The sequence below is a fragment of the Winogradskyella vincentii genome (assembly GCF_020166345.1).
Taxonomy (GTDB): Bacteria; Bacteroidota; Bacteroidia; order Flavobacteriales; family Flavobacteriaceae; genus Winogradskyella; species Winogradskyella vincentii.
This window is the reverse complement of record NZ_JAIUJS010000004.1, coordinates 346030-438113: the sequence shown is the minus strand read 5'-3', so window position 1 is coordinate 438113 and position 92084 is coordinate 346030. Positions and strand designations below refer to the sequence as shown.

General features: G+C 33.5%; 82 protein-coding genes and 2 tRNA genes (1 of these 84 running past the window's edge). 39 read left to right on the top strand and 45 right to left on the bottom strand.

Annotation, left to right across the window (positions count from 1 at the left end):
- Positions 1 to 165: 165 nt before the first annotated feature.
- The gene (locus LBV24_RS10565; protein WP_224478612.1) at positions 166 to 1686 is read right to left on the bottom strand and encodes an OmpP1/FadL family transporter; all 1521 of its coding nucleotides are present in this window, start codon (positions 1684 to 1686) and stop codon (positions 166 to 168) included.
- Between the two features lie 38 nt (positions 1687 to 1724).
- Positions 1725 to 2831 (bottom strand): hypothetical protein, encoded by a 1107-nt coding sequence (locus tag LBV24_RS10560; RefSeq protein ID WP_224478611.1) that lies wholly within the window; start codon positions 2829 to 2831, stop codon positions 1725 to 1727.
- 100 nt (positions 2832 to 2931) lie between these two features.
- On the opposite strand from LBV24_RS10560, the gene proS reads away from it, so the two are divergent.
- The 3 genes from proS to rpsT all read left to right on the top strand — a co-directional run bounded on the left by proS (position 2932) and on the right by rpsT (position 4864).
- Positions 2932 to 4410 carry a proline--tRNA ligase gene (gene proS, locus LBV24_RS10555; protein WP_224478610.1) on the top strand — a complete coding sequence of 493 codons (1479 nt, stop codon included), beginning with the start codon at positions 2932 to 2934 and terminating at the stop codon, positions 4408 to 4410.
- Positions 4411 to 4517: 107 nt separating this feature from the next.
- Positions 4518 to 4589: transfer RNA gene (locus LBV24_RS10550), tRNA-Glu, on the top strand.
- Between the two features lie 23 nt (positions 4590 to 4612).
- A complete protein-coding gene (gene rpsT, locus LBV24_RS10545; protein WP_114299432.1) occupies positions 4613 to 4864 on the top strand; it encodes a 30S ribosomal protein S20 in 252 nt (83 codons plus the stop codon).
- A gap of 136 nt (positions 4865 to 5000) precedes the next feature.
- Here the strand turns inward: rpsT and rho are convergent, their stop codons facing one another.
- The gene (gene rho / locus LBV24_RS10540; protein ID WP_224478609.1) at positions 5001 to 6620 is read right to left on the bottom strand and encodes a transcription termination factor Rho; all 1620 of its coding nucleotides are present in this window, start codon (positions 6618 to 6620) and stop codon (positions 5001 to 5003) included.
- 219 nt (positions 6621 to 6839) lie between these two features.
- On the opposite strand from rho, the gene LBV24_RS10535 reads away from it, so the two are divergent.
- A complete protein-coding gene (locus LBV24_RS10535; protein ID WP_224478608.1) occupies positions 6840 to 7250 on the top strand; it encodes a DUF4293 domain-containing protein in 411 nt (136 codons plus the stop codon).
- A 64-nt stretch (positions 7251 to 7314) separates the two neighbouring features.
- On the opposite strand, the gene LBV24_RS10530 is transcribed toward LBV24_RS10535, so the two are convergent.
- On the bottom strand, positions 7315 to 7806 hold the full coding sequence (locus tag LBV24_RS10530) for a metallophosphoesterase family protein (RefSeq protein ID WP_224478607.1): 492 nt from the start codon (positions 7804 to 7806) through the stop codon (positions 7315 to 7317).
- A 73-nt stretch (positions 7807 to 7879) separates the two neighbouring features.
- Here LBV24_RS10530 and truA point away from each other — a divergent pair, with 73 nt between their 5' ends.
- Both truA and LBV24_RS10520 read left to right on the top strand, forming a co-directional pair.
- The gene (truA, locus tag LBV24_RS10525; RefSeq protein WP_224478624.1) at positions 7880 to 8647 is read left to right on the top strand and encodes a tRNA pseudouridine(38-40) synthase TruA; all 768 of its coding nucleotides are present in this window, start codon (positions 7880 to 7882) and stop codon (positions 8645 to 8647) included.
- A gap of 1 nt (position 8648) precedes the next feature.
- Complete coding sequence (locus LBV24_RS10520; protein WP_224478606.1) at positions 8649 to 10418, top strand: ABC transporter ATP-binding protein; 1770 nt, start codon at positions 8649 to 8651, stop codon at positions 10416 to 10418.
- Here the strand turns inward: LBV24_RS10520 and LBV24_RS10515 are convergent, their stop codons facing one another.
- From LBV24_RS10515 to folP, 5 genes are read right to left on the bottom strand one after another with little or no spacing between them, the layout of a single operon-like run.
- A complete protein-coding gene (locus tag LBV24_RS10515) occupies positions 10419 to 11201 on the bottom strand; it encodes a DUF3667 domain-containing protein (RefSeq protein WP_224478605.1) in 783 nt (260 codons plus the stop codon). It abuts the gene before it with no gap.
- 2 nt (positions 11202 to 11203) lie between these two features.
- Positions 11204 to 12010, bottom strand: a complete 807-nt coding sequence (locus LBV24_RS10510) for a DUF3667 domain-containing protein (RefSeq protein WP_224478604.1) — start codon at positions 12008 to 12010, stop codon at positions 11204 to 11206.
- Positions 12010 to 12792, bottom strand: a complete 783-nt coding sequence (gene cdaA, locus LBV24_RS10505; RefSeq protein WP_224478603.1) for a diadenylate cyclase CdaA — start codon at positions 12790 to 12792, stop codon at positions 12010 to 12012. The genes LBV24_RS10510 and cdaA overlap by 1 nt, the downstream gene beginning before the upstream one ends.
- Positions 12793 to 12825: 33 nt before the next feature.
- Entirely contained in the window at positions 12826 to 13443 is a 618-nt protein-coding gene (locus LBV24_RS10500) for a hypothetical protein (RefSeq protein WP_224478602.1), read from the bottom strand.
- A gap of 36 nt (positions 13444 to 13479) precedes the next feature.
- The gene (gene folP / locus LBV24_RS10495; RefSeq protein WP_224478601.1) at positions 13480 to 14307 is read right to left on the bottom strand and encodes a dihydropteroate synthase; all 828 of its coding nucleotides are present in this window, start codon (positions 14305 to 14307) and stop codon (positions 13480 to 13482) included.
- 94 nt (positions 14308 to 14401) lie between these two features.
- Between folP and LBV24_RS10490 the strand changes: the two genes are divergently transcribed.
- From LBV24_RS10490 to LBV24_RS10465, 6 genes are all read left to right on the top strand, one after another.
- On the top strand, positions 14402 to 14947 hold the full coding sequence (locus tag LBV24_RS10490; RefSeq protein WP_224478600.1) for a DUF1599 domain-containing protein: 546 nt from the start codon (positions 14402 to 14404) through the stop codon (positions 14945 to 14947).
- A 15-nt stretch (positions 14948 to 14962) separates the two neighbouring features.
- Complete coding sequence (locus LBV24_RS10485) at positions 14963 to 16057, top strand: BT_3928 family protein (protein ID WP_224478599.1); 1095 nt, start codon at positions 14963 to 14965, stop codon at positions 16055 to 16057.
- Positions 16058 to 16059: 2 nt separating this feature from the next.
- A complete protein-coding gene (locus LBV24_RS10480; RefSeq protein WP_224478598.1) occupies positions 16060 to 17136 on the top strand; it encodes an ABC transporter permease in 1077 nt (358 codons plus the stop codon).
- 89 nt (positions 17137 to 17225) lie between these two features.
- Complete coding sequence (gene tpiA / locus LBV24_RS10475; protein ID WP_224478597.1) at positions 17226 to 17975, top strand: triose-phosphate isomerase; 750 nt, start codon at positions 17226 to 17228, stop codon at positions 17973 to 17975.
- A gap of 2 nt (positions 17976 to 17977) precedes the next feature.
- On the top strand, positions 17978 to 18814 hold the full coding sequence (prmA, locus tag LBV24_RS10470) for a 50S ribosomal protein L11 methyltransferase (RefSeq protein WP_224478596.1): 837 nt from the start codon (positions 17978 to 17980) through the stop codon (positions 18812 to 18814).
- Between the two features lie 7 nt (positions 18815 to 18821).
- Positions 18822 to 19097, top strand: a complete 276-nt coding sequence (locus LBV24_RS10465; protein WP_224478595.1) for an ATP-dependent Clp protease adaptor ClpS — start codon at positions 18822 to 18824, stop codon at positions 19095 to 19097.
- Positions 19098 to 19119: 22 nt separating this feature from the next.
- Here LBV24_RS10465 and LBV24_RS10460 read toward each other — a convergent pair whose 3' ends face one another.
- The 7 genes from LBV24_RS10460 to LBV24_RS10430 form a co-directional block, all read right to left on the bottom strand.
- Positions 19120 to 19392, bottom strand: coding sequence for a heavy-metal-associated domain-containing protein (locus tag LBV24_RS10460; RefSeq protein ID WP_224478594.1), 273 nt, complete (start codon positions 19390 to 19392; stop codon positions 19120 to 19122).
- Between the two features lie 2 nt (positions 19393 to 19394).
- Positions 19395 to 19604 carry a YgaP family membrane protein gene (locus LBV24_RS10455; protein ID WP_224478593.1) on the bottom strand — a complete coding sequence of 70 codons (210 nt, stop codon included), beginning with the start codon at positions 19602 to 19604 and terminating at the stop codon, positions 19395 to 19397.
- Positions 19605 to 19615: 11 nt separating this feature from the next.
- Positions 19616 to 21022: an MBL fold metallo-hydrolase gene (locus LBV24_RS10450; protein ID WP_224478592.1), complete on the bottom strand. Its 1407-nt coding sequence runs from the start codon at positions 21020 to 21022 to the stop codon at positions 19616 to 19618.
- Positions 21023 to 21093: 71 nt separating this feature from the next.
- Positions 21094 to 21897, bottom strand: a complete 804-nt coding sequence (locus tag LBV24_RS10445) for a sulfite exporter TauE/SafE family protein (RefSeq protein ID WP_224478591.1) — start codon at positions 21895 to 21897, stop codon at positions 21094 to 21096.
- Positions 21898 to 22314, bottom strand: coding sequence for a DUF6691 family protein (locus tag LBV24_RS10440; protein ID WP_224478590.1), 417 nt, complete (start codon positions 22312 to 22314; stop codon positions 21898 to 21900). It abuts the gene before it with no gap.
- Position 22315: 1 nt separating this feature from the next.
- Positions 22316 to 22873 carry a YeeE/YedE family protein gene (locus LBV24_RS10435; RefSeq protein WP_224478589.1) on the bottom strand — a complete coding sequence of 186 codons (558 nt, stop codon included), beginning with the start codon at positions 22871 to 22873 and terminating at the stop codon, positions 22316 to 22318.
- A gap of 58 nt (positions 22874 to 22931) precedes the next feature.
- A complete protein-coding gene (locus LBV24_RS10430) occupies positions 22932 to 23567 on the bottom strand; it encodes a Crp/Fnr family transcriptional regulator (RefSeq protein WP_224478588.1) in 636 nt (211 codons plus the stop codon).
- Between the two features lie 86 nt (positions 23568 to 23653).
- Between LBV24_RS10430 and LBV24_RS10425 the strand changes: the two genes are divergently transcribed.
- The 3 genes from LBV24_RS10425 to LBV24_RS10415 all read left to right on the top strand — a co-directional run bounded on the left by LBV24_RS10425 (position 23654) and on the right by LBV24_RS10415 (position 28319).
- Positions 23654 to 23727: transfer RNA gene (locus LBV24_RS10425), tRNA-Arg, on the top strand.
- Between the two features lie 400 nt (positions 23728 to 24127).
- Complete coding sequence (locus LBV24_RS10420; protein WP_224478587.1) at positions 24128 to 26281, top strand: alkaline phosphatase family protein; 2154 nt, start codon at positions 24128 to 24130, stop codon at positions 26279 to 26281.
- 538 nt (positions 26282 to 26819) lie between these two features.
- Positions 26820 to 28319 (top strand): pyridoxal phosphate-dependent decarboxylase family protein, encoded by a 1500-nt coding sequence (locus tag LBV24_RS10415; protein WP_224478586.1) that lies wholly within the window; start codon positions 26820 to 26822, stop codon positions 28317 to 28319.
- Positions 28320 to 28407: 88 nt separating this feature from the next.
- Here the strand turns inward: LBV24_RS10415 and LBV24_RS10410 are convergent, their stop codons facing one another.
- From LBV24_RS10410 to LBV24_RS10370, 9 genes are all read right to left on the bottom strand, one after another.
- Positions 28408 to 30957 carry an alkaline phosphatase family protein gene (locus tag LBV24_RS10410; RefSeq protein WP_224478585.1) on the bottom strand — a complete coding sequence of 850 codons (2550 nt, stop codon included), beginning with the start codon at positions 30955 to 30957 and terminating at the stop codon, positions 28408 to 28410.
- Positions 30958 to 31001: 44 nt separating this feature from the next.
- On the bottom strand, positions 31002 to 32318 hold the full coding sequence (locus tag LBV24_RS10405) for a hypothetical protein (protein ID WP_224478584.1): 1317 nt from the start codon (positions 32316 to 32318) through the stop codon (positions 31002 to 31004).
- 158 nt (positions 32319 to 32476) lie between these two features.
- Complete coding sequence (locus tag LBV24_RS10400) at positions 32477 to 33799, bottom strand: glutamate-cysteine ligase family protein (protein ID WP_224478583.1); 1323 nt, start codon at positions 33797 to 33799, stop codon at positions 32477 to 32479.
- A complete protein-coding gene (gshB, locus tag LBV24_RS10395) occupies positions 33786 to 34781 on the bottom strand; it encodes a glutathione synthase (RefSeq protein WP_224478582.1) in 996 nt (331 codons plus the stop codon). Before gshB ends, LBV24_RS10400 begins: the two co-directional genes overlap by 14 nt.
- Positions 34782 to 34874: 93 nt before the next feature.
- Complete coding sequence (locus LBV24_RS10390; RefSeq protein WP_224478581.1) at positions 34875 to 40262, bottom strand: AAA family ATPase; 5388 nt, start codon at positions 40260 to 40262, stop codon at positions 34875 to 34877.
- Entirely contained in the window at positions 40262 to 40978 is a 717-nt protein-coding gene (locus tag LBV24_RS10385) for a hypothetical protein (RefSeq protein WP_224478580.1), read from the bottom strand. The genes LBV24_RS10390 and LBV24_RS10385 overlap by 1 nt, the downstream gene beginning before the upstream one ends.
- Before the next feature lie 18 nt (positions 40979 to 40996).
- Entirely contained in the window at positions 40997 to 41791 is a 795-nt protein-coding gene (locus LBV24_RS10380) for a gamma-glutamylcyclotransferase family protein (RefSeq protein WP_224478579.1), read from the bottom strand.
- Positions 41792 to 41817: 26 nt separating this feature from the next.
- On the bottom strand, positions 41818 to 43584 hold the full coding sequence (locus tag LBV24_RS10375) for a hypothetical protein (protein WP_224478578.1): 1767 nt from the start codon (positions 43582 to 43584) through the stop codon (positions 41818 to 41820).
- A gap of 227 nt (positions 43585 to 43811) precedes the next feature.
- Positions 43812 to 44264 (bottom strand): pyridoxamine 5'-phosphate oxidase family protein, encoded by a 453-nt coding sequence (locus LBV24_RS10370; RefSeq protein WP_224478577.1) that lies wholly within the window; start codon positions 44262 to 44264, stop codon positions 43812 to 43814.
- Positions 44265 to 44458: 194 nt separating this feature from the next.
- Between LBV24_RS10370 and LBV24_RS10365 the strand changes: the two genes are divergently transcribed.
- Together LBV24_RS10365 and LBV24_RS10360 are read left to right on the top strand one after the other, a co-directional pair.
- Positions 44459 to 45298: a universal stress protein gene (locus LBV24_RS10365; protein WP_224478576.1), complete on the top strand. Its 840-nt coding sequence runs from the start codon at positions 44459 to 44461 to the stop codon at positions 45296 to 45298.
- A gap of 89 nt (positions 45299 to 45387) precedes the next feature.
- Positions 45388 to 46257 (top strand): anti-sigma factor, encoded by an 870-nt coding sequence (locus LBV24_RS10360; protein ID WP_224478575.1) that lies wholly within the window; start codon positions 45388 to 45390, stop codon positions 46255 to 46257.
- 81 nt (positions 46258 to 46338) lie between these two features.
- Here the strand turns inward: LBV24_RS10360 and LBV24_RS10355 are convergent, their stop codons facing one another.
- Positions 46339 to 46488 (bottom strand): SsrA-binding protein, encoded by a 150-nt coding sequence (locus tag LBV24_RS10355; protein WP_224478574.1) that lies wholly within the window; start codon positions 46486 to 46488, stop codon positions 46339 to 46341.
- 594 nt (positions 46489 to 47082) lie between these two features.
- On the opposite strand from LBV24_RS10355, the gene LBV24_RS10350 reads away from it, so the two are divergent.
- Positions 47083 to 49044 carry an endonuclease gene (locus tag LBV24_RS10350; RefSeq protein WP_224478573.1) on the top strand — a complete coding sequence of 654 codons (1962 nt, stop codon included), beginning with the start codon at positions 47083 to 47085 and terminating at the stop codon, positions 49042 to 49044.
- 64 nt (positions 49045 to 49108) lie between these two features.
- Here LBV24_RS10350 and LBV24_RS10345 read toward each other — a convergent pair whose 3' ends face one another.
- Complete coding sequence (locus LBV24_RS10345) at positions 49109 to 51295, bottom strand: M56 family metallopeptidase (RefSeq protein WP_224478572.1); 2187 nt, start codon at positions 51293 to 51295, stop codon at positions 49109 to 49111.
- Between the two features lie 2 nt (positions 51296 to 51297).
- The gene (locus tag LBV24_RS10340) at positions 51298 to 51657 is read right to left on the bottom strand and encodes a BlaI/MecI/CopY family transcriptional regulator (protein ID WP_224478571.1); all 360 of its coding nucleotides are present in this window, start codon (positions 51655 to 51657) and stop codon (positions 51298 to 51300) included.
- 163 nt (positions 51658 to 51820) lie between these two features.
- Between LBV24_RS10340 and LBV24_RS10335 the strand changes: the two genes are divergently transcribed.
- Positions 51821 to 52771 carry a calcium/sodium antiporter gene (locus tag LBV24_RS10335; RefSeq protein ID WP_224478570.1) on the top strand — a complete coding sequence of 317 codons (951 nt, stop codon included), beginning with the start codon at positions 51821 to 51823 and terminating at the stop codon, positions 52769 to 52771.
- A gap of 49 nt (positions 52772 to 52820) precedes the next feature.
- Here LBV24_RS10335 and LBV24_RS10330 read toward each other — a convergent pair whose 3' ends face one another.
- A complete protein-coding gene (locus LBV24_RS10330; RefSeq protein WP_224478569.1) occupies positions 52821 to 53837 on the bottom strand; it encodes a glutamine synthetase beta-grasp domain-containing protein in 1017 nt (338 codons plus the stop codon).
- 174 nt (positions 53838 to 54011) lie between these two features.
- On the opposite strand from LBV24_RS10330, the gene LBV24_RS10325 reads away from it, so the two are divergent.
- The 5 genes from LBV24_RS10325 (at position 54012) to LBV24_RS10305 (ending at position 59656) form a co-directional block, all read left to right on the top strand.
- On the top strand, positions 54012 to 56198 hold the full coding sequence (locus LBV24_RS10325; protein WP_224478568.1) for a glutamine synthetase III family protein: 2187 nt from the start codon (positions 54012 to 54014) through the stop codon (positions 56196 to 56198).
- A 227-nt stretch (positions 56199 to 56425) separates the two neighbouring features.
- Positions 56426 to 56563: a hypothetical protein gene (locus tag LBV24_RS10320; protein WP_224478567.1), complete on the top strand. Its 138-nt coding sequence runs from the start codon at positions 56426 to 56428 to the stop codon at positions 56561 to 56563.
- Between the two features lie 186 nt (positions 56564 to 56749).
- Positions 56750 to 57427, top strand: a complete 678-nt coding sequence (locus tag LBV24_RS10315; RefSeq protein WP_224478566.1) for a porin family protein — start codon at positions 56750 to 56752, stop codon at positions 57425 to 57427.
- A gap of 44 nt (positions 57428 to 57471) precedes the next feature.
- The gene (locus tag LBV24_RS10310; protein ID WP_224478565.1) at positions 57472 to 58650 is read left to right on the top strand and encodes an AIR synthase related protein; all 1179 of its coding nucleotides are present in this window, start codon (positions 57472 to 57474) and stop codon (positions 58648 to 58650) included.
- A gap of 4 nt (positions 58651 to 58654) precedes the next feature.
- Positions 58655 to 59656, top strand: a complete 1002-nt coding sequence (locus LBV24_RS10305) for a DUF3078 domain-containing protein (protein ID WP_224478564.1) — start codon at positions 58655 to 58657, stop codon at positions 59654 to 59656.
- Here LBV24_RS10305 and LBV24_RS10300 read toward each other — a convergent pair.
- Both LBV24_RS10300 and LBV24_RS10295 read right to left on the bottom strand, forming a co-directional pair.
- The gene (locus LBV24_RS10300; protein WP_224478563.1) at positions 59649 to 60311 is read right to left on the bottom strand and encodes an ATP-binding cassette domain-containing protein; all 663 of its coding nucleotides are present in this window, start codon (positions 60309 to 60311) and stop codon (positions 59649 to 59651) included. The two genes, LBV24_RS10305 and LBV24_RS10300, sit on opposite strands and share 8 nt — an antisense overlap.
- 6 nt (positions 60312 to 60317) lie before the next feature.
- Entirely contained in the window at positions 60318 to 60605 is a 288-nt protein-coding gene (locus LBV24_RS10295) for a hypothetical protein (protein ID WP_224478562.1), read from the bottom strand.
- A 117-nt stretch (positions 60606 to 60722) separates the two neighbouring features.
- Here LBV24_RS10295 and prfA point away from each other — a divergent pair, with 117 nt between their 5' ends.
- From prfA to LBV24_RS10280, 3 genes are all read left to right on the top strand, one after another.
- Positions 60723 to 61799 (top strand): peptide chain release factor 1, encoded by a 1077-nt coding sequence (prfA, locus tag LBV24_RS10290; protein ID WP_224478561.1) that lies wholly within the window; start codon positions 60723 to 60725, stop codon positions 61797 to 61799.
- Positions 61800 to 61831: 32 nt separating this feature from the next.
- Complete coding sequence (gene pyrF / locus LBV24_RS10285; RefSeq protein WP_224478560.1) at positions 61832 to 62647, top strand: orotidine-5'-phosphate decarboxylase; 816 nt, start codon at positions 61832 to 61834, stop codon at positions 62645 to 62647.
- A gap of 201 nt (positions 62648 to 62848) precedes the next feature.
- Positions 62849 to 63355, top strand: a complete 507-nt coding sequence (locus tag LBV24_RS10280) for a hypothetical protein (RefSeq protein ID WP_224478559.1) — start codon at positions 62849 to 62851, stop codon at positions 63353 to 63355.
- 1 nt (position 63356) lies between these two features.
- On the opposite strand, the gene LBV24_RS10275 is transcribed toward LBV24_RS10280, so the two are convergent.
- A complete protein-coding gene (locus tag LBV24_RS10275) occupies positions 63357 to 63545 on the bottom strand; it encodes a Lacal_2735 family protein (RefSeq protein ID WP_224478558.1) in 189 nt (62 codons plus the stop codon).
- 90 nt (positions 63546 to 63635) lie between these two features.
- Complete coding sequence (locus LBV24_RS10270; RefSeq protein WP_224478557.1) at positions 63636 to 64343, bottom strand: DUF4197 domain-containing protein; 708 nt, start codon at positions 64341 to 64343, stop codon at positions 63636 to 63638.
- Between the two features lie 43 nt (positions 64344 to 64386).
- On the opposite strand from LBV24_RS10270, the gene LBV24_RS10265 reads away from it, so the two are divergent.
- Together LBV24_RS10265 and LBV24_RS10260 are read left to right on the top strand one after the other, a co-directional pair.
- A complete protein-coding gene (locus tag LBV24_RS10265; protein WP_224478556.1) occupies positions 64387 to 65343 on the top strand; it encodes an MBL fold metallo-hydrolase in 957 nt (318 codons plus the stop codon).
- A gap of 81 nt (positions 65344 to 65424) precedes the next feature.
- On the top strand, positions 65425 to 66555 hold the full coding sequence (locus LBV24_RS10260) for a TlpA family protein disulfide reductase (protein ID WP_224478555.1): 1131 nt from the start codon (positions 65425 to 65427) through the stop codon (positions 66553 to 66555).
- Between the two features lie 43 nt (positions 66556 to 66598).
- On the opposite strand, the gene LBV24_RS10255 is transcribed toward LBV24_RS10260, so the two are convergent.
- Positions 66599 to 67699 (bottom strand): OmpA family protein, encoded by a 1101-nt coding sequence (locus LBV24_RS10255; protein ID WP_224478554.1) that lies wholly within the window; start codon positions 67697 to 67699, stop codon positions 66599 to 66601.
- 173 nt (positions 67700 to 67872) lie between these two features.
- Positions 67873 to 68727 (bottom strand): formyltetrahydrofolate deformylase, encoded by an 855-nt coding sequence (gene purU, locus LBV24_RS10250; RefSeq protein WP_224478553.1) that lies wholly within the window; start codon positions 68725 to 68727, stop codon positions 67873 to 67875.
- A 144-nt stretch (positions 68728 to 68871) separates the two neighbouring features.
- Between purU and LBV24_RS10245 the strand changes: the two genes are divergently transcribed.
- Entirely contained in the window at positions 68872 to 72279 is a 3408-nt protein-coding gene (locus LBV24_RS10245; RefSeq protein WP_224478552.1) for a methylmalonyl-CoA mutase family protein, read from the top strand.
- Positions 72280 to 72291: 12 nt separating this feature from the next.
- Here LBV24_RS10245 and LBV24_RS10240 read toward each other — a convergent pair whose 3' ends face one another.
- The gene (locus LBV24_RS10240) at positions 72292 to 72687 is read right to left on the bottom strand and encodes a hypothetical protein (protein ID WP_224478551.1); all 396 of its coding nucleotides are present in this window, start codon (positions 72685 to 72687) and stop codon (positions 72292 to 72294) included.
- A 119-nt stretch (positions 72688 to 72806) separates the two neighbouring features.
- On the opposite strand from LBV24_RS10240, the gene LBV24_RS10235 reads away from it, so the two are divergent.
- Both LBV24_RS10235 and LBV24_RS10230 read left to right on the top strand, forming a co-directional pair.
- Positions 72807 to 73241, top strand: coding sequence for an Lrp/AsnC family transcriptional regulator (locus tag LBV24_RS10235; RefSeq protein WP_262902019.1), 435 nt, complete (start codon positions 72807 to 72809; stop codon positions 73239 to 73241).
- 70 nt (positions 73242 to 73311) lie between these two features.
- The gene (locus LBV24_RS10230) at positions 73312 to 73875 is read left to right on the top strand and encodes a hypothetical protein (RefSeq protein ID WP_224478550.1); all 564 of its coding nucleotides are present in this window, start codon (positions 73312 to 73314) and stop codon (positions 73873 to 73875) included.
- Here LBV24_RS10230 and LBV24_RS10225 read toward each other — a convergent pair whose 3' ends face one another.
- The 3 genes from LBV24_RS10225 to LBV24_RS10215 are packed head-to-tail and all read right to left on the bottom strand — an operon-like array spanning position 73876 to position 77471.
- Entirely contained in the window at positions 73876 to 75462 is a 1587-nt protein-coding gene (locus LBV24_RS10225) for an amidohydrolase family protein (protein ID WP_224478549.1), read from the bottom strand.
- Between the two features lie 48 nt (positions 75463 to 75510).
- Positions 75511 to 76224 (bottom strand): DJ-1/PfpI family protein, encoded by a 714-nt coding sequence (locus tag LBV24_RS10220; RefSeq protein ID WP_394371125.1) that lies wholly within the window; start codon positions 76222 to 76224, stop codon positions 75511 to 75513.
- Between the two features lie 35 nt (positions 76225 to 76259).
- A complete protein-coding gene (locus LBV24_RS10215) occupies positions 76260 to 77471 on the bottom strand; it encodes an MFS transporter (RefSeq protein ID WP_394371124.1) in 1212 nt (403 codons plus the stop codon).
- A 235-nt stretch (positions 77472 to 77706) separates the two neighbouring features.
- Here LBV24_RS10215 and LBV24_RS10210 point away from each other — a divergent pair, with 235 nt between their 5' ends.
- A complete protein-coding gene (locus tag LBV24_RS10210) occupies positions 77707 to 78303 on the top strand; it encodes a DUF1684 domain-containing protein (RefSeq protein ID WP_224478548.1) in 597 nt (198 codons plus the stop codon).
- A gap of 7 nt (positions 78304 to 78310) precedes the next feature.
- On the opposite strand, the gene crcB is transcribed toward LBV24_RS10210, so the two are convergent.
- Together crcB and LBV24_RS10200 are read right to left on the bottom strand one after the other, a co-directional pair.
- Entirely contained in the window at positions 78311 to 78676 is a 366-nt protein-coding gene (gene crcB / locus LBV24_RS10205) for a fluoride efflux transporter CrcB (protein ID WP_224478547.1), read from the bottom strand.
- The gene (locus LBV24_RS10200; protein WP_224478546.1) at positions 78677 to 79696 is read right to left on the bottom strand and encodes an SRPBCC family protein; all 1020 of its coding nucleotides are present in this window, start codon (positions 79694 to 79696) and stop codon (positions 78677 to 78679) included.
- Positions 79697 to 79790: 94 nt separating this feature from the next.
- On the opposite strand from LBV24_RS10200, the gene LBV24_RS10195 reads away from it, so the two are divergent.
- Entirely contained in the window at positions 79791 to 81818 is a 2028-nt protein-coding gene (locus LBV24_RS10195; protein WP_224478545.1) for a dipeptidyl peptidase 3, read from the top strand.
- A 66-nt stretch (positions 81819 to 81884) separates the two neighbouring features.
- On the opposite strand, the gene LBV24_RS10190 is transcribed toward LBV24_RS10195, so the two are convergent.
- Together LBV24_RS10190 and LBV24_RS10185 are read right to left on the bottom strand one after the other, a co-directional pair.
- Complete coding sequence (locus LBV24_RS10190) at positions 81885 to 85589, bottom strand: T9SS type A sorting domain-containing protein (RefSeq protein WP_224478544.1); 3705 nt, start codon at positions 85587 to 85589, stop codon at positions 81885 to 81887.
- A 1-nt stretch (position 85590) separates the two neighbouring features.
- The gene (locus tag LBV24_RS10185; RefSeq protein WP_224478543.1) at positions 85591 to 86697 is read right to left on the bottom strand and encodes a right-handed parallel beta-helix repeat-containing protein; all 1107 of its coding nucleotides are present in this window, start codon (positions 86695 to 86697) and stop codon (positions 85591 to 85593) included.
- Between the two features lie 586 nt (positions 86698 to 87283).
- On the opposite strand from LBV24_RS10185, the gene LBV24_RS10175 reads away from it, so the two are divergent.
- Positions 87284 to 87670 carry a pyrophosphohydrolase domain-containing protein gene (locus LBV24_RS10175; RefSeq protein ID WP_114299536.1) on the top strand — a complete coding sequence of 129 codons (387 nt, stop codon included), beginning with the start codon at positions 87284 to 87286 and terminating at the stop codon, positions 87668 to 87670.
- Between the two features lie 8 nt (positions 87671 to 87678).
- Here the strand turns inward: LBV24_RS10175 and LBV24_RS10170 are convergent, their stop codons facing one another.
- A complete protein-coding gene (locus tag LBV24_RS10170; protein WP_224478541.1) occupies positions 87679 to 88749 on the bottom strand; it encodes a branched-chain amino acid aminotransferase in 1071 nt (356 codons plus the stop codon).
- Between the two features lie 117 nt (positions 88750 to 88866).
- Here LBV24_RS10170 and LBV24_RS10165 point away from each other — a divergent pair, with 117 nt between their 5' ends.
- The 4 genes from LBV24_RS10165 to LBV24_RS10150 are packed head-to-tail and all read left to right on the top strand — an operon-like array spanning position 88867 to position 91449.
- Positions 88867 to 89370 (top strand): DUF4920 domain-containing protein, encoded by a 504-nt coding sequence (locus LBV24_RS10165; RefSeq protein ID WP_224478540.1) that lies wholly within the window; start codon positions 88867 to 88869, stop codon positions 89368 to 89370.
- Positions 89348 to 89806 carry a hypothetical protein gene (locus LBV24_RS10160; RefSeq protein WP_224478539.1) on the top strand — a complete coding sequence of 153 codons (459 nt, stop codon included), beginning with the start codon at positions 89348 to 89350 and terminating at the stop codon, positions 89804 to 89806. The genes LBV24_RS10165 and LBV24_RS10160 overlap by 23 nt, the downstream gene beginning before the upstream one ends.
- A 2-nt stretch (positions 89807 to 89808) precedes the next feature.
- Positions 89809 to 90483, top strand: a complete 675-nt coding sequence (gene mnmD, locus LBV24_RS10155; RefSeq protein ID WP_224478538.1) for a tRNA (5-methylaminomethyl-2-thiouridine)(34)-methyltransferase MnmD — start codon at positions 89809 to 89811, stop codon at positions 90481 to 90483.
- 60 nt (positions 90484 to 90543) lie between these two features.
- Positions 90544 to 91449: a TIGR01777 family oxidoreductase gene (locus LBV24_RS10150; RefSeq protein ID WP_224478537.1), complete on the top strand. Its 906-nt coding sequence runs from the start codon at positions 90544 to 90546 to the stop codon at positions 91447 to 91449.
- On the opposite strand, the gene LBV24_RS10145 is transcribed toward LBV24_RS10150, so the two are convergent.
- On the bottom strand, positions 91446 to 92084 hold the 3' portion of the coding sequence (locus LBV24_RS10145) for a LytR/AlgR family response regulator transcription factor (RefSeq protein ID WP_224478536.1). It continues 99 nt past the right edge of the window; only the last 639 of its 738 coding nucleotides appear in the window; the start codon falls outside the window, past its right edge; its stop codon occupies positions 91446 to 91448. The two genes, LBV24_RS10150 and LBV24_RS10145, sit on opposite strands and share 4 nt — an antisense overlap.

Below are 92084 nucleotides of genomic sequence, written 5' to 3'. Positions count from 1 at the left end.
TGCCGAGCAGCGATTACTGGTTCACCGTGGAGTACGACGAGCCGATAACCAACCAGAGAAAGGAACTGAAGGCCCATTTTACCTTGAAACGTTAAGGTAAGGTTTAGTACAAATAAAAAAGCCTGAACATATGTCCAGGCTTTTATTTTTTAAAATATTATTCGACTAAATGTTGAATGCAAATGTAAGAACCACATCAGTAAAACGTGACTGAATAAGTGCAGAATCTGTTAACCCTACATTATACAATTGGTAATTTATATCTCTTTCTGATTGACTAAATGCTATATCGGCACTTAAGTTGCCAAAACTATATCCTAGACCTAAGGAATACCCAGTTAAATCTCCAAAGAAAGTATCATCTCGATATGGACTTTCTTCGAATCTATACCCTCCTCTAAAACTAAATTGTTTGTGACGATATTCACCGCCAATTCTATATGAAGTTGCTGTATCTAATGCATCACTTATGTCATTGTTTAATCCAGAGAAGAAAACATCAGATGTTGGCTTAAATTCTGCATTTGCATAATCTTTAATTGAATAGTCAAAGCTCAATAATCCTTGTTTACCAAAAACATATGCCAAACTACCTGTTATTTTTGAAGGGGTTTGTAATTTATATTCTGGAAATATATTAATAACATTAGGATTAATTACTTGGTTAATATCAGAACCGTTTTCAGATCTTGTTGAAGCTAAATATTGAGATGTTTCTTCATTGATTCTATACCAAGTAGGAGAATTATATGATAGACCAACTCTAAATTCTTCTGTTAGTTTTGCTATACCACCTAATTGAAATGAGAATCCACTACCTGTAGTTAATAGATTGTTTTCAAAATCCACTTGACTCACATTAGAGGAGGCGTTAGAATTTGATTCTCGAAGAAATGTACTTCTTTCGTAGTCAATGAAATGTGCATTGAGATTTAATCCAAAAAACAGTTTGTCTTCATAACTTGAAGCTAAATTAAAAGCTAATTTGCCGTTATAACCTCTACTTGCAAAAGAGTATTGTTGATTAAAGTTAATTCCATTTATATTTCTGATATATTGCGTATTATCATCAGTGTCTTGAACCGGATCAATTATATAACCTTCAAATCCTAAGAAAGCTTGTTGATGACCAAATCCGTAAATGGAACCTATATCGTTATAAGCTTCGGAAATTGTTTCACCTGGAAATGCTGATATTTCATCTAATCTTAATCCATCTGCATAGTTGTAGAAATATTCGCCAATGCTGGTGTTTGGATTTGTTCCAATAGCTAACCAGTCTCTATCATAATCTGCCGATCTATCATAGGCCATACTCATTGTGAATTTCCCCCAAGGAGAATTAGGATTCATATTTCTAAAAACAAATGCTGCCCCAAGTTGATTTAAATCAAAGTTTGAATTAGACGCATTTCTTGTTGAATTGAAATAAGTTACATCACTATTTTCATCAAAGTATCCTAAAGTAAGCGATGCATGGCTATTATTAAATATTGCAGAACCTGCAGGATTTATATTGACGCTAGACATATCTCCACCAAGGGCTCCAAAAGCGCCACTCATTGCTCTAAACCTAGCAGTACCTTGTATTTCATCCATTGAATATCTTACAGCATCAGTAATATCTTGTGCTAAGATTAAAGACGTGCTTATTAAGCCTATGCTAAGCATAAGTAATTTTTTCATAAGTTCTTAATTATTAAATTCGGAATTAACTATAAATTTTATCCTCTACCACCTCTTCTTGATCCACCAGAAGATCTAGATGACGATCCACCAGAAGATCTCATGCTTCCAGAAGATCTCGATGAAGAACCACTGGATGATCTAACACTACCAGATGAACGCGAACTTCCTGAAGATCTTACAGTTCCTGATGGCCTTGAACTTCTTGAAGATCTGTTTGATCTTGTGCGAGTTGAATTAGAATTTCTCATCGTTCTGCTTGGTCTAGTTACCCTAGTACCATTATTAGATCGTACACCATTACTAGATCTTACGCCATTACTAGTTCTAACTCCATTATTAGATCGGCTTATTGAATTATTAGAAGTTCGTACTCTTCTAGTATTTGTAACAGCATTGGATAACCTGCTTGTAGAATAATTTCTACGTGAGACAGCTGCATTACTTCTACCTAAGCCATTTAAGTTTCTATTATATAAAGATGAGCCTCGTCTCCCAGAATTAAAGGCATATCTGTTAGAGTTGCCATAGTATCCATTATAATAGCCCCAGTTATTCCATCCTGAACCCCAGCCCCAGCCGTAACCAGCCCAGCCCCAACCAAAGCGTGCATTCCAGCCCCAAGGATTGTTCCAACCAAAGCCTGCATTCCATCCCCAGCGATTCCATCCCCAGCGATTCCAGCCCCAAGGTCCACCCCAAGCCCAGTTATTCCAGCCCCATCCAGGACCCCATAACCAAGGGTCATTCCAGCCCCAAAAGCCATTATCAATAACATTTATAGTAACTGTACTATTATCTTGTCCCCAGCCACCATAAGGTTGTCTTTGTTCTAAAGTATCTTGAGCTCTTTCAACATAGTCACTTGAGTATGAGTCTACATCGGTAAATATTTCATCCTCTGACTGATATGCGTCAAGTTGTGCTTTGTTTTCAGCAAAATAATTTTTGTAGTAATTTGAATCGTCAGTTGATGTCGTTGCAACTGGTTGTTCAACAACACTTTCATTGGTTTCATTGGCAGAATAAATACCATCGTTGTCATATCCTGCATATTGGTATGAACCACATGAAGTTAGCACGGTCATTAAACCGAGAGCAACAAAAAATGGCAATTTTTGGCTTGTAATGGTTTTAAATTGCATATCTCTTTTATTTTATTGTTGAACATAGCAAAAATAGTTAGTTTTGCTGAACTATTTTTTTATTTAACATAAGCACAATATCTGTGCCAAAACACTGAAAATGAGTAAAAATCTTACGAGTAGAGCTGAGGATTATTCAAAATGGTATAATGAATTAGTTGTAAAAGCTGATTTGGCTGAGAATTCTGCAGTCAGAGGGTGTATGGTTATAAAACCATATGGTTATGCTATTTGGGAAAAAATGCAAGCGGAATTAGATAGAATGTTCAAAGATACAGGACATGTCAATGCCTATTTTCCACTTTTTGTACCTAAGAGTTTATTTGAAGCAGAAGAGAAGAATGCGGAGGGATTTGCCAAGGAATGTGCTGTTGTTACTCATTATAGATTACAGAATGATCCAGATAATGAAGGGAAATTAAGAGTTGATCCTGAAGCGCGATTAGAAGAGGAGTTGGTTGTACGCCCAACAAGTGAGGCAATTATTTGGAATACTTATAAGGGATGGATACAGTCTTATCGTGATTTGCCAATACTTGTAAATCAGTGGGCCAATGTTGTACGATGGGAAATGCGTACAAGATTGTTTTTAAGAACTGCAGAATTTTTATGGCAAGAGGGCCACACAGCACATGCAACTAAAGAAGAGGCTTGGGAAGAGACTAAACTAATTAATAATGTTTATGCAACATTTGCAGAAAATTTCATGGCAATTCCTGTAATACAAGGTTTAAAAACGGAAAGTGAAAGATTTGCTGGTGCTGAAGAGACCATGTGCATTGAAGCACTGATGCAAGATGGTAAGGCGCTTCAAGCAGGTACTTCGCATTTCTTAGGTCAGAACTTTGCAAAAGCATTTGATGTTAAATTCACTAATAAAGAGGGTAAGCAAGATTTCGTCTGGGCAACATCTTGGGGAGTTTCAACACGCTTAATGGGTGCGTTAATTATGACTCATAGTGATGATAAGGGACTGGTGTTACCACCAAATCTGGCACCATATCAAGTAGTAATTGTACCTATATATAGAAATGAAGAGCAATTTGAGAAGATAGCTGAACTATCTAATGAGATTATTGACAATTTAAAGGAACGTGGAATTTCTGTAAAATTTGACAAAAGAGATACGTTGAGACCAGGAGCAAAGTTTGCGCAACACGAATTACAAGGCGTGCCATTGCGTATAGCTATAGGCCCTAAGGATTTGGAAGATGAGACTGTAGAACTAGCAAGACGTGACAATTTATCGAAACAAACGGTAATTCTAGATAGGTTATCCGTTGTGGTTGAAGATTTATTAGAGGAGATCCAAGAAAACTTGTTTAATAAAGCTTTGGAATTTAGGAATTCTCATATTACGGAGGTTGATGATTTTGAAAGTTTCAAAAAAGTTTTAGAAAATAAAACAGGTTTTATTTCTGCCCATTGGGATGGTTCTGCAGAAACTGAGCAGAAGATTAAAGATCTTACCAAAGCAACAATTAGGTGTATACCAATTGACAGTGCAGAGGAGGAAGGCTCTTGTGTTTACAGTGGTAAACCATCTAATAAGCGTGTTCTTTTTGCAAAGGCTTACTAAAAAAAATCAAAAAATTTTTATTAGTAGTTGCAACATTTAAAAATAGTTGTATTTTTGCATCCGCAATGGAAACATTGTAAGTTCATTTAATGGTGAAATAACTAAATGGCCCGTTCGTCTATCGGCTAGGACGCCAGGTTTTCATCCTGGTAAGAGGGGTTCGATTCCCCTACGGGCTACAACTTTTAATAAGAAAAATAAAATGGCAAATCATAAGTCAGCTTTAAAAAGAATAAGAAGTAACGAAAAAAGAAGAGTGCTTAATAGATATCAGCACAAGACTACACGTAATGCAATTAAGAAATTACGTGAAATAACTGATGCTAAAGAAGCTCAAAAAATGTTACCTTCCGTTATTAGTATGATTGATAAATTGGCGAAGAAAAACGTAATCCACTCTAACAAGGCAGGAAACTTAAAAGCTAATTTAACAAAGCACGTAGCAGCGTTATAATCAGACTTAAATAAAAAATTCAAAGCCTTTCAGATAATGAAAGGCTTTTTTTTGTTGCTATATATAAATCTTTACATAAATAAAAAACCTCAAGAATTTCTTGAGGTTTTGCTTTTTTATAATAGAATTGAATTACCTAACCATTCATTGAAATTAGGAATTCTTCATTATTTCTAGTTTGTTTGAATCGATCATTAATAAACTCCATTGCTTCAACAGGATTCATATCTGCAAGATATTTTCTCATTACCCACATTCTTTGAATCGTATTATCATCTAATAATAAATCATCACGTCTTGTGCTTGAACTAGTTAAGTCGATTGCAGGGAAAATACGTCTATTAGATATCTTTCTATCTAATTGTAACTCCATGTTACCCGTACCTTTAAATTCTTCAAAAATAACTTCGTCCATTTTAGATCCAGTTTCCGTTAGTGCCGTAGCAATAATAGTTAATGATCCTCCATTTTCAATATTTCTTGCAGCACCGAAAAAACGTTTTGGTTTATGAAGTGCATTAGCATCTACACCACCTGATAATATTTTACCAGATGCAGGTTGTACGGTATTGTAAGCACGTGCCAATCTTGTAATTGAATCTAGTAAAATAACAACATCATGTCCGCATTCTACTAAACGCTTAGCTTTCTCTAAAACAATGTTTGCAATTTTGACATGTTCATGTGCTTCCTTGTCAAACGTTGATGCAATTACTTCCCCACGAACGTTTCTCTGCATATCTGTTACCTCTTCAGGTCGCTCATCAATAAGTAATATCATTTGATATACTTCTGGGTGATTGGCTGCAATTGCATTTGCAACATCCTTAAGTAACATTGTTTTACCAGTTTTTGGTTGAGAAACAATCATACCACGTTGACCCTTACCTATAGGAGAGAACAAATCCATAATTCTTGTAGAAATTGTAGATTGACGCTCCGCTATATTAAATTTTTCTTGAGGAAACAATGGTGTTAAATGTTCAAACGCCACACGGTCTCTTACAACTTGTGGATTTTGACCATTAATTTTACTTACTTTAATTAATGGGAAATATTTCTCGCCTTCTTTTGGTGGTCTTACATGTCCAAGTACAGTATCACCTGTTTTTAATCCAAATAATCTTATTTGAGATTGTGAAACATAAATATCATCTGGTGAAGTAAGGTAGTTATAGTCTGATGATCTTAAAAACCCATAACCATCCTGCATAATGTCTAAGACTCCTTCACTTTCAATAATTGCATCAAACTCAAAATCTGGCTCTCGATAACGGTTTCTGTTATCCTTATTGCCGTTGTTTTTATTATTGTTGTTTCGGTTTTGATCTTTAGAGCGATGCTGCTGTCTATTATCGTTATTAGATCTTTTTTTGTCATCATTACGAACTTTAGACTTATCCTCATTTCTTTCCTTGCCCTTGTGATCTTGTTGTTTGTTCTGTTTGTTGTCTGAGGTCTTTTTTTCCTCCTGTTGTTTTGGATTGTTGCCAGACTGTTGTTGCTGCCCTTTGTTATCCTGAGGCTGACGCTGAACTCTACCACGCTTTTGTCTCTGATTGTTTTGTTTAGAATCAGATTGTGGTTTTACCTCAACTTTTTCTTTTACTGCGGCAGGATTTGCTGCTTGGTAATCTAGGATTTGATAAACCAAGTCTAATTTTTTTAAACTTCTAAATTTAGGTACTTTTAGTTGCTTGGCTATATCCTGCAATTCAGGTAGCTTCTTAGCTTTTAACTGTGAAATTTCAAACATTCGTATATGTAATATAATGTATTATAGTTTCGATATTATTAACTCAAAATTTTCTAAATGAAATAAAAAGAAAAAAAGTGAAATTAATTCGGAAGATTGGAAAGCGACATACGTTCTTGTCTTTACTTTCTGTTGCAATAATACAATTTTATTTTAAATTAAATTCTATCTTTTTAAAAAATAAACTACTAATTTTGCAAAGCTTTTTTAATAAAAGATATGATACAGAGAATACAGACACTATATTTATTTCTGGCAGCCGTAATATCTGCTGGTCTTATTTTTGTATTTCGTTTATGGACAAATAGCGAGGGCGCAGAAGTATTTGCCCTAGATAATTATTTGTATTTAGGCCTATTTATTGGCTCTGCTTTGTTATCTTTAATTTCAATTTTTAGTTTTAAGAAAAGGAAGACTCAGTTTGTTTTGGGTCGACTTAATATAATATTAAACTTTATTTTACTAGGAATCTTTGTAACTCAATCTCTAAATTTATCTGGAGAAACTAACGTTTCTGAGAAAGGTATTGGGATTCTTCTTCCTGTTTTTTCTATTGTGTGTTTAGCCTTGGCTAACAAGGCTATTAAAAAGGACGAAGATCTTGTAAAATCTGTAGATAGATTACGATAGAACCTAAAATCTTAGTAGTATTAGTGCGAAAAACCCAGACGCTGTCGTCTGGGTTTTTCATTTTCTATCTTTTGTACTCTATAATTTCCAAGTTGTTTATGTTACTTCCATTGATTGTAAATCTTAACATTGTTCGGGCCTTATGAAAACCATGTTTACCAATCGCTCCAGGATTCATATGTAATAAGTTCAATTTTTTGTCGGGCATTACTTTTAAAATATGAGAATGGCCGCAAATAAAAATATCTGGAGGATTGTTCCTTAATTCCTCACGTATTCTATTATTATATTTAGGTGGGTATCCACCTATATGTGTTATCCAAATGTCTAATTCTTCGCACTTAAACCTGTTGTGCAATGGAAATTCTGCTCTTGCTTTTGAATCGTCTATATTACCATATACAGCTCTAAGAGGTTTAAGGTTTTTTATTGTGTCAGTTACATGCAAATCACCAATATCACCGGCATGCCATACCTCATCAGCTTGCTTAACATGTTTAATAATATTATCGTCTATATAACTATGAGTATCTGAGAGAAGGAGGATTTTTTGCATTAAGATAATATTGTGATTATAACTCTTAAATCTGTTTATCTTTGTGAATTATATAGCAAAAATAGGTAATCTTTTGAGATATTTTCTAGAACTATCGTACAATGGCAAGGCCTATCATGGCTGGCAAAATCAACCTAATGCAATTACGGTGCAGGAGGTGATAGAGAAAGCATTATCTACTTTGTTAAATGATAAAATTTCAATTGTTGGTGCGGGTAGAACTGATACTGGTGTGCATGCCTCAAAAATGTTTGCTCATTTTGACTATGAAGGTAAATTAGATTCACTTGACTTAGTTTATAAATTAAACTCTTTCTTGCCAAGAGATATAGCTATATCTAAAATAAGGAAGGTAAAAACAGATGCGCATGCTCGTTTTGATGCAATGAGTAGGACTTATCATTACAGAATCTCAACACATAAAAATGTATTTAATTTTGATTTTTCTTATCAATTGCAAAAACAACTGGATGTTAGCAAAATGAATGATGCTTGCAAAATCTTATTTGAGTATAAGGATTTTCAATGCTTTTCTAAGTCAAATACAGATGTAAAAACGTATAATTGTGATATTAAGGAAGCTCATTGGCAAGAAAAGAACAACGAACTTCTATTTGTGATTTCTGCAGATCGATTTTTGCGAAATATGGTAAGAGCAATAGTAGGTACTATGGTGAATATTGGTCTAGGAAAAATGACGCCTAATGAATTGCATAAGATTATTGCTTCTCAGGATAGAAGTGAGGCAGGATATTCAGTACCGGCACAAGGGTTAAGTTTAGTGGATATTAAATATCCTGAAGACATTTATAAAACAGATTCCGATATAGTTTCGGCATAATATGGCAGAAGAAGGAAAGAAAATATTTGATGTTTCGTTGTTTAAGCGATTGTTACAGTACATAAGACCTTATCGTACAGTATTTATTATTTCCCTTATTTGTGTTATTGGATTGGCCGTTTTTGGAGCGTTTAGACCTTATGTGTTAAAAGAAGCCATTGATGTAAAAATAGCAAATAAGGAATACGATGGATTTGTTTTTTACATGTTAATAATGCTGGTATTGTTAATATTTGAGGTTGTCTCTCAATTGCTATTTATATACTATGCAAGTTGGCTAGGTCAGTCTGTTGTTAGGGATATAAGGGTAAAACTTTTTAAGCACATGCTTAAGTTTAAAATGACCTATTTTGATAAGTCGTCAGTAGGAGTTTTAATTACACGTGCTGTAACTGATATGGAGCGTATTGCCGATATTTTTGGGCAAGGATTGTTCATGATATTTAGTGATATCTTAAAGATGGCTGTAGTTGCAGGTTTTATGGCCTTCATTAATCTAAAATTGAGTCTTATTGTATTTGTGGCAATGCCAATTATAGTTTTTGCTACAAAGATCTTTCAAAAATATATGAAGCGTGCGTTTGAAGATGTACGTACTGAGGTTTCAAATTTAAATTCCTTCGTACAAGAACGTGTAACAGGAATGAAAATAGTCCAACTATTCACTCGTGAAACAATAGAATACAGAAAATTTAAAGCCATAAACGAACGCCATAAAAAAGGATGGTTAAAAACCGTTTGGTACAACTCTATATTTTTCCCGGTTGCAGAATTTGTATCGTCAGTAACTATGGCATTGGTTATTTTAATTGGAGGTTATGGAGTTGTTGCTACATTGCCAGGTACCACACTTGGTGATTTAATAGCATTCACCATGTTTATACCAATGCTATTTAGACCATTGTATCAAATAGCTAATAAATTTAATACGTTGCAAATGGGTATGGTAGCAGCAGATCGTGTATTTAAAGTATTGGATACAGATTCTAATATTGACGATAAAGGAACCCAAATTGCTAACCACTTCAAAGGCGATTTAGAATTTGAAAATGTACGATTCTCTTATATTAAAGATGAAGAAGTTTTAAAAGGTATTTCGTTTAATGTCGAAGCTGGAGAGACGGTTGCCATAGTGGGAGCCACTGGTGCAGGAAAGTCAACTATAATAAATCTGCTTAACCGATTTTATGAGATTGATGCTGGAGCAATTAAAATTGACGGTACTGACATTAAGGAGATGACATTGAATTCACTAAGAAATCAGATAGCTGTTGTATTGCAAGATGTCTTTTTGTTTGCAGATACCATTTTAAATAATATTACACTAAACAACGAATACATCACTGAAGAAGATGTTGTAACTGCGGCTAAAGCTATTGGTATACATGAGTTTATTTCTAGTTTACCTGGTGGTTATCACTATAACGTTAAGGAACGTGGTGTAATGCTCTCTTCTGGTCAGCGCCAGTTAATATCATTTCTTAGGGCTTATGTTACAAATCCAAGTATCTTAATTTTAGATGAGGCAACATCTTCAGTTGATTCTTATTCTGAACAATTGATACAGGATGCAACCGATAAAATTACCTCTGGTAGAACGTCCATAATTATTGCGCATAGACTGGCTACAATTCAGCAAGCTGATAAAATTATTGTGATGGATGCTGGTCAAATCGTAGAAATGGGCACTCATAAATCTTTACTCAAAAAGGAAAATGGCTACTACAAGAATCTTTATGAAGTTCAGTTTTTAAAGGAAGAACCAGTCTAGTTATTTGGGTTTTAACGACTCTAGATCAATAGTGCCTGTTGCAAGCATTATTAAAAATGCTAAAATGGATAATCCCATATAAAGCACAAAAAACAACGCAAAGAAAATAAAGGACTTTAATATTAACGATCCAATAGATAGTTTGAATATTCTTTTGAGAATATAGGCATGGTATATAAACATTAATGGCCAAGTTAATATACTATATAATAGGAATTGGTCTGGTACTAGTAGAAGTACAGTTTGGGACAATAAGACCGAAAATATACTCATCAAGGACATAGAGTACAAGTAAATTATTACGTGTTCGGTGAAATTAAATTTCTTGTCCAAAAATACTACCCATGAAATTATTGCAAAAAATGGTACTATAAAAGAATAGATTAAGGAGTTGTATTCTAAAGCATTGCTCGATGTTGCATCAAAGATTTGTTGAGAAGCTTCAACACCTTCAAACAGCTGTGAATAATCTAAATATTGCAGATAGAACTTCTTTAATATAAAAACGGATAATCCTGATAGAGTTATTGCAAGGCCAAAAAAGCTGATAGGATTTACATATTTTTTTCTTACACCATTAATATAACCAACGATAACATCTTCTGGCTTGCGCAATAAGTTTGTTATAGTTCTTAATAGTTTATTGTCATAATTAAAGAATGTTTCACTAAGATGTTCAAATAGATTTTTAAGAGTTAACCTATTTCTTATAACTCGTCCTCCACATGATCTGCAGTAGTCGTCTTGCTTTTGTAGTTCTATGTTACAATTTTTACAATTCATGATTATTTTTTAATAGCATCAAAGAATCCAGAAAAGAATGCAATTAATAGAAGTATTATTGCAATCACAAATCCAATTAAACCAAATACCACCATAACTAATAAATAGAACGCAATACCATTCCAAAAATCTAGTTTGAATACCTTTTTTAAGGTGTAAAAATGATAAATGAAATTGAGTAATGATACGACACCCGATATTACCAAATAGTCTAAACCAAAACACAGGAAAATAATACTCAATAAGGCCGTAATAATGATTACCTGAGCATAGTAGTAGATGTTTAAAACCAAATGTTCTGTGAAATTATAAAAGAAATTTGGTCTAATGATAAAATTAACCAACCAACTTGCTAAGGCATAAACAGGAATTGTTAGCACGTAAAGTACACTTTGATATCTGTTAATATCATCAAAACTTTCAAGATTTATATTAAAGGGATTGTTTTTAGAATTACTATTTGATTCCAATGATTTTAAAGTTTCAAATGAAGAATTTAATTCTTCAGTAAAAAACGAATCCATCAAAAAAACTTGTATCCCAACAAGAGTTAGTGCAATTGCAAAATACTGTAATACATCAATATATTTTTTTCTAGTACCATTAATGTAACCATTTATAACCTCTTCGGGTTTTTTAAAAAGATCAATAAATGTCTTTAGGAATTTATTGTCAATGGATAAAAACTGTTCATTAATTTGTCTAATTAAGACTTTTGGTCTTAAGCGGTTTCGTATATTTTTTGCACCACACTCAAAACAAAAATTTTGATTATCTTCAATTGTAGTATGACAATTTTTACATTGCACTAGGCTAGGTCTTTCTTGATTTTTTCTGTTAAATCGTGTGTGTCCTTGTACATCACAAATTCGCCATTTTTTATATAAGAGATCTGTCCAGTTTCTTCGCTCACAGCAATAGCAATGGCATCTGTTTTTTCTGTTATACCTATTGCAGCCCTGTGCCTTAATCCAAATCGAGCTGGAATATTCTTTTCATTATTAACAGGCAGTATAACACGTGTTGCTTTAACTACATTTTTGTCTACGATTATTGCTCCATCATGAAGCGGACTATTTTTAAAGAAAATACTTTCTATTATTGGCTGTGATACTAATATGTTCATTTCATCACCTGTAGTAGTTAAAAAATCTAAATTGTTGTTTCGCTCAATTACAATCAACGCACCAGTGTTTGAAGCTCCCATTTTACTGCAGGCATTGATAATTGCATCAACATCTGTCGTGGTTTGATCTTCGTTTTTTAGAAACTTAAAATTTTTGAAAATACTTTTTTTACCACCAATATTTGTTGAACCCACTAGTAATAGAAATTTTCTAATCTCTGGTTGAAATACCACAATTAGTGCAATAATCCCAACCTTCATGAATCCATCAAAAATACTGTAGAGCATATGCATTTGAAGGTAGTCCGTAAGACGCCATGCGAGGTATATAACCAGTATGCCAATAAATATATTTACAGCAACTGTGCCTTTTACTAGTTTATAAATATAGTAGAGAAGTATAGCTACGAGGAAGACATCTACAAAATCAATAAATCTAAAATCCCAAAGTTGTAAATCGTCCAAGGTTTGTGCTTTTTGCTAATTTAAGAATTTATGTTAATAAATGAATTCGTTATTTGAGATTCTATTTTCTAAAGGTCTTAATACGTTTTTTAAGGTAATGTAATTTTGAAAACTCAAGTTAGGGTTTATAACAAGAAAAAGTTTTTCGTCCTTACCAAATTCTCTTTTTATAGTTTCTAATGATTGTTCTATATTATCTAAGGATAATGTTGTGTTTGGATCTAAAGAAGTAGAAAATGAAATATCGTTTAGACTTTCAATTGTCATAAAGCACGAATCTTCAATGGTTTTAGACGCGCGATCATAATTCATATAGTGAGTGTCTGTAAACTCCATAAATCCTAAATTCCCAAGGCTTGTGTCGTTGCATGTAAAATAATTCTTTGCATTTTCATTTTTATGCATCTGAGCATTTCTTTTTTTGTCTTGGAGAAATTTGATATGAGGTATTGCCTGTCTTAAGGAAAGCCGTTTGTCTACATTTATTAGCCAGTTTGTTGTGCTAATTAGATTTTTTCTGTTTAACAATGTAGAATCAGGTTGACTTTCATCATAAAATATATAAGCAGGTGATACATCAAGAACCTCTGATATTTTAGCATTTTCAATTTCTGGAAGCTGTAATACACGTTCATTATTACAACTAAGCATAGATAATAATATTAAAAAATAGAAATGCCTTTTCATTTAGTTAGTGTGTAATTTATTAAACAATGTAACACATTCCATAGCTTCTTTAACATCATGTACGCGTAGAATTTTAGCTCCTTTTTGAAGTGTCAACATATTAAGTGCGGTTGTGCCATTTAATGCTTTTTCGCTTGACGTATTTAAGGTTTTGTATATCATAGATTTGCGAGACACACCAGCTAAAATAGGTTTGCCAACAAATTGAAGTAATTCCAATTTGTTTAAAAGTTCAAAGTTTTGTTCTAATGTTTTTGCAAAACCAAATCCTGGATCTATTATAATATCAATAATCTTGTGTTTATGTGCTTTGAAAATTCGTTCAGCAAAATAAGAGTTAATTTCCTTAACTAAATCTTCATATTGTGTTTGATTTTGCATTGTTTTGGGATTACCACGCATATGCATCATAATATAAGGGACTCCCAATTTTCCAACAGTTGATAACATATCGTTATCAAGATGGCCTGCTGATATATCGTTTATAATTGAAGCACCTGCTACAATACTTTTTTGTGCAACTTCACTTCTAAAGGTATCAATAGAGATTAGAGTTTCAGGAAATTTATTTAATATCAATTCAACCACAGGTACAACCCTGCCAATTTCCTCATTAAGGCTAATCTCTTTAGCGCCTGGTCTAGAACTGTAGCCACCTATATCTATAAATGTCGCGCCATCATTTAACATGGTCTCTACCTGATTCAAAATTTCAAGTTCATTTTTATATTTGCCACCATCGTAGAATGAATCTGGTGTAACATTGAGTATTCCCATTACTTTTGGTGAGCTTAAATCAAGCAACCTGCCTTTACAATTTATGGTCATATTAAATTTTAAAACTTAGCTAAAAACTTTAAAGGTCAAACTTTGAACTTCTAATTTATTTATGCGAAATTTACGGAAATTATTATTGAATTAAATGCAAGATACTTCCAAACAATACGACGCCGTAATTGAACAATGTAGAACCCTTTTTAAGAATAAGATGAGTGATTATGGTAGTGCTTGGCGTATTTTGAGATTGCCTTCGTTAACTGATCAAATTTTTATAAAAGCACAACGCATAAGAAGTCTTCAGCAAAATGCAGTTAGAAAGGTAGATGAGGGAGAGGCGAGTGAGTTTATCGGTATAATTAATTATTGCATAATGGCACTAATACAACTAGATAAAGGAGTTGTGGAGCAACCTGACATGGAGACGTCTAAAGCTGTAGATTTATATGATGAAAAAATAGGAATAACCAAGCAACTAATGTTAGATAAAAATCATGATTATGGAGAAGCTTGGAGAGATATGAGAGTGAGTTCCTTAACAGATTTAATATTGCAAAAATTATTACGCGTTAAACAGATTGAGGATAATGCAGGTAAAACTATAGTTAGTGAAGGTATTGATGCAAATTATCAAGACATGATTAACTATGCTGTGTTTGCAATGATTCATCTAGGAGAATCTAAGTCTTAACTTTAAAAAGTATTTATGAAATATCTAGTACATATTAGTAGAATATTTGTCGGCATTTTATTTATTATCTCTGGTTTTATAAAACTTAATGATCCATTAGGTTTCTCTTATAAGCTTCAAGAATATTTTGGAGCAGATGTTTTAAACTTGGAGTTTTTAATTCCATATGCCTTGATATTTTCAGTTTTTGTTGTTGTGTTTGAGGTAGTACTCGGTGTTTTTCTTCTTATTGGATATAAACCAAAATTCACTGTTTATAGTTTATTGGCTATGATAGTGTTTTTTACATTCCTAACCTTTTACTCGGCCTATTTTGATAAGGTTAAAGATTGCGGTTGTTTTGGAGATGCGTTAAAGCTAACACCATGGGAGAGTTTCACCAAAGATGTTATACTGCTAGTGTTTATTTTGATTTTAGTATATGGTATAAAACATATAAAACCATTATTTAAATCATTGCCAAATACTGTTCTCGCATTATTAAGTTTTATTGTTTCACTTTGGTTTGGATATCATGTGTTAATGCATCTGCCATCAATTGACTTTAGGGCATACGCCATAGGGAAAAATATCCAAGAACAGATGATTATACCTGAAGATGCACCAAAACCAGTTTTAGAATACACATGGACATTTAATGTTAATGGGGAAGAACAGGAGTTTGTGACTAATGGTAGTTATCCAACAGTTGATGGAGAATACGTAGGTGTTGAAACTGAAACTATAGATGAAGGATACATACCGCCAATTCAAGATTTTTCAATAGAATCAGATGATGAAGACTTAACCTCATATTACTTAGATAAAGAAAAATTGGTGATTGTTGCCACGTATAATATTTGTTCATCAGAAGAAGATGGGTTAATAAAACTAAAAAGCTTTACCGATAGAGCAATAAATGCTGGTTTTACTGTAATAGGTTTAACATCGTCTGGAGAAGCTGAAAAACAAAAGGTGAAATCAGATTACAATCTTAATTTTAATTTTTACCTCTGTGATGAAAAGGTAATTAAGACAATTGTTCGTGCGAATCCGGGAGTGGTAATTTTAAACAAAGGGACGGTTGTCAATAAGGCACATTGGAATGATATTGAAGATATACAACTTTAAGTTTGATAAAATATCTCTTAAATAAATTACTGTATGCATTTATCACCTTAGTAGGTGTCATTACAGTAATTTTCTTTTTGTTTACCATTTTACCTGGTGATCCTGCAAAAATGATGTTAGGACAAAACCAAACAGCCGATCAAGTTGAAGCTGTTAAAAAAAAGTATGGTTTTGATAAACCTTTGGCTAAGCAATATTTATACTATCTCAACGATTTATCTCCAATATCTTTTCATTCTAATAATCCTGAGGATTACACATTCTTAGGTCCAAACAAATATACCGCCACTGATTTATGGACTATAGGTAAAACAACGACTGTTTTAAAGTTTCCTTATTTGAGGGAATCATTCACAAAACAAGGAAAAAAGGTAACTCAGGTAATTGGTGAGACTATTCCTAATACATTCGTTTTAGCTATTTCTGCCATAGTAATTGCAATATTGTTAGGGATTGCCCTTGGTATTGTTTCTGCTTTGTTTAAGGATAAATGGATAGATAAATTAATTCAGGTATTAAGTACTCTAGGTATGAGTGTGCCTTCATTTTTTAGCGCAATATTATTTGCATGGCTATTTGGTTTTGTGCTTCATGAATACACAAATTTAGAGATGACTGGTAGCCTATATGAGTTGGATGACTTTGGCGAAAAAATGACCATTCAATGGAAAAATTTAATTCTACCAGCAATCGTTTTAGGAATTCGGCCATTGGCAGTGGTCATTCAATTAATGAGAAATTCATTACTAGATGTGTTAGGTCAGGACTTTATTAGAACTGCAAGAGCAAAAGGACTAAGTGAATTCCAAGTTATTAAAAATCATGCAGTAAAAAACGCTTTAAATCCTGTTGTGACAGCTATTTCTGGTTGGTTTGCATCTATGTTGGCCGGAGCGGTATTTGTAGAATACATATTTGGTTGGAATGGTCTGGGTAAAGAAATAGTAAATGCATTAAACACACTAGATTTACCAGTGATTATGGGTGCAGTACTTGTTATAGCTATTGTGTTTATTACCATAAATATTCTAGTAGATGTCATATATGCTTGGTTAGATCCAAGGGTGAAGTTATATTAGGCAATTACATGACACATATCAAGGGTGTTTCTTCATTAATACCTTATTTTTGTAATCTAAAATCAAAATAAAATTCAATTCATAATATCATGAGAAGACAAATAGTTGCAGGTAATTGGAAAATGAACAATGGCCTTATACAAACAGAATCGTTAATTGTAGAATTAAAAAAACAATCTAAAACTTCTAATGCTGAGGTTATGATTGCACCAACCTTTACGAATTTGTGGCATGCATTTGAAGCTACGAGACAACATGATATTGAAGTTATAGCACAGAACATGCATTTTGCTGAGAATGGTGCATATACTGGTGAAATCAGTGCAGGGATGCTTAAAAGTATAGGTATACAAACAGTGATACTTGGGCATAGTGAAAGACGCGCTTATTACAATGAAACGGATGAGGCGTTAGCTAAAAAAATTGATGCAGGATTATCTGATGAAATGAATATGATTTTTTGTTTTGGTGAAGAGCTTGCTGATCGTAAAGCAGGAAATGAGGAAGCGGTTGTAGAAAGTCAAATAAAGAATGCATTATTTCATTTAGATGCGAGTGCATTTAAAAGTATCATTTTGGCATACGAACCGGTTTGGGCTATTGGTACAGGAGAAACTGCTACACCAGAACAAGCTCAAGATATGCATGCATTTATTCGTAAAACTTTAGCAGGTAAATACGGGCAAGAGGTTGCCGATTCGGTTTCTATTTTATATGGAGGTAGCGTAAAACCAAATAATGCTAAAGAAATTTTTTCTAAGCCAGATGTTGATGGTGGATTAATTGGAGGAGCATCTTTAAAAGCAGAAGACTTTTTTGCAATTGTCAATGCTATATAGCAATGGCGGTTCCCATTTACATAGGGTATGAATTTAAGGTGAATCCTTTACAGCCAGCAACAGAGATTTTAATTGCAGAATTAGGATATGCAGGTTTTGAAAGTTTTGTCGAAAATAATGAAGGTCTAACCGCTTATATTCAAAAAGAGGATTGGAATGCATTTATTCTAGATGGTATAAACATCTTGAAATCTTCTGAATTTGCGATTACCTACAGCTTTAATGAAATTGAACAAACCAATTGGAATGCTGAGTGGGAAAACAATTTTAAACCTATTGTAGTAGATGATTTAGTAACTGTTAGGGCGCCATTTCATGACAAGCCAGATACTAAATATGACTTGATTATAGAACCAAAAATGAGTTTTGGAACCGGCCATCATGAAACTACGCACATGATGATTCAACATATTCTAAAAAACGACTTTAAGGGTAAATCTGTCTTGGATATGGGCTGTGGTACAGGAGTTCTGGCTATTCTTGCAGAAAAAGTAGGGGCAAACTCTCTAGATGCTATCGATATTGACAATTGGTGCTATATAAATAGTTTAGAAAATGTAGAGAGAAATAAATGCAAATATATTTCTGTTTATGAAGGAGATGTGTCTCTTCTAAAGGATCAAAAGTACGATGTTACTATAGCTAATATTAATAGAAATATTCTACTCAATGATATTCCAACTTATGCTAAGCATCTTACTAAAAACGGATTACTTTTTTTAAGTGGTTTTTATGAAAAAGACATTCCTCTTATAGAGGCGAAGTGCGAGATGAATATGTTAAAATTGGTCGAAAAAATTAAAAGAGGTGATTGGGTATCGCTAAAATTTATAAATTAGTATTGTTATGAGTCCTAAAGAAAAACAATCAGAAGAATTACTCCTTAAGGAAGAGGTTGTAAAGCAGAACGAAATCATATTATTTAATGACGATGTTAATACTTTCGACCATGTAATAGATACCTTAATTTATGCTTGTGATCATACACCAGAGCAAGCTGAACAATGTTCTATAATTGTTCATTACAAAGGTAAATGCACTGTTAAAACAGGTCCTTATGAAGAATTAGAACCTAGGTGTTCAAAGCTCTTAGAGGCAGGCTTAAGTGCAGAAATAGTATAAAAAAACCGCTTTTATGCGGTTTTTATTTTTTCACTCTTCCTACAGCACAGCTGACAAAAGATTTCGCCTTAGTGGGTAATGAATTAGCTTCACCCTCAATTGGATAACCCAAATCTGCAAGCTTTTTGGTTGCATTTAATATGTCTTTGTCAGAATTATGACTAAAACTTACCTCATCTGTATCATTGTTTACAGCAACCTCACTTATACCATCTAATTTAGACAGTTGTGTTACGATTGTATTGGCACAACCATGACACTTTAAATTTTGAATTTTTATTGTTGTCGCTTCCATATCTATTCGTTTTTTATTTTGCAAGTGCTAATGCCAAATACTCTATAAAGTGGACAGAAGTTGACAAGACTTGTAATTAAGAAAACAATTGCAACTGCCATTAAAATGTAGGCTAAAGTCCCTTCAATAATATCCATATAATACAATACTGCAATAACTACAGCAATTAAAGTACGTACGCCCTTATCAGCGTTGCTCATGTTTTTTTTCATAATTTATTGTTTTACAGTGTAGTTGGACAAACAAAATCTGTTGTGGGTAAATCTGTTTTCTTAATTGCTCCGAAACCTCCAGCTACATCAATGAGATTGTTAAATCCTCTAGCTTTTAAAATTGAGGCTGCGATTACAGATCTGTATCCACCAGCACAATGTATATAATATGTTTTGTTTTTATCAACTTCATTCATTTGTTCATTAATAAAATCTAAAGCAAAATGCTGCGCATTTTCTAGGTGCATAGATTGGTATTCGCCTGGCTTTCTAACATCTAAAATGTTTATTTCAGAAGCCTTTGCCTTATCTGCAAATTCTATTGCTGAAATTGATTCTAAAGTTTCAACATCTTTGCCAGCATATTTCCAAGCCTCAATGCCACCTTCTAGATAACCTAATGTATTGTCGTAACCTACTCTTGACAATCTTGTTACAGCTTCAGCAGATTTACCTTCAGGAACAACTAGTAAGATAGGTTGTTTTATATCAGTAATTAGCGCTCCTACCCATGGTGCAAACTGTCCATGCAATCCAATAAAAATGGAATTTGGAATATGGCCTTTAATGTATTCTGATTCGCGTCTAACATCCAAAATTAATGCAGATTCATGGTTCGCCAATGCTTCAAAATCTTCAGGAGATAATGGTGTATCACCAGTTTGTAATATGGTGTCAAAAGCATCATATCCCATTTTGTTCATCATAGCATTTTTAGCAAAATACTGAGGAGGAGGAGCAATGCCATCTAAAACCTCCTTAACAAATTCTGCTTTTGTCATATCTGCGCGTAAGGCATAATTTGTTTTCTTTTGTTCACCTAATACGCCTACAGTTTCTTTACTAAGATTTTTTCCACATGCAGAACCTGCTCCATGCGCAGGGTAAACAATAACATCATCTGCTAAGGTCATTATTTTGTTTCGCAATGAATCAAACAGCATTGCGGCTAAATCTTCCTTTGTTAAATCTGATTTTATAGCTAAATCTGGTCTACCAACATCACCTAAAAATAAGGTGTCTCCCGAAAAAATTGCATGATCTTTTCCGTTTTCGTCTATGAGTAAATACGTGACCGATTCTAATGTATGACCTGGAGTATGTAATACCCTAATAGTTAGGTTACCTAATTTTAATTCTTCTTCATCTGATGCAACATGAATATCATAATCTGTTTGCGCTCCTGGACCAAAAACAATGGTGGCATTGGTTTTATTTGCCAAATCTACATGGCCAGAGACAAAATCCGCATGAAAATGCGTTTCTAGAATATATTTTATTTTGGCGTTGTTTTTTTTCGCTTTTTCAACATATTGTTGCGTTTCTCGTAATGGATCAATTATAGCAACCTCACCAGCCGACTCAATATAGTAAGCACCTTGTGCTAAACATCCTGTATATAATTGTTCAATTTTCATAATTAGTTTTTTTCAAGTGATACAAAGTTACGAAACTTCGTTTTTTGTAAAGTGATTTTTATCACATTGGTTTAAAATAACTCTTTGTAGATAATATAGATGGCCATAAAGAGAGTAAAATAGCCAAATCCTTTTTTTAGTTTTTTACCACTAATAAATTTTGACAACCACACTCCAATAATTATTCCTATTATTGAAAGAAAGGTAAAAATTAATAGAAAATTCCAATCTATTTCTAAGTTGGCAATATCGCCAAGAAATCCAATCAAGGATTTTATCGCAATAATTAAAAGTGAGGTGCCAACGGCAGTTTTCATAGGTAGTTTTGCTAAAATTACAAGAGCGGGAATAATTAAAAACCCTCCACCTGCACCCACGATTCCCGTAAGTATACCAACTCCGATGCCCTCTAAAGCAATAAGAGGATAATTAAATTGGATATTTTGATGACTTGATTCTTCAACTTTATCTTTTCTATTTCTAATCATGGAAATACTAGCCATTAACATAATAATGGCAAAAAATACCATAATGAAGATATTATTAGTTACAGTGAACTCACCAACTGAAAATACCTCAGTTGGTATCATTGGAACTAAAAAGCGTCTCGTTAGAAAAACGGCTATAAAAGCTGGGATTGAGAATATAATTGCTGTTTTAAAATCTACTCTGCCTTTTTTGAAATTTTGAAAGGCACCAATGCTAGATGTTACCCCTACAACAAACAAAGAGTAGGCAGTTGCAACGATTGGATTTAAACCAATTAAATAAACCAGAATCGGTACCGTTAAAATTGAACCTCCTCCACCAATTAGACCAAGTACTAATCCAACTATAACAGCACCAAAATAACCTAGTATTTCTGTTACATCCATTTAGTGAGGTAGTTTGTCTTTAAACACGCCATATGCGTATGTGCCTAATAGTGCGGCTGCAATAACAATGAGCATTGAGAATACTCCTGTACCAACTAAGATATACATTGGCCCTGGGCAAGCACCACAAAGTGCCCAGCCTAGCCCAAAAATACTGCCGCCAATTATGTATCTCTTATATCCTTTATCTTTTTGCGGAACTCTCAGATAGGTGCCTTCAGTTGTTTTTAGTTGGCTTTTTTTAGAAATTAATAATATAATTACACCGCTTACTACGGCAGTGCCAATGATACCATACATGTGAAAAGACTGAAACTTAAACATCTCAAAAATGCGATACCATGAGACTGCTTCAGATTTAACAAGAACAATCCCGAAGAATATACCAACCAAAAAGAATTTTAAATACTTGCCCATATTAAAATAGTATTGGGTATATAAAATGAATCATAATTAAACCACCGATAAAAAACCCTACAACTGCTACAAGAGATGGTAATTGTAGACTGCTTAAGCCTGTAATTGCATGACCTGATGTGCATCCACCAGCATACCGAGTGCCAAAACCCACAAGAAAACCGCCAACAATTAAAATAGCCATACCCTTAAGGGTAAAAACAGAATCCCAACTAAAGAATTCTGGAGGTAATAAACTTTGACCTGGATTATTAAATCCTAATGCATTTAGGTCATTGACTGTGTTCTCACTTAAGTTAATATTGATAGGGTTTGAAAGAAGATGATGTGCAATCATACCACCAACTATTGCCCCTAACACCACAGTTAGATTCCATTTTTGGCCCTTCCAATCCATATCAAAAAACTTTACTCTTTTTCCGGCACCACCAATTGCGCAAAGGGTTCTCAGATTGGATGACATACCAAAGGTGCGGCCAAAATAAAGTAGTAAAAACATGACGAGTGCAATACATGGTCCCGATACATACCAAGGCCAAGGATCTAAAATATAATTCATAAATTAATTATTTAGCTAAAATAGAATTCTATTGTTTTGTTGATTGTTATAAATGTTACTAAAAGTCTACAACTATAATTTTATTTCTTCCCAATTCAATTTTGTTTTCTTTTTCAAGTTGTTTTAATAGGCGTGAAACAACTACTCTAGATGTATGAAGATCTTCAGCGATTTCCTGGTGTGTGATTTCGAGATTTGTATCTGCGGTTAGCTTAACCTGATCTGTTAGGTACTTAAAAAGCCTCTCATCCATTTTCATGAATGCTAAAGTATCAATGGTTTCTAACATTTCATCGAATCTTATTTGATAACTCTGCAATATAAAATCTCTCCAGCTTTCGTTGTTGTTGAACCACTCTCTCATATTGGCTAATGGAATCATTATCACCTTAACGTTTTCATCTGCAACAGCTCTGATTTTACTAATCGACTTTGCCATACAACACGTCAATGACATGGCACAAGTATCTCCAGATTCAAGCACATACAAAAGGAGTTCATCGCCATTATCATCTTCTCGCATTACTTTGATGTTACCCTCTATAAGTAAAGGAATGAATTCTAAGTTTTGACCAATGTCAATAATGATTTCTCCCTTATTGAATGTTTTGAGCAAAGCACAATTAGAGATGTTGTTTATTGTTTCAGAATCGAATAAATAATGAAAGGGTTGTAATAGTTCTTTATCTATCATAATTCAAAAATAATCATTTAGATTTTTGAAATAAATAGTTTGGTGGTTTTTTAAGAATTGTGTTATATTTGCATCCACTTAAAAAAGGCCTCGTGGCGCAACTGAATAGCGCATCTGATTACGGCTCAGAAGGTTACAGGTTTGAATCCTGTCGAGGTCACAAAAAATATAATTAGAAAAAACGTTCAAGTTTACTTGAGCGTTTTTTGTTGGTATTATTTTTAAAGGAGTACTTTTTGTGAAATATAATTATGTGGAAATTAAGAATGAGGTAAATTCAACTCATTAACTCTTCATTTCAATAGCTGTTGGTTTTTCCATTAGCTCATTTTCGTTCAAAATTCGACTATTTTAAATTTTTTTCACTTGTTTTCAGCGAAATAATATAACTTAATTAGTAAAATTACAGTATACGGTTTCTTTTAAATTTCTTCATCACTCACTTTTTCTCTTTCATTACTCGATAAATTATGCTTTGGTAGAATGTCTTTCCAAACATAAGTTTAAATTAAAATGATTAATTTAAAGCGTTATTAATCCAATAATACCTATTGAAAACTATGAAAACTTTTTTACTCAATCGCTCTGAAACTGGTAATAGCTTTGGACTTTGGCAATTTACACCGTCTGGAAATGAATTATTTACTAAAGTTTCCATAGATCTTGGTTCAGGTTTAGATTCAACATATCAGATGATATCTATTGGTAACTACATTCTTATCTGGGGACGAATGTATACTTCAAATGGTTTAGATCAATATCCATATGTGCTTAGGGAGTTTGATTCTAACCAATCAAATCCATTGGAAGGTAAGGTAATTCAGAGTGGTAATTGGCCTGTAACAAAGTTTTATCAATATTGGACAACATATTCTGGTAAAGACGCTGATCATGATCAGCTGACCCTTATACCCATGGGAACATTCGTTCTCTTTTTTGTTGGTGCAGAAGGAAGGGGAACCTATAGTCTATTTAATTTTGACCCTAATTTTTTAAATCCAAATACTACTGACCCTTTGATCGAATCGGAGGTTCAGGTCGGATCGGTAGCTTTTCAGTCCATTCAAGCAGGCCATGAATTAATACCACTAAATAATTATGTGCTTGATCGAATGCCAGATAAAACCAGCTATAGGATTTGGAGTTTTGATCCACAAGACAAATGTCCACTTTCTGTTCCTGCAGTAGTTGAAAGCTCCTTTCAAAATATACCTGCAGAAAATCAATTAATCACGATGGGAGAGTATTTATTGAGTTGGTCACCAACCGATTTGAGCTTTACCATATTTAGCCTAGATCCAAATGCTGTTGATCCATTTGGTGAAATCCTTCATCAAGGATACCTTCCCAATGAGATGCAAGGTTCTTCTTCATTGTTGACGATACAGGCAAGAGATAACAATTTATTGTCTACCAATCCTCGACCTGGCACTATCGAATATATGAGGTCCAAGATTAAGCATGTGGTATATTACATGCTAGAAAGCAGATCTTTTGATAATGTATGTGGATGGCTTTATGAGAATGACCAATCTTCGATTAATTTTATAGGCTCTGATGAGCCATACAATGGTGCAAGTACCTCCAATTACAATTGGTTTAAGGGGAAACAGATTTTTACTTCCAAATTCAAGGGCGGTATACCAAGTAAGAATTATGAACTTAATGATCAGTCAGCAGATCCATTTCATAGTGTAGCGGATAAGTTTATGCAAATGTTTAAAGATGGATTCTCAGGTTACATAAATGGATTGTCTCCGGATATGAGCGGTTTTGTATTGAACAATGCCAATCCAGATGTAATGCGTACTTTGAGTCCTGAGCAGTTACCTGTGTTAAATGGATTAGCATCAAATTATGCTATAAGCGATAGTTGGTTTAGTTCAGTTTGCGGTGGTACAACAATGAATAGAGCGTTCTCCATGACTGGCTCCGCCATGAATAAGTTGTATTCCTGGGAAGGTGGAAATGTTTATACTGAATGGTCAAAGTTTAGACATCGACAATCTATATGGAAAGTGCTTTACAGTAATGGTATTAAGGATTTTAAGATATACAATGCCATGATCTGGGAGAATTTTGCTTACACTTATAATCTGTTTCTCCAAGGACAAGTACCTAGTATTGATAATAACGCATGTCGATTTAAAGGAATGTTGTCTGAGTTTAAAGAAGATGCCAAGAATGGTAATCTTCCTGCTTTCAGCTTTTTGGAGCCATTTTGGATCGCCAAATCCGGTACTACATCTTATCATCCCAAGGCGAATCTCGTGCCTGGTGAAGTAGCCCTAAACGAGATTTATGAAACATTAAAGAATAGTCCAAAATGGAACGACACCTTATTTGTTATTACCTTTTCTAAAGGAGGTGGTATATATGACCATGTTGGGCCACCTAAAGGGGTAAAAGCTTGGCCTAATGATTCTGTAAACGGATTTGATTTTGATCAGCTTGGAGAGCGAGTTCCAGCTATTTTTGTCTCTCCTTGGATTAAGCAAAATACCGTGATTAGATCTGGTACGGATATTCCATTTGATGGTACTTCATTTGCGGCCACATTGTTGAAGTGGTTTGGTATTCCTAAAGGAAAATGGGCTTTAGGAGATCGTATGGATACTGCACCTACCATTGAAGCATTGTTTCAAGAAACTGAGGCAAGGAAAGATGCACCTATATTAAGTAATCCTTATGACAAATCACATCCACCTGGTTAAATCGCTAGGGTAGACTAAGGAATTCTATGGCTATCATAATTAGAGGTAATGCAATAAGTGAGATTAATTGGTTTAGCATACCTTGTGAAACAAAATCCTTATACCTATAAAAGGGATAGACAATGTTTTGACATCCTGAAGATGACATAATGGTTACTGATGGATAATGAGCAGAACGGCTCTAAATATAGGAGGCGTTCTAATCTTTTTGTTTTTTAGTATCTATGGAATTAAATAGCTTTTAGAATCTTTTTTGTAAAAGCCCAGTCAGATATAGTTAACCTCCTTAGTATTTAGATTTCTATGACTTGTTTCGATAATATATGTGCTACATTTATTTTTTGGGCATAACTAAAAGTTGAATTAGGCATCCTGTTTTTTTTATGGTATTCTGATTTTTACTACCTTCGATACATTAATTGTAACATAATTAACCTTACAATTTTTTTGCATCATCCAATTATTCTCCTTAAATACTTATTGATGTAACTTTTATTTATAGATAATTAATTAAGCATTTGTTAGAATAATTAGATATATGTTCTTTCCTAAAAAGTCATCACTAGATTTAAGTGAAAAAGAGTTTAAAGAAATTGGATATCAATTAGTAGATTCTGTCGCTCATTTAGTTAATAATATGTCAGAAATGGCATTAACTACTAATATTTCAACTGAAGAATTAAGAGATAAATTAGTTGATTACACGTTGTTAGATGAAGGTGTTTCAGCAAAAGATCTATTTGACAAAACAACCCAACTATTAATAAATTACTCATTGTTTAATGGGCACCCCAAATTTATGGGGTTTATAACGTCTGCTCCTTCACCAATAGGTATTTTAGCTGATTTCCTTGGTTCTGCTATAAACCCTAATGTTAGTGCTCAAATATTGAGTCCGATAGCTACGGAAATCGAAAAACAGACAATAGAGTGGATAAGCAGTTTCATTGGACTTAATATTAATTATGGTGGACTTTTAGTAAGCGGTGGAAACATGGCAAATTTTACCGGTTTTTTGGCAGCAAGAACAGCCAAAATTCCAAAAGATTTTAAAGAAAAAGGATTTTCTGGTTTAAAATCTAAATTGATAGTATACTGTTCTAAAGCAACGCATACTTGGATTGAAAAAGCTGTTGTGTTATTTGGTCATGGATTAAATTCTGTGAGATGGATACCTACCAATACTGATAATAGAATAGATGAAGAAAGATTGGAGAATGCAATAAAGCAGGATTTAAAAGATAACAATTCCCCATTTATGGTGGTAGGAACCGCAGGCGATGTAAGTACTGGAGCAGTTGATAATCTTGATGCTCTTGCGGAGTTATGTAAAAAATATAATTTATGGTTTCATATTGATGGTGCTTATGGAGCACCTGCCGCAGCATTACCAGAATTAAATGAAACTTTTGCAGGTATTACTCAAGCAGACTCCATAGCTTTAGATCCTCATAAGTGGCTTTATGCGCCTTTAGAAGCAGGCTGTATTTTAGTTAAAAACCCTGAGCATCTTACAAATACCTTTAGTTCTAGACCAGAGTATTATAAATTTGACGGATTTAGCCCAGAATTAGCTCATAATTTTTATGAATACGGAATGCAAAATTCTAGAGGCTTTAGAGCGCTCAAGGTATGGTTAATGCTTCAGCATTCTGGAAAAAATGGAATATTAAAAGCCATTAGAAAGGATATACAATTATCAAAATTATTTTTTGATCTCGCAATCGAGCATCCAAATCTAGAAGCCTTGACACAAAACCTAAGTATTACGACATTGCGTTACGTTCCTACCCATGATAACAATAAAAATAAATGGTCAAATCTTAATTATTTAAATAGCCTTAATGAGCAACTACTTGGAAGACTTCAGAAAAGTGGAGAGTTATTTTTGTCTAATGCCATAGTGAAAAAGAAGTTTTGTCTTAGAGCTTGCATCGTTAACTTTAAAACCTCTAAAAAAGACATAGAAGAATGTATTGATATCATAGTTAAAACTGGTGAACAGATACACTTTGAAATGTCTTCAGAGTATATATGATCTTTCATAAAGATTACTTCTCTTTTTTAATATAACATATTAACAAAAAAAACCATCTACTTACATTGAAGTAGATGGTATTTCTTAATTATACTGTCTCTACATGTGCAGTATTATGGGTCTTATTGACTTCGTCTAATCTTTTATGAAGTTCTTGGAGATTAACCGAAGTACTCATAATATCATGAGTCAATTTCTCACGTTCTTCTTGGCTCAAATTAGGTGTCATGTCTGTTATCATTCTAGGAACTGCTAATTCGTGAAGCCCATGTATAGGCAAATCTACTAAATTAGGATGCCCTTGTACATTTTTGATTTTGGCTTTATCGTTAGATTCAGGTTTTGGGAACATAGAATCATACGGTTCATCTAATGTTACTTTTTCCTTTCTTGGTTGTGATTCTGTTAATACTCCCTCAAATGTTGGTGCTTCGCTGGTTCGTTCGCCAAGACACCATCTAGATTTTGGTATACCAGACCATTCTAGTAACGTAGCTAGTATAGATGTAGAATCGTAAGATGTACCTGTGTCAGATCTAAATACCGTGTTTTTAGCAATCCAAGGAGAAACTAGTATTGTAGGTATACGAACACCCATAATATCAAAATTAAAACCATCAATGGAGTCATTAGCATATGGATTTACAGCATAAGGTGGTTTTACATGGTCTGCTATGCCACCATGCTCATCAAAAGTTATTACAAATAACGTTTTTTCCCAAAGAGGACTATTTTGTATTGCATTAAAAATATCATTCATTGTGCGCTCACCTGGAATTAAGTCGTTACCTGGGTGGTAAGATGTAGAACCATTACTTGCGACCCATTTAGGTTCAATGAATGAAAACTTTGGTAATGTGCCATACTTTAAATCATCATAAAATTGATTTAATTGAGGTGCATAATTACCTATAACAAAAGGATTGTCAATGGAGGGTATCTGGCCCTTTAAAAATAAATTATAAGTAAACTGACAACCAATCCATTCAACGGCGTTGTAAATTTTAAAATCTTTAATTCCGTTACTCCATAATACTTTCCAGATTGAAGGTCTGTGTGGATACTCTGACCATTCTGTGTATTCTACTCCATTTTGAAAGTTATCCAAATGACCTAGTGAAGACCCTGTTAAAGCAAAGGCTCTATTTACATCCGTTCCGCCCGGCATAGAGCAAAACCAATCATCTGAAATTGCAAAGTTTTCAGCCAAGCCATTAAGAACAGGTAATTGCTCTGGTGTATAACTTAGCATTACTTCTTCGGTACCATTATTTATAGCAAAACCTCCCATATCTGGTTCTGGTTTCTCGCCATCGAGATATTTTTGCAAAGTTTTTTTATCATTAAACATCTGACGAAGTACATCCGAATTATTGTGATAAGGGTCATTCTCATCTAAATCTAAAACAAAACAACCATCCTTGTCACCTGGTTTGTCGTTGCCTGTAACAGGATAACATTTTTTACCATCCTTAGTTGTTAAAGTGCTTGGGTCTGGTAATTTACCATCGTTATATTTTGTTATTGCATATTCTTTATTGTCATAATTATTGGTAAATGACTTATCTACTCCATCAAAAGGACCTTCTCTACCGATAACCTTGTAGTTAGCATTATTCTCATAAAGCCAGCCACAAACATGGTCAAAAGATCTATTTTCTATCATGTAGTAAACAACATGTTCAATTTTATCGCGCATAAAATCTAAAGAGCCAGGTGTGTTTGCATCTTGTTCGCCTTTTGGAATCAGTGTTTCTACAGCATTTAAAATTGAATCTTTGTTTATATCTGAAGGTAACGTTCCACTCTTGCCAGTTGATGTTAAAACATTAGGGCTTGTGGCATTAAAATCCCAAAGGCTATATTCATTGGTTTTAGCATTCCAGCTAATGACCTGAGTGCCCATAACAATGAGCTCATGGTCTGGAGTAATACCTAACGAGTTCCAATTTCCCCTATTTATTGCTGGATAACTTAATGGGTTTTCACTTTGGGCATCAAATTGCCAAATGTCATAGTCACCTGTTTCCTTAACATAATCTAACACATAACCACCTACGTGCATCAGTTCATGTCCTAATTCTACAGTAAGCCATGCGCCTTGAGGTGTTACTGGTGCTGGTAGTGGATCGAAAATATTTAAATCTGGATCTTTAGCATAGGCATGATCAAAATTGAATAGTTGATATGTCCCTCTACCTTGAGTAGGTATCCAATTAAGGACAAAATTATGCATAGAGACTAATTTTAAATTATCTCCACGTTCATAACCTTTTGTTGCGCCTTTTGGATTAGAAAAGTCAGATCTAGAACCAAAAAACTTCTTTTTAGCCCATTTCCCTGAATGCAGTGGGCTATTTGTCCATTTATTATTTTGATCATAACTGCCTAATGGTGTGCTTTCTTCTGGTTTACATTCATAGAGTTTCCATGCATATTCTTTGTTTTTATCCATCTCACTCCATTGTAATAAGAAATTTCCAACTTGAATGATTTGATCTCCCTCATTAATATTTAATGGTGTATTATAAGTTATTTCTTTAAGTAAGGAAGGGTCATTTGGATCAAAACTCCAAATTTGATAGTTGTTGGTTTTTTTGTTTTGACTCAATACGTATTGATAATTTTGATCAGACATTTTATCTATTTTTTAGTTGACTTAGTATTAGTTTGTTTATTGTTTTAACCCTTGGATCCTGGTGGTTTAATTTTTCCGGCACAAGGATTATCTTGCTTTTCTGCATCTGCACATCTTTTCCATGCCTCTTCAAAAGTGTATTTTGGGTGAGGTTTAGGTAACGGTTCAAAGAATAAATCCATTTGTGATAAAGCACAAATAGTACGTTTGTCTATGGCATCTTTAGGCTCAGGCGCACCGATACCATAAGGATTTCCATACCAGCGTTCACATGCTTGACGTTTAGCTTCTTCAGGCTCAATATCTGGATTGTCATGATAAAGTTTTAAAAATGTTGCAGCTACAAGATCTTGCGCTTGGTATTGTCTAATATCCGGAATTTTGTCTGGGTGCTTAGTGCATTTACCGGTTACGCCAGCCGCAATCATATGATTTCCTATAAAATATGGCGTTTCTCTTTTAGAATCTGGTCTTACTCTAAACGTTCCAACTTGCATTACATTTACCTGTGGGATTTTGTTTTCATCTTGCGGTAATATGTCAGTATACGCTGCTCTAAACCATCCAGGTGCTTGAGGGTCGTATAATGGTGAACCACAAATTAAAAGAGGGAGTGTATATTTTCTGTCCTCATCCCAATCTGGAGGTGTAAGATAAAGTTCTAACATTGATTTGATATAATCCCTATCCTTAGGTCCATCAAAAAAGGCAGATGCCATCATAATAGGAAAATAATCGTTTGGATATTCGCTTTCACCAGAACCAGGAGCCGCTATAGGATTAACATCTATAAACGTTTTATAGTAATCTACATCTGTTGGCAGTATTCCGGCTGAGGTCAAAATCCTTTCCCAACGATTCATGGTCATGGCATTATTAAAAGTGGCTAATTGAGGTACAGCCCATGGTGGATAATGCATTAATGTTAGTCCCTTTTGACCCATAATATTGAGGCCTAAAGGTGGAAATAGACACCATTTGGAAGTTCCATCTGATGGGCTATCATTAACATGATAATTCTCCATAGGATTCCAGACCCCAAATTCTTGTAATAACTCCTTTCCTCTTATGGCTTTTTGAGCATTATCTTTGTTAAAGATTTCTACATGTCGTTTGCCAAATGCCACCAATTTAACTTTTGGATCCGTACTTTTTAGTGTTATCTCGTAATTGCTCTTGCTTAGATTAACACTGACATTAATTAAATCGCTGAAACCATCAGCTAGTAATGAACTGCGTGTGTAATGTCTAATAACATCACTGTAATTTTGAAAATTAAGGCTCTTGTCGGCAATTTCAGGATTAGGATATAACTCTTCAATTGGCTCTTTAGCACCCAAAGTATAACTATGCGTAATCATAAATACGATTTTAAGTTAGATTGTAAGCTAATTAATGATTTGGGTATTACAAAAGGACAAAATCTCACCTGGGAATATTTATATGAGATTTTTAGCTATTAAGGATTAGAAAGATAATGATTTTATTTTATTCTCATATTAACAAATGATAATTGCTATTAAGTATTATAGTCAAAAAAGGTTTTTCCTTTTGATACAAATTGGTCATTAAAGCTTTGCAATTTTTTTATAGGATTACCATTTTTTAGGCTTAGTGGTAAACGTGAATAGCCTTCTATTGAAAGTTTCATCAGTTCTTGAGAAATTTCTCGGATTTCCTTAAACTCCATTCCATAGCAAGATTGCTCATATATGCTGTTATAGTTTGGATATTTTGATTTAAGAAGTTGAATAGTATTATCTAAGCTTAACGAGTCATAAATTAGTCCGGCATAAAAACAGATAGGAACCATTTGCCATTCTAGAGGTGGAGAATCTATAGATCTCAATTCTATATAACCTTTTAATCTTACCTCAGGGAAAAGTAGTGAAACATGATTTTTAAGGTGAGTTATATTTGGCCATATACCATTAATTTTATTGTCCATCCAATATTTTAAAGTCATTGTTTTACTCAATACTTTTGGGCCCAAATCAACATTGTAAATTAATGGTGCATTAATAATTAATTTGTAATATGCCTCAACAAGATCTTTTATAGACAGAGATTGAAGTGCCTTTGATAGAGGTAGAATACCCGTTCTGGTTTCATCTAGATGTTGCCATATTTTACTACGGTATGATTTTATAGTAGTATTGTTTTTATTTACATAAGAATTTGCAAAAATTGCTGTTGCGAATGGTACAAGTAAATTAGCACCAACTATGCGTTTAAATTTTGTGTCTTCATCTATTCCAGAATCCATGTTAATATGCATTGAGCATGTTTTTAACATCATTTCCCTACCATAGGGACTTATCTTGTTAAGATACAGTTCCAATGAAGTATACCTTTGTTTTTTAAGTTGATTTGTCAGCTTATCTATTCTTATTGGATTAATACCATTCTGGCCAAAGCAAATTCCTGAAAGAGTACTAACTTCTTTTAAAATATTTTGATGAAATTTAAGTTGGTTTTCGAGGTCATATATATTTACACAAGGTATCGTACTTATTTCTATTTGACTGCCTGGTTCAAATAACAAGCTACTCTTATCAGGAAACACAATTTTATCCACAATTGATTTTGTTTCATCAGAATTAAACATAGCAATACCTCCATATTTTTCGGATATTTTTATCAAAGGATGAATAAGAGGGTTGTCACCATCATACAGTTGAACAGGTGAAATGTCACTTTTAGAATTTTTTTTAAAGGGAAATATTTCTAATTCGACACCTATTCTGTAGTCAATCTTATTATCGATTTTATTATTAAGGCCAAATAACTCCGACTCAATATAATTTAAGATGATATCACGTGTAAGCTTATTTATCTTCATTTAGATTTGAAGCTCTTGTTGTTAAGTGAACGTTATATAGTTTCTGTAAAGCATCTATTGTCAACCTAGCTACATTTTCTCCACAACTTTGGCTAATTTCATTTACTCCTGTAGGACTTGTTACATTTATTTCTGTCATGTAATCACCAATAACATCGAGACCAACAAAGAATAAACCTTGTGATATTAACTCATCTTTAATTTGAGAACAAATCCATAAGTCTCTTTCTGTTAATTTAAAACCTTTTACTTTTCCTCCAACAGCCATATTCCCTCTGTGGTCATGCCCTTGTGGAAATCTTGATATTCCAAATTTTATAGGTTCTCCATTAATTAATAATATACGTTTGTCACCAGAAGATTCAATTTCTGATATATAAACTTGTGCGACTACAAATTCAGTTTCATTTTTAGTAATTTCTTCTATGATAACAAAAGTATTTGGGTCATTCTGATTAACTACAAATACAGATTTACCACCCATTTTATCTACAGGTTTAAGAATAATCTTACCATGTTTTTTTAAGAAAGTTAGTATTGATGCCTTAGAACGTGTTATAATTGTAGGTGGTGAACATTCCGTAAAATTTGATGCATAAATCTTTTCATTTGCATTTCGCAACGCAGACGGTTTGTTCAATACAAGAACACCTTCCTTTTCTGCTTTTTCAAGAATATATGTAGAAATAATATATTCAGTATTAAATGGAGGGTCTTTTCGCATTAAAATAATATCTAAATTATGTAAGGCATCATAATGTTCTTGCTTCACATTATACCAATCTGTAGAATCAGTATTTACTTCAATAGATTTGAACAGACCATATGCAGAATCGTTTTTTATTTCTATAGTATTTAAAGTAAAATAAAATAGTTTCCAACCACGAGACTGAGCCTCTAACATAAGAGCAAGAGTAGTATCCTTTTCAGGGTTAATAGTCTCTAATGGGTCCATTACAAACCCAATTTTTAGTGGTTGCATAGTTCTTCTTTAGAATAGTTGTCTTTCAAGGTAATAAAAAACAAAAGATTTAATTTTCATGACATGAATATAGCTTGTCTTAAATCAATCATTTTATTTGTGTTCAAGATTTTCATAACCTTCCCACGTATGATCAGGTGGATTTTTAATATACGTTTCAATACGTTCTAAAAAAAGATTAATCACTTTGTCTTCTTGATCAATTTTATAAGCAGACTGAAATAGCTTTTGAGCTGCCTTAAATTCTCTAGAAAAATAGAGTTCCATACCCTCATTTACAAATTTTAAAGTTTGTTCCTTTATATCTCGTCGTGCTTTATTTTCTGCATCAATTACTTCATAAAGTTTTACTGCCGTTCCCTTGCCTTTTACAGCAACAAAATCCACCATTCTTAATGAGAAATAATCCTTGTTTTCTATCGTCGCATAAGTTTGTTCTCCAATAAGTAATTTTGCACCATACATTCTTGTTAAGCTCTCAATTCTAGAGGCCAGATTAACGGTATCACCTAATACAGAGCATTGCATACGATTAAGAGCACCCATTGTCCCTAAAACTAGTGGCCCTGTATTTATGCCAATTCCAATACTTATTGGTGGTAAATTTTCACTTTCTGAGGATGAGTTAAAATTTTCTAATGCTCTTGTCATTTCTACCGCAGCTTTAACAGCCTTAAAACTTGAAGTTGGGAATAATGCCATAATTTGGTCACCTTGATAGGAGTCAATAAATCCTCCCATATCTTTAATTACAATTCCCATTTCATTGAAAAGTCTGTTTAAAAATTTAATAACAGCTTCAGGTGAGAGTTTTTCTACTAATGGAGTGAAATTTAAAATATCAGTGAAAAGAACATTCATATCCATTAATACAGATTCGCCAAGTTGTACATTGGTAATGCTATCATGGCCTAAATGTTTAAGAAACTGGCTCGGTACAAAACGCTGTTGCGCTTTTAAAAGGTTTTCTTGTTGCTCGTAAATTCGTGCATTTTCCATCGAAATGGAGGCTTGACTTGCCAATAAGTTAATAACCTTAATCCTTTCTTCTGTAAAAGCACCATATGTTATATTATTTTCTAAATAAATAGCTATTGGCCATTTGCCATGTTGTGGTAATGGAATACACGAAATGGACATCGGTTTATTCTTTTTTAAATATGGGTCTGAGGAAAAGGCGTGTATATCACTAGCATTATCAATTACTATTGGTTCTTGCGTTCTTATTGCTGTGTTAATTAAAGTAAGTGGTAAAACAGGAATGTCATCTTTGTCTTTTAAATTCTTCGTTATTTTTAACTCAGTTTTTTTACTATCTCTGTATTTAATTAGGCGAATTTTATTTTCCTTTTGAATGACAATAAACCCTCTTTGTGCACCAGCATTTTCCATTAAAATATTTAATGTTGATTTTAATAGTTTGTCTAAAACTAATTCTCCAGAAATTGTCTGTGAGGCCTTTAAAATAGAATTGAAATCTAGGAATGTGCTTTGACCAGAATTTGACTTATAATTAGTTTGATGAGATGCATTAGTTGCGTTGTTCATTTTGGTTGAAATGCCATACGACCTTACCATTTCATTTACCTTTCTGTGAGCTCCCCATCTATAATATAAATATTGAGATTCTTTAAGGTAACCTTCAGCAGCTTTATTTAAATTGTGCTTTAAAAAGAATTTTCCGGCAAACTCATTTGCCATAGCTTCATCTTTTCTGTAAGAATTAATTTTAGCAAGTTCTATGGCTTTTTCATACAATGGTAAAGCCTTATCCATTTCACCATTAATATTTGCCAATTCAGCTTCCATTAAATAATATAGGTGGTTGAAATTTTCTGGGCATTGTTTTACCCAAGCACCAACAATATCCTTGTTTTGTATCATTTTAGATAAGTAGTCATTCTTATCTAATGCACTATTCCTATGAACCAGCATTGCTCGTACTAAAAATGCAACAATATGAAATCTAGTCTCTTGGGGAAGCGCCATAAATGAGGATACTTTCTCTTCTAGTTTAATAATGTGTGGTAATGCGCCTTCTGGGTCATTATATAATAGATGAATTTCTGCCTTATATAAATGGTGATTACAAATACCTGTCATAAAGTGACGTTCGTGCATGCCTGACAAACACGCTTCCTCGTCAAAATTTTCATCAGTTAGTGAGAATTCATCCTCAGTTAACCCCATAAAATTAAGTTGCATTTGTAAAAACAGAGTGCCGGAATCTAATGAATCTTTGTACTCGCACTCTTTTACTATTTCGAGCAATTTAGTATGCTCATTAGATGAGACTTCTAGGTCTAAAGATGGGTCCCAAATGATGCAATCTTGTGCACTGTAGGCCAAGTATAATAGATCACCGGATTGATAACCTGCCTCAATGCCTTTTCTAAACCAAGGAGTCATTGTAGACCAATGATTACTCCAATGATGTACAAACATTGCATAAACATAAATAATACGGGCTTTAAGTGTTAAATTTTCTAATTTTTCGCTCAGTTTTACACCTAATTTCCCATATTCATAACCTTTGGTAGTATCGTTAAAATGACCACATAATAACATGCCATACGCGGCATAAGAAAATGCAGTTTCTGGGCTATTCCCATAATGAAGTCCAATATTCACTGATTTTAATACCAAATACGGAAACATTTCACCACTACCAGATAAAAATGCTGCTGGAAATATTTCCATTATTAGTTGACTTGCAATTCGTGCCTTTTGGTCCTGTATTTCAGGTAAATCAATTAATTCCGCAATTTCTCGGTTGTTTAGGTTCTTTTTTATCAACTTAACCTCATTGTCTACATCTTTGGCAGTTGGTTTATCATTAAAATTAAAGCCCAAGATAGAAAGCCCTTCAAAAGCCGCATTTATAGACTCTTTCATTCTTTGAGTCGTAGAATACTGTCTAGTTCTAGAGGATAATACTAAACCTTTCTCAATAGGTGTTTTTGATTCTCTTAAAAGCGTGTCCGTTAGTATATCGGCATTCTCCCAATCTCCTGTTAAGTAGTAACTATATTGTAATTCGTGGTGAAGATCCCAAGTTAGCTGATAGTTTTTTTTCCAAGACTGTTGTCCAAGCATTTCACACCCTATTTTTAAATAGTCTAATGCTGATGTGTAAGCTGATGATTCTTTAGCTTTAATACCAGCCTCTAAATTGAGTTCGGCAAGTTGAGTTCTTTGGTCTTGTTCGGTAATTAAACGCCTTCCTATGTTTAAATGATTAATAGTATCTAGAAATTGCTCTTCTCTATTTAATTGTGTTGATTTATTGAGAAGCAATCTACCAATGGAAAGGTGAATGGTTTCTTTTTTATTTTCTGGAATTTGCGAATAAGCAGCTTGCTGTACTCTGTCGTGCTGAAATTTGTATAAAGGATTAATTGTTTTAGCCGACTTTAAACTACCGTGATTTGTGCCTTTAATATCCTCAAAAAATTTATAATTATCATCAAGGGGAACTATCATATGTTGCACAAGGGCCTCATGTAAAAAAGCACCAGTTTTGGCTAATTTACTTTCTTGAATAATTGATAATGTTTTTAGGTCAAATGTTGCACCAATACAAGCCGCAAGTTGTAATGATTTTTGAGTATTTTCTGGAAGTTCTAATTGCCTACTTACTATAATATCTATTACATTTTCTGAATAATTCTCTTCGTCTAGAGCTGTTATATTGCAATTCCAAAATCCTTTATCATTATCAAAATAAATAACATCTTTATCTTTTAGATTTTTTAGAAGTTCAATAGAAAAAAATGGATTTCCATTTGTTTTTTCGTAAACTTTTTGTGTCAGCTCAATCGCTAAATTATCATCACAAAGTAAGGTGTCTTTTATTAATGTTTTTGTTGCTTTATTATTGAGAGGACCTAGTTTTAAATTATCAACAAATTTTTTCTTTTCAATTTCTCTCAGTGTTAAGTTTAGAGGATGGGTGGTGTCTATTTCGTTATCACGATAAGCACCTATTAAAAACACATAGTTTAACTCTTCAGTTAATACCATTTGTTTAATAAGGTTTAATGTTGGAATATCACTCCATTGTAAATCATCGAGGAAAATAACTAATGGATAATTTTCACTTCCGAAAACGTTAATAAAATTTATGAAATGCGTAAGAAATCGGTGATGACTTTCTTCTACCGGTAGCTCTAAAATAGGGTCTTGTGGACCAATAATTAATTCTAATTCTGGTATATAGTCAATGATTAATTGGCCATTCTTGTCTAGGGCTTTAATTATCTGATCTTTCCAATAATTCAAACGATTTTCGGGTTCACCAAGTAGAAGTTTTATTAAATTACTAAAAGCGCTAACTATAGTTGTATAAGGTGCATTTTGTTTAAATTGATCAAATTTTCCTTGTATTAAATATCCATTTTTGCTTGCAATACTTCTACCTAATTCCTTTACGATAGCAGTTTTTCCAACACCAGAATAACCAGAAACAAGACAAAACTCTACACTCCCAAGACTTGCATTTTGGAAATAGGATTCTAATTTCTGGATTTCATTTTCTCTACCATAGAGCTTTTGAGGAACTTTAAATTTTTGGGATATATCAGATTGTGCAATATCAAAATGAAAATCATTACCATGAACTTTTATTTGTTCTGCACATTTTTTTAGGTCAATTAACAGTCCATGATTACTTTGATATCTGTTTTCTGCATTTTTTGAAACAAGTTTTAAGATTATTTGAGATAATACTTCTGGCACATTCTTATTAATAAGATTAGGTGCTACAGGCTCTTTACTTATGATACAGTACACCCATTCTAAATCGTCGTTAGCTTCAAAAAGATGCTTCCCTGTAAGTAACTCATAAAATACAGCACCTAATGCATAAAAGTCTGATCTGTAATCTACACCTCGATTAATTCTTCCTGTTTGTTCTGGAGATAAATAAGGTAAAGATTTGTCACTCCAATTGGCTAATGAGGTAGATTCTAAATACTCCTGTGATAGCACAGAAGACATATCGAAATCTATTAATTTAATTTGTTTTGTTTGAGGGTTTATCAGAAAATTTGAAGTTTCAATATTGTTATGGACTATACCTACTTTATGAACCGTTTTAAGTGCATTGACAAGATTGACAGCAATTGACAAAAAATCATTTACTGAAAATATTTTTTGAGGTAGTTGAGATTGAAATTTATTTAGAGTAATGCCAAAAGATTCTATAGCTATAGCAACATTACCAATTCCGTATTCAATAAAATCAAAACCAGAAATGATAGTATCATCATTGAATTGGTTTAAAATTTCAAATTCTCTTTTAATCTTTAATACATCTTCATTTTTAAGAAGCTCTGAGTTAAAGGTTTTAATTACAACTTCTAAATTATCTGATTTTCGCTTGGCTTTATATATTATATGGTTTTGAGATTGATGAATCTCTTCTAAGATGTCATACCCAGGTATAACGTCTAAATTTTCTTTTTTTAATTGAACAGACATTAAATATTGAAAGCTTCTTTGAATCTATCATGAAATGCTTCTTGCGCTTTATGCAGAAGTGGTGTTCCATGACCACAAAGCGCATGTTTGAAATTCACTTCTTTTAGTCTTATAAAATCGTCAGCTTGTGGTTGACTGGTGTGCATCCACGCAGGCCCTAGGTTTGCTGGTTGGAAAAAGTTCATTTGTGTCATGGTTTCTACTGTAGAATCATCAAAAAATTCGTCTGGTCCTACCCAATTTTGAAGTGAATCACAAGCGATCATTATACCGCCTTCTTTGTTTAATTTAATAATACACTCTGGTCGTTGAACTGTAGTAAAAACGAATAAAGATGAATCTTTCACAGGTAAATCACCACCTACAACTAGTGGTTTGTCAATTTTTAAAGAACTTTCTATAGTCATATCTGGTAAGGCCCAAAATTTTGCATTGTATCGATTTATATAAAATGAATCATCTATACCATGCATATCTCCGAGTCTTACAACATTTGTTACTTTTCCTAATTGGTCTAGAGCTTTTAAACCTTCTTCATCTAGTTTTACAGAATTAAAAATTGTGAGGTTGCCATCTTCTCTAACAATTGTCATATTCCTACTGAATTGCCACATCGATCCAAAGAATTCATTTTTCATTGTTCCGGTTACAAAAAAGACATCGTTAAAGATTTCCTTTATTTCTCCATGATTTACTATTTCATTTTGATTGCACATGATTATTTATTTAGTTAGTTATAATTGGTTGTATACAAATTTACCTATACAGTTAAATTCCTTTGCGTATTCATGCAAGTATATATTAATATAATTAATTCCTTCTTTACCTATGTTACCATTTATTACATCATTAATAGTCTCATTTCCGGTACTACTATCTAATCGTTTTAAATGAAAAAGCGTCATATCTTTTCCTCCAAAAATATCAAAAAGGCAATCTAGTTCTGGTCTTGAGTTACGCATGTCAAAAACATATCCATTTAAGGCTGTTAAGTGGGTTTTGTTAGATAGTTCTTCTTCGTTATAGACAACATTATCTTTTAAAGTGACTTTAAATTTTGGATACTCAGGCATTCGGTGTATCGGATGACTTTTTATGTTGTCAATGTAGCTTTGTGTGAGACCTGCATGTTCTGCACCTGAGATAATAATATTTTTATAGCGTTCTGTTGGTAGACAATTATTGTCTATAAATGCAGGTAAACCTACATATGTAAGCGCTTTAATAATACCATTGCTTGTTTCAATAGCTACTTCAATTCTATCATAACCTATTCCGTAAGCTTCTAATTTGTCTAAAGGTATTAACGATTCATCATTACACTTATGAACAACACCTTCTACATTATCATTTTCATTATTAGTTTGCTCAATATTACCCATACCGCCTTCATGCTTAAACCAATGTTGTACATTGAATCGTAAACGCCAGCCTATAAGCCTGCCTTTTTGAGATGAAAGAGGGTCCACACCTTTTGCTCTTAGAGCTTTTAAGTTGATATTAGAACCATAGCCAAAATAATGAAACATTTTTTAGTTGTGTTTTTAAATCAAATCTAATTTTTGTCAGAATAGCTTACAAATAAAATATTGTTTGATACTGAAAACTTAGGTTTATGACCGTTTATTTCATTTCCTCTAAAATCCTGAATTTGGGAGTCAGATAAGTTATTTGCCGATAGGATAGCATATGCTGTATCATATTTAAATCCATTTTCTTTATCTAAGTAAAATGAGAATTCAGCTACTGGAGTATTTAAATTAAAATCCTTGGCAATATTTAAAGTTGTTGGATTATCTCCAATTCTAATTTTTATTAAACCTCCTTTTAATATTAAATTTTTAATTGTTAGAGGGCCTTTGTGATAACTTAAATCTAGCTCACCATTACCAATGAGCTCAACACTAGAATTGTCTCCTGTGCTGTTGTCATTAAAAAGTATTTGCCCACCATTTCCACCATTTATACCACCGTGTGCAATTAATGTGGCTTCTGCAGCTGTAGTTTCGTTAGAGAAGGAGGTATATCCGCCATTAGCGCCATTGACAGTAGCGCCTAAATTTATAAATGTTGCTTTTTCCGCAGTTGGAGGTTCTATGTAATCACCTTCATTGTACATACTAAATTCAGTAAATCCACCAACGCCATTTTTAATTGGACTTGGGTAATTCCAAAATGTGCCATTTCCTGCAGAAGGATAGTTTTTGGTTGGTTTACTTATTGAAAATATAGTGTGTCCTGCCGATGAACGAACATTAGTGATACTTCCATAATTATGGAAATTTCCATTGCCAGCAGTACAAGTTGCATATTTTGCAGTGAATTCAGTATGTCCTCCACCACCTAGATTATTTCCTGACGCACCATAGTTATGAAATGTAGCCACACCAGCCGTTGCACCTTTTTCTGTTTTTATTATAGGGTTATTGCTAAATATATTAGGATTGTTGTTAAAACTAGTAACACCTCCATAGGCACCATCAACTTTGGCAGCTCTATTATAAAACAAGGCATTTCCGGCTGATGCAATACCATCAAAAGCAACATCGCCACCATTTGCTTTTTTTACATTGCCACCATAGTTATCGTAGGTGCCAAAAGCTGCGGTTGTCTCATCGTAAAATTGTGTATTTCCACCATCACCGCCGCTAACTGTACCTCCAATATTGGTAAATACTGCTTGCTCAGCCGATGCTTTATCATGGAACACCGCATTTCCAAAAGTATCACCATCTGAGCCAAGAGTTCCAAAAACTGTAAAACGAGCCTTACCAGCATTAGATGAGTCGCAAAAAGTTACTTCAGCTCCAACCGTACTGTTTTCTTTAGGTGGTGCTTGTTTACCTGTACGTATGGTGAAAAATGCTGATCCAGCAGTTGATTTATCAAAAAAAGCAATAACGCCGCCACCATAACTTTTATTTAGTGATTTTGGCCCTGCATAATATAGCATATTAAAGTTGCCTGCAGATGCACTATTGGTAAATTTTAGTTGAGGTGTTTTACGACCTACCCCTTTTGATGTTACACTGAAACACTGTTGTCTTTTAGAATTATTTATTACTCCTTTTCCGTCAATTGTTAAGGCTGGTCGTTTTTTATAAACTTTAATATTGAAGTTGAAACTAGGCGCTTTTTTTGTAAATTTTATTTGATTAATTGTTGCGTTACTGTTTTTTTTAAAACCAACTAAAGTTTTACATGATTTTGAAAATATAGCAGTTTTATTAGGAATTTTATCAGATTTCCAATTAGCCTTAGAATTCCATAAATTATCATCTGGTTTGGATTTCCACTCAGAAGAATCGATCGTATTTGACATATTTCTAGCTTTTTAATTCAATTTGTATTCATTTGAGATTTGATAGGCAATCTTTTATGACGACTATTGATCAAAGCAGTCGAAATTCAATTTATAGGACAGTATAAGTCATATACTGATTTTCAAGGTAAGAAATTTATTATTAATTTTATAATCAATATTTACAGATAACAAAAAAGCAAGCTTAAAACGAGCTTGCTTTTTGTATTTATATCGGATTTTCTGTTTTACGACCTCATTTTGCCAGTCATCTCATCAATCCTTATTAAGAATACTATTGGTATGTCTTGATTGTAGATTTTGCTTGAAAATTCACTTATATAATCCATATCCTTATGTTCCTTTCGTAAAATTATACTTTTGATACCTAATGAAAATTCATGCAGGTAAAGTTTGGCTGTGCCTCCACTAATTTCATCATATTTGCCATGAACTAAAACGGATTGCCATTTTTTAGCAGCAAAAATATCTGCTACTGCTAATGAGATGGAAATATTTTTACGCATAGAGTTAATCTTATGTCCTAAACCAGAATAGCAGATGATATAATTCTCCTTTTCATTAAAGTAATAAGTAATTGGTATTGTATAAGGAGAATTATTGCTTACATATGAAAGATATCCTAGATAATTGTTCTTTAAAATATCTGTACATTGATCTCTATCTATACTTTTAATCATGACGTAAAAAATTATTTGTCTTAAGATACTCACTCTAGACTATATTTTTACTGACATAAATCAGTTTTAAATTTTTATAGACACAAATTAGTGTTTTGGTATCAATGATTTTAAAATGTAAAACAAGTTTTGAATGATAATTATCATTAAAGTATTGAAACAATTTTTATAAATTAATAGAAAATGAAACTAGGATGAAAAAAATACTTTTACTAACAGATTTCTCAGAGAATTCTATAAACGCAATCGAGTATGCATTAAAATTGTTTAACACGGAAGTATGTGATTTTTATGTATTAAACGTACAGGATTCACTGAGTTACACGTCTGATGATTTGATTTTGAGTAAATCAAATGAAAGTATTTATGAATCTTTAATTTCTGATAATAAGATGAGGTTAAAGGGATTAGTAAATGATTTAAAACATATGGCTAATGAGCGTTTGCATAGTTTTGAGGCCATTGTTGATTATGATGTATTTATAGATTCTATAAGACAGCTAATTAAAAAGTATCATATTGATATCGTTGTGATGGGTACAAATGGTGCTTCAAATTTAAAAGAGTCGTTGTTTGGCAGTAATGCATTAAAAGTTTTGAGATACATAGATTGTAATACTCTAGTCATCCCAGATGGTTTCACCTTTAAAATGCCTAAAAAATTGTTATTGGTATTAGATACAGATGACTATGTTGATCATCTAACTGTCAGGGAAATAATTGAATTAATGGAGAAATTAAATGCTAATATTGAAATTAAGCGATTTGTTGGATCAGAAGACAATATCAAGGCTAAAATAAATACGGATAAAGAATTGTTATTAGAGATGCTTAATGAAAATAGATTTACTTATGATGTTGTTTCAGGCTCTAATTTGTCCAGTGTTTTAATAAATTCAACAAAATCTAAAGATACGGATATCATTACTTTGGTTGGGCAATTTAAAGGATTTTTTGAACGTCTATTCGGTAATGCAGATAAAACAAAAATCAGTAAAAATTTAGATTGTCCATTAATGATTTTTCATAATTAATTTCAATTTTATTTCCATTTGTTAGATAGCTAACATTTTAATCTAGATTTCGGTTATAAGTTTGTCTAGAACAAATTAAATAACGAGCAATGATTAAAAAAACAATTTTAGGAATACTTGTATTAGGGTTTATTGCGGTTTCCTGTAGTAGTGATGACGACAACAATAGTGGGCCAACAACGGCAGATTTAACTCTTAATCTACAAGGTTTAGAAGCTCTTGGCAGTGATTATGTATATGAAGGTTGGATAATTGTAGATGGACAACCTGTGAGCACAGGTACGTTTACTAGCGTAACATTTCCACAAAATTTTCCTGTTAATGCAACCCAATTAAATAGTGCAACTCGTTTTGTTCTATCAATTGAACCTGCAATAGATACAGATCCAGCTCCTGCTGATACAAAAATTTTGGTAGGTGACTTTAACGGAACAACAGCGTCTGTCAATACTGATATTGTTGGGGATTTTTCAAATGCGGCAGGTGATTTCTTTTTAAGAACTCCTACGGATGAATCTGGCATGAACAATGGAAATGATGAAAATGGAATTTGGTTTGGTACACCTGGTATGCCGCCAACTCCAAATTTTGTATTACCGTCATTGCCTGCAGGGTGGGCATATGAAGGTTGGGTAGTAGGTGATTCAGGACCATTGAGTACAGGAACGTTTACAACATTTAATACTGTAGATGGAGCTGCGCCATTTAGCGGACCATCTGCTGGGCCACCAGTACCTGGTGAAGACTTTTTTGAAAATGAACCAGCCGGTGAATCGTTTCCTTTGGATGTAAGAGGTCGAACAGTAGTAATTTCAGTTGAGCCAGTTCCTGACGATTCTGTTGCACCTTTTGTAATGAAGCTACTAGTTGGGACAGCTGGAAATGATACAGCACCGGCAACACATGCATTTGGACAAAACCTTGGTTCTTTGCCTATGGGTTCTGTTACAAGAAATTAAAAATGAATGAAGAAAATTAACGCTATTGCGATAGATTAAATTGAGTTTTTGAAAAAGACTACCTTCTGGTAGTCTTTTTTGTTATAAAGCATTCTTTGTAACATAGGCACGCCAACCTATGATTGCTAATTGAAATTTAGATGCCTTGCTTAGGTCTAGTTGTTTTTTGCTGAATGAAGGCAGAATAGATTTATTTAGTTTGGCTAAGGCCTTGAAGAATGTTTTTTTCATGAATTTTAAAGCGAAGTTTTAATATTACGATACGCTTTAAAACAAAAATAGTAAAACTTATTCTAGAACTAAGTTTTACTTTTTTTTGATTGGTTGATTGGCCGGTTTTTAAATTAGATCATTGAAAAAACAATATCTATGATCAGTTTGGCTAATGTCATCATAATTACTTTGGTTTAGAGGTTAATATTATACGTTTTTGTTTGATTGAGTTCTCAATATATACCCTCGATAAATAATCCTCCAAACAAATTGTTATAAATCCACGAAATTGAATTTACTTTTGTAAGTATAAAAATTAAAATAGTTATAAATATATGTGACTAGTCTATATAAAAGTTATTATATGTAACATAAAAATTAATATTAAGTTTAAAAATGAAATAATTGTAGAGGGTTTTCCGATCTATTTTAAAAATCGTAGAGGCAATTGGTTTAAAAAAAACGCAATAAATGTACATTTCGTCATTCGTCATAAAAGTTGAACTGATAACTATCATTAAATAATTGACTTAACTTTTCTATTACACCATCAATTTTGAAATTTAACATTAGGTCAATTTTATAAGATTATCTTTATAAAAAAATTAAAGAATGAAATTATTATTTGGCCCATTGTTATTTTTTGTTTTTAGCACACTGAGCGCTCAAGTATTAGTAATAAATGAACTAGATTCTGATAATCCAAGTACGGATACTGCAGAATTTGTGGAAATTAAATCTCAGACACAAAATTTTTCTACAGATGGTTATATTCTAGTTTTTTTTAATGGATCTACTAGTGGTAATGATTCTAGTTATTTAGTTATTGATCTTAGTGGTTATACAACCGACAACAATGGTTTATTAGTCATCGGTAGTGCTGGTGTAGGGCCATTCCCTCAGCTGTTAATATCAGAGAATATAATTCAAAATGGTGCAGATGCCGTGGCTATTTACCAGGATTCACCAACCGCCTTTCCGGAAGGTACTATGGCCAATATTACAAACTTGATTGATGTTTTAATTTATGATACTAGTGATCCAGATGATCTTGGTTTGATTGATATTTTCAATGATGACCCAAATTTTGCTTCTATTACTCAAATAAATGAAGGATCAAGCGGAAGTGTTAATTCTATTCAGAGAAATAATGATGGGTCTTATTTTACTGCAACTCCTACACCAAGGAGATTAAATGATGGTTCAGGTACACCCATTAATCCTATAACTGTTTCTGTGAGCGATACTCAAATTGATGAAGGTGCTTCCTTGGAGATAACCTTCACAAGTGAAGTTAATGTTACCTCAGACCTAAACTTTGACATAGCATTAAATAATTTTGGATTTAATACTTCAGATTATACAGGAAGCACTAGTTTGACTATTGCCAACGGACAGAATTCAACAAGTACTACAATTTCATTAGTTGATGATACAGATGATGAAGGTGATGAGGTATTAGAAATCAGTTTTATTAATTTAATTGAACCAATTGTTCCATTTAATAATAAGGTAGAGGTTAGGGTAGTGGATAATGATTTTACCACAGCGCCTTGGGGAACACCTGTAAACCCTACTTTCGGGCAAGTAACAAGCACTCAACCAACAGGATATTATGACTCCTTAGATGGTTTGTCTGATGTGGCTTTACGTCAAGCACTTCAAGATATAATTGCAGATCCTAGTACAGTGAGAGCACAAACATATGCAGATGTTATTGATATTTTAAAAGAGGCAGATCAAAACCCAGAAAATAGTAATGAGGTTTGGTTGGTTTATTCCGAAGAGGGAAGGGCAAAATTAGATTTGCAAACGACAAGTTCTAATACAGGCAAATGGAATAGGGAACATACTTTTCCGAGATCTCTAGGTGGTTTTAATGATATTGAAGATGATGAAATTGCCGATGGTATAAATGTTTTCTGGGAGACTAAAGCGGATTCTTTGCGCCATGCAAATTCTGATGCGCATGCGTTAAGAGCAGCCGATGCTGCTGAAAATAGCTCTAGAGGAAATCAGCATTATGGAGAATATATTGGTCCTTCAGGGACGCTAGGTAGTTTCCGTGGTGATGTGGCAAGGGGTGTACTTTATTTAGAGATACGATATAATGGTTTAGAAGTAGTAAATGGTTTTCCAAGCACAGTTGGTCAGCTAGGTGATTTAGCCACCTTATTAGATTGGCATAGAAATGACCCACCAGACGATTATGAAATGAATAGAAATAATTTAGTGTATATCTGGCAATTAAACAGAAATCCTTTTATAGATCAACCAGATTTGGTTGAGTATATTTGGGGTAATAATGTTGGAGAAAATTGGGATCAAACTTTGTCTTTTGAAGAGGTGATTTCAGACCATTTAAAAATCTTCCCAAATCCATCAAATGGATACTTTCAAATCAAAGGATTAAATAAAGAGACACAAATAGATCTTTATACAATTGATGGCAAGTTGCTCAATGACTATTATTACACAGGTAATTATATCGAATTAAAAGTTTCGTCAGGTGTTTATATTATTAAGTTAAAGCAGGGTAATCGGATATTTACCAAAAAACTAATAATTAACTAGAAGAATTAAAAAACCAAACTCAATAAATTAAGTTTGGCTTTTCTTTTTTTGATTGGCGGTTCTTCTAATTCCTTGACCTTACAATTAGTTTGTCTCCAATAACTCCATATTCTATATCCGAAATTCCGTCATTGTCTTTATAACTTGCGCTACTTTGGTTGCCCTTGTCATTTTTTAAGGTAATTTTAATTCCGGTAATTTCACCCACTTTGTTTCTTTTTAGTTTAGAGTATTTAACCGTAACTCCCAGATCTTCTAGTTTAGATTTATTGGCATCAAGAATACTTTTTGGAGTATTCTTGGAAATAATACCTAATGTCGCATTTTTTGAAATGTCATCATCACTTATAAATGTATAACCAGAAACACCTGTCGTAACTTTCCATGGTCCATTTTGATCGTTTTTGGACTTTTCTATCCAAATGGTGTCATCATCTTTATATTCAATCTTATGGGCTTTAATTTTCTTTGTTTCCCACTTATTCTTTTTTGTTAAGTATTTAAAATTGTTGTCTTTTAATCTAACTACTACAACTCCATTTTTACCCTTATCTCCATAAATTTCAGTCGCAGAATCACCTTTTAAAACATTAACATTTGCAATGTTATCCGGATCAATTGATCCTAATTCGATATCAGAAACAATTTCATCTCCAATAATTATTAATGGTTTAGAGTTGCTTCCTGAAGAAAATACTGAAACTCGATTTTTTGCACCATCACCTGGTGTGAAGAAATTCACCTTATCACCTCTTTTAATTTTTATCTTTTTATCGCCTTCAAAGTAGTTGTCGGTCTTGATGATAAATTCTTTTTTGATGTTCGAAGTGTCAATAATGTATTCTTTGATAACATGTACATCAGTATCTACATCATGATCTTTGTGATAGCCTTTGCCATTGTGTTTTTCATCAAAATGAAGCTCATTGCCTGCTTTAACTCTAATTTTATAAACTTTACCACTGTCTTCTTCTATTTCAATGATTTCGTCTTTGTCACCTTCCTTAAAGAAGAATACATTTGTATCATCTTGATCTCCATATTTTACGTGTACATCCTCAAAAACTATAACCTCCTCGTTGTTTATTGTGCCAACACCAAAGCTACCATCGTGCTTCATGCTAAACTTAAATGGATTTATGCCTTCATCACCACTGATATTGTAATTAGCCGAACCGTTTTCAGTTTTAAAATCAACATTAATAGATGTGATTTCACCATCGTTATTACGTTTAATACTTTTAATGGTCATGGTAATGCCATTGGTTTCTAGTTCTTTTTTTATTTCTTCTAATTGTTCAGATGAAGTGTCTTTGTTAAATACAATTTCAATATGCTTACCATCTGTAATATCTGTGGTAAGAGGCTGAAGTGACGAATAATCTTCTGACTCAACATAGACTGTTTCTGTGTTCATACTCATTAGTAAACCTGCTAGTATGGGTAGCATCAATAAGTATCTCCATTGTTTTTTTCTGTTTGATCTTGATTTTTGTAACATAATTATTCGCTCTTTTATTAATGAATTATAAAAATTATTTGATAATGAAATTTGACGAGAATCAATACTTGTTTTTAACAACAAATGCTGATACTCCTTAGTGTTGTTAGATTTTAACTGAGTTTTAAAATCGGCAATATATTCTAGGTTTTGTCTTATGTCTTTTCTGTAAAGCCACGCTAATGGATTAAACCAAAAAAAAGAACATGCTAATTGTGCCAAAATAATATCAATAGAATGTAACTGATTGGCATGAACCTTTTCATGTGTAAGCATCAAGTTTAATTCACTTTCACTAAAGGATTTTGGGTTGTAAACAATCCATTTAAAAAAAGAAAATGGTGAAATTTTACTGCTTACAATGACATAGGTGTAAATTCCATCTTTATTCTTTGGGTTTGTAATCAGTAACCAGATTAACGAACCAAATTGTAATATGAATTGAGTGAAAAATAATACTGCACCAATTAAATAAATACCAAATAGAATACTAGTCAAAGGTATAGAATTCGTTGGTTCTACATTTAAAGATGTTGTGTTTTCAGAAAAAGTATAAAACTGTTGAGAAACTGTTTGTGGTTCTATAGTTACTTGAATGGGTATAATGATCAATGGCAACAACAATGCAACTATGAGTCCACACAATAAATACCATCGATTATGATTGAAAAATGTTTCTTTCCTCAAAAAGAAATAATAACATGCGTAGAAAACCGTCAAAACTATAGTTGCTTTTAATAGATATTCCATAATTATTTTTTGTTTTCAATTAAGGCTATGATCTCCTTTAGCTCCTTTACACTAATTTTTTCCTCCTTTGCAAAAAAGGAGACTACGTTTTTGTAAGAGCTATTAAAATAATTTTCAATGGCTGTTGTCATAAAACGCTTTTTATAATCCTCTTTTGAAATAATTGGGTAGTACTGATGTGTCTTGCCAAATGCATTATAGTCAACGTACCCCTTTTCTTCCAAGTTTCTAATAATAGTTGAGAGTGTGTTGTAATGGGGTTTGTCGTTGTCTATTTCTGCTAGTACATCTTTTACAAAAGCTTTTTCAAGCTTCCAAAGAATATGCATTATCTGTTCTTCCTTATTGGTAAGTTTCTGCATAATTATTCAATTAAATTTCAATATTCGAACATATAACTATTTTTATAGTTATAAAACTAAATTAATAGTTATTTAACGAAATTTTTAGTTTTACGATGGAATGAATTACAAATGTTATCTTCGCAAATCTATAGAATAGAGGGTTTAATAATTAATGAATTAAATGAGTATTTTCCTTGTAATTGCAGGACTTGCATTGTTGGTTGTAGGTGGAGATTTTTTAGTTAGAGCATCCGTTGGGCTTTCATTTAAACTTAGAATATCGAAACTTGTTATCGGAATGACGGTTGTTTCGTTTGCGACCTCAGCTCCTGAACTCTTAGTAAGTTTACAGGCTGCGTTTGATGGAATTTCAGATATTTCACTTGGTAATGTGATTGGTTCTAACATTGCTAATATTGGTCTTGTTTTAGGTATTACCGCGATAATTTCGCCATTGTCAGTTGATAGAGATTTCTATAGGTATAATTGGCCAATGATGATGGTTGTATCCTTTGCACTCTATTTCTTTTTAAAAAATGATAATGTACTAACTACATTAGAAGGATTATTGTTATTTGTAGCCTTAATTGTATTCTTGTTTATCCTGATAAGGAGTTCTAGAAAGTCAACAAATGTTAACTTAGAAGAGGTAGATGATGCATTGGCGGAAGTTTCTAATTTTAAAATTATTATTTGGTTGCTTATTGGATCTGCAGGATTATTTTATGGTTCTGAGTGGTTGGTTAAAGGTGCAATACAGTTGGCAGAAGCTGTTGGTATTAGTGATTATGCTATATCGGTTACTGTAATAGCTATTGGTACAAGTGTACCAGAATTGGCAGCTTCTGTTATAGCAGCGCTTAAAAGTGAAAAGGCCATATCATTAGGTAATTTAATTGGCTCAAATATTTTCAATATAGCATCTGTTTTAGGGCTAACAGCAATTATTAAACCTATAACTGTAAATCCAGAAACACCAGAAATACTCTCAACTAATATTTTTTGGATGATTGGATTCGCATTTATTTTGGTTCCTCTCATATTAGTTCCTGAGCGTTTTCAAATAGGAAGGATTAAAGGAGTTATTCTCTTTGGTGCGTACCTGCTATTTATTTTCTTAGCATTAAAATAAAAAAGTCCGCAATTGCGGACTTTTAATTGTTTGTTAATAGTGTAGATATTTATATATCGGCACTTTTTACAGTTTTGATAATTCTACCTGCTACTTTGTATGGGTCAGCATTAGAAGCTGGTCTTCTGTCTTCTAACCATCCTTTCCAGCCTTTTTCAACAGTAATGATAGGGATACGGATTGAAGCACCTCTGTCAGAAACACCAAAACTAAATTCGTCTATAGCTTGAGTTTCGTGCTCACCTGTTAAACGTTGGTCGTTGTCTTCACCATAAACAGCAATATGTTCTTCAACCACTGGTCTAAATGCTTCACATATTTTCTCATAAGTTTCTTTACTACCACAAGTTCTTAAAACAGAATTTGAGAAGTTAGCGTGCATACCAGAACCATTCCAATCCATCTCTTTACCTAATGGTTTTGGATGATATTCAATGTACCAACCAAATTCTTCAGTTAAACGATCTAACAGATAGCGGGCAACCCAAATTTCGTCACCAGCTTTTTTTGCTCCTTTAGCAAATAATTGGAATTCCCATTGTCCTAAAGCAACTTCTTGATTTATGCCTTCAAAATTCAATCCTGCTTCGATACAATAATCAGCATGACGTTCAACTAATTCTCTACCATGAGTATTTCTTCCGCCTACAGAACAATAGTACATTCCTTGAGGTGCTGGATAGCCACCTACAGGGAAACCAATTGGTAACTGTGTTCTACGGTCCATAATAAAGTACTCTTGCTCAAAACCAAACCAGAAATCGTTATCATCATCATCAATCGTTGCTCTACCATTTGATTCATGTGGTGTTCCATCTGCATTTAAAACTTCAGTCATTACTAAATAACCATCTTTTCTCTGTGGATCAGGATAAATAGCAACCGGTTTTAATAAACAATCAGAAGATCCACCTTCCGCTTGTCTTGTTGAAGAACCATCAAATGACCATAAAGGACAATCTTCTAATTTTCCACTAAAATTTTCTTCAACTTTAGTTTTACTTCTCATGTTTTGAGTTGGACTATAACCATCTAGCCATATGTACTCCAATTTAGATTTACTCATCATTAAATTATTTATAATTTGACGATGCAAATATTATTATTTTTTTGATTTAGTCAAAAAAATTAGGGTGTTTTAGATGAAATGTTATTAATAATTGTTGATAACCCTATTTTTTTGAGGGTTAGTATGGTGAAAATTATATTATTCTTATTTTTGGCCTAAAATATTATCAAAATGTCAACATTAAGATTTTACGCTTTAAAGGAATCTTTAAAAAGAAAGCCATTAACCATTAATGAAGATCACAGAAGATCTGAAATTTTTGGTTCAAATGTGTTTAATGAAACAGCAATGCGTCAATATTTAAGTAAGCATGCATTGAACGGAATATTACAAGCAGTTGAAAAAGGCACAAAAATAGACCGAGTTACTGCAGAGCATATTTCTACAGGTATGAAAGAGTGGGCCATTGCAAAAGGAGCAACACATTACACGCACTGGTTTCAACCATTGACGGGTGCGACTGCTGAAAAGCATGATGCCTTTTTTGAAACAATTGAAGGCGGATTAGCCATTGAGCGATTTGATGGTAGTCAACTAGTGCAGCAAGAACCAGATGCATCCAGTTTCCCTCATGGTGGTATAAGAAATACTTTTGAAGCAAGGGGTTACACTGCATGGGACCCAACATCGCCAGCTTTTATTTATGGTACAACTTTATGTATTCCTACAGTGTTTGTTGCATATACAGGTGAAGCGTTAGACTATAAAACACCATTGCTAAGGGCGCTACAATCTGTTGATAGTGCAGCAACTGCAGTATGTAAGTATTTTGATAAGAATGTAAGAAAGGTTAGTGCTTCATTAGGTTGGGAGCAAGAATATTTTTTAATTGATAATGCATTGGCAGCATCACGTCCAGATATTGTATTAACCGGTAGAACATTACTTGGGCATTCACCAGCCAAAGGCCAACAGTTAGATGACCATTATTTTGGTACCATACCAGCGCGAGCAATGGCTTTTATGAGAGATTTAGAGCACGAGTGCATGCTATTAGGGATACCTGCAAAAACAAGACATAATGAAGTAGCTCCAAATCAATTTGAGTTGGCTCCAATTTACGAGGAAGCAAATTTAGCTGTAGACCACAATTCTTTATTAATGGATATAATGCAGAAAGTAGCTAAGCGCCATAATTTTCTAGTCTTAATGCACGAAAAACCTTTTGCAGGAGTAAATGGGTCAGGTAAACATAATAATTGGAGTTTAAGCACTGACACAGGCGTTAACCTTTTATCTCCAGGAAAAACACCAATGAGTAATCTTCAGTTTTTAACCTTTTTTATTAACACCATAAAGGCAGTGTTGACATATGAGGAATTGCTTAGAGCGGCTATCGCATCTGCCAGTAACGATCATAGATTAGGGGCGAATGAGGCACCACCAGCAATAATATCTGTTTTTATTGGTGAACAATTAACAAATGTATTGCAAGAACTTGAGTCAGTGACCAAGGGAAAATTATCTCCAAAAGAAAAGACGGATTTAAAACTGAATGTTGTCGGTAAAATACCTGAAATATTACTGGATAATACTGACAGAAATAGAACATCACCCTTTGCGTTTACTGGAAATAAATTTGAATTTAGGGCTGTAGGCTCTTCCGCAAATTGTGCTAACCCTATGATAGTTCTAAACTCTATAGTGGCCAAGCAACTTATTGATTTTAAGATCGAGGTAGATGATTTGATAGACAAAAAGTCCATGAAAAAGGATGATGCAATATTCAATGTGTTACGTGAATATATTAAGGATTCTAAGACCATTTTGTTTGAAGGAAACGGATATAGTGATGCGTGGGAAAAAGAAGCCAAAAAAAGAGGTTTGAGTAATAATAAAACAACTCCTGAAGCCTTAAAGATTAAGATTGCAAAATCAGCAATAGATCTTTTTGAAAATATTGGTGTTATGAATAAAATAGAATCGGAAGCTCGTTATGAAATAGAAATAGAAGAATACATTTTGAGAATTCAGATTGAGAGCAGAGTTCTTGGCGATATTGCTAGGAATCATGTTGTGCCTACTGCTGTGCGTTACCAAAATATTTTAATTGAAAATGTTACCGGACTAAAAAACATTTATGGTGATAAATTTAAAAGTCTTGCACAAGAACAATTGACATTAATTGAGGAAATCTCTGGTCATATTGAAGCCATAAATTCATTGGTGACTGACATGATTGAAGCTCGTAAATTATATAATAAACAGACTGATGTCAACAAAAAAGCCAAAGGGTATTGTGAGAAGGTGAAACCATTCTTTGAAAAGATACGTTACCATAGTGATAAATTAGAGTTAATGATTGACGATGAGCTATGGCCATTAACTAAGTATAGAGAGCTTTTGTTTACAAATTAATTATTTGTATTGAACAGAAATTGTCCTTTTTGATTGAGTTTTCACTCTATTTAGTAGGTAACTCTACGTATATTTTTATACAAGTTTTATCATTTTTATGTCGTTTATCGATTTCAAAGGCAAATTATCGAAAAGGCAGTCATTTATTCATAAAAAACTGACCCCTATCAGTTTTGATGACATAATATTTATTAAGTTTGTAATGCTATTAATCAATACTTATAAATATGAAGAAGTTACTCTTAAGCGTAGCTATTCTAGTGGGTGCAACCTTAATTCTTTCTCAAGATAACTCTGAAGATTTGAATAACATCACAAATGATGAAGTTGTAAATATACAGTCTAAGCTACAGGCTGAATCTTAAAAATTTAAAAAAGACAATAGAGTTTAATTAGTCTTATTTAGATAGAAAAAGATAAAATCAATGGTTTGGTTTTATCTTTTTTTATGCCCTGAGATTAAGAATGTTATGTTAATTTGAAGATTATTTTTCTATATTGCATCAGTCCTAAGTCTCTTTTTAACCAACAGTATAATTAACCAATAAACTATGAATACCAAATCTAGACTGCTTTTTTTAAGTATTTTATTTTCTGTATTAAGTATCAATTCAATTATAGGGCAAGATGACGAAGAGCAATCGTCTGACGACCAAAAAGAATTCCAAAAATTAGATTTTTACAATTTCAGAGGGACTAATGCCATTGATGTAGGTATCGGTGGTTCAACGCTTTTTGGTGATTACGAAGATGCTTCTATTGGGTTCTATTATAGAGCTGGTTATAAACGCGCACTATCACCCTCAATATTTGCCGGATTAACTGCCAATGGATTTAATTTTTCTTATAACGATATAGATCAGAGTTTACTTTCTGTAGATTTTAACTTAGAGTATTTATTTATACCAACTGAAAGATTTACTCCTTTAATTTATGGTGGCCTCGGTATGAGTATGGATTCCGAAACTGATGTGAGTGCAATGAAGGCTCAGGTTGGGTTTGGTTTTGAAGCACTATTTGTTGAAAAATTAGGTTTCAAACTTTTCTATGAATATAATTACGGTTTTGATGACGATATAGAGGTGTTGGTGTTTGATGGTAACAATGATAAATTTATGCGTTTTGGTATTGGAGTCAATTATTATTTTGGTGGTGCCAATCAAAAAGAGAAGATTCAAAAAGGGATGAAAACAATAAAGAATTCAAACCCAATTATACCAGATAATTAATATCTATTATTACTTTTGCATAACCTTAAACTTTCTATTTCTTCATGAGTAATTCGGTTAGCAAAAGATATGCACAAAGAGGTGTTTCAGCTTCAAAGGAAGACGTACATAATGCCATAAAAAATATTGATAAGGGTTTATTTCCAAAGGCTTTTTGTAAGATTGTGCCAGATTACTTAACCAATGACGATGATTATTGTTTAATAATGCACGCAGATGGTGCAGGAACAAAATCTTCATTGGCATATATGTATTGGAAAGAAACTGGAGATATATCAGTATGGAAGGGCATTGCACAGGATGCCCTAATTATGAATATTGACGACTTATTGTGTGTTGGTGCTACTGATAACATTATGCTCTCTTCAACAATAGGTAGGAATAAAAATCTTATACCTGGAGAGGTTATTTCGGCAATTATAAATGGTACAGAAGAATTAATTGAAGATTTAAAGTCTTTTGGCGTGACTATCCATTCAACAGGAGGTGAAACAGCTGATGTAGGTGATTTGGTTAGAACCATTATTGTAGATTCTACTGTAACAGCTCGTATGAAAAGAGCAGACGTTATCGATAATGCAAATATTTCAGAAGGTGATGTTATTGTTGGATTAGAATCTTTTGGGCAAGCCACTTATGAAACAGAATACAATGGCGGAATGGGAAGCAACGGATTAACCTCTGCAAGACATGATGTGTTCTCAAAATATTTGGCAGAGAAATATCCTGAAAGTTTTGATAGTGCAGTTCCTGAAGAATTAGTTTATTCTGGCAACACAAAACTTACTGATAACATTGATAATTCACCAATTGATGCAGGAAAATTAGTTTTATCACCAACTAGGACCTATGCGCCAATTGTTAAAAGCATATTAAACAAATATAGTAGTGAAACTTTACACGGTATGGTTCATTGCAGTGGCGGTGCACAGACCAAAATCTTACATTTTATAGATAATCTCCATGTTATAAAAGATAATTTATTTAAAGTGCCGCCTTTGTTTAAATTGATACAAGAACAATCCAAAACAGATTGGAAAGAAATGTATCAGGTTTTCAATTGTGGACACAGACTTGAGCTTTATGTCGACCCTTCAATTGCAGAGGACATTATTACAATTTCCAAATCTTTTAACGTTGATGCTAAAATTATAGGAAGAGTTGAGGCGGCAGATAAGAAACAACTTACCATACATAGCGAGTACGGAACCTTTGAGTATTAAACAAATGAAGGACTGCAGATATTTAATTTTATTATTTATCCTTAGTATCTCTACCAACTTAATAAATTCTCAACCTGACTCATTATTTTTAAATCCGGTTGAAAAAGAAGACCTAGGCTGGACTTTAAATGAGGAAATAGGTTTATATGTTAATCAAGTATCTTTTACTAATTGGAATGCAGGTGGTGCAAATTCAATCTCTGCAATTTTCAACGGTAAAGCTGAGGCTAATTTTAAAAATGACAAGCTTTTCTGGAATTCATCTTTGTTGTTGAGATATGGTATCAATAAACAAGAAGATGAAGCCTTTAGAAAAACGGATGATGCTATTTCAATAATTTCAAATGTTGGATTTCAATCAAGACCTGATAGCAATTGGTTTTATTCTATAAGATTTAGTTTTAATACACAGTTTGCAAATGGATTTAATGATCCAGATGAAGATCCTATTTCACGTTTTATGGCACCTGGTTATTTGTTTTTGGGAGCTGGATTTGAATATGGTAAAGCAATAGAGAAATTATCTCTTTATGTATCTCCATTTACAATGAAAAACACCTTTGTCTTAGATGAAGATTTAGCCAATTCGGGTGCTTTTGGAGTTAATCCGGCAATTTATGATATGGAGGGTAATCTATTAAATAAAGGTGATAGAGTAAGGACTGAGTTAGGTATATTAATAACTAATCAGTATCAAGAGGAGATTATGGAGAATGTTAATGTTAATAGTTTACTGCGTCTTTATACTGATTACCTTAATAGTTTTGGGAATATTGATTTAGAATGGGAAGTTAACTTTGATTTTAAGGTAAACAAATATATAAGTGCAATGTTTGGGTCTCATCTGAGATATGACGATGATATTAAAACAGAAATTGTTCGTAATGAGATTACAAATGAAGATATTGTTGTTGAAGGTCCTAAATTACAATGGAAGCAATTACTTGGTATTGGTGTAGTTATTGATTTAGATGAGTTTGTAAGTAAAAATAAAAGTACTAACTGATACTACCTTCATTTAAGTATTTGTAGTCTTCTAAATCAGTTAATTTCTTAATCTGCATTGTTGCACCATTTTTAAGCAGATAGATTGAATCAGAAACATCAATGATGTGCTTGTACATATGATCAGTTAGAATGACTATTTTATCTTTTTTCTCCTCATTGATTAACTTTTTTATACGCTCAACTTGCAAAGGTGACATGTGCGAAAAAGGTTCATCCAATAACACGATTTTACTTTTAGATTTTAAGATGATATAAGTTTCGATAATTCGTCTTTGACCACCGGATAGATTATTGATTTTTGAATTTTTTAGAATTTCAAATTCGTCAAAGTTCTTTATGAACTTTTCCCAACTAAGATCATAAGCTTTTAGGACAAAACTAAGTTTCATTCCATTCGGAATAAAATTGTATTGCGGTAAAAATTTTGCATATCCAGTTTTGTAAAGTGGTTTCAGTAAAGGCTTACCATTAATCCTTATAAGTTTATACTTTGGTTTTAAATCACCAAATGCTATACGCAATAAACTACTCTTACCACAGCCGTTAGCTCCCAGAATGGAGGTGACCAAACCACTTTCTGCTTTGAGATAAATACCACTTAAAATTCGTTTCTTTTTAAAGTAAAGTTCTACATTGTCTAATTCAAATTTCATTTTTAATTAAGTAAACTCCCTAAAAACGGTAAGGAAGATGATGGTTAAGATGCAGTCTACAATAAAAACTATAGAAAATAATCGGAATGGTGATATTCCTAAATTTCTATAAAATGTTAGTTTTCTTTTGTTAGGAGTTTCACTTACATAGTACCATGCAAAAACCGTTAAAAATAATTTAGTGACAATTGCAGGAACCAAATGCGGATTTAAAAATCCGATTAAGGCATTAACTACAAAAGACCAAACTACAAACGGTTTATAAAATGCAAGTATAGCTAGGAAACGATACATATAATGATTTAAACGTAAGATTATAGTGTTTTATTTTTTACTGTTAATATGTCCTTTAATTACAGGGCGAAAAATTCATAAATTATCGTATTTTTGAAATTCAATTTTACTAGATAGATGTTAGAGAAAATCCAAATTGTAAAGCAGCGATTTGATGAGGTAAATGACCTTATAATCCAGCCAGATATTATCGCAGATCAGAAGCGGTATGTCAAGCTTAATAAGGAATACAAAGACTTAAAAAAAATTGTAGATAAGGGTGTTATTTATAAAGAATTATTGGACAATATCTCAGAAGCTGAGGAGATTATTGCTGATGGTTCTGATGAGGAAATGGTAGAAATGGCTAAAATGCAATTAGAAGAAGCCAAAGAAGCATTACCAGAGATTGAAGAGGATATAAGATTTTTGCTGATACCAAAAGATCCTGACGATGCTAAAAATGTAGTTGTTGAGGTAAGGGCCGGTACTGGTGGTGATGAGGCAAGTATTTTTGCAGGAGATTTATTCAGGATGTACTCTAAATACTGTAGTGATAAAGGTTGGAAAGTTGATGTGGTGAGTCAAAGCGACGGTACATCGGGTGGATTTAAAGAAATTATCTTTGAAGTTTCTGGTGAGGATGTTTATGGCACCTTAAAATTTGAAGCTGGAGTGCATCGTGTGCAGAGGGTTCCTCAAACTGAAACACAAGGACGAGTTCATACAAGTGCGGCGACGGTTATGGTATTACCTGAAGCTGAGGATATAGATTTTGAATTGGATATGACTGAGGTTAGAATTGAACGTACAACTTCTACTGGACCTGGAGGTCAATCTGTTAATACAACATATTCTGCCATAAAGCTTCATCATGAACCTACAGGTATGATTGTAAGTTGTCAAGATCAAAAATCATCACATAAAAATCTTGAAAAAGCATTGAAAGTTCTTAGGACTAGACTTTATGACTTAGAATTAGAGAAGCAAAGGCAAGCTGATTCAGAAAAGCGTAAAAGTATGGTGAGTTCTGGTGATAGGAGTGCTAAAATTAGAACTTATAATTATCCGCAAGGACGTGTTACTGACCATAGAATTGGGTTAACCTTATATGATCTTTCGAATATTATTAATGGAGATATTCAAAAAATTATAGATGAATTAATGCTAGCTGAAAATACTGAGCTATTAAAAGCTAGTGGCGATGTAATTTAATTTTAAGCCTCCATGAGAGGCTTTTTTAATATATGACAACTACTCAATTAATTGAACAAATCCACAAAAAAAGATCTTTCCTATGTATAGGGTTAGACGTGGATTTGAATAAAATTCCAAAACATTTATTGGAGGAAGATGATCCAATATTTGCATTTAATAAAGCTATTATTGATGCGACACATCAGTTGTGTGTGGCTTACAAGCCTAATACGGCATTTTATGAGGCGTATGGTTTAAAAGGTTGGGAAGCTTTAGAAAAGACGATCAATTATTTAAATACTAACTATCCAGAAATATACACCATTGCTGATGCTAAACGTGGAGATATTGGTAATACGAGTACAATGTATGCCAAAGCCTTTTTTGAGGATTTAGGATTTGATAGTGTTACCGTTGCACCTTATATGGGCAAGGACTCAGTAGAGCCATTTTTAGCATTTAAAGAGAAACATACGATTCTTCTTGCACTTACTTCTAATCAAGGTGCATTTGATTTTCAAACTGAAATTGTGGAAGGAAAAGAGTTGTACAAACAAGTTTTGGAAACTTCAAAAACTTGGACTAATTCTCAAAACTTAATGTATGTAGTCGGAGCAACAAAAGCGGAATATTTAGGTGATATACGCAAAATTATTCCAGATAGTTTTTTACTGGTTCCTGGAGTTGGCGCTCAAGGAGGTAATTTACAAGATGTTTGTAAGTACGGCATGAATGATCAAGTAGGATTGCTAATTAATTCTTCACGAGGTATTATTTATGCGTCCCAGAATGGAGACTTTGCACAAGCATCAGCAGAAAAAGCAAGTGAATTACAAAGGCAGATGGAAGCAATATTATTGCAATAAATACTGAGTTGTTTTTAAGAGAAAATAAAAAGTCGATACAAACCGTATCGACTTTTTAGCTAACTATACTAATCTTTCTAAAAGACGTATCTAACTCATCTTTACTATACAAAGATCTAAGAATTGACTCGTATCAATGTTATGTTAATATTAGCAAATAATTAAATGTAGTTTAATAACTTAGGAAAAACTATATCAATCATGAAGAACGTATTTGTATTATTTCTGGCATTTTTTATTTCAGTGACTGCTTATAGTCAAAATCCATCATGTGCTTGTTGTACCGAAAATCATTCTGAATTTGATTTTTGGATAGGAACATGGGAAGTAACAGGCCCCAACGGTAAAAAAGTTGGTGACAATATTCTTACCAAAGTAGAGGGTAAATGTGTATTAAGGGAGAATTGGACTAGTGCAACACCCGGATACACAGGTACTAGTAATAGTTTTTATAATTTAAAGACTAAGCAATGGGAGCAAATCTGGATAGACAATCAAGGTGCAAGTTTACATTTAAAGGGTAATAAAGTTGGTAACCAAATGGTTCTAAAAACAGAGAAGGAAGTAAATAATGATGGAAAGTCTTTTTTTCATCAAGTCACTTGGACTGATAATAAAGATGGCACTGTTAGGCAACTTTGGGAAACCTTTACTGAAGGAAAGGACGTAACAATTGCCTTTGATGGTTTATACAAACGTAAAGAGTGAATTATACAAACTGCTCTTCACTAGAAAACTCTAATTGATTCAGTCTTTCTAAGATTTTAGTAGCCTCAAAAGAAACAATATCGCTTTGAGCTTGATCTGTTTCGCTTAAGTTATACGCTTCTTCAATTAAATAAATGTATTGAAAGTATAATTCCTCACTAGTTTTGCTAATAATTTCTGTATTGTCCACGGTTGAAAGTGTTAATTAATAGTAAAACTAATAAAATAACACTGTAAAAACTATTTTTTGTTTAAAAAAATTATTAAAAGATTAAACAAATTAATCTTGTAGGGCAAAAACACGTTTTAAGAGGTCTGTTGTCCTAGAAGAAATTTTGGTTCTGATTTCCTTTTCTTCCAATGCAATCATTGTATAGACGCCTTCTAGTGCTTCTGTTGTCACGTAATCCGTTAAATCTGGATTAACGTCATTCGTTAAAGGTAAATTGTTATACCTGGTTATGAGATTATTCCATATGTCATCTGCACCAACTTTACTAAAGGAACTATTTATAACAGGCTTAAATTTGTTATACAATTCAGTTTGCGTTTTTGTAGTTAAGTATTGTGTTGCTGCATTATCTTCTCCAAGTAAAATATTTTTGGCGTCATTAAAAGTTATGTCTTTTACAGCATTAACAAATATTGGTGTCGCTTCTTTTACAGCATCTTCAGCAGCTCTATTTATAGCTTTCAAACCTTCGTCAGCAAGATTACCCAAGCCAATTGTTCTCAAAGCATTGTCTACTTTCTGAAGTTCTTCAGGTAACAATATTTTAACCAAATCATTCTTATAGAAGCCATCTTTCAGCGTTAATTTTGTCACTTGTTTATCAATTCCATTGTTTAATGCTTCTCTTAATCCAGATGCTATATCTGCATTGCTTAAGACGCCACCAGATTGTGGAAGCTGATTCACGACTTCCTGTAATTCTGCACAAGAAACAAGAGTGAAAATAGATAGTAGGAGTATTATTTGCTTTTTCATGGATTTAGGTTTTATATCTTTAACAAAATTAAGATAATAATTGATGAAGGCGTTTACGACAGGTTTAATATGTTGTTTTTTATTTGTTTTTGGTTGTGAAAAAAACAAAACCAATAATTCAATTAAGAATGAAAGTAGATCTTTAAAACAATATATTACGATTTTGGGTATCGCCCAAGATGCAGGTTATCCTCAAATAAACTGTTTTAAAAGTTGTTGCAGGTCATATTATGATAATGAAGAAACCAAGAAGATGGTTTCTTGTCTTGGTTTAATCGATAAAAATAGTGAAAGTAAATGGCTTTTTGATGCGACACCAGACATTGTTGAGCAGACTAAAGTGTTGAGAGACCATGTGCAAACAGATCGAATTATTGATGGAATCTTTTTAACCCATGCGCACATAGGACATTATACAGGCTTAATGCATTTGGGAAGAGAAGCACTTGGAGGAAAGAACATTCCGGTTTTCGCCATGCCACGAATGAAAACTTATTTAGAGAAAAATGGTCCTTGGGATCAATTAGTAAAGTTGAATAATATTAAGATTAACCAACTTGAAAATGATTCAACAATTCACCTTGACAATTCACTCAAAGTCACACCTTTTTTAGTACCACATAGAGATGAGTATTCTGAAACAGTTGGTTACAAAATTGAAGGCAATAATAAATCAGCATTATTTATTCCCGATATTGATAAATGGGAAACTTGGGAACGATCAATCATTGAGGAAGTAAAGAAAGTAGATTATGCATTTTTAGACGCTTCGTTCTTCAGAGATGGTGAGTTAGAAAGAGATATGAGTAAAATACCACATCCATTCACAACACAGACAACCAGTCTTTTTCAAAATGAATCGAAGGAAACAAAAGCAAAAATTTATTTTATTCATTTTAATCATACCAATCCAACTATTAAAGATAATCACCCCTTAAAAGATAGTATCCAAAACCTTGGATTTAATTTCGCAAAGCAAGGTGACAATTTTGAGCTATAAATGCCGTTTAGCTTCTTAGAATTAATTTAATTATTATTTTTAGCACAGTATTTAATTAATCCCTAGTAAATTATATAGTATATGAGTTGTTTTAACAGAAAACACACATCATTAGTTATAATTTGCCTCCTAACAGCAACTTATGCTTTTGGTCAAATAAAAGTTTCAGAATTCCTTCAAGATTCTAAAATTGCATCAGCAGACAATAATAAACTTTATTTTGTCGATTTTTGGGCTACTTGGTGTGCACCTTGTATTACGGCTAAAGAACATTTAGGCGTACTTCAGAAAAAATTCCCTGATGAGTTATACATCATTTCAGTTTCTAAAGAAAATCCTCTTGTAGTAGAGCGCTTTTTAAATAAGAAAGTAACTGAGCTAGCCGTAGCCATGGATTATAATGGCGAAACCTTTAAAAAACATAATGTCAAGATATTGCCGGATGGTGTATTGTATAATGCGAGAGGTGAAGTGCTTTGGCAAGGTGGAGCTCCGGATCTTAAGGATTATATGATTTCTAATTATTTAAGAAAGAATAAAACAACCTCATCTTTAGATCAATTTGCAGAACTAATAAGTGTCAAAGAAGAAATAGCTACTGAATATATTCCCAAAAAGGAAATCGAAGTATCTGGTTTAACTGAAGGTAAAAGTGAATTACAGATAGTCGATAATGGCAATTATCTTAAGCTTAATGGTTCATTGTCTGATATCATAAGTTATTTGGCAAGGATTTACAAAAATCAAATTGAAGTACCTTCTGAGTTAAATAAGAACTACCAGGTTTATTTCAAAAAACCATATAGCCCTAATGAAAATCTTGCCTTTAAATTTATTACTGAACTTGGACTAGGAGTAGATAGGCAGTTTGTTGAAGGTGAGGTTATGAAATTTACAGTAGAGTCTCCTAGATTTTGGGATACTGATCAAATAAATTGGGGAATAAATAACCCGAAATTTTTAGTAGGGGATTCACAGATACAAGGTGATAATGTTTCTTTAAGAGATGTGGCTTATCAATTAGCTTACGTTTTAGACATGCCTGTCATAGTGCCTGAAGATACAAGTATTAGCCTGACCCTTCATGACTGGGATATTCATTATAAGTTCTATCAATTGATGCAGTCCGATTTAGAAGACAACTTTGGTATTAGGGCAGAGAAGAAGAAAACCACATATCCAGTATATCATATACTGAAAAAAGCTCCCTAAATAGGGAGCTTTTCAATCTTAAAACCAAATTATGGACGTACAATTAGTTGCTTAAAACTCTAAATTCTGTACGTCTATTTCTTTGATGTTGAGCTTCAGAACATTCAACACCATTTGCACATCTGTTAGTTAATCTAGATTCACCAAAACCTCTAGCAGATAATCTGCTTCTTGAAATTCCTTTAGAAACTAGATAGTTTACTACAGAGTTAGCTCTTTGTTGAGATAATGATTGGTTAAAATCATCGTTACCTCTTGAGTCAGTATGAGACATAATTTCAATACTTACGTTAGAATCACTTAATATTGGTAATAATGTGTCATCAATTGTCTTTTTAGAAGAAGGAGTTAATCTAGCACTTCCTAATTCATAAAAAATAGGTAATACGTTAGGATCTAGTAATTCACAATCAACTTCTTCCCAAGTTGTGATACCACCTTTTTTGTCAAGAACAGTTCTTGTAACAGTTTGGTACTGTGCTGGTACAGTAGTTGAAGTAGTTGATGCAGGTGTATCAATTACTCTTCTTTTGATTGTTGTGTATTCTGCAGGAATTTCAATCTCATCCATTCTTGCAGGAGTTTTAATTACACGCTTCTTATAAGTTGCACTTTGCTCGCCAACAGGTACAGAATTAGTACTAGCATCAGATGCTAAAGTTGTAAAGCTAACATCTCTTGATTGTGCAGGATACTCTACAAAACAAGCAGCAACACAATCATCTTTGTTTACTGATGGACAATCTTCTAAAACTTTGTACTCCCATCCAGAAGTCTTTGGATAAATTTCAAAAGTTCTTGAGTCATTACCAAATGAAGCTGGAACAACTTTTAAATCAGTTCTTCCTTCTTGCTTAACATAAGGAACGTCTACCGTTTCATAAACAGCAGGTACATAAACAAACTTCTTTGAAGCTTCTTTAACTAAAACACGCTCTTCTACAGTTTTGTAGGTAGCTGGAACAACTTGTAGTGTAGTGTACGCAGGAGATGTTTGGATTGTTTCTTCAACTTCCTTAAACTCATCTTTAGTGATACATTTTACGTAACACTTTCCTGGTTCAGGATTAGTCGGAAGGCCTTGTGCTTGAGAAAATCCTATCCCAGCGATAAAGCATACTAATAATAAAATTTTTTGTTTCATTGAATTAAATAGTTAATGGTTATAGTGTATTACACGTAGGTCTTACACGCTACGCATTTCATAAGACACAGCATTTTTGAATTAGTCACCTCATTTTTAAAAAAAATGATAGGAAAATGCTTTTTTTCAGAAGAGAATAGTTGCTGAGACTTGTGGTAACAATGGTTTTTGGATTATGAAAAAATCACTGTTTTATTATTGAAAACCATTACCTTTCTATTGGCATGAAGTTTAATAGCGTTAGATAATACGATTTTTTCTAAATCTCTGCCTTTAGCAATAAGGTCGTCAATTGAATGTGTGTGAGAAACATGGGTGACATCTTGTTCAATTATTGGACCAGCATCTAATTCTTCTGTAATGTAATGACTGGTAGCGCCAATAATTTTCACTCCTCTTTTATAAGCAGAATGGTAAGGTTTTGCTCCAACAAACGCTGGTAAAAATGAATGGTGAATATTAATTATTTTATTAGGGAATTTGTCGATTAAAAAGTTAGACACAATTTGCATGTAACGTGCAAGCACTATAAAATCAATATTGTATTGTTCTAACAATTCTAATTGTTTCTGTTCTGCACTATGTTTATTGTCCTTGGTAACAGGTACATGATAATATGGAATATTAAAACTTTCGGCAATTGGTCTTAAATCATCATGATTGCTTAATATAAATGGAATCTCTAAAAATAATTCACCAGAATTGTAACGTCCTAAAATATCATACAGACAATGGTCGTATTTAGAAACAAACAAGGCCATTTTAGGTTTCCGCTCCGCAGAATAGATACGCCATTTAAGATTGAATTTTTCAGCTAACGATTTGCTGAATAAACCTTTAAATTCTTCTATCGCAAATGAGTCTGAAATAAACTCACATTCTAATCTCATAAAAAATATGTCTTGCTCTCTATCTACATGCTGATCTATATAGACAATATTCCCATTATTTTTTGCCATGAAATTAGTGACTGACGCAATAATATTGGGTTGATCCTTACAGTGAATTAATAGCGTTATTTTATTCATAAAATAGTTCTATCTGACGGCTCAAAATTAGTTAAAATACAACCATAAGTGGATAAATATTCATTTTTAGATTATTGATAATTTTTAATGTATTTTTTTGAATATTCCGTAAATTTGCTATTCAAATAAGTCATTTTTTTACGAATGGAACAAGTTGCTCCTTATAAACCAAAGAATAAAGTAAGAATTGTTACTGCGGCATCCCTTTTTGATGGCCATGATGCCTCAATAAATATCATGCGCAGAATAATCCAGGCAACTGGTGTTGAAGTGATTCACTTAGGCCATGACCGAAGTGTTGAGGAGGTGGTAAATACTGCAATACAAGAAGATGCAAATGCTATTGCCATGACATCTTATCAAGGAGGACACAATGAGTATTTTAAATACATGTATGATCTGTTACAAGAGAAAGGTGCAGGTCATATTAAAATCTTTGGCGGAGGTGGCGGAGTAATACTGCCTGAGGAGATTAAAGATTTGATGGCCTATGGCATAACCAGAATATATTCTCCTGATGATGGTAGAGAAATGGGCCTACAAGGAATGATTAATGATCTTGTTCAAAAGGCTGACTTTGCTATTGGTGATTCTCTAAACGGTGAAGTCAATATATTGCATGAAAAAGATCCAAAGTCAATTGCTCGTGTAATTTCTTCAGCAGAAAATTTTCCTGATGTTGCAAAGGATGCATTAGAAAGAATTCATCATAAAAATAAAGATTCTAAAACTCCTGTACTTGGTATAACAGGAACTGGAGGAGCTGGAAAATCATCTTTAGTTGATGAGCTAGTAAGACGCTTTTTAATTGATTTTCCTAAAAAAACAGTTGGTTTAATTTCTGTTGACCCTTCTAAACGTAAAACAGGTGGTGCTTTATTAGGTGATAGAATACGTATGAATGCCATAAACTCACCGAGAGTATACATGAGGAGTTTGGCAACAAGACAGTCTAACTTGGCACTATCTAAATATGTAAATGAGGCTGTTGAAGTTTTAAAAGCAGCCGAGTATGATTTAATCATTTTGGAGACTTCAGGTATTGGACAATCAGATACTGAGATATTAGAGCACAGTGATGTGTCTTTATATGTAATGACTCCAGAATTTGGTGCTGCTACTCAATTGGAGAAAATAGATATGCTAGATTTTGCGGATTTAGTAGCTATAAATAAATTTGACAAAAGAGGAGCTTTAGATGCCTTACGAGATGTGAAAAAGCAATATATGCGTAATCATAATCTATGGCATGCTGATCCTGATACGATGCCAGTATTTGGTACAATAGCCTCCCAATTCAATGATCCGGGAATGAATACGCTTTACAAAGCGATATTGGATAAGATTGTTGAAAAAACTGAGGCAGATTTGAAATCGACTTTTGAGATTTCAAAAGAAATGAGCGAAAAGATTTTTGTTATTCCACCAGCCCGTACTAGATATTTGTCTGAAATTGCTGAAAATAATAGAGCTTATGATGACAAAGCAAATTCCCAGGTAATAGTAGCTCAGAAGCTATACGGTATATTTAAAACAATAGAATCTGTTACTGATAATGTTCCAAATTTAGACAAATCTGGTTTGGAAATAATTGGTGCAAATGATGAGAATGAAGATTTTGTAAAATTATTGGTTGCTGAGTTTGATCGTGTTAAGATGGACTTAGATCCTTATAACTGGGAAATAATAACCGGATGGGATGAAAAGGTAAACAAATACAAAGCACCAATTTATTCATTCAAAGTAAGAGATAAAGAGATTAAGATTGAAACGCATACCAAATCATTGTCTCATACTGATATTCCAAAAGTGGCATTGCCAAAGTATTCAGCTTGGGGTGATATATTAAAATGGAGTTTACAAGAGAATGTTCCAGGTGAATTCCCTTATACTTCTGGTTTGTATCCATTTAAAAGAACAGGTGAAGATCCAACACGTATGTTTGCTGGAGAAGGTGGGCCAGAACGTACCAATAGAAGATTTCACTATGTAAGCTTGGGAATGCCAGCAAAGCGATTATCTACGGCTTTTGATAGTGTAACACTCTATGGAAACGATCCGGACTACAGACCTGATATTTATGGTAAAATTGGTAATGCAGGTGTGAGTATTTGTTGTTTGGACGATGCTAAAAAACTTTACTCAGGGTTCAATTTAGCAGATCCTATGACTTCGGTCAGTATGACTATAAATGGTCCTGCACCTATGTTACTGGGATTTTTTATGAATGCAGCCATAGATCAACAATGTGAAATTTACATAAAGGAAAATGGCTTAGAAAAAGAAATCGAGAAGAAAATTGAAACTATATATCAGGGTAAAGTAAGACCGAAATATAATGGTGATTTGCCAAAAGGCAATGATGGCTTAGGTCTAATGCTTTTGGGTGTTACAGGTGATCAAGTTTTACCACAAGATGTATATGAAAGTATTAAAGCCAAGACAATTGCCCAAGTAAGAGGTACGGTTCAGGCAGATATCTTAAAAGAAGATCAGGCTCAGAATACCTGTATTTTTTCTACTGAATTTGCCCTTAGATTAATGGGGGATGTCCAAGAGTATTTCATAAATAACAGTGTTAGGAATTTCTACTCAGTGTCTATTTCTGGATACCATATAGCTGAGGCTGGCGCTAATCCTATTACTCAGTTGGCCCTTACACTTTCTAATGGATTTACTTACGTAGAATACTACTTAAGTAGAGGCATGGATATTAATAAATTCGGACCTAATTTATCATTCTTTTTCTCAAACGGAATCGATCCAGAATATGCCGTAATTGGTAGGGTAGCGAGGCGCATTTGGGCCAAGGCACTTAAACATAAATATGGAGCCAATCCTAGGGCGCAAATGTTAAAATATCATATTCAGACGTCTGGCCGTAGTTTGCATGCTCAAGAGATTGATTTTAATGATATAAGAACTACGCTTCAAGCACTTTATGCTATTTATGATAACTGTAACTCATTGCACACAAATGCTTATGACGAGGCCATAACAACACCAACTGAAGAGTCTGTTAGACGTGCAATGGCAATTCAACTAATAATCAATAAAGAACTTGGTTTAGCAAAGAATGAAAATCCTATTCAAGGTTCCTTTATTATTGAAGAATTAACAGATTTGGTAGAGGAAGCAGTTTTGACTGAGTTTGATAGGATTACAGAACGTGGTGGTGTATTAGGTGCTATGGAAACCATGTACCAACGCTCAAAAATTCAAGAAGAAAGCTTATACTATGAAACTTTAAAGCACAATGGTCAATTTCCAATTATTGGAGTTAATACATTTTTAAGTAGCAAAGGATCGCCAACAGTTCAGCCAGCAGAAGTAATTAGGGCAACTGAGGAGGAAAAAGAATTCCAGATTCAAACATTAAACAATCTGCAGAGTGCAAATGAAACAGATGAACTATTAAAGGATTTACAGCATAAAGCGATAAACAATAAGAATATATTTGAAGCTTTAATGGAAGCGTGCAAGGTGTGTTCTTTAGGTCAGATTACTTCGGCATTATTTGAAGTAGGAGGTCAGTACAGGAGAAATATGTAGGAATCGACTAAATTATAAAGTCATCATCCAACTACGTTGTAACTTTCTGAATTTTTTAAGTTCTCTACGCAAGATTGGTAAATAGTCCCTACCATTACTTTTAGAACTTTCTAATCGCTTACAATTACTATATAACTTATAAGTTAATCTATCCAGACTCTCTAAGTGTTTATGTTTTTTATCAGAATGACGCTCTCGTTCAGCATTTATAATTTCTGGCGCAAGACTTGAGGATTGCTGTACAATATCTCCTGAAAAATAAATATTAGAATCTTCTGTACCATCAGAATTTAAATAAGACAAATCATGGTTTAGATATGTGGAAATGCTTCGAGAGAGCATAATAATATCCATTGCCTTTCTATAGATAGGCAAATCAAATAAATGGGATGGTAGGTTATAATTCATTTATATAGCAATTGTTACGAAATTACGGACTAATAACAATAGATTAATTTAAAATTTAAATTTAAAGTGTATTTTTACTTTAAAATATATGTTAATATTTCATAAATATTTAAATTATTATGGATTCTATTAATTCAATGATATTAAAGTGCCTTCAAGAAAATGCGAGAATGTCAAATTCTGAAATTGGAAGAAGAGTAGGTATGTCTTCACCTGCTGTAAGTGAACGTATCAAAAAAATGGAGGATGCAGAAGTAATTGAAGGGTATAAAACTTTCGTTTCCCCATTTAAATCTGGCTATCAACTTAAAGCTTTAATAACACTTAGGGCTTTTATGGGAATGCTGAAACCTTTTTTAGAAAAGGTTAAAACATACGATGAGGTTGTTAACTGTTACAGGATTACGGGTAATGAAAATATTGTTATGGAAGTAGTGTTAAAAAATCAAGAACACCTTGAATCCTTTATTGATCAACTTATTACATATGGTGAAACTAAAACTCAAATTGTACTGTCTCACGTAGTTAAGCACAGTGAGATTAAACCAGTTTAATTTTTAATTTTTTAAAGTAGGAAAAGTAAGGCGGTTTTCATTTCTTTGAACTCTAATAACAACTATTATAATGCGATCAATAAAAACAGTCCTTTTTGTATTAACATTAGTATTAATTTGTTCAACAAATTTAAAAGCTCAAAATAATATTTCTCCACCCTCAGAAGGTAATACGGTAATTTATTTTTTGAGAACAACAAGTTTGGGTGGATTAATGAATTTTAGATTTTTTGAAGAAGGTAATTTCATAGGAAAGTTTAATGGAAGAAATTATATTAGATATGAATGTGATCCAGGCGAAAGTGTTTTTTGGGTAAAGGCCGAAAATATAGATGTACTCAAAACTAATCTTGAAGCGAATAAGATTTATTTAGTCGAGGCTAATGCGGTAATGGGAGCAATGTCAGCTGGAGTTAAATTTAAGTTGGTAGACTTTGAGAATGAAAAGCAAATGAAACGAATAAATAAGCTTCTAGATACTAAAGAGGCTGTAGAATTAACTGATGATGAAATTAAAGTAGAGCAAGAAAAAAGCAAGCTCGTGGTTCAGCGTGGTATGAAAACGGTCTCTAAAAAACTAAAAAAAGGTAAACGTTTAAAAGTTATTACACCAGAAATGGATTATAAGCAATAATCATTCTTTTACTCCTGGTTGTTTTAAGTTCCAGTTTGTCTTTGCTTTTTCCGCATCAACCATCTCTTTTACTTCTTTAAGGAGTTGTTTTGCATCATATATGATACCGTCTTTAATGGTATATTTTACACCACCAACTCGAACTACTTCATTATCCTCAGTTAGCTTGATAGCGCCTGTGCCATAAAGAGATTTTAAATTAACAAGCGGGTTTTCTTCAACAATAACAAAATCTGCAAGCTTATCTATTTGTACACTACCAATTTTATCATCCCATCCTAAGGCTTCAGCACCATTTAATGTCGCTGACCTAATGACTTCAAGCGGGTGGAATCCTGCCTCGCGTAACAATTCTAGTTCTCTTATATATGCAAATCCATAAAGCTGATAAATAAAGCCAGAATCAGAACCTGTTGTAACTCTACCACCTCTGTTTTTATATTCATTAACAAAAGTCATCCAAAGTTTGTAATTGTTTTTCCACTCTATTTCTTGTTCTGTTCCCCAATAGTGCCAGTAACTTCCATGGCTAACCTTGCTTGGTTCATAAAATTTCCATAGTGAAGGTAAAGTGTAATCCTCATGCCATTCAGCACGTCTTGCACGGTGTAAATCTCTACTTGCCTCATAAATATTGAACGTGGGGTCTAAAGTAAAATCTAAATCAATGAGTTCATTCATCACATTATTCCAATGCTTGGAAAAGGGTTCTGACGCTTGCTTCCATAATTTCCCTGCTTCTTCAAACCTATGCTGCTCATTTTGATAATTATAATCCAAAGGGTAATCCTGCACGGTTCTATCATCAAATAAAGCTTCTGGTAATCCGTACCAGTGTTCCATACTTGTTAATCCAGCTCTTGCAGAATGTAATACATTCCAACGGGCCACACTCAATTGAGCATGATGGCAGGCTGATCTAAGACCTAGTTTTTTATTTTCATCCAATGCAGCTGCCATAATTTCTGGCTCTGCTCCAAAAAACTTTATGCCATCCGAACCATTTTTAGCATTTGCTCTTACCCATTGTCTTGCTTCTTCAGGCGTGCTAATTGGTGCGTCATTAAGTGGATTAAAATCTTTAGTTGTCTGCCCAAATCCTGTATAAGCAAAAATGCGAGGTGCAACTATCTCATTTTTTTCACTTTTACGCTTCAAATCTAAAGTCCAATCTATGCTACGGCCACTTGGTTCTCTTATGGTAGTAATTCCATGTGCCATCCAAAGTTTAAATACGTAATCCCAATCTGCTCCTTGAGATACACCACCAATATGCCCGTGCATATCAATAAATCCAGGTAGGAGATACATACCGTTAGCATCAAGTTCTTTTCCGCCTGGTTTAAGTTTTGGTCTGCTACTTTCTTTAATTTCAACACCAGGATAACCCACAACTTTGATGTTTGTTATCTTGTTACCCTCAACCACAATGTCAACTGGTCCTCTTGGAGGAGCACCATCACCATTTATCAATGTTACACCCCTTATAATGAGTTGATTGAATGGGCCTTCTGAACTTTCTTGTGATAAAAGAATATTACAGAATAGGAGACAGGATAAGAAGATTTTGAATACATGATTATTCATCATATTAATTTTGAAGATGGTTAGTTCCTTAAAAATACATAATTAAATTCACTCAATAACCAGATGTGGAACTTCATCTAAATTCCAATCTATTACGAGGCCTCTAGCTATGGATTGTGCTATTTCTTTACCATAAAGAAATTCACTTAGGTACAGTGCTGCTTCAAATGATTTTGCTCCACCAGCTGAGGTTATGTATTTGCCATCGTGCACAAATAAAACCTCTTTTCTGATGTCTAATTCAGGAAACATAGCTCTCATTTTATCAATATCACTAGGGAAAGTTGTAGAAACTTTATTGTCTAATAATCCGGCCTTTGCTAATACAAAAGCACCATCGCAGTGCGAGGTAATAAATTGTGCCTCTTTATCTACCTTTCTTACAAAATTTAGCATAACCTTATCCTCCAAATCAGTATCTAAATGATGCTCAGCACTAGGCACTACTAAGATGTCAATTTTTGGCAATGAATCCGTAACATAATTAAAATCAGGTAATAACCGCATGCCCTCAAATGTTGTAACTGGATTATCGGTATTAGCCACAGTAAAGACGTTCATTGATTTAATATTTTGCCTAAATACAGTATGCTGAAAAATATCGAACGGTGCAGTTAATTCTGTGTTATAAACACCATCCATAATTAAGAATGCCACATTGTAACGATTAGGTTCTAATTGCGGATATTCTTTACTAGTTGAATTTTCATTACAACTTAAAAGGAGCAACATTGAAAAACAAATCCAAATTATTTTTTTCATTTTACTAAGTTAATATTTAAGATTGACACCAATTCTTACTGATGATCTTTAACTCTGTTAATAAGCCAATAAGATAAGAGAATTGCTATTAATCCATATGTGCCAGTTACTAGCCAATTCACCTGATAGCCATACTGATCTACTATGGTCAGTCCAATTTTTGAACTGAAAATATGTGATAATGAAAATGCCATAGCATAAAGCGCCAAATAACTTCCTTCAACCCCTTTTTTCGCTCGGTTAAGAGCAAACTTATTGGTAAATGGAAACCCTAACATTTCACCAAATGTTATTATTACCATATTTAAAATCAGTATGCCGATCCAGAAATTTTGATATAGGATAAAAAAGCTGATACACATTAAAGAACATGCCATTAGAATGTGTTTAGAAACAGGAATAAACTTCTTCTCTAAAAAGTTTAATAACGGCATCTCTAATATTATAATTATGCCAACATTAATAATCCACATCAACCCAATTTTAAATTCATTAAGGTTAAAAACTTCTTCATAGTATAATGGCATTGTTACTATGAGTTGAAAAAATGCCATTCCCATAAAAAAGCAGATTCCAATAAAAATCCAATATGTAAAATCTTGGTAAACAAAATTCTTTTTCAAAATTGGTTCATCACTTTTCTCTTCTGGAATTAGTTTGTTTGGAGGTGCTACTAAATATTTAAATAGAATAATGGCAACAATGCATGTTATTCCGTCAATCCAGAATAGCAACCTATAACCTTGTGTTACAATTATTAATCCAGCCATTGTTGGCCCAATTGCCATACCTGCATTAATAGCTAAACGTATTAGTCCTATGGCTCTAGTTTGATTTTCGGGTATGCTGTATGTCTTTATTGATACATATATAGCAGGTCTAAAGCAATCAGCAATACTCATTATAATAAGAATTGCAATGCAGAGTCCCCAAAACGTGGTTATGTATTGTAAACAAATAAAGCTTAATCCTGTAACAAGTAAACTAAAGATCATGACTTTGTAAAAACCGAAAATGTCCGTTAGTTTACCTCCTAGCCAACCGCCAACAACAGAGCCAATACCAAAAAAGGCCAATATCCAGCCAGCATCATCTTTACTGAAGTCGAGATTTTTGGTAAGGTAAAGTGATAAAAACGGAATTACCATTGTACCTGCTCTATTTACTAACGAGATTAATGAGATATACCATATCTCTTTTGATAATCCTTTAAAGGATTCGATATAATTTAGATAGAGCTTTTTCATTTTGGTTGTTATTATAAAAATAAAAAGTCCGACGGTATCGTCGGACTTTTAAATATTGTTTAATGGTGTGTATATATAGCTACAATAGATAATGCATCCGAATGTCTTCCGAAGAATTGACTGTGATTTGCTTTGTATATCTAATTGCTTGTCGCATTTTTGATTTATTGTTTGATTCAAAACTACAATAAAAATTGATAAGTTGTATTTTTGACTTATAGAATTTAGACTTTCAATGAAATACATACTTTTTTCAATTACAGTTTTGATAGTATTTAGTTGTTCTGATAAAAAGCAGGGTCTTAAAGGTGAAACAGAATGGCAAAGAGAAAAGAATGCGATTTATAAAGATGCATCTGTGTCGCCACTTAAACCAGATGATTTAAAAAATTTTAAAGGCTTAGATTTTTTTAAGGAGGATTCTCTATTTGTGGTTGGCGCATATCTTGAACGAACTCCAGATTCAGAATGGTTTAACATGAAAACTACTGATGATCGTTTATCGAAGGAGCGCGTTTATGGGATTTTAAAATTTCAAATAAATGGCAATCCCTATCAATTAAACGTTTACCAAGGTGAAGAAAACATGCAAACAGAAGGATATGAAGATTATTTGTTCCTACCATTTTTAGATAATACCAATGGTGATACTTCATATGGAGGAGGACGATATATAGACCTTAGAATTCCTAAAGGTGATACTATTGTAATTGATTTTAATAAGGCTTATAACCCACTTTGTGTATACAACGAGAAGTATTCTTGCCCTATAGTGCCAAGAATAAATTATTTAAATACTGAAATTAAGGCAGGAATGAAAAAGTTTAAATAGTCTTAATTTATTTCACAAGAAAAATACCCAAGAACACTGCTAGAAATCCTATAACAAAGCTTCCAATAGTATATAAAGCAAAACTGGTAAAATCTCCTGATTTTAGGAACACATGGTTTTCGTAGGCAAAGGTTGAAAAGGTGGTAAATCCGCCACAAAATCCTGTTGCTAAAAGAAGTGTCTGACTTTGAGTAAGGCTATTATTTTTGCTTGCTAGTCCTAATATTACACCAATTAATAAACTACCTAAAATGTTGGCCATAAATGTACCGTATGGTATGCCATCACTTGAACTGTTGAGCCATTTGCCAATTAAATATCTTAAGACACTTCCAAGGCCTCCACCAAAAAAAACTAGTAATATATGTTTCATTTATTCTTCTAGTGGAATATAGATTTCAGTTTTCCAATCCGCTGGGTTAGGAAAATTACCAGGATCGGTTACATATATTTCGAAAGGTTTCAAATCAGATTGAACTAAATTATTTTCCTTTATATGATCCATAGTAGCTTCCCAAGCTTTAGAAAGATTAGTGTAATTACCCAAAAGTGTTGTCTTTAGCACTTTAGTTTTTGGAATATATCCAATTGAAATATCAGAACCTTCAGGTATGGAATGTCTTTCATTGACTGGTAAGCCATTGCTCATAATTACATTGTTCTCTTCCATAGTGTTGTAGACTGTCATTGGCATGCCATATGGTACAATACCATTACTTCCCATAAATTGCATTACTGCACCAAAGTTTTCTCCCATTTTGGCACTGATATTTGTAGAGTTTGCATTTGTAGTTTTAAACAAGTAGAAGCTTCCGCCATATTCAGAAATACCCTTGATTTCAATATCGTAGCGTGCCATATCCTCAGTTATTAAACTATCCAATTTAAATAAGCCACGTTCAAAATTTGGTCCTGTTTCAGATTCAATAGAACCCATAATTGTAGTAAACAGCTTAGAAACAAAATCTTGTTTGCCTTCCATGGCCCAAGTTACTTTAGTGCCTTCATCACTTGGTTCAAACGTCCAATTTATATCGGATTGTGCCTCAAACGGTGCTGTAAATTCTATTAATTGAGCAATTGACTTATTTTCTTCGGTGCTTTTGGTAGTCATTTTACCTTCTCCAAGAATTTCACCTTTCCAGGAGTAATAGGCACCTTCACCAATTGTTTTGTCGCTATATGTTAAGCTAGCTTCAGGTTCTTGTTCAATCCATGGCGAAAATGATGGCCATTCTTTATAGTCATTTACTTTTTGATACAATAAGGATGCCGGTGCATTTATTGTTCTGCTTCTATCAAAACTAAATTCATTTGGCTGAACAGCTACGTAAATTGAAAATCCGATAATAAATATAAGTAGCAATAATAAGATGTACTTAAATGCTTTCATTGATTGATATAGTTTAGTTGTTTCTCAAAGATAGTAATTTTATGATATGTCATTTAAGTATTACCTTTGCAGGAAACCTAAAATCAACTAACTCATGAAAATTAAATCAATATTAAAATATTGTCTTTTAGCACTTGTTATAGTGGCGTGTAAGGACGATACCAAAGAATCAACTTTTAAAGAATCCGATACAAAATTTGATTATAATGTAGAGCAATTTGCTGATGTCAAAATTCTACGTTATAAAATCCCTGGATGGGAAAATCTTACGTTGAAGGAACAAAAATTAGTGTACTATTTAACTGAGGCAGGTCTTGCAGGTAGAGACATTATGTGGGATCAAAATTACAGACATAATCTTAAGATTAGACGTGCATTAGAAAATGTATATAAAGAATACACTGGAGATAAAACAACTGATGACTGGAAAAATTTTGAGATTTACTTAAAGCGTGTTTGGTTTAGCAACGGAATTCACCATCATTATTCAAATGATAAGTTGAAACCAGATTTTTCAAAAGAATATTTAAATGAACTATTTCTTGCAACTAATACAAAACTAGATGGAGAAGCTTTTGATGTTATTTTTAATGATAAAGATTCTAAAAAAGTCAATCAGGCTAAAGGCGTTGATAATGTAGCCCTTTCTGCGGTAAATTTTTATGGTCCTAATGTAACTAACGAGGATGTTGTTAATTTCTATAAGGCTAAAACATCACCAGACCCTAAAAGACCATTATCCCATGGGTTAAACTCTCAATTAGTTAAAGAGGACGGAGTTTTAAAGGAACGAGTTTATAAATCTGACGGCCTATATGGACAAGCAATTGATAAAATTATTGAATGGTTAGGAAAGGCTAGAGAGGTGGCGGAAAATGAAGCTCAAGGAAATGCCATAGATTTACTTATTAAGTATTATATGACGGGAGATCTTCAAACTTGGGATGATTATAATGTTGCTTGGACTGCTGCAACCGATGGAAATGTAGATTATATAAATAGTTTCATTGAGGTATATAATGATCCATTAGGATATCGCGGTTCTTATGAAACTATAGTGCAAATTAATGACTTTGATATGTCTCAAAAAATGGCGGTTTTATCAGAAAATGCGCAATGGTTTGAAGATAATTCACCATTAATGGATAATCATAAAAAGAAAAATGTTGTTGGTGTAACATATAAGGTAGTCACGGTTGCTGGAGAAGCGGGAGATGCATCACCTAGCACACCAATTGGTGTTAATTTACCTAATGCCAATTGGATTAGAAAGGAAGTTGGTAGTAAATCTGTTTCATTAGGAAACATTATTGACGCTTACAATAATTCAGGTAGTTCAGGTAGATTAAAAGAATTTGTTCATGATGAAGAAGAATTAAAATTAGAAGAAGAACATGGACAATTGGCAGATAAACTACATACTGCATTGCATGAGGTAATTGGACATGCCTCTGGACAATTAAATCCTGGTGTTGGTGAAACAAAAGAGACATTAAAGAATTATGCTTCTACATTAGAAGAGGGCAGAGCCGATTTAGTTGGTTTATATTACTTGTATGATTCTAAACTAGAAGAATTAGGTCTTGTTGAAAATTGGAAAGAAGTTGGTATGGCAGCTTTTGATGGTTATATCAGAAATGGTTTAATGACACAGCTTATTAGATTAAACCTTGGCGATGATGTTGAAGAGGCTCATATGAGAAATAGACAATGGGTATCTGCTTGGGCTTATGAACAAGGTAAAAAAGATAATGTGATTGAAAAGGTAACAAGAGATGGAAAGACGTATTACAATATTAATGATTATGATAAATTACATGAATTATTTGGTCAGTTATTAAGAGAGACACAACGTATTAAATCTGAAGGTGATTACGAAGCCTGTGAAGCACTAGTTGAAGGCTATGGTGTTAAAGTAGATCAAGACTTACATGCTGAGGTGCTTGAGAGAAATAAGCAATTTACATCTGCACCATATAGTGGATTTGTAAATCCGGTTCTAGTACCTGAAACCAACGATGTGGGTGAGATTACTGCTATTAAGGTAACTCAACCAAAAGGGTTCCCAGAACAAATGTTACAATACAGCAAAACTTACAATCATTTACCAGATGTGAATTAATGTTTCAATTATTATAAAGAAAAAAAGCAGTTGTAAAACAACTGCTTTTTTTGTTAATATTAATTATTAATGCTTAATAAACCGCTTGGTTAATTTAATGCCATCTACATCAAATAGAACAAAATAAACGCCTTCTTGAAGATTCTCAACAACGACATTATCTCCAGGGTTGATTCTTTCTAAAACTAATTTTCCTGTAAGATCAACTAACTGAACTTTAGAGATTATCAAATCAGTGTCAAAGTATAACCTATCTGATGCTGGATTCGGATACAGTCTAATATCATTTGGTGAATATTCTTCATCATCAATGCTCAAACTATCTGTAACTGTTACATTAATCGTGACAGTATCTGTGTTTCCAGCTGCATCAGTTACAGTGAGTACAACTGGGAAAACACCTTCCATTGTAAATGTATCCACATCAATACTTAGCGTAACACTTCCACAGTTATCACCAGAGCCATCGTCAACATCAGCTGCTACTATAGAGACTGAAGGCATTCCCAAAAGGTCCACTGTGATATCCATACCAATTGCGGATGGATCGAGGTTGTCCTCAACAGTAACAGTTGCCGTGGCACTATCGGTAAGTCCATTGGAATCTGTAACCGTAAGAGTAACCGTGTTGGCACCAAGGTCGCTACAGCCAAAGGAAGTAATATCTATTGTGCTCATATCAATGGTACAGTTGTCGCTCGAACCGTTATCAATATCCGCAGGTATTATACTCGCACTACCACTGGCATCCAGGCCAACAGTTATGTCTTGCGTAACAGCCACTGGATCTTCGATATCCTCAACGGTAACCGTTATGGTTGCCGTATCGGTATTGCCGCTCTGGTCTGTAACCGTAAGCGTTACCGAATTTGCACCGACATTGCTACAGTCAAATGACGACACGTCCAAAGTACTTGATACGATAGAACAGTTATCGGAAGACCCGTTCTCTACATCACCAACTACAATGGAGGCATTGCCACTTCCGTCGAGCTGAACGGTTATGTCCTGAGCTACTGCAACTGGATCGATACTGTCCTCAACGGTTACCGTTGCAGGTGTATTTGTAACATTGCCATTTACATCTGTGACGGTTAGGTTAACCGTATTTGCACCGAGATCGCTACAATCAAACGACGTGATATCGAGTACGCTCGATGCGATACCGCAGTTGTCGGATAACGAATTTTCAATATCTGCCTCAACTATGCTTGCTGTACCACTTGCATCAAGTTGAACCGTTAAATCCTGAGTTGTAACCGTAGGCATAATGTTGTCTTCTACGGTCACCGTCGCAGTGGTGCTATTGCTGTTACCACTTGTATCTGTAACAGTTAGAGTAACTGTGTTTGCACCCACATCACCACAATCAAAATCAGTGATATCCAAGCTTCTAGTGTCAATAGTACAATTATCATTCGATCCATTGTCGATATCAAGTGCAGTTATAGAAGCACTGCCCGAAGCATCAAGCTGTACCGTGATGTTCTGTCCAACAGCGGTTGGGTCGGCTACATCTTCTACTGTAACAGTAGCAGTGGCAGTATCAGAATTTCCGCTCTGGTCTGTAACCGTTAGAGTTACCGTATTGTCGCCAAGGTTGCTACAGTCGAAGGAGGAGATATCCAAACTTCGATTTGTAATGTTACAATTGTCCGATGACGAATCGTCAATATCGGTAGCTAGAATAGTCGCGTTGCCCGAAGCATTGAGCTGAACGGTAATATTCTGTGATACCGCAACAGGATCTATGTTATCCTCAACCGTAATGGTTGCCGTTGCCGTATTGCTGTTCCCGCTCTGGTCGGTAACCGTTAGGGTAACCGTATTATCGCCTAGATCTGTACAATCAAAAGTATCAATGTCTAAACCTTTAGTAACTATGGTACAATTATCAGTAGATAAATCAACATCGTCCGGTACAATCGTAGCAGCACCTGTTGCATCTAATTGAACTGTAAGGTTCTGAGTGATAGCATTAGGATTGGTATTATCCTCTACTGTTACTGTTGCACTTACTGAATTAGTATTTCCATCCGGATCTGTAACGGTAAAGTTCACCGTATTTGGACCAAGATTGGTACAATCAAAATCAGTAATATCAACGCTTCTAGAAACGATGCTACAGTTATCCGTAGAACCATCTTCAAGATCATTAGCTGTTATGCTTGCCATGCCATTTGCGTCGAGCGAAATGGTAAGATCTTGAGCTACTGCAACAGGATCTATATTGTCTACAACTGTAATTGTAACATTTTGAGTGCTCACTTTCATTTCAGCATCCGTAGCTGTTACCATAACAGTATTGGCACCTAAATCGGCACAGGTGTAATCAAATTGAGGTTGATCTAAAACAACAGATACTAATTCACAATCATCAAACGTACCATTGTCTACGTCTGCGATTGTGATACTGCCTTGTCCTAGGGCATCAAGTTCTACTGTAATGTCTGCGAATACTACTATGGTAGGATCTGCATTATCAAAAACTTCCACATCTTCTAGAACTGAATATAAGGAGTAACTTCCATCCGTATTTTTCATACTGATCCAAATATCATGAAAGTCGCAGGTTACCAAATCTGTTGGTATTTCAACCAAATATTCATCAGGATTTCCTGTTGGTGTAAATCCCAATGGTGTACCCGTTCCAAACCCTAATTCTGCATCATATAGGAACTCAATCTCATCTAAAGGTGCGGCAGGAGGTGTCGCAAAATCAGCGGCATCAATTATAAAGAAACGCTTTCGTTCATACAAACTCCATGTTCCGTCTAAATTCTGTGCTCTAATACCTAATTCATGAAACCCACCATCCAAGGAACCTAAAGGTATAACTAATGGATCTGTATAGTCACTAGGAGCACCTGCAATAGCAATTTCAGTACCATTACCAAATCCAGGATCTGTATCAAACCAGTATTCTAATTTCTGTAAATTAGAAATAGGGTCACTACCCGCTATATCACTAACATAGAATGTCTTCTTATCAAACAAACTCCAGTCACCATCTAGGTTTTGGGCTCTGATACTAATAGTTTGGAAACCTTCGTCTAAAGCTCCTAAAGGAATTGCATAGGATTCTGTTAACTCGCTTGGATTACCTGTAATGGATAAAGGATCTCCATTTCCCAATCCTGGATCAGCACCAAACCAATATTCTATTGCAGTTAAATCAGAAATTGGTGCACCACCAGAAAGTTCAAAGATGTAGAATATGCTTTTGGTAAATAAACTCCAAGTACCATCTACACTTTTTGCACGCATTCCTAAGGTGTGAAACCCTTCTGACAAAGTCCCTAATGGAATGACAAAACTTTCCGTGGTTTCATCAATTGGGCTTCCTGTTATGGATAAGGTAGTACCTAAACCAAATCCAGGATCTGCATCAAACCAATATTCTAGCTCATCGAGATCAGAAATAGATGCGCCACCTGTTGTGAAATCGAAAATATAAAAATCAGATGCACTATATAAACTATACTCACCATTGCTATCTATAGCTAAAATAGAAAGTTTATGAAAGCCTTCATTTAGACCAGTGACATCAATGACAAGATCTTGTGTTAGCTCACCTGTGTTGGTGTCTGCGCTAATTGTTGAACGGCTGCCAATACCAGGGTCCGGACCAAAATAATATTCAAAACTTGCAATAGTTTGCCCTTGCATATTAAGAGCCATTACTAGTAACAAGAAGGATAATAATCTTTTTAGTATCCCGGTATAAAACGTGGTATCTAATATTGAGCGCATGTTATTAAACGCTCTCATATTAATTAGCTTTAGCAGTAACGGTTACATTGATATTTCCATTTTTTGGTACGGCACCGTCATAAGATATCACATCTAAGGTTGGTAAACCTCTTGGTACGCCCAACTTACTAAAATTAAAACCATTATTATAAAGACCTATTTCAGATCCACCACCACCACCAGTTAAGGCTGGTGAGCCTGCTTGTAATGTTAAATTGTCTTCTGGTCTAAATGCAGAATTATATGTTGATGTTCCTGCAAAACTTTGAGAAACAGTATTATCTACATCTGTAAATAACGGATTGGTATTGTTTAATGATCCTGTCTCGGTAAATGATCCTGTGGCATTTGACTGATAATCTAAATTACCAAAACCAAAATTATAGGTAAGGTTATTAGACAAATTAAATGGACCTGTATTTAAATTTACAAATATATTAGAACCACTATTTCCGGTAAACATATTATTAAATAAAATAAATGTACCATCTGCAGGGTCATTATTTGTTATTGTCACAGATGTCGTCCCTCTAAAGATATTATTGGCCACAACCAAGGTCAGTGTGACATAAGAGTTAATTCCAGTATTTGCGAAAATATTATTAGAAAATAATAAATTGGAAGCAGTGGAATAAATGGTTTGTGTACCTGTTATGACACATCCTCTTACTTCTACATCATCTACAAAATTGACCCCACTGAAAGGACCATAAGTAGCTGAAGAGAATTCACATTCATATATTTTAGTTCCAACATAAGGTGGTGCTTGAGGAGTTCCAGTATTTGAATAATTAAGACTTCCAAATTTCACCCCTTTAATAGTGACGTTAGAGCTTCTAATACTAACAGTACTCAACTCTGACACTTTCCCTGGTTCACTGTGTGAACGTCCAACAATAGTTATTTCCTTTGAAATATTTACAGTACCATAATTGGTACCAGATGGTTGTACATATATAATGTCACCGGCTGTAGCCGCATCATGTGCTGCTTGTATTGTTGTGTAGGTTGTTGTTGAGTTGGCATTGTTGTCAATTGTGATAATTGTTTGGGCTTCAATGTTGGTTAAAAATAAACCAAGCGAACAGAAAAGGAACACTTTTCTGAAAAATGTAAGTGTTTTCATAATTTATAAAGAATTGATTAATAGCTATTTATAATTTACAAAAAAAACGGCTTGATTAAAAGTGCAGTGATTATCAGAATATTAATATAATACTGACTAATACTCTTGAATCGTGAGTAAATTCAGGTCTTTTCTAGTTTGTAATTTATTTCAAAAAAAATGAAAAAAATCTTAGAAATTTTGATTTCATTAGCCTAGTTGTGTCAATAGTCAATTAATTAAGCGATTTTTTGAAATCTCTTAATTTGTGCGAAAAATAATATAATTAAGACATTGAAAATCAATGCATTATATTTATTTTCTGACAGAAAATTTTGATGATAGTAACACTTTAATTTTGCGAAATTTCTACATAAAGATAAACTTCACCGCAGCAATTAGACCTATAAATCCAATAAAGGCTATTAGGATCCAAACGGTGCCTTTGTAGTATCTTTTATGAAGTGGCAAATCCTTGCGATACTGGTATGCAATAACAATTACAAATGCTATAAAAAATAATATTCCAAAAATCAATTGACCAGTACTAAACATCTGCTTATTTTTATGCAAAAATAATAATTACTGAATTTATAAACTAGCGACAATGCAAGATAAAATCAATGCTGTTAAGGCCTTCCATACAGCTTTTAAAATAGGGCATAGAGAAACACCAAAAGCTAACCTAGGAATAGAAAAAAATATGCTTCGTTATAAATTAATGCGTGAGGAGAATGAAGAGTATCTTGAAGCAGCCAATGATAATGATTTGGTTGAGGTTGCGGATGCTCTAGGTGATATGCTTTATATTTTATGTGGTACCATTATAGAACACGGTCTACAATATAAAATTGAAGAGGTCTTTGAAGAAATTCAGCGTAGCAATATGAGCAAACTTGGTGATAATGGAGAGCCTATTTACCGCGAGGATGGCAAAGTTTTAAAAGGCCCAAATTACTTCAAGCCACACATAAAAGAAATTCTAGACAGATAAAATTAGTCTTAACAAACCTTAATACGCCAACCAAATGGGTCTTCAGCTTTATTAGTCTGGATATCCGTAATTCGCTTCTTAAGTCTAGCACCAAAAGTGTCTTCTAGTTTAGGTAAGTCGTAGTTTTTACCTTTAAATCCAAAACCAGAAATTGGTGATACCACCGCAGCAGTACCAGCACCAAATAATTCCTTAAGGCTACCATTTTCAGAAGCTTCAATGAGTTCAGATACTTTTATCTTGCGTACTTCGGTTTTTATGCCTTCATCTTCAGCAATTTTGAGGATGCTTTTTCTTGTAATACCATCCAATATTCTGTCGCTAGTAGGGACAGTTAATAAAGTGTCGTTTATTCGAACAAAAATATTCATAGCACCAGCTTCTTCAATATACTCATGCGTATTATCATCAGTCCAAATAACTTGCTGATATCCTTTTTCCTTAGCTAATTGAGTTGGATAGAACTGACCTGCATAATTACCACCTGCTTTTGCAAAACCAACACCGCCATTGGCAGATCGAGAATATTTTTCTTCTATCAATACTTTAACATCCCCTGAAAAATATGGACCAGATGGCGCAAAAGCAATAACTAATTTGTAAGAATCTGCTGGAGATGCATGGAATCCTTCACCCGTAGCAAACATAAAAGGTCTTATATATAGTGCACTACCTTCAGAAGTCGGTATCCAATCCTTTTCTATTTTAAGCAATTCTTTTAAACCATTCATAAAATAATCTTCTGGTATTTCTGGCATAGCAAGTCGCTTTGCAGAAATATTTAATCGCTTGCAATTATCAATTGGTCTGAAAAGAAATACACTACCATTCTCATCCTTGTAGGCTTTCATACCTTCAAAAATAGACTGGCCATAATGAAATATCTTTGAAGATGGTTGAAGTGTTATCGGTTGGTATGGCAAAATCTTAGGTGTTTGCCACTTACCATCCTCGAAATCGCATACAAACATGTGATCAGAAAATATTTTACCGAATGCTAAATTGTTAAAATCAACACTATTGATTTTAGTTGTTTTAGCTCTTTCTACCTGTATTTCTTCAGAATATGTAATAGCCATAAAAACGTTGGATTTATGGTGCAAAAATACGCAATCAATACCGTTAAAAAAAGGTAATATATCCTTAAATTTCGTAAATTTGCAACTCGACAATAAATCAATAAAAATATTTATAAAATGAAAAATTTAATCTGGATTTTCGTACTAAGTTTAATGATTGTTTCATGCAAAAATGAAACTAAAACTACAGAAAGCGAAGTAGAGGTTGTAAAAGATGAATTGGCATATGCTTCTTTCGGAATGGAAATTAATGATACCGATGCATTATCTACTGAACGTATGATGGAACATTATAAAGGCTTAAAAGCAGGTGATACTGTAAATGCCAAAATGAAAGGGAAAATTGTTGAGGTATGTTCTAAAAAAGGTTGTTGGATGACTTTAGATGCTGGTGGTGATAAAACTGTTATGGTAAAATTTAAAGACTATGGTTTTTTCATGCCATTAAATGCAGAAGGTGATGTTATTATAAATGGTAAAGCCTATGTTGCTGAAACTTCTGTTGATGAATTAAGACATTATGCAGAGGATGCAGGCAAGTCTAAGGAGGAGATTGAGGCTATTACAGAGCCTAAGTTAGAATACCATTTTGAAGCTGATGGCGTCCTTTTACAACAATAGATTTCTAGTTGTTTTTCTATTGGTTGTAATTCTTGTATCAAGTTGTAAAAACGAAGAAAAAGTTGAGGTGCAACCAAAAAAGGAAACCGTAGAATACGAAATTTATAGGCCTTCTGAAATGGCTAATTTCATGAATGCTATGTATGCCTATAATGTGCAGTTAAAGCAACAAATAATTAAAGGTGAAACACCAGTTGTAATGTCTTTAGATTTAATGAAAATGCACTCGGCAGAAATGAGCAATGGACATGGACGAACACCAGTTTGGAATAGCTTTGTCAATGTTTTTATTGAAGCTCAACAATCTGTTGCAGACACCTTGTCTAATGTAGAGTTGAAGGCACGTTATAACGATGCCATTAATAATTGTTTGGCATGTCACAAAACAGAATGTACAGGACCGATACCTAAGATCAAAAAATTATTGATACAGTAGGTTTGAAACGGAAAATAATAACAACGTCAGACGGTTCTAAAACTATACAAATTGAAGATTGGAATGAACAATATCATTCCATTCACGGCGCGATAAACGAAGCAAACCATGTTTTTCTTAAACATGGTTTGCTTTTTTATTCTCAGAACAACCGAAAATTGGAAGCCATTACAATATTAGAGATTGGTTTTGGTACAGGTTTAAATGCATTTTTAACCCTAGTTGAAGCTGAAAAACAGAGCCTTAATATTGATTATGTTGGAGTAGAGGCTTATCCTGTTTTAGGTGAAGAGATTGAGCAACTCAATTATATAGAACTGATTTCAGAAGATCATGCGTCTAAATTTTCAGAAATGCATGATATAGAATGGGGAAAACCTAAATATATTTCGTCAGAATTTAAATTAGAGAAGCAGCAAAAATTCTTTAAGGATATAACTGATGAAAATAAATATAACATTGTCTATTTTGATGCCTTTGGCGCTCGTGTTCAACCAGATTTATGGACCGAAGAAATCTTTGAAATAATGTACAAGGCACTAAAATTAAATGGTGTATTAGTTACCTACTCTGCAAAAGGTAGCGTTAGGCGTGCCATGCAAGCCGTTGGGTTTGAAGTTGAAAGATTACCTGGACCTCCTGGTAAGAGGGAAATGCTACGAGCCGTAAAACGTTAAATCCAATTTAAAGTCTGTTCTTGCGGTTGGAGCCTTTAGTATCTTTGCAAAAAAAGCAAGATGACAGTTTTAATTACAGGCGCTACGGGTTTAATAGGAAGGGAGATTGTAAAACAATGTCATGATGAGGGATTTAATGTACATTATTTAACGACTTCAAAATCAAAGCTAGCAACTGAATCTAATTACAAAGGCTTTTATTGGAATCCAAACAATAACGAAATTGACCACTCATGTTTCGAAGGTGTTTCAACCATCATTAATTTGGTCGGTGCATCCATTTCTAAACGATGGACAGAATCATACAAAAAAGAAATCTTAGAAAGTCGGACCAAAACAGCTAAGTTACTTCAAGACACTATAAGGTTACATAATTATAAAATAGAACATGTGGTTTCTGCAAGTGCCATTGGAATTTATCCTTCGAGTTTTACCAATTATTATGATGAAGAATACGACCAAAACTCAGATTCATTCTTAGGAACGGTTGTAGCACAATGGGAAGATGCAGTAGACGGCTTTAAAGAGTTAGGTTGTAAGGTAGCAAAAATTAGAATTGGATTAGTTTTAGCTAGACAAGGTGGTGCTTTGCCTGAAATTGTAAAACCAATAAAGTTTGGTGCAGGTGCAGCTTTTGGAAATGGTAAACAATGGCAAAGTTGGATACATGTTATAGATTTAGCGAGTATTTTTATTCATGTGGTAACACATAAATTAGAAGGTATTTATAATGGAGTTGCACCAAATGCAGTTACAAATTCCGAACTTACTAAAGCTGTGGCAAAAGTGTTGCAAAGACCATTAATAATGCCAAATATTCCAAAAGCATTAATGAAACTAATTCTTGGTGAGATGCATATTTTGCTTTTTGAAAGTCAGCGCGTAAGCTCACAAAAAATAGAATCAAAAGGCTTTTATTTTAAGTATGCTAATCTAAATCCTGCTCTTGAAGATTTACTGATTTAATTGCTCAGTACCTTCAGCAACATTGGTTTCTTTCTTTTAGAAACAGGTAATGTCGTTTTGTCATTAAGAACTACATAGCCACCGTCTTTATTTATATAGCTCTGAAGATGTTGTAGGTTGATTAAATGCGAATGGTGTATTCTTAAAAAGCCAGAATCTTGAAGTATTTCCTCAAAATCCTTTAGTGTTTTAGCAACGACTTCTTTTTTATCTCCTTCTAAAAATATCTTTGAGTAGTTACCATCTGACTGAATTCTTAAAATAGAGCTACACTCGTACATAAAAACACCCTTTGTGGTTTGGAGTGCAATTTTCTGTCTTAGAGGATCAATACTTCGATTATTGATGAGACTATTAAGTTGTTGTTGCATTTTTGCAAGGTCAATTTTCTTCGCTTTTTCTACAGCTTCAGTTAGTTCGTCGCTATCAATGGGTTTAAGCAAATAGTCTAAAGCACTTATCCTTATGGCCTTTATGGCATATTTACTATATGCTGTAGTAAAAATTACTTTAAAGTTTTTTGTGTTTAGCTGTTCTAAAAGATCAAAACCGGTACCATCCTTAAGTTGTATATCTAAAAAAACAATTTCTGGTTGAACTTCTGAAATAAGCTCATATCCATCCTTTACGGTTGT

Excerpts from the sequence above, each read along its gene's own strand:
- rho (WP_224478609.1), bottom strand. The coding sequence starts at position 6,620 with ATGTTTGAAATTTCACAGTTAAAAGCTAAGAAGCTACCTGAATTGCAG.
- LBV24_RS10295 (WP_224478562.1), bottom strand. The coding sequence starts at position 60,605 with ATGTATCGTTTCCTAGCTATACTTGCATTTTATAAACCGTTTGTAGTT.
- LBV24_RS10515 (WP_224478605.1), bottom strand. The coding sequence starts at position 11,201 with ATGAATTGTAAAAATTGTAACATAGAACTACAAAAGCAAGACGACTAC.
- LBV24_RS10160 (WP_224478539.1), top strand. The coding sequence starts at position 89,348 with ATGGCGTCCTTTTACAACAATAGATTTCTAGTTGTTTTTCTATTGGTT.
- LBV24_RS10465 (WP_224478595.1), top strand. The coding sequence starts at position 18,822 with ATGAGTCCTAAAGAAAAACAATCAGAAGAATTACTCCTTAAGGAAGAG.
- LBV24_RS10445 (WP_224478591.1), bottom strand. The coding sequence starts at position 21,897 with ATGGATGTAACAGAAATACTAGGTTATTTTGGTGCTGTTATAGTTGGA.
- LBV24_RS10375 (WP_224478578.1), bottom strand. The coding sequence starts at position 43,584 with ATGTCAAATACGATCGATTCTTCTGAGTGGAAATCCAAACCAGATGAT.
- LBV24_RS10455 (WP_224478593.1), bottom strand. The coding sequence starts at position 19,604 with ATGAAAAAAAACATGAGCAACGCTGATAAGGGCGTACGTACTTTAATT.
- LBV24_RS10200 (WP_224478546.1), bottom strand. The coding sequence starts at position 79,696 with ATGAAAGCATTTAAGTACATCTTATTATTGCTACTTATATTTATTATC.
- LBV24_RS10460 (WP_224478594.1), bottom strand. The coding sequence starts at position 19,392 with ATGGAAGCGACAACAATAAAAATTCAAAATTTAAAGTGTCATGGTTGT.
- LBV24_RS10435 (WP_224478589.1), bottom strand. The coding sequence starts at position 22,873 with ATGAATTATATTTTAGATCCTTGGCCTTGGTATGTATCGGGACCATGT.
- folP (WP_224478601.1), bottom strand. The coding sequence starts at position 14,307 with ATGACCATAAATTGTAAAGGCAGGTTGCTTGATTTAAGCTCACCAAAA.
- LBV24_RS10330 (WP_224478569.1), bottom strand. The coding sequence starts at position 53,837 with ATGAGTAAATCTAAATTGGAGTACATATGGCTAGATGGTTATAGTCCA.
- prfA (WP_224478561.1), top strand. The coding sequence starts at position 60,723 with ATGTTAGAGAAAATCCAAATTGTAAAGCAGCGATTTGATGAGGTAAAT.
- LBV24_RS10255 (WP_224478554.1), bottom strand. The coding sequence starts at position 67,699 with ATGAAACAAAAAATTTTATTATTAGTATGCTTTATCGCTGGGATAGGA.
- LBV24_RS10490 (WP_224478600.1), top strand. The coding sequence starts at position 14,402 with ATGCAAGATACTTCCAAACAATACGACGCCGTAATTGAACAATGTAGA.
- LBV24_RS10485 (WP_224478599.1), top strand. The coding sequence starts at position 14,963 with ATGAAATATCTAGTACATATTAGTAGAATATTTGTCGGCATTTTATTT.
- LBV24_RS10500 (WP_224478602.1), bottom strand. The coding sequence starts at position 13,443 with ATGCTTAGTTGTAATAATGAACGTGTATTACAGCTTCCAGAAATTGAA.
- LBV24_RS10535 (WP_224478608.1), top strand. The coding sequence starts at position 6,840 with ATGATACAGAGAATACAGACACTATATTTATTTCTGGCAGCCGTAATA.
- LBV24_RS10265 (WP_224478556.1), top strand. The coding sequence starts at position 64,387 with ATGAAGGCGTTTACGACAGGTTTAATATGTTGTTTTTTATTTGTTTTT.
- proS (WP_224478610.1), top strand. The coding sequence starts at position 2,932 with ATGAGTAAAAATCTTACGAGTAGAGCTGAGGATTATTCAAAATGGTAT.
- LBV24_RS10195 (WP_224478545.1), top strand. The coding sequence starts at position 79,791 with ATGAAAATTAAATCAATATTAAAATATTGTCTTTTAGCACTTGTTATA.
- LBV24_RS10415 (WP_224478586.1), top strand. The coding sequence starts at position 26,820 with ATGTTCTTTCCTAAAAAGTCATCACTAGATTTAAGTGAAAAAGAGTTT.
- LBV24_RS10380 (WP_224478579.1), bottom strand. The coding sequence starts at position 41,791 with ATGTTTCATTATTTTGGCTATGGTTCTAATATCAACTTAAAAGCTCTA.
- LBV24_RS10370 (WP_224478577.1), bottom strand. The coding sequence starts at position 44,264 with ATGATTAAAAGTATAGATAGAGATCAATGTACAGATATTTTAAAGAAC.
- LBV24_RS10225 (WP_224478549.1), bottom strand. The coding sequence starts at position 75,462 with ATGAATAATCATGTATTCAAAATCTTCTTATCCTGTCTCCTATTCTGT.
- gshB (WP_224478582.1), bottom strand. The coding sequence starts at position 34,781 with ATGCAACCACTAAAAATTGGGTTTGTAATGGACCCATTAGAGACTATT.
- LBV24_RS10530 (WP_224478607.1), bottom strand. The coding sequence starts at position 7,806 with ATGCAAAAAATCCTCCTTCTCTCAGATACTCATAGTTATATAGACGAT.
- LBV24_RS10305 (WP_224478564.1), top strand. The coding sequence starts at position 58,655 with ATGAAGGACTGCAGATATTTAATTTTATTATTTATCCTTAGTATCTCT.
- LBV24_RS10260 (WP_224478555.1), top strand. The coding sequence starts at position 65,425 with ATGAGTTGTTTTAACAGAAAACACACATCATTAGTTATAATTTGCCTC.
- LBV24_RS10450 (WP_224478592.1), bottom strand. The coding sequence starts at position 21,022 with ATGAAAATTGAACAATTATATACAGGATGTTTAGCACAAGGTGCTTAC.
- LBV24_RS10315 (WP_224478566.1), top strand. The coding sequence starts at position 56,750 with ATGAATACCAAATCTAGACTGCTTTTTTTAAGTATTTTATTTTCTGTA.
- LBV24_RS10270 (WP_224478557.1), bottom strand. The coding sequence starts at position 64,343 with ATGAAAAAGCAAATAATACTCCTACTATCTATTTTCACTCTTGTTTCT.
- LBV24_RS10365 (WP_224478576.1), top strand. The coding sequence starts at position 44,459 with ATGAAAAAAATACTTTTACTAACAGATTTCTCAGAGAATTCTATAAAC.
- crcB (WP_224478547.1), bottom strand. The coding sequence starts at position 78,676 with ATGAAACATATATTACTAGTTTTTTTTGGTGGAGGCCTTGGAAGTGTC.
- LBV24_RS10175 (WP_114299536.1), top strand. The coding sequence starts at position 87,284 with ATGCAAGATAAAATCAATGCTGTTAAGGCCTTCCATACAGCTTTTAAA.
- LBV24_RS10420 (WP_224478587.1), top strand. The coding sequence starts at position 24,128 with ATGAAAACTTTTTTACTCAATCGCTCTGAAACTGGTAATAGCTTTGGA.
- LBV24_RS10520 (WP_224478606.1), top strand. The coding sequence starts at position 8,649 with ATGGCAGAAGAAGGAAAGAAAATATTTGATGTTTCGTTGTTTAAGCGA.
- rpsT (WP_114299432.1), top strand. The coding sequence starts at position 4,613 with ATGGCAAATCATAAGTCAGCTTTAAAAAGAATAAGAAGTAACGAAAAA.
- LBV24_RS10150 (WP_224478537.1), top strand. The coding sequence starts at position 90,544 with ATGACAGTTTTAATTACAGGCGCTACGGGTTTAATAGGAAGGGAGATT.
- LBV24_RS10190 (WP_224478544.1), bottom strand. The coding sequence starts at position 85,589 with ATGAGAGCGTTTAATAACATGCGCTCAATATTAGATACCACGTTTTAT.
- LBV24_RS10220 (WP_394371125.1), bottom strand. The coding sequence starts at position 76,224 with ATGAAAAAAATAATTTGGATTTGTTTTTCAATGTTGCTCCTTTTAAGT.
- LBV24_RS10350 (WP_224478573.1), top strand. The coding sequence starts at position 47,083 with ATGAAATTATTATTTGGCCCATTGTTATTTTTTGTTTTTAGCACACTG.
- LBV24_RS10245 (WP_224478552.1), top strand. The coding sequence starts at position 68,872 with ATGGAACAAGTTGCTCCTTATAAACCAAAGAATAAAGTAAGAATTGTT.
- LBV24_RS10430 (WP_224478588.1), bottom strand. The coding sequence starts at position 23,567 with ATGATAGATAAAGAACTATTACAACCCTTTCATTATTTATTCGATTCT.
- LBV24_RS10560 (WP_224478611.1), bottom strand. The coding sequence starts at position 2,831 with ATGCAATTTAAAACCATTACAAGCCAAAAATTGCCATTTTTTGTTGCT.
- LBV24_RS10345 (WP_224478572.1), bottom strand. The coding sequence starts at position 51,295 with ATGGAATATCTATTAAAAGCAACTATAGTTTTGACGGTTTTCTACGCA.
- LBV24_RS10240 (WP_224478551.1), bottom strand. The coding sequence starts at position 72,687 with ATGAATTATAACCTACCATCCCATTTATTTGATTTGCCTATCTATAGA.
- LBV24_RS10400 (WP_224478583.1), bottom strand. The coding sequence starts at position 33,799 with ATGAAGATAAATAAGCTTACACGTGATATCATCTTAAATTATATTGAG.
- tpiA (WP_224478597.1), top strand. The coding sequence starts at position 17,226 with ATGAGAAGACAAATAGTTGCAGGTAATTGGAAAATGAACAATGGCCTT.
- LBV24_RS10165 (WP_224478540.1), top strand. The coding sequence starts at position 88,867 with ATGAAAAATTTAATCTGGATTTTCGTACTAAGTTTAATGATTGTTTCA.
- LBV24_RS10440 (WP_224478590.1), bottom strand. The coding sequence starts at position 22,314 with ATGGGCAAGTATTTAAAATTCTTTTTGGTTGGTATATTCTTCGGGATT.
- LBV24_RS10230 (WP_224478550.1), top strand. The coding sequence starts at position 73,312 with ATGCGATCAATAAAAACAGTCCTTTTTGTATTAACATTAGTATTAATT.
- purU (WP_224478553.1), bottom strand. The coding sequence starts at position 68,727 with ATGAATAAAATAACGCTATTAATTCACTGTAAGGATCAACCCAATATT.
- LBV24_RS10360 (WP_224478575.1), top strand. The coding sequence starts at position 45,388 with ATGATTAAAAAAACAATTTTAGGAATACTTGTATTAGGGTTTATTGCG.
- LBV24_RS10565 (WP_224478612.1), bottom strand. The coding sequence starts at position 1,686 with ATGAAAAAATTACTTATGCTTAGCATAGGCTTAATAAGCACGTCTTTA.
- LBV24_RS10340 (WP_224478571.1), bottom strand. The coding sequence starts at position 51,657 with ATGCAGAAACTTACCAATAAGGAAGAACAGATAATGCATATTCTTTGG.
- LBV24_RS10300 (WP_224478563.1), bottom strand. The coding sequence starts at position 60,311 with ATGAAATTTGAATTAGACAATGTAGAACTTTACTTTAAAAAGAAACGA.
- LBV24_RS10355 (WP_224478574.1), bottom strand. The coding sequence starts at position 46,488 with ATGAAAAAAACATTCTTCAAGGCCTTAGCCAAACTAAATAAATCTATT.
- LBV24_RS10320 (WP_224478567.1), top strand. The coding sequence starts at position 56,426 with ATGAAGAAGTTACTCTTAAGCGTAGCTATTCTAGTGGGTGCAACCTTA.
- LBV24_RS10280 (WP_224478559.1), top strand. The coding sequence starts at position 62,849 with ATGAAGAACGTATTTGTATTATTTCTGGCATTTTTTATTTCAGTGACT.
- LBV24_RS10210 (WP_224478548.1), top strand. The coding sequence starts at position 77,707 with ATGAAATACATACTTTTTTCAATTACAGTTTTGATAGTATTTAGTTGT.
- LBV24_RS10235 (WP_262902019.1), top strand. The coding sequence starts at position 72,807 with ATGGATTCTATTAATTCAATGATATTAAAGTGCCTTCAAGAAAATGCG.
- LBV24_RS10170 (WP_224478541.1), bottom strand. The coding sequence starts at position 88,749 with ATGGCTATTACATATTCTGAAGAAATACAGGTAGAAAGAGCTAAAACA.
- prmA (WP_224478596.1), top strand. The coding sequence starts at position 17,978 with ATGGCGGTTCCCATTTACATAGGGTATGAATTTAAGGTGAATCCTTTA.
- LBV24_RS10335 (WP_224478570.1), top strand. The coding sequence starts at position 51,821 with ATGAGTATTTTCCTTGTAATTGCAGGACTTGCATTGTTGGTTGTAGGT.
- LBV24_RS10310 (WP_224478565.1), top strand. The coding sequence starts at position 57,472 with ATGAGTAATTCGGTTAGCAAAAGATATGCACAAAGAGGTGTTTCAGCT.
- LBV24_RS10410 (WP_224478585.1), bottom strand. The coding sequence starts at position 30,957 with ATGTCTGATCAAAATTATCAATACGTATTGAGTCAAAACAAAAAAACC.
- LBV24_RS10390 (WP_224478581.1), bottom strand. The coding sequence starts at position 40,262 with ATGTCTGTTCAATTAAAAAAAGAAAATTTAGACGTTATACCTGGGTAT.
- LBV24_RS10215 (WP_394371124.1), bottom strand. The coding sequence starts at position 77,471 with ATGAAAAAGCTCTATCTAAATTATATCGAATCCTTTAAAGGATTATCA.
- LBV24_RS10405 (WP_224478584.1), bottom strand. The coding sequence starts at position 32,318 with ATGATTACGCATAGTTATACTTTGGGTGCTAAAGAGCCAATTGAAGAG.
- LBV24_RS10385 (WP_224478580.1), bottom strand. The coding sequence starts at position 40,978 with ATGTGCAATCAAAATGAAATAGTAAATCATGGAGAAATAAAGGAAATC.
- LBV24_RS10185 (WP_224478543.1), bottom strand. The coding sequence starts at position 86,697 with ATGAAAACACTTACATTTTTCAGAAAAGTGTTCCTTTTCTGTTCGCTT.
- pyrF (WP_224478560.1), top strand. The coding sequence starts at position 61,832 with ATGACAACTACTCAATTAATTGAACAAATCCACAAAAAAAGATCTTTC.
- LBV24_RS10325 (WP_224478568.1), top strand. The coding sequence starts at position 54,012 with ATGTCAACATTAAGATTTTACGCTTTAAAGGAATCTTTAAAAAGAAAG.